This is a genomic window from Oceanobacillus sp. FSL W7-1293 (assembly GCF_037969815.1).
GTDB classification, from domain to species: domain Bacteria; phylum Bacillota; class Bacilli; order Bacillales; family Amphibacillaceae; genus Oceanobacillus; species Oceanobacillus oncorhynchi.
The window spans coordinates 4,198,728-4,314,070 of sequence record NZ_CP150212.1 but is presented as its reverse complement, the minus strand read 5'-3'; the positions used below and the strand labels follow the sequence as shown (position 1 = coordinate 4,314,070).

The 115,343-nt window shown below is 37.3% G+C and carries 92 protein-coding genes (2 of these 92 cut by a window edge); 71 read left to right on the top strand and 21 right to left on the bottom strand.

Annotation, left to right across the window (positions count from 1 at the left end; all coding sequences use genetic code 11):
- The 4 genes from MKY65_RS20785 to MKY65_RS20770 form a co-directional block, all read left to right on the top strand.
- A protein-coding gene (locus tag MKY65_RS20785) for a flagellar hook-basal body protein (RefSeq protein ID WP_339180295.1) crosses the window boundary here: on the top strand, window positions 1–459 show its 3' portion. 360 nt of this gene lie to the left of the window's left edge; the window shows 459 of its 819 coding nt (coding positions 361–819); its start codon lies off the left edge, out of view; it ends in the stop codon at window positions 457–459.
- 99 nt (window positions 460–558) lie between these two features.
- Window positions 559–888 carry a DNA-directed RNA polymerase subunit beta gene (locus MKY65_RS20780; protein WP_339180292.1) on the top strand — a complete coding sequence of 110 codons (330 nt, stop codon included), beginning with the start codon at window positions 559–561 and terminating at the stop codon, window positions 886–888.
- 62 nt (window positions 889–950) lie between these two features.
- Window positions 951–1,370, top strand: coding sequence for a 3-hydroxyacyl-ACP dehydratase FabZ (gene fabZ, locus MKY65_RS20775; RefSeq protein WP_339180289.1), 420 nt, complete (start codon window positions 951–953; stop codon window positions 1,368–1,370).
- Between the two features lie 122 nt (window positions 1,371–1,492).
- Window positions 1,493–1,717 carry a hypothetical protein gene (locus MKY65_RS20770; protein ID WP_042529564.1) on the top strand — a complete coding sequence of 75 codons (225 nt, stop codon included), beginning with the start codon at window positions 1,493–1,495 and terminating at the stop codon, window positions 1,715–1,717.
- Window positions 1,718–1,868: 151 nt separating this feature from the next.
- On the opposite strand, the gene MKY65_RS20765 is transcribed toward MKY65_RS20770, so the two are convergent.
- The 3 genes from MKY65_RS20765 to MKY65_RS20755 all read right to left on the bottom strand — a co-directional run bounded on the left by MKY65_RS20765 (window position 1,869) and on the right by MKY65_RS20755 (window position 5,073).
- Window positions 1,869–3,077, bottom strand: a complete 1,209-nt coding sequence (locus MKY65_RS20765) for a glycine betaine/L-proline ABC transporter ATP-binding protein (protein WP_042529566.1) — start codon at window positions 3,075–3,077, stop codon at window positions 1,869–1,871.
- Entirely contained in the window at window positions 3,077–3,934 is an 858-nt protein-coding gene (locus MKY65_RS20760) for a proline/glycine betaine ABC transporter permease (protein WP_212929177.1), read from the bottom strand. The genes MKY65_RS20765 and MKY65_RS20760 overlap by 1 nt, the downstream gene beginning before the upstream one ends.
- Before the next feature lie 143 nt (window positions 3,935–4,077).
- Window positions 4,078–5,073, bottom strand: a complete 996-nt coding sequence (locus MKY65_RS20755; protein ID WP_339180283.1) for an ABC transporter substrate-binding protein — start codon at window positions 5,071–5,073, stop codon at window positions 4,078–4,080.
- A gap of 858 nt (window positions 5,074–5,931) precedes the next feature.
- Here MKY65_RS20755 and MKY65_RS20750 point away from each other — a divergent pair.
- The 3 genes from MKY65_RS20750 (at window position 5,932) to MKY65_RS20740 (ending at window position 10,339) form a co-directional block, all read left to right on the top strand.
- Window positions 5,932–6,798 (top strand): efflux RND transporter periplasmic adaptor subunit, encoded by an 867-nt coding sequence (locus MKY65_RS20750; RefSeq protein WP_339180281.1) that lies wholly within the window; start codon window positions 5,932–5,934, stop codon window positions 6,796–6,798.
- Between the two features lie 3 nt (window positions 6,799–6,801).
- Window positions 6,802–9,873 (top strand): efflux RND transporter permease subunit, encoded by a 3,072-nt coding sequence (locus MKY65_RS20745; protein WP_339180279.1) that lies wholly within the window; start codon window positions 6,802–6,804, stop codon window positions 9,871–9,873.
- Between the two features lie 172 nt (window positions 9,874–10,045).
- Complete coding sequence (locus MKY65_RS20740; protein WP_339180276.1) at window positions 10,046–10,339, top strand: hypothetical protein; 294 nt, start codon at window positions 10,046–10,048, stop codon at window positions 10,337–10,339.
- Between the two features lie 57 nt (window positions 10,340–10,396).
- On the opposite strand, the gene zwf is transcribed toward MKY65_RS20740, so the two are convergent.
- Window positions 10,397–11,872 carry a glucose-6-phosphate dehydrogenase gene (gene zwf, locus MKY65_RS20735; protein WP_339180274.1) on the bottom strand — a complete coding sequence of 492 codons (1,476 nt, stop codon included), beginning with the start codon at window positions 11,870–11,872 and terminating at the stop codon, window positions 10,397–10,399.
- 488 nt (window positions 11,873–12,360) lie between these two features.
- Here zwf and MKY65_RS20730 point away from each other — a divergent pair, with 488 nt between their 5' ends.
- On the top strand, window positions 12,361–13,269 hold the full coding sequence (locus MKY65_RS20730) for an Rpn family recombination-promoting nuclease/putative transposase (protein ID WP_339180272.1): 909 nt from the start codon (window positions 12,361–12,363) through the stop codon (window positions 13,267–13,269).
- A gap of 135 nt (window positions 13,270–13,404) precedes the next feature.
- On the opposite strand, the gene MKY65_RS20725 is transcribed toward MKY65_RS20730, so the two are convergent.
- The 3 genes from MKY65_RS20725 to MKY65_RS20715 form a co-directional block, all read right to left on the bottom strand.
- On the bottom strand, window positions 13,405–13,848 hold the full coding sequence (locus tag MKY65_RS20725) for a threonine/serine exporter family protein (RefSeq protein ID WP_339180269.1): 444 nt from the start codon (window positions 13,846–13,848) through the stop codon (window positions 13,405–13,407).
- 96 nt (window positions 13,849–13,944) lie between these two features.
- Entirely contained in the window at window positions 13,945–14,697 is a 753-nt protein-coding gene (locus MKY65_RS20720; RefSeq protein ID WP_339180266.1) for a threonine/serine exporter family protein, read from the bottom strand.
- A gap of 161 nt (window positions 14,698–14,858) precedes the next feature.
- A complete protein-coding gene (locus MKY65_RS20715; RefSeq protein ID WP_339180265.1) occupies window positions 14,859–15,272 on the bottom strand; it encodes a hypothetical protein in 414 nt (137 codons plus the stop codon).
- 389 nt (window positions 15,273–15,661) lie between these two features.
- On the opposite strand from MKY65_RS20715, the gene MKY65_RS20710 reads away from it, so the two are divergent.
- A complete protein-coding gene (locus MKY65_RS20710) occupies window positions 15,662–16,771 on the top strand; it encodes an MraY family glycosyltransferase (protein ID WP_339180263.1) in 1,110 nt (369 codons plus the stop codon).
- Between the two features lie 47 nt (window positions 16,772–16,818).
- On the opposite strand, the gene MKY65_RS20705 is transcribed toward MKY65_RS20710, so the two are convergent.
- Complete coding sequence (locus tag MKY65_RS20705; RefSeq protein WP_339180261.1) at window positions 16,819–18,129, bottom strand: nucleotide sugar dehydrogenase; 1,311 nt, start codon at window positions 18,127–18,129, stop codon at window positions 16,819–16,821.
- Window positions 18,130–18,280: 151 nt separating this feature from the next.
- Between MKY65_RS20705 and galU (MKY65_RS20700) the strand changes: the two genes are divergently transcribed.
- The 12 genes from galU (MKY65_RS20700) (at window position 18,281) to MKY65_RS20645 (ending at window position 35,941) form a co-directional block, all read left to right on the top strand.
- Complete coding sequence (gene galU, locus MKY65_RS20700; RefSeq protein ID WP_339180259.1) at window positions 18,281–19,159, top strand: UTP--glucose-1-phosphate uridylyltransferase GalU; 879 nt, start codon at window positions 18,281–18,283, stop codon at window positions 19,157–19,159.
- A 571-nt stretch (window positions 19,160–19,730) separates the two neighbouring features.
- Window positions 19,731–20,855, top strand: a complete 1,125-nt coding sequence (locus tag MKY65_RS20695) for a glycosyltransferase (protein WP_339180257.1) — start codon at window positions 19,731–19,733, stop codon at window positions 20,853–20,855.
- Window positions 20,856–20,886: 31 nt separating this feature from the next.
- Entirely contained in the window at window positions 20,887–22,011 is a 1,125-nt protein-coding gene (locus MKY65_RS20690; RefSeq protein ID WP_339180255.1) for a glycosyltransferase, read from the top strand.
- Between the two features lie 24 nt (window positions 22,012–22,035).
- Window positions 22,036–22,812, top strand: coding sequence for a glycosyltransferase family 2 protein (locus MKY65_RS20685; protein ID WP_339180253.1), 777 nt, complete (start codon window positions 22,036–22,038; stop codon window positions 22,810–22,812).
- Between the two features lie 425 nt (window positions 22,813–23,237).
- Window positions 23,238–24,014, top strand: a complete 777-nt coding sequence (locus MKY65_RS20680) for an ABC transporter permease (protein ID WP_339180250.1) — start codon at window positions 23,238–23,240, stop codon at window positions 24,012–24,014.
- Window positions 24,015–24,158: 144 nt separating this feature from the next.
- Window positions 24,159–25,778 carry an ABC transporter ATP-binding protein gene (locus tag MKY65_RS20675; protein WP_339180247.1) on the top strand — a complete coding sequence of 540 codons (1,620 nt, stop codon included), beginning with the start codon at window positions 24,159–24,161 and terminating at the stop codon, window positions 25,776–25,778.
- Window positions 25,779–26,078: 300 nt separating this feature from the next.
- Window positions 26,079–28,034, top strand: coding sequence for a glycosyltransferase family 2 protein (locus tag MKY65_RS20670; protein ID WP_339180244.1), 1,956 nt, complete (start codon window positions 26,079–26,081; stop codon window positions 28,032–28,034).
- Entirely contained in the window at window positions 28,015–30,147 is a 2,133-nt protein-coding gene (locus MKY65_RS20665) for a glycosyltransferase family A protein (RefSeq protein ID WP_339180242.1), read from the top strand. The genes MKY65_RS20670 and MKY65_RS20665 overlap by 20 nt, the downstream gene beginning before the upstream one ends.
- Window positions 30,134–31,468, top strand: coding sequence for an ATP-grasp fold amidoligase family protein (locus MKY65_RS20660; RefSeq protein WP_339180240.1), 1,335 nt, complete (start codon window positions 30,134–30,136; stop codon window positions 31,466–31,468). The genes MKY65_RS20665 and MKY65_RS20660 overlap by 14 nt, the downstream gene beginning before the upstream one ends.
- A gap of 44 nt (window positions 31,469–31,512) precedes the next feature.
- The gene (locus MKY65_RS20655; RefSeq protein ID WP_339180237.1) at window positions 31,513–33,135 is read left to right on the top strand and encodes an acylphosphatase; all 1,623 of its coding nucleotides are present in this window, start codon (window positions 31,513–31,515) and stop codon (window positions 33,133–33,135) included.
- 35 nt (window positions 33,136–33,170) lie between these two features.
- Entirely contained in the window at window positions 33,171–34,820 is a 1,650-nt protein-coding gene (locus MKY65_RS20650; RefSeq protein ID WP_339180234.1) for an acylphosphatase, read from the top strand.
- A gap of 59 nt (window positions 34,821–34,879) precedes the next feature.
- Window positions 34,880–35,941 (top strand): CapA family protein, encoded by a 1,062-nt coding sequence (locus MKY65_RS20645; RefSeq protein WP_339180231.1) that lies wholly within the window; start codon window positions 34,880–34,882, stop codon window positions 35,939–35,941.
- A gap of 112 nt (window positions 35,942–36,053) precedes the next feature.
- Here the strand turns inward: MKY65_RS20645 and MKY65_RS20640 are convergent, their stop codons facing one another.
- Window positions 36,054–37,712, bottom strand: a complete 1,659-nt coding sequence (locus MKY65_RS20640; protein ID WP_339180230.1) for an ATP-grasp domain-containing protein — start codon at window positions 37,710–37,712, stop codon at window positions 36,054–36,056.
- A gap of 615 nt (window positions 37,713–38,327) precedes the next feature.
- Here MKY65_RS20640 and MKY65_RS20635 point away from each other — a divergent pair.
- From MKY65_RS20635 to MKY65_RS20610, 6 genes are all read left to right on the top strand, one after another.
- Window positions 38,328–39,767, top strand: coding sequence for an acylphosphatase (locus MKY65_RS20635; protein WP_339180228.1), 1,440 nt, complete (start codon window positions 38,328–38,330; stop codon window positions 39,765–39,767).
- Window positions 39,768–40,666: 899 nt separating this feature from the next.
- Window positions 40,667–41,770 carry a YheC/YheD family protein gene (locus MKY65_RS20630; protein WP_339180227.1) on the top strand — a complete coding sequence of 368 codons (1,104 nt, stop codon included), beginning with the start codon at window positions 40,667–40,669 and terminating at the stop codon, window positions 41,768–41,770.
- A 111-nt stretch (window positions 41,771–41,881) separates the two neighbouring features.
- Complete coding sequence (locus MKY65_RS20625) at window positions 41,882–43,336, top strand: acylphosphatase (RefSeq protein ID WP_339180224.1); 1,455 nt, start codon at window positions 41,882–41,884, stop codon at window positions 43,334–43,336.
- A 781-nt stretch (window positions 43,337–44,117) separates the two neighbouring features.
- Window positions 44,118–44,978: a peptidoglycan-binding domain-containing protein gene (locus MKY65_RS20620; RefSeq protein WP_339180222.1), complete on the top strand. Its 861-nt coding sequence runs from the start codon at window positions 44,118–44,120 to the stop codon at window positions 44,976–44,978.
- Window positions 44,950–45,129: a hypothetical protein gene (locus MKY65_RS20615; RefSeq protein WP_339180220.1), complete on the top strand. Its 180-nt coding sequence runs from the start codon at window positions 44,950–44,952 to the stop codon at window positions 45,127–45,129. The genes MKY65_RS20620 and MKY65_RS20615 overlap by 29 nt, the downstream gene beginning before the upstream one ends.
- Window positions 45,130–45,435: 306 nt before the next feature.
- Window positions 45,436–47,295 (top strand): peptidoglycan-binding protein, encoded by a 1,860-nt coding sequence (locus MKY65_RS20610; protein WP_339180218.1) that lies wholly within the window; start codon window positions 45,436–45,438, stop codon window positions 47,293–47,295.
- A 71-nt stretch (window positions 47,296–47,366) separates the two neighbouring features.
- On the opposite strand, the gene MKY65_RS20605 is transcribed toward MKY65_RS20610, so the two are convergent.
- From MKY65_RS20605 to MKY65_RS20595, 3 genes are all read right to left on the bottom strand, one after another.
- Complete coding sequence (locus MKY65_RS20605) at window positions 47,367–47,507, bottom strand: YvrJ family protein (RefSeq protein ID WP_084612819.1); 141 nt, start codon at window positions 47,505–47,507, stop codon at window positions 47,367–47,369.
- Window positions 47,508–47,644: 137 nt separating this feature from the next.
- A complete protein-coding gene (locus MKY65_RS20600; protein WP_339180213.1) occupies window positions 47,645–47,857 on the bottom strand; it encodes a DUF2922 domain-containing protein in 213 nt (70 codons plus the stop codon).
- Window positions 47,858–47,891: 34 nt separating this feature from the next.
- Window positions 47,892–48,122, bottom strand: a complete 231-nt coding sequence (locus tag MKY65_RS20595) for a DUF1659 domain-containing protein (protein ID WP_042529621.1) — start codon at window positions 48,120–48,122, stop codon at window positions 47,892–47,894.
- A 363-nt stretch (window positions 48,123–48,485) separates the two neighbouring features.
- Between MKY65_RS20595 and MKY65_RS20590 the strand changes: the two genes are divergently transcribed.
- The 3 genes from MKY65_RS20590 (at window position 48,486) to MKY65_RS20580 (ending at window position 54,571) form a co-directional block, all read left to right on the top strand.
- Window positions 48,486–49,049, top strand: coding sequence for a sigma-70 family RNA polymerase sigma factor (locus tag MKY65_RS20590; RefSeq protein ID WP_042529623.1), 564 nt, complete (start codon window positions 48,486–48,488; stop codon window positions 49,047–49,049).
- Between the two features lie 333 nt (window positions 49,050–49,382).
- Window positions 49,383–53,333, top strand: a complete 3,951-nt coding sequence (locus MKY65_RS20585; RefSeq protein ID WP_339180209.1) for a peptidoglycan-binding protein — start codon at window positions 49,383–49,385, stop codon at window positions 53,331–53,333.
- 161 nt (window positions 53,334–53,494) lie between these two features.
- Window positions 53,495–54,571 carry an MraY family glycosyltransferase gene (locus tag MKY65_RS20580; RefSeq protein ID WP_339180206.1) on the top strand — a complete coding sequence of 359 codons (1,077 nt, stop codon included), beginning with the start codon at window positions 53,495–53,497 and terminating at the stop codon, window positions 54,569–54,571.
- A gap of 91 nt (window positions 54,572–54,662) precedes the next feature.
- Here MKY65_RS20580 and MKY65_RS20575 read toward each other — a convergent pair whose 3' ends face one another.
- From MKY65_RS20575 to MKY65_RS20555, 5 genes are all read right to left on the bottom strand, one after another.
- Window positions 54,663–55,643 (bottom strand): ATP-grasp domain-containing protein, encoded by a 981-nt coding sequence (locus MKY65_RS20575; RefSeq protein ID WP_339180203.1) that lies wholly within the window; start codon window positions 55,641–55,643, stop codon window positions 54,663–54,665.
- A gap of 170 nt (window positions 55,644–55,813) precedes the next feature.
- A complete protein-coding gene (locus MKY65_RS20570; protein WP_339180200.1) occupies window positions 55,814–56,974 on the bottom strand; it encodes an LCP family protein in 1,161 nt (386 codons plus the stop codon).
- A gap of 465 nt (window positions 56,975–57,439) precedes the next feature.
- Window positions 57,440–57,832: a glycerol-3-phosphate cytidylyltransferase gene (gene tagD, locus MKY65_RS20565; protein WP_289585075.1), complete on the bottom strand. Its 393-nt coding sequence runs from the start codon at window positions 57,830–57,832 to the stop codon at window positions 57,440–57,442.
- 268 nt (window positions 57,833–58,100) lie between these two features.
- The gene (locus MKY65_RS20560) at window positions 58,101–59,138 is read right to left on the bottom strand and encodes a YheC/YheD family protein (protein ID WP_339180198.1); all 1,038 of its coding nucleotides are present in this window, start codon (window positions 59,136–59,138) and stop codon (window positions 58,101–58,103) included.
- A 197-nt stretch (window positions 59,139–59,335) separates the two neighbouring features.
- Window positions 59,336–60,460 (bottom strand): LysM peptidoglycan-binding domain-containing protein, encoded by a 1,125-nt coding sequence (locus MKY65_RS20555; RefSeq protein WP_339180195.1) that lies wholly within the window; start codon window positions 60,458–60,460, stop codon window positions 59,336–59,338.
- A gap of 749 nt (window positions 60,461–61,209) precedes the next feature.
- On the opposite strand from MKY65_RS20555, the gene nagA reads away from it, so the two are divergent.
- From nagA to MKY65_RS20465, 18 genes are all read left to right on the top strand, one after another.
- Window positions 61,210–62,397 (top strand): N-acetylglucosamine-6-phosphate deacetylase, encoded by a 1,188-nt coding sequence (gene nagA / locus MKY65_RS20550; protein ID WP_339180193.1) that lies wholly within the window; start codon window positions 61,210–61,212, stop codon window positions 62,395–62,397.
- Window positions 62,398–62,995: 598 nt separating this feature from the next.
- Window positions 62,996–63,766, top strand: coding sequence for a Wzz/FepE/Etk N-terminal domain-containing protein (locus tag MKY65_RS20545; protein WP_339180190.1), 771 nt, complete (start codon window positions 62,996–62,998; stop codon window positions 63,764–63,766).
- Window positions 63,744–64,439 carry a CpsD/CapB family tyrosine-protein kinase gene (locus tag MKY65_RS20540; RefSeq protein ID WP_339180188.1) on the top strand — a complete coding sequence of 232 codons (696 nt, stop codon included), beginning with the start codon at window positions 63,744–63,746 and terminating at the stop codon, window positions 64,437–64,439. The genes MKY65_RS20545 and MKY65_RS20540 overlap by 23 nt, the downstream gene beginning before the upstream one ends.
- A 191-nt stretch (window positions 64,440–64,630) precedes the next feature.
- Window positions 64,631–65,395 (top strand): CpsB/CapC family capsule biosynthesis tyrosine phosphatase, encoded by a 765-nt coding sequence (locus MKY65_RS20535; protein ID WP_339180185.1) that lies wholly within the window; start codon window positions 64,631–64,633, stop codon window positions 65,393–65,395.
- A gap of 62 nt (window positions 65,396–65,457) precedes the next feature.
- On the top strand, window positions 65,458–67,290 hold the full coding sequence (locus MKY65_RS20530) for a nucleoside-diphosphate sugar epimerase/dehydratase (RefSeq protein ID WP_339180184.1): 1,833 nt from the start codon (window positions 65,458–65,460) through the stop codon (window positions 67,288–67,290).
- 18 nt (window positions 67,291–67,308) lie between these two features.
- Window positions 67,309–68,187 carry a UTP--glucose-1-phosphate uridylyltransferase GalU gene (galU, locus tag MKY65_RS20525; RefSeq protein ID WP_339180182.1) on the top strand — a complete coding sequence of 293 codons (879 nt, stop codon included), beginning with the start codon at window positions 67,309–67,311 and terminating at the stop codon, window positions 68,185–68,187.
- Window positions 68,188–68,212: 25 nt separating this feature from the next.
- On the top strand, window positions 68,213–68,854 hold the full coding sequence (locus tag MKY65_RS20520) for a sugar transferase (protein WP_339180180.1): 642 nt from the start codon (window positions 68,213–68,215) through the stop codon (window positions 68,852–68,854).
- Entirely contained in the window at window positions 68,851–69,705 is an 855-nt protein-coding gene (locus MKY65_RS20515) for an NAD-dependent epimerase/dehydratase family protein (RefSeq protein WP_339180179.1), read from the top strand. The genes MKY65_RS20520 and MKY65_RS20515 overlap by 4 nt, the downstream gene beginning before the upstream one ends.
- Window positions 69,702–70,541 (top strand): glycosyltransferase, encoded by an 840-nt coding sequence (locus tag MKY65_RS20510; protein WP_339180177.1) that lies wholly within the window; start codon window positions 69,702–69,704, stop codon window positions 70,539–70,541. The genes MKY65_RS20515 and MKY65_RS20510 overlap by 4 nt, the downstream gene beginning before the upstream one ends.
- Window positions 70,542–70,555: 14 nt before the next feature.
- Window positions 70,556–71,791, top strand: a complete 1,236-nt coding sequence (locus MKY65_RS20505) for a hypothetical protein (RefSeq protein WP_339180175.1) — start codon at window positions 70,556–70,558, stop codon at window positions 71,789–71,791.
- 31 nt (window positions 71,792–71,822) lie between these two features.
- Window positions 71,823–72,719: a glycosyltransferase family 2 protein gene (locus MKY65_RS20500; protein ID WP_339180173.1), complete on the top strand. Its 897-nt coding sequence runs from the start codon at window positions 71,823–71,825 to the stop codon at window positions 72,717–72,719.
- Window positions 72,720–72,737: 18 nt separating this feature from the next.
- Window positions 72,738–73,883 carry a glycosyltransferase gene (locus tag MKY65_RS20495; RefSeq protein WP_339180172.1) on the top strand — a complete coding sequence of 382 codons (1,146 nt, stop codon included), beginning with the start codon at window positions 72,738–72,740 and terminating at the stop codon, window positions 73,881–73,883.
- A 31-nt stretch (window positions 73,884–73,914) separates the two neighbouring features.
- Window positions 73,915–75,219, top strand: a complete 1,305-nt coding sequence (locus tag MKY65_RS20490) for an O-antigen polymerase (RefSeq protein ID WP_339180169.1) — start codon at window positions 73,915–73,917, stop codon at window positions 75,217–75,219.
- Window positions 75,216–76,331: a glycosyltransferase gene (locus MKY65_RS20485; RefSeq protein ID WP_339180167.1), complete on the top strand. Its 1,116-nt coding sequence runs from the start codon at window positions 75,216–75,218 to the stop codon at window positions 76,329–76,331. The genes MKY65_RS20490 and MKY65_RS20485 overlap by 4 nt, the downstream gene beginning before the upstream one ends.
- 26 nt (window positions 76,332–76,357) lie before the next feature.
- A complete protein-coding gene (locus MKY65_RS20480; protein ID WP_339180165.1) occupies window positions 76,358–77,638 on the top strand; it encodes an oligosaccharide flippase family protein in 1,281 nt (426 codons plus the stop codon).
- Window positions 77,639–77,660: 22 nt separating this feature from the next.
- A complete protein-coding gene (locus MKY65_RS20475; RefSeq protein WP_339185333.1) occupies window positions 77,661–79,007 on the top strand; it encodes a UDP-glucose/GDP-mannose dehydrogenase family protein in 1,347 nt (448 codons plus the stop codon).
- A complete protein-coding gene (locus tag MKY65_RS20470) occupies window positions 79,007–80,029 on the top strand; it encodes a GDP-mannose 4,6-dehydratase (RefSeq protein WP_339180164.1) in 1,023 nt (340 codons plus the stop codon). The genes MKY65_RS20475 and MKY65_RS20470 overlap by 1 nt, the downstream gene beginning before the upstream one ends.
- Before the next feature lie 407 nt (window positions 80,030–80,436).
- The gene (locus MKY65_RS20465; RefSeq protein WP_339185331.1) at window positions 80,437–82,191 is read left to right on the top strand and encodes an AAA family ATPase; all 1,755 of its coding nucleotides are present in this window, start codon (window positions 80,437–80,439) and stop codon (window positions 82,189–82,191) included.
- A 1,301-nt stretch (window positions 82,192–83,492) separates the two neighbouring features.
- Here the strand turns inward: MKY65_RS20465 and MKY65_RS20460 are convergent.
- Together MKY65_RS20460 and MKY65_RS20455 are read right to left on the bottom strand one after the other, a co-directional pair.
- Complete coding sequence (locus MKY65_RS20460; protein ID WP_339180162.1) at window positions 83,493–84,524, bottom strand: hypothetical protein; 1,032 nt, start codon at window positions 84,522–84,524, stop codon at window positions 83,493–83,495.
- A gap of 59 nt (window positions 84,525–84,583) precedes the next feature.
- A complete protein-coding gene (locus MKY65_RS20455) occupies window positions 84,584–84,799 on the bottom strand; it encodes a helix-turn-helix transcriptional regulator (protein WP_339180160.1) in 216 nt (71 codons plus the stop codon).
- Between the two features lie 343 nt (window positions 84,800–85,142).
- On the opposite strand from MKY65_RS20455, the gene MKY65_RS20450 reads away from it, so the two are divergent.
- The 5 genes from MKY65_RS20450 (at window position 85,143) to MKY65_RS20430 (ending at window position 89,341) form a co-directional block, all read left to right on the top strand.
- Entirely contained in the window at window positions 85,143–86,171 is a 1,029-nt protein-coding gene (locus tag MKY65_RS20450; RefSeq protein ID WP_339180158.1) for a TRAP transporter substrate-binding protein, read from the top strand.
- 45 nt (window positions 86,172–86,216) lie between these two features.
- A complete protein-coding gene (locus MKY65_RS20445) occupies window positions 86,217–86,687 on the top strand; it encodes a TRAP transporter small permease (RefSeq protein WP_339180155.1) in 471 nt (156 codons plus the stop codon).
- Window positions 86,688–86,711: 24 nt separating this feature from the next.
- Entirely contained in the window at window positions 86,712–87,989 is a 1,278-nt protein-coding gene (locus MKY65_RS20440) for a TRAP transporter large permease (protein ID WP_339180152.1), read from the top strand.
- 78 nt (window positions 87,990–88,067) lie between these two features.
- Window positions 88,068–89,177 carry a Xaa-Pro peptidase family protein gene (locus MKY65_RS20435; RefSeq protein ID WP_339180150.1) on the top strand — a complete coding sequence of 370 codons (1,110 nt, stop codon included), beginning with the start codon at window positions 88,068–88,070 and terminating at the stop codon, window positions 89,175–89,177.
- Window positions 89,178–89,212: 35 nt separating this feature from the next.
- Window positions 89,213–89,341, top strand: a complete 129-nt coding sequence (locus tag MKY65_RS20430; protein ID WP_339180148.1) for a hypothetical protein — start codon at window positions 89,213–89,215, stop codon at window positions 89,339–89,341.
- 1,168 nt (window positions 89,342–90,509) lie between these two features.
- On the opposite strand, the gene MKY65_RS20425 is transcribed toward MKY65_RS20430, so the two are convergent.
- Window positions 90,510–91,994 carry an FGGY family carbohydrate kinase gene (locus MKY65_RS20425; protein ID WP_339180147.1) on the bottom strand — a complete coding sequence of 495 codons (1,485 nt, stop codon included), beginning with the start codon at window positions 91,992–91,994 and terminating at the stop codon, window positions 90,510–90,512.
- A gap of 616 nt (window positions 91,995–92,610) precedes the next feature.
- On the opposite strand from MKY65_RS20425, the gene MKY65_RS20420 reads away from it, so the two are divergent.
- The 16 genes from MKY65_RS20420 (at window position 92,611) to MKY65_RS20345 (ending at window position 109,953) form a co-directional block, all read left to right on the top strand.
- On the top strand, window positions 92,611–92,955 hold the full coding sequence (locus tag MKY65_RS20420; protein ID WP_339180145.1) for a metalloregulator ArsR/SmtB family transcription factor: 345 nt from the start codon (window positions 92,611–92,613) through the stop codon (window positions 92,953–92,955).
- Between the two features lie 16 nt (window positions 92,956–92,971).
- Window positions 92,972–94,270 carry an arsenic transporter gene (locus tag MKY65_RS20415; RefSeq protein ID WP_339180144.1) on the top strand — a complete coding sequence of 433 codons (1,299 nt, stop codon included), beginning with the start codon at window positions 92,972–92,974 and terminating at the stop codon, window positions 94,268–94,270.
- 14 nt (window positions 94,271–94,284) lie between these two features.
- Window positions 94,285–94,704, top strand: coding sequence for an arsenate reductase (thioredoxin) (arsC, locus tag MKY65_RS20410; protein WP_256705135.1), 420 nt, complete (start codon window positions 94,285–94,287; stop codon window positions 94,702–94,704).
- Between the two features lie 478 nt (window positions 94,705–95,182).
- Complete coding sequence (locus MKY65_RS20405; protein ID WP_339180142.1) at window positions 95,183–95,416, top strand: hypothetical protein; 234 nt, start codon at window positions 95,183–95,185, stop codon at window positions 95,414–95,416.
- A 361-nt stretch (window positions 95,417–95,777) separates the two neighbouring features.
- Window positions 95,778–96,221 (top strand): SRPBCC family protein, encoded by a 444-nt coding sequence (locus tag MKY65_RS20400; RefSeq protein WP_332094433.1) that lies wholly within the window; start codon window positions 95,778–95,780, stop codon window positions 96,219–96,221.
- A 344-nt stretch (window positions 96,222–96,565) separates the two neighbouring features.
- Window positions 96,566–97,357 (top strand): MerR family transcriptional regulator, encoded by a 792-nt coding sequence (locus MKY65_RS20395; protein ID WP_339180141.1) that lies wholly within the window; start codon window positions 96,566–96,568, stop codon window positions 97,355–97,357.
- Complete coding sequence (locus MKY65_RS20390) at window positions 97,350–98,285, top strand: ATP-binding cassette domain-containing protein (protein ID WP_339180140.1); 936 nt, start codon at window positions 97,350–97,352, stop codon at window positions 98,283–98,285. Before MKY65_RS20395 ends, MKY65_RS20390 begins: the two co-directional genes overlap by 8 nt.
- Window positions 98,282–99,052 carry an ABC transporter permease gene (locus MKY65_RS20385; RefSeq protein WP_339180139.1) on the top strand — a complete coding sequence of 257 codons (771 nt, stop codon included), beginning with the start codon at window positions 98,282–98,284 and terminating at the stop codon, window positions 99,050–99,052. Before MKY65_RS20390 ends, MKY65_RS20385 begins: the two co-directional genes overlap by 4 nt.
- Window positions 99,053–99,127: 75 nt before the next feature.
- The gene (locus MKY65_RS20380; protein ID WP_339180138.1) at window positions 99,128–100,207 is read left to right on the top strand and encodes a hypothetical protein; all 1,080 of its coding nucleotides are present in this window, start codon (window positions 99,128–99,130) and stop codon (window positions 100,205–100,207) included.
- 256 nt (window positions 100,208–100,463) lie between these two features.
- Window positions 100,464–103,079 (top strand): phosphoenolpyruvate synthase, encoded by a 2,616-nt coding sequence (gene ppsA / locus MKY65_RS20375; protein ID WP_339180137.1) that lies wholly within the window; start codon window positions 100,464–100,466, stop codon window positions 103,077–103,079.
- A 552-nt stretch (window positions 103,080–103,631) separates the two neighbouring features.
- On the top strand, window positions 103,632–103,811 hold the full coding sequence (locus tag MKY65_RS20370; RefSeq protein WP_339180136.1) for a hypothetical protein: 180 nt from the start codon (window positions 103,632–103,634) through the stop codon (window positions 103,809–103,811).
- A 347-nt stretch (window positions 103,812–104,158) separates the two neighbouring features.
- Window positions 104,159–105,133, top strand: a complete 975-nt coding sequence (locus MKY65_RS20365; RefSeq protein WP_339180134.1) for a LacI family DNA-binding transcriptional regulator — start codon at window positions 104,159–104,161, stop codon at window positions 105,131–105,133.
- Window positions 105,134–105,146: 13 nt separating this feature from the next.
- The gene (gene rbsK, locus MKY65_RS20360; protein ID WP_339180132.1) at window positions 105,147–106,034 is read left to right on the top strand and encodes a ribokinase; all 888 of its coding nucleotides are present in this window, start codon (window positions 105,147–105,149) and stop codon (window positions 106,032–106,034) included.
- Window positions 106,035–106,190: 156 nt separating this feature from the next.
- Window positions 106,191–107,111, top strand: coding sequence for a ribonucleoside hydrolase RihC (gene rihC / locus MKY65_RS20355; protein WP_339180130.1), 921 nt, complete (start codon window positions 106,191–106,193; stop codon window positions 107,109–107,111).
- A gap of 30 nt (window positions 107,112–107,141) precedes the next feature.
- The gene (gene dcuC / locus MKY65_RS20350; RefSeq protein ID WP_339180127.1) at window positions 107,142–108,563 is read left to right on the top strand and encodes a C4-dicarboxylate transporter DcuC; all 1,422 of its coding nucleotides are present in this window, start codon (window positions 107,142–107,144) and stop codon (window positions 108,561–108,563) included.
- A 925-nt stretch (window positions 108,564–109,488) separates the two neighbouring features.
- On the top strand, window positions 109,489–109,953 hold the full coding sequence (locus tag MKY65_RS20345) for a YehR family protein (RefSeq protein WP_339180124.1): 465 nt from the start codon (window positions 109,489–109,491) through the stop codon (window positions 109,951–109,953).
- Window positions 109,954–110,166: 213 nt separating this feature from the next.
- Here MKY65_RS20345 and MKY65_RS20340 read toward each other — a convergent pair whose 3' ends face one another.
- On the bottom strand, window positions 110,167–110,757 hold the full coding sequence (locus MKY65_RS20340) for a DUF4352 domain-containing protein (RefSeq protein WP_339180121.1): 591 nt from the start codon (window positions 110,755–110,757) through the stop codon (window positions 110,167–110,169).
- A 1,174-nt stretch (window positions 110,758–111,931) separates the two neighbouring features.
- Here MKY65_RS20340 and MKY65_RS20335 point away from each other — a divergent pair.
- Window positions 111,932–113,959, top strand: coding sequence for an adhesive domain-containing protein (locus MKY65_RS20335; protein WP_339180118.1), 2,028 nt, complete (start codon window positions 111,932–111,934; stop codon window positions 113,957–113,959).
- An 88-nt stretch (window positions 113,960–114,047) separates the two neighbouring features.
- Window positions 114,048–115,343: the 5' portion of a hypothetical protein gene (locus MKY65_RS20330; protein WP_339180117.1), read on the top strand. The gene runs 402 nt beyond the window's last position; only the first 1,296 of its 1,698 coding nucleotides appear in the window; it begins with the start codon at window positions 114,048–114,050; its stop codon lies off the right edge, out of view.

Sequence of the window (115,343 nt, the reverse complement as noted above, 5' to 3'; positions counted from 1 at the left end):
AGAGATGGTTCCTTTTTCCTTTCTCCAGTTGAAGGAGGTAACGTTGCCTTGACAACTTCCGACGGTCATCCTATTATCGGGACAGAGGGACCGATTGAAATCCAAGAAGGATTTGATGCCATTGAATTAAATGACCAAGGTCAATTGGTTGTCACCAGAGACGGTGAACAGGCGGCAGAAGCTGAATTGGCTGTTGTGGAAGCTATACGTCCCAGCGCTTTGGAAGCAGAAGGAGCTAATTTTTTTACTGTTTCAGGAGAAGCGGATATAGATGAAATCATACAAGCATATGCTGGCGAGGGTGCTGTAATCCATCCGCAGTCATTGGAGCAATCGAATGTGGATATGTCACAGCAGATGACAGATATGATGGCAGCCCAGCGGCTTTATCAATTTAATTCACGTTCCATCACCATGGGCGATCAAATGCTTGGGTTAGTGAATACGATTCGTTCCTGATTCAGGTTGAGATGATAGCAGCTACATACCGTTAGTGTTCAAGAAGGATGCGTTGTTTGATTGCTCTTTTTGAACATCCATTTGTAAGGAGTTACCGAAATGACGAATAATCCATCTTCACAGAATACCTCACAGGAAACTGAACAAGAGACAGCAGCTGGTGAGGAACAAGCAGTACAACAGGATATTTCAAGAAAAACAGATAAAAAAGAAAAACAGCAGCGTAAACGCGAGGAGAAACGCAGCAGACCAAGATTGCGTATTTTTCCGATTTGGCTGCGTATCATTGTTATCACGATTTTTGCTGCAGCAGCCTTCATCATTGGCCTAATGATTGGTTTTGCTGTGCTTGGTGACGGATCTCCATTAGATGTTCTGCGCCTGGAGACCTGGCAGCATATTATCGACATTGTAAATAAAACAGAGTAAAACATATTCGAGGATGGACGAATATGTTTTTGCTATATTTTTAAAAAAGGAGTCGAAAAAATATGGATATTCAACAAATCAAAGAAGTTCTTCCACACCGTTATCCGTTTTTATTAGTAGATCAGGTGAAGGATATAGAAGAAGGCAAGAAAGTGACAGCCATCAAAAATGTCACAGCAAATGAACCATTTTTCCCCGGCCATTTCCCAGATTACCCGGTAATGCCTGGAGTTCTTATTTTAGAAGCATTGGCACAAACAGGCGCAATCGCTGTTTTAGGCATCGAAGAAAACAAAGGGAAAATCGGCTTTTTAGCAGGCGTGGATAAATGCCGCTTCAAACGTCAGGTGAAGCCAGGAGATCAGCTGGAGCTGATGGTTGAGATTATTCGCATGAAGGGGCCAATCGGTAAAGGAAAAGGCGTTGCGACGGTTAACGGTGAGGTTGCATGTGAAGCAGAAATTACATTTGCAATCAAATAAAGGGTTCGTCAGCAATATGTAATAAATTTCCTAAATGATTATGAATAAGAAATGTATGATTCCTCTTTTCTGGGTTAACCTAATTTCGAGCAATAGGTTAATATAGAAGGGAGGAATTTTTTATGAAAAAAGTATTATTAAAAGTTGGTGCTTCCGCTCTTGCTCTTACGCTGGTAACTGGATGCGGTACATCGAATAATGAAGAACCGGCAGATGATAACCCGACCATTGATCATGAAGAAAGAGAAGATGAATTTAACGGTAACGACGATAATCGTAATGATGATCCCATGGATGAAGACAACTTTGACGAGAGAGAAGAAGACATGCCGCGTAATAACGAATAAGCCGCTCTAAATAATAAAGAAGAAGGCAATGACTTTTTGGTTATCCTCTTACAGTGAGAAGAGAAATAAAAATTCTCTCACGCTGATAGGAGTAAATCCCCCACGTCCATTACCTTCTTCTTATTATTTTTTAAGAAATGATGGAGCCTGCTTAATGAACATATTCTTCACTTTCCGTCACATCATCGGAAGTAAGACCAGATAATACATGAACACGTAAAATATAGCCGGCCAGCTTTTGTTCCTCATTCACTACAGCTAAAGGAAAGCTGGACTCCAATGCTTTCGGGATTAAATCGTTGATATATTCATCCTCTGCGACAACCGTAATATCTTTCTTAATCAGATCGCTTAATTGTTTATGCTCTTTGATTCCCTGTATCGCATCATCAATCGTCACAATCCCTTGAAGCCGTCTGGAGCGGTCCACGACAAACACGCTGGAAATTCCATTCTCGCGCATTTCTTTGACGGCTACATTGATTCCATCCTTGATGGAAACAAGCGCATTCGGCTTGGTCATAATATGACTTGCCTGAAATACCTTAGAGCGGTCGATATCTTTAATAAACTCAGAAATATAGTCATTGGCAGGGCTGGCGATAATCTCTTCAGGAGTTCCGACCTGCTCCACATGTCCATCCTTCATCACAGCCACGCGATCGCCGATTCGAAAGGCTTCATTCACATCATGTGTAATAAAAATAATCGTCTTTTGCAGCCGTTCTTGAATGTCTAACAGCTCCAGCTGCATTTCCCGGCGAATCAGCGGGTCAAGTGCACTGAAAGGCTCATCCATTAATAAAATATCCGGGTCATTGGTGAGTGCTCTTGCTAAGCCGACACGCTGCTGCATGCCGCCGGATAATTCATCCGGATATTTATCTTCATAGCCCTTTAACCCTACTGTTTCAATATTTTGCATTGCAATTTCCCTGCGTTTTTCTTTTGGGACATTCCGAATTTCTAATCCATACTCGACATTTGCCAAAATCGTCCGGTGGCTGAAGAGACCAAAGTGCTGGAAAACCATCGCAATTTTTTCCTGACGGACTTTTTTTAATTCGTCCCGGCTGCATTTGGTAATATCCTGCCCGTCAATCAGAATCGAACCGTCTGTCGGTTTATTTAAAAGGTTGAAGCAGCGGATTAAGGTGGATTTCCCGCTTCCCGACAGCCCCATGATAACGAAGACCTCTCCCTTTTGAATGTCAAAGGTCGCATCATAGACACCAACCGTATGATTTGTTTTCTTCAAAATTTCTTCCTTCGATAATCCTTCTTTGATCATAGGGATGACAGATTTCGGTTTGGAACCAAATATTTTAGAAACATTTTTTACTTGTATTTGTACAGACATTATTGATTACCTCCACGACGTTGTACTTTTTCTGCGATACCATTGGTAATACGATCAATAATAATCGCCAGAAATACGATACTGATACCAGCTTCAAAGCCGAGCGCAATATCGATCCGGTTAATCGATACCAGCACCTGCTCGCCCAGACCGGAAGCACCGACCATGGATGCAATAACAACCATGGCTAATGCCATCATGGTCGTCTGGTTGACACCGGCCATAATTGTCGGCAATGCTTGCGGCAGCTGAACTTTAGATAAGGTCTGCCATCTGGAAGAGCCAAACGAATGCGCTGACTCCACAACCTCTTTATCCACACCGCGGATAGCAAGGTCGGTTAAACGGATGACCGGCGGCAGGGAATAAATCAATGTAGCGAAGATAGCAGAAACATTACCCAGCCCAAAGAAGAAAATAGCCGGGATGAGATACACAAAACTTGGCATCGTCTGCATCGCATCAAGAATCGGACGCAAAATCATCGAAACCCATTTATTAAATGCCATCGCAACCCCAAGCGGAATTCCAATAATTAAGCAAATAATAACGGCGGTTAAAATGATGGAAATCGTAATCATCATTTCCTCCCACAGGCCAAAGCTTCCAATGAGAAAAATAAAGAGGCCGTATAAAACACCTGAGAAAAGCGATTTAAAATACCATCCAAGTAAAAAGATGATAACGATAAACAGCCACCACGGAATAATCATTAGAAAATCAGTGAGTCCACTGATAGACCTCGAGGTGATGAAAAATATAAAATCAAATAAAACTTCTAAGTTATTGGCAAGAAAGCTGACAAATTCGTCAACATACTTTCCAGCTTCGAATGTAATGTCTGGAAATTGAATCATAAGCATCATAACTGCTAAGAAAGCAGTATTTACCTCTCTTTCTGTAATGTATTTTTTAGTTAAGATAAAACGAAATGACGGGTTGTAAAAAAGAAAGAGCAGCTAACCTGGTGGCAAGCTACTCCACGTTATTGTTTATTTTTTTATTCCAATGAATCAACTACATCCTGTGCAATATCTTCTGGAAGCCAGGCTGTCCAGATATCTTCATGCTCCTGCATCCACCAGATAGCTGCTTCTTCTGCCGATGCACCATTATCTTCCATATACTCTAACGCTTCTTCTGTTAAAGCACTGCTTGTTTCATACTGCTCTAAGAATTCCACAACCTCAGGTGCTTGTTCAAGAAAATCCGGATGAACGGAAATAACCACATCATTTGGCGGGAATTCGGTTCCTCTTGACTCTTCCCAGGTTGCTTCATCATAAGGTGCTTCTTCCAATAGAACTAAATCATATTTAGCTGTGATTGCTGTAGGTGACCAATAGTAGCCGACCCATCCTTCTCCAGCTTCATAAGCACGGGCTAAATCGGTAATAATAGCTGAATCAGAGCCCGGGCTAAAGTTGTTGAAGGTCTCATCTAATTCATAGAAGTCGAATTTATCATTAATGGCTTCCTCTACTGCCCATCCGCTCGGCGCATTAATAATGCGTCCTTTTTCCGGATCTTCCGGGTCTTGAAATACCTCCGGATAATCCTTCAAATCTTCTACGGTTTGTAAATCAGGTGCAAGCGGGTCAATCCCTTTTTCCGGATCACCTTCGATAACATAGGCAGGAACATATAGACCTTGGTCATTATCATCAAAGTTCACAGATAAGGTTTCGATGTCGCCCGCTTCTGTTAATTCCTCATAAAGATCGCGGATATTGTCTGTCCATACCTCCATATATACATTGATATCTCCATCACTTAACCCCTGCATCGTTGCTGCGGTCGAACCAGAAGTGATATCTGTGTCATAGCCGTATCCTTCTTCCATGATTTGTGCCGCAATATAATTGTGTACATTAATACTGTCCCAGCCGGCATCAGCTAAAACAATCGTATCAATTTCTCCCTCGCTTGATGCATCGCCGCATGCAGTTAAAACAAGAACCGAGGCAGTTATCAAAGCAAATAGTAACTTTTTCATTTTTAAGTCCCCCTTATATTTTTTGGAATTTTCAGGTATGTCATTTGGTGAAAATAGAAGCAAAATAGTGCGTAAAACAAAAAATTTTGCAGCGGGTTAATCAATCAAGCTATTTATTCAAAAGCTGAAAGAAAATGATGTATGAGGATGGAAATAAGCTATGATTCGATTCTTAATTATACCTTATAGTTATAAAATTAAACAAAGCGCTTAAAAGTGGATAAAGATGCATATTTCGATGTATAACGAGGTTAAAGCAGGTTTAGGCGTGTATATCTTTGTAATTGTCGAGAATGCTCTAAAATACGTATGCGTTTTCAAAATGATTGATAAAAATCAGTCGAATCTTGTCAGATTGATAGGACAATAGAATGATGGAGGACTGTACCAATTTTGTCAGGTTAATGAATGTTATTAATTTTGATACAGATAGTAATAAAACCTATCTAGCGTAGTGTTTTTCCGCAGCGGTCGCACGAACCTGACAACATTGAGACCTGCGATTACTCGGTCTATTAAAACCGTTGCTGCGATTACTTGTCTCATCAAAAGCGTTGGGACTGCGATTACTCGTCCCATCAAAAGCGTTGCTGGAATTATTATGCGGCAATGAACAGATAAGACTTGCCCCTGACGTTTCGTGAGGGGATATGTTATAGAAAAAGTGCATTTAATACCTTCTCTCATCACCTGGCAGACAAACGTTGCTTGGGTATTTTGAAAGGGATATACTTAAATGAGGAAATTTTTGAAACGAATTGCGTGTCACTTTCGTACGAAACAAAGAGGCAGAAAAAAGGTATAAAAACGAGAGCATGCAAGTGCCAGTTAAAATAAGGAAGGGGTTTCTACATAACCATGAAAAAAAGTATTGGAGCAATTGGATTGATTTTGATGCTGCTTGTTTTAGCGGCATGTACAGAGGATGAGAATGAATCCGCTGAAGAAACACAGGAGGAGGTCATTACTTCTGTACAGACAGAGAAGGTCGAGGAAGGGGATTTAACGCGGGAAAGAACATTTAATGCCCGGCTGGAGCCCTCGCAAACGACCCCGATTATGATTGAACAGCCTTTAGAAGTAGACACCTTAGAAGTAAATGTCGGCGACACGGTAGAAGAAGATGAGACAGTCGCAGAATTGACGCTTGATGGCAATACACAATCTGTGGACGCACCGGAAGCTGGGGAAGTCATTCAGATTCAGGTCGGTGAAGGCGAGAATATCGACCCGGAAGAACCTTTTATGCTGATTGCAGATACAGATGAATGGAAGGCAGAAAGCAGCGCCTCCGAAAGCATGCTGAACCTTTTAAATATCGATGATGAAGTAGAAGTGACTGTGAGCGGAGAAGAGAAAACAGCTGTGATTACCAATATAGATCAGGTTCCGGATGATACCGGATTATATCCGGTTACGGCAGCATTTGAAGCTGGAGATTCCTCCTTTATTTCTGGAGCTGTTGCAAAAATAACCGTCGAGGAAACCGTAGAATCGGATGCCTTATTAGTGCCTACAGAAGCAGTTGCAGAGAGTGAAAGGGAGTCCTTTGTTTTTGTGGTAACGGATGATGAAACGGTAGAACAGCGCGAGGTTTCTGTTATTACAATGCAATCCCGGCAAACCGCAATCGAGGGAGATATCGAAGCTGGGGAAGAAATCGTCATAACAGGTCAGTCCGGATTAGAAGATGGCGATGCCGTCGAAGTAGTGAAAGGGGAATAGATTTTGAAACAGCTTATAAAAACTTCAGTAAAACGGCCAATTGGCGTCATTATGATTGTATTAGCTGTTCTTGCTTTAGGGGTCATGTCCCTGCGTAATCTGGCGGTCGATCTTTTCCCTGAAATAGATTTGCCGGTAGCCGTCGTTGCTACCAATTATCAAGATGCAGCACCAGAAGATGTGCAGAATTTAATCAGCAGACCGCTGGAATCAGCAGTAAGTGCAGTAGAAGGAATCGATACGGTTCAATCTCAATCACAATCTGGGTCCTCCATGGTAATGATGATGTTTCAAAATGGAACAGATTTAGACCAGGCCCTATTGGATGTGAGAGAACAGGTCGACCAAGTAAAAGGAATGTTACCTGATGGGGCAGGAGATCCAAATATTCTTCGCTTCAGTCCGGATTCACTTCCGGTTATGTACTTAGGATTAACAGGTGAAGATTTAGCCGAGCTGACCGAAATGGCAGATCAGCAAATTGTTCCTTTCTTTGAAAGACAAGAAGGGGTAGCATCTGTCACGATTGAAGGCGGCTTAGAAAGAGAGATTCAAATTGAACTAGATGAAGCGAGCTTAGAACAATATGGCATCTCGCCTCAAAGTGTCATGGATACACTGGGGAGCGAGAACAGCTCTTCCTCCATCGGTACGGTAGAACAGGGAAACCAGGATTTACAGATTCGCGTCATCGGTGAATTTGACAACATAGAGGATATTGAAAATACACAGATTCAGTCTGAAGCAGGCGGTGTGGTCCGCATTTCCGATATTGCAGCCGTCCAGGATGATTTTAAAGAGGCTTCCTCTGAAACAATGGTAAACGGCGAGCATGCGCTGGTCCTGTCCGTAATGAAGCAGACAGATGCGAATACGGTAGAGGTAGCAAACAATATTACAGCTGCAATGCCGGGAATGATGGATGATTTGCCAGAAGGAATGGGTTTAAATACCATCATTGATACCTCTGAATTTATTGAGATGTCCATTGATTCGGTTATGAATAATATTTTAATAGGCGGAGCAATTGCATTTCTTATTCTGCTCCTATTTTTAAAGAGCATCCGTGCAACCATTGTGATTGGATTATCGATTCCAATAGCGATTATCGCAACCTTTGTATTAATGTACTTTACGGGACAAACCTTGAATGTACTTTCCCTGGGCGGATTAGCTTTAGGAATTGGAATGATGCTGGATAGCTCAATTATTATTTTAGAAAATATTTATTCCTACCGGCGCAGAGGCTACAGCCTGTTTGAGGCGGCAACCAAGGGATCGATTGAATTAGCGCCGGCAGTTATTGCTTCGACAACGACGACATTAGTCGTATTTTTACCAATTGTTTTTGTAGAAGGAATGTCATCCGACTTATTCACACCATTAGCACTGACCGTTTCCTTCTCCTTAGTCGCATCTTTAGTCGTTGCGATTACCTTAGTACCAATGCTCTCCTCGAAGCTGTTGGCAAATGTTATGGAAGGGTCAGGGAAAAGATATTGGTTTGACAGGTTTTTAAATTGGCTGAAAACACGTTATGGAAAAGGATTAGAAAAAGTACTCAGATTTAGAAAAACAACCGTCCTGGTAACGGTTTTAGCGATTATCGGCAGTCTTTTCCTCATTCCTCGTATCGGGATGGAGTTTATGCCATCCGCCGACCAGGGGCAAGCACAGATTACGGTAGAGACACCACCGGGAAGCAGCTTAGACTATACAATCGGCATGACAGAACAGGTGGATGAAATTCTGGCAGATTACGAGGAATATATGGACGTCAGCTATGTAACCATTGGTTCAGCTGACTTTACAGGCAGTATGAACGAGTCAACCTATACGCTGCAATTAACACCGGCATCCGAACGTGATCGTTCAACCGATGAGATTATGGTAGAAATTGATGAACGCGTACAGCATATTGCAGGTGCTGATATTGCAGCCTCTGCGATGGATGGCGGAATGGAAATGGGTGACCCGATTTCGGTCCAATTAAATGGGCCAGAAAATGATACCCTGATTGATTTATCAGAACAGGTGCTTGCAGAGATGGAAGAGATTGAGGGAGTAACCAATGCCTCTTCCACAGCGGAAGACGGTATTCCGCAGATGGAAATTCGGGTAGATGAGGATGTGGCGTCCAGCTATGGTCTATCCGGATCGCAAATCACCAGCCAGCTGGAAATGAAATTCACTGGGCAAGTAGTCGGTCAGTATCGGGAAGAAGGACAGGAAATTGATATCAGTCTTTCTTATCCGGAAGATATACGTACAAGTATCGAAGATCTGCTGGATACAAGCATTCAATCACCTTCAGGAGCAACGGTTCCGTTAGATGAACTTGTTGAGATAGAGCAGGCAGAAGGACCGCAGACGCTCCTGAGAGAAAATCAGCAGGCACAAATGAATGTCAGCTCCGGAGTGGTCGGCCGCGATTTAGGAAGTGTCGTATCCGATATTGAAACGAAGCTAAGTCAAATGGACTTCCCTGAAGGCTACAGCTATAGTATTGGCGGCCAGGCGGAAGATATGGAAGAAGCCTTTATGGAGCTTGGCGTAGCGCTGATATTCTCGATTTTCTTAGTGTATATCGTACTCGCTGTACAATTTGAAAATCTCCTGCAGCCTTTTATCATTATGTTTGCATTGCCGACAACCATTATTGGTGTTATCGGCGGACTGTTTGTGACAAATATATCCTTAAGTGTGGCCGGCTTTATCGGCATTATCATGCTTGCCGGAATAGTGGTAAATAACTCCATCGTCCTTGTAGACTATATCAATATTCTGCGCAGGCGAGGCATGGACCAGGTAGAAGCAATTATTGAAGCCGGACGCTCCAGACTGCGCCCGATCCTGATGACATCCCTTACCACGATTCTGGCGATGATTCCATTAGGACTGGGTATCGGTGAAGGAGCCGAGCTGCAGCAGCCATTAGCTGTAACGATAATCTTCGGTTTAACGATTTCCAGCATCTTTACCTTATTCTTTGTGCCGGTTATTTATCTGATCTTTGATAACCTAACGAAGAAAGTAAGGGAGAGAAGGAAGCGGAAGAAAGCAGCGAAAAAGTAAACGTAAGTAATGAAAATGGGGCAGCTCTTGGCAGAGAGACAATCATCTCATTTGCCAATCTGCCCTTTTCATGACATAAATATTTTTCCTTGATTAACAACAGGCTAGAATTCATTTCATGTCGAAAATCGGGTATGATAAAGACAAAGAAAAGCGAAAGAAGGTAGATAAAATGGTAATATCCCAAGTGATGCAATTAATCACCGGTATTTTTGAAGGGTTATTGGGAATTCCAGTCTTTGGCGGTATCTATATCATGGGATCAGGCTATACGCCATTATTCGTCATGCTGATTCTTCATATTATTACATTAGTCCTTGCCAGCCGGGATAGAAGATGGATAGCGGGCAGTGTTTTAGGAATTGTGACAAGTATTATCGGATTTATCCCGCTTGTTGGCATGACATTGCACTGGATTACATGTATTGTATTAATTATTTCCGTATTTCAACCAAGAAGATATTAAAAAAAGCCTCTTGCTTTTCATGCAGCAAGAGGCTTTTTTTAATATGAATATATAGTTTTATTCCGGCCACCAATGAAAGCCATTTCTTTCAAGCAATTCATCTGCGGCTTTTGGACCCATCGAACCAGATTCATAATTCGGGAAATCCGGTTTTGTATTTGCCCAGCTCGCTAAAAGACGATCAACAAATTCCCATGACAATGCAACTTCATCCCAGTGTGTAAAGTTTGTTGCATCACCAAGCATACTATCGTAAATAAGCTTTTCATATGCTTCTGGAGTATTGATACCAGATTCTGAATCCTGGTGATAAGCAAGCTGAATAGGCTCTGTTAAATTACCATTCCCTGTTTTCTTCGCATTCAAATGAAGTGTAATCCCTTCGTTGGGCTGAATGTTAATAACAAGCAGGTTAGGATTTCGTAAATCATCTTTTTTATGATAGAGGTTCATTGGAATATCTTTAAATTCCACAACAATTTTGGTTGATTTTTCTTTCATTCGTTTTCCTGTACGAATATAGAAAGGAACGCCGGCCCAGCGATAGTTGTCGATAACAAGCTTTGCAGCAACAAAGGTTTCTGTTGTAGAGTCTGTTAATGCTTCAGCTTCATCCTGATACCCATTGACTTCTTTTCCGTCTATTTTCCCGGGACCATATTGACCGCGGACAAAATATTTGTGGACTTTCTCTTCTTTGATGGTGCGCAGAGCACGCAACACCTTGATTTTTTCCGAACGAATTTCTTCGGTGCTGAGATTGATTGGCGGCTCCATCGCAAGCAGGGCAACCATTTGCAGCATATGGTTTTGAATCATATCTCTTGTTGCGCCTGATGCATCGTAGTAGTGCGCACGTTCTTCAACACCAAGGGTCTCGCTGCTTGTTACTTGAATGTTATTGATAAATTGATTATTCCATAAATGCTCAAAGATCCCATTCGCAAAACGGATAACTTCAATATTTTGAACCATTTCTTTTCCTAGATAATGGTCGATTCGATAGATTTGATTTTCGTCAAAAGCAGCTTGAAGCTCTTTATTCAGTTTTTTGGCAGAAGGTAAATCATGCCCAAAAGGTTTTTCGATCACTAAACGCGTCCATCCAGACGTTTCTTTTAAGCCATGGTCTTTCAGCTGATTGGCAATGGTCCCGAAAAAGTCAGGAGCCATTGCTAAATAAAACAGGCGATTGCCTTCCGTATGATATTCCCGTTCAAGAGACTCCACCATAAATTTTAAGTCTGTATATGAATTAGTTGACGTTACATCAAATGATTTATAGTAAAAATGTGAAGTGAATTCAGACACATCTTCATCCTCGGAAGTCAACCCTTGGATAGACTGCTCTACCTTCTCACGTATAATGTCATTATCCCATCCGCGGCGGGCAAGCCCGATAACCGCAAAATTCTCATCTAGTTTACCGCTCTTATAAAGGCGATAAATGGAAGGGTATAATTTACGGTTTGCCAAATCTCCAGTTGCTCCAAAAATCACAATCGTTGCCTTTGGTTGTATAGTTTCACTCATGATTAGGTTCCTCAATTCTTTAGTTTCTGTAAAGATGTTAAAAAATGCGTATAAGTATCCTCTAAAATGCTGATTTAAAAACAGATGGAAATGTCCAACAGACTAAATCCATCAAGGTTTTGAATGCTCCAATCTGTGTGGAAAGGCACATTTTAAAGGGAAGCTTTGGAACACGCACAAACATATTAAAAATTCCCTAAAGATAGAAGGGGATTAATCATTTACTTTACAGAATGAAAGGTGGCTTTGTCAATTTATTTACCTTTAAAATGGAGTTAATAAATTAATTTTTCAGAATTTGTTTGGAGTGAACTGGATATAATGGAATTATTATAAAAAAGAAGGGCGAGTATATATAACTGCTTAGCTTGATGGAATTTATAAAAACCATCTGCAGTAAATATTTACCCAGTTTATCTGAAAAAAGACTAGCTTTATTTTTAAATGATTGGTAAAATATAGACAATTCAAAGAAAGGAAGTGTTCTATTGTTTACAGCACCAGTTATTCTCGAAGAAGAAGCAGACTACATGAAGCATGATCGGCTGACGAAAAAGCTGATACAAGAGTTTTTTGAAGAGTTTATCGAAGGATTTTTCCCCAATCTTCACCCTCACATTGATTTCTCCAACGTAACTTTCCTCGAACAGGAACTATATCTGGACTATATCAATGGCCGTAAAAAGGAAATTGACGTTCTCGCAGCAGTAAAGCTAAACCACCAAGACAAAATACTCCATATTCATACTGAAGCCCAATCAACCCGTGAAGCAAATTTTCCCGAAAGAATGTTTCTTTATTTTAGCTACCTCTACGCCAAACACCGCAAACCCATTCAACCCATCGCTGTTTTGAGTTATAATAGGGAGAAAGAAGAACCGACGCAATTCAGAATCGATACCCCCACCCAAGACGTACTACAATTTAACTTTTTACAATTACACCTAATCAAGAAAAACTGGAAAGAATATATTCAATCAGATAACTCGGCCGCAGCAGCATTGCTCAGTCAAATGGGCTATGAAGCGCATGAGCGGGTTCAGGTAAAGCTGGAGTTTCTGCGTATGATCACCCGGATGAAAATCAACCCGGCACAAATGGAATTCCTATATGGTTATTTTGAAACTTATCTAAAACTAAACAAAGAGGAGGAAGCGCAAATGATGGAGCAAATGGAGAACTTGCCGGAGGAGGAAAAAGAAGTGGTATTGAAACTGCCGAATTCTTATTTTGAGAGAGGATTGGAGGAAGGGAGACAGGAAGGAAGACAAGAAGGAAAGCAAGAAGGAAAGCAAGAAATAGCTTTAGAATTGCTGGCAATAGGAATGCCGATCAATCAAATCGCAGAGATCACAAAATTAAGCAAAGAAGAAATTAAAAAGCTGACAGGCGAGTAAATAAAACGAAGAAACAAACAGCTTTCATCAGATAAAAAAGGGAGACGCTTAAAAATAAAGCATCTCCCTTTTAGAATTGTACAAAGCAAAGCGTTTATCAACGAAGGATTGTTCTCTTCTATGAAGATGAAAAAATTACGGCTTTGCCTTTTGCAGCTTCATCATAATCTGATTAATAACCTGGGAAAACATTAAGCCAATCGCAATGCCTCCAGCCAGCAGCATCACTTGGGCTGAAAGCTGAATTGCCGTATTATAATCATTTTCAACAAAGTTTCGCATGGCATTATAGGCGACGCCTCCAGGCACGAGCGGGATAATGCCGGATACCGTGAAGATAATGATGGGCCTTTTTAGAATACGGGAACAAACTTGGCTAAGGATGGAGACAAGAATTGCCGCAAAGGTGGTTGCAGCAACGATATCGACATGAAATTCTCTGAGGGTGTAAAAGAGAATCCAGCCAAGCATTCCGACAAGACCGCATGGAATCAATGATTTTTTGGGTGCATTAAATAAAACACCAAAGCCTGCAGATGCAATAAAACTGGCAGCAAGTTGAACAATAATATCAAACATCTTAATTTCTCCTCCATTCAAGCTTTCGCAGGATGTGACGGGTTCTGCGCCTGCCACACCGATGAGAGCTGCCTTGTTATTTTCGGATGACAGCAATTAAACTGGGAAAAACCCATAAACCATCGCAATTCCGGCTCCAATCGCTACAGCGGTAAGCAGTGACTCGATTCCCTTGGAAACACCGGAAACCAGATGACCCGCCATTAAATCACGAATGGCATTCGTAATCGGGAGCCCGGGAACAAGCGGCATAACCGCACCGATAATAATCATTTCCAGACTTCCGCCAAAGCCGAGCAAAAAACAGGTCGCAGCTGTTAAACCAATGAACGATGATCCGATAAATTCTGCAAGGAAGCGGATTTCAATCATTTTATCAAATAGAATCATCGTCGAGTACCCGATACTTCCTGCAAGACAGGCTGGTAAAAAGTCAGCCCACGTACCGCCGAACATTAAGGAAAAACACCCGCTGACCAGTGTGGCAGCAAGCACTTGGAAGCTTAAAGAAAAGGTCGGTACATTTTTTTCTAACGTTTTTAATTTATGATAAGCTGTCTCCAGGGGAAGCTGATGCGCGACAATTTCCCGGGAAAGCTGATTCACATCATCAATTTTATGTAGATCTGTAGCGCGTTTGGTAATCCGTAAGAAATAACTGCTTTCAGTATAATCGAGCGAGAAGTGCAGTCCGGTTAATGTAGCATAGCTTTGAGGGTTTTCTACCCCATAAGACTGTGCGATCCGATCCATGGTATCCTCGACCCGATACGTCTCTGCTCCAGAAGCCAGCATAATCTTTCCGGCTAATAAACATATTTTTTCTACAGTAACAGATTGCTTGCTCAAAACATAACCTCCGCATCCGGTTCAAACTAAGTTCTATTATAGGTAAAGCAGCCCCCGAAAGAAAGGTATAAACCGAAACTTTTATAGAGAAGTTTTCTTATCCAGGTGGATTCCAAAATAAAAAAAGAAAACCCGATGTGCAAGAAACACATCAGGATAGATCAGCTGACGATTAACAGAATAAAAACAATTGCAATAATAGGAACCGCGTTCCCTAAAGCCATGGCCATAAATATAAATGGCTGGATTCGCTGTTTGAGCTCTTTTTCAACATTACCTGCAGGAGAACGCTGCGAGAAGATATAAAAAATATGAATAACCATTAAAAGGGCGATAATGACAATTGGAATCAGCGCATCCGCCATGTCCAGCTGCACGTTTGGGGGAAAGATAAATCCCAGCACAATCATCGCAATTGGCAAGATTTCAAGAATAGAAAATTTGGTAAAAAAACGGTTTAAATGCTGCGGGAACTTTTCCGGCTCTGACAGCATGTTATCCATTGTGGAACGAAATACAACAATCATTCCAAACACAGCGATAGCAGCTGCTAATACATAAAGATATAAAAACATATGAGGCACCTCCTTTTCACTAGCTGATGATTGTAATGAATGTACCACAGCCGCAGCCTTAAAAAAAGATGCGCTTTACCTATATTTCTATTCCGCAAAACCCCCGCTATGAAAGATTCCCAAAGAATAATCGGATAAATCATTGCGCAATATAGGAAGAGTCCTATATAATTTAAAGAAGTCCACAGGAAATGATGTCGAAATAAGGGAAAAATAAACATACAAATTTCGACATGGAACCTTTAAAGTCTGGCACTTGAAGCCAGATGAGCAAAAAGAAATGCAATGGGAACAGAATAGGAAAATCAACCTATCTTCAACCCTGCTGCTGACCAAATGAAAGCCATTCTTTTTAGGAGTATGTGACTTGTAATATTTAGGAGAATACTATGCTAAACTATGTAGATTTAACAATCGCCTTTTTAATTTCTGCCATCTCAGCTTTGCTGATTACCTATCCAGTGAAAAAGCTGGCAGTAAAAATAGGAGCAATGGATAAACCAAACCATCGAAAAATACATCAGAGTGTTACACCAAGATTAGGTGGATTAGCTATTTTTGCAGGTGCTTTATTAGGTATGCTTTATTTGCAGCCAAGGCATGTCTTCATAGACGAAATTTTGATTGGCTCGCTTATCATTTTGATTACCGGAGCGCTGGATGATAAATACACCATACGTCCTTTAATTAAACTATCGGGACAAGTCATTGCCGCGAGTCTGCTGATTTATGCCGGTCTGATTATCGAACGGATCACCATTCCGCTTTTGGGCGTTGTGGAGCTCGGCTTTTTAGGTCCGGTGCTGACATTCTTTTGGATTATCGGCATCACCAACGCCATTAATTTAATTGACGGCTTAGACGGGCTGGCCACCGGAGTGACAACGATTGCGATGATCAGTATCTTTGCCATGGCCATTGTGGACACGCAGGTGCTGGTTGCTTACTTATGCATTACCTTTATTGGCGCGAACATCGGCTTTTTATACCATAATTTTTACCCCGCCAAGATATATATGGGGGACACCGGGTCCAACCTGCTGGGGTATATTATAGCGATTATTTCTATCTTAGGTCTGTTTAAAAACATTACCTTCTTTAGTTTTATTATCCCGATTGTGATTCTGGCAGTGCCTATTTTTGACACGCTGGTAGCAATGATTCGCCGGCTTTACAATAAGGAAAGCATCATGACAGCAGACCGCCGCCATATCCATTATCAATTGATCGATGCCGGCTACAGCCACCGGAAAACAGTGGTCATTATCTATCTGTTCAGCGGCTTGTTTGGGGTAATCGGGATTCTCTTTTCCGAAGCAGATCTGGCTATTTCGCTTGTTTTCACAGCTGTGATGATATTTCTATTACATATTTTTGCGGAACTTGCCGGACTGGTCATGGGAGGGAGAAGGCCGATTGTGACCATTCTCCGGCGGGTAAAGTCATTTATATTTAAACCGTTCAAGAAAAAGAAGAAATCAAGAAAAAGCAGTGACTGATCGCATGTCACTGCTTTTTCTTGATGTTGCGCTATAATCAAGCTTCCTTATAAGCTCCAGTATTTAAAGCCTTCAGCTTCCAAAGCCTCTCTGCCGTATGCTCCCTTGATATCGATAAATACCTTCTCATCCGCCCGGTACATTGGATGGAAGTCACTTACCTGGTATTCCTGATACTCTCGATGGGGTACAGCTAAAACAACCGCATCCAAATCAGTTAATTCTTTATTCTGGACTAACTCAAATCCGAAAACCTCTTTGACTTCCTCAGGTTCTGCTTTTGGATCATGAACCAGCACATCGACACCGTATTCCGTCAATTCATTCACAATATCATTGACCTTCGTATTACGCACATCGGCAACATTTTCTTTAAATGTCAGTCCGAGAATGGCAACACGCGCACCATCCACCTGCAGCTTCGACTTAATCATTTTCTTGATGATGCTGCTGGCGATATATCTGCCCATATCATCATTGATTTTTCTTCCCGCTAAAATAATCTGCGAATGATAGCCGAGCTGTTCTGCTTTATAAGTGAAGTAATAAGGATCCACGCCAATGCAGTGTCCGCCGACAAGACCGGGAGTGAACTTCAAAAAGTTCCATTTCGTGCCGGCTGCTTCCAGCACATCCTTCGTATCGATATCCATCTTATTGAAAACCATGGAAAGCTCATTCATAAAGGCGATATTGATATCCCGCTGTGAATTCTCAATCACCTTTGCAGCTTCTGCAACCTTGATGGATTTTGCTTCAAAGACACCCGCTTGAATAATGGAACCGTATAAAGCGGAGATTTCCTTCAATGCTTCCTCATCTGAGCCGGACACAATCTTTTGGATAGTGACAAGGGTATTTACCTTATCGCCGGGATTGATTCGTTCCGGAGAGTAGCCTACTTTGAAATCCTTTCCGAAAGTCAATTGGGATTTTTCCTCTAAAATAGGAATGCAAACCTCTTCCGTTGTCCCCGGATAAACCGTTGATTCATAAACGACAATGGAACCTTCTGTAAGGTGTTGTCCAACTGTCTCACTTGCTGAAATCACAGGTTTTAAATTCGGCGTTTTATCCGAATTGATCGGTGTCGGCACAGCAACGATATGAAAGGTACAATCGCTGATATCGCTCGGCGCACTTGTGAATTCTAGGGTAGTTTCCTTTAGCGCCTCACTGCCGACCTCTTCCGTTACATCAATGCCTTTTCGGTATTGCGCAACCTTTGCTTCATTCAGGTCAAAACCGACCACATCATATTTTTTTGCTAATTCCACTGCCAGAGGCAGTCCTACATAACCCAGACCAATGACGGAAATCTTAGCTTTTCTATCTTGAATTTGTTGAAATAGATTCATTTATTTAGCCTGCCTTTTTAAATGTAAATTCATGTAACATCTACTTGTTCCATATTATACAATTATCTAAATTAGATGTATAGTAAATGGTAGTTAGACTTATTGTAACCTAAGCGATTTATTTCATTAAAATACACTGGAGGGATGCCATATGACAGTAAAAAAAGCAATTATCCCCGCAGCAGGACTTGGAACAAGATTTTTACCGGCAACGAAGGCGCAGCCAAAAGAAATGCTTCCCATTGTAGATAAACCGACGATTCAATATATTATTGAGGAAGCAGTGGCCTCCGGAATAGAGGATATCATTATTATTTCTGGAAGAGGCAAGCGCGCGATTGAAGACCATTTTGATAAATCATATGAATTAGAAGAAAAATTAGAGCAGAAGCAGGATTGGGAGACATTAGAACAGGTCAGAAGCATCTCTAAACTCGCGAACATTCACTATATCCGCCAAAAGGAACCGCTTGGCCTCGGGCATGCCATTGGCTGTGCCAGCTCATTTATCGGCAATGAAGCCTTCGCTGTCTTGCTTGGCGATGATATTGTAGTATCCGAAAAACCATGCTTAAAGCAGCTGATTGATGTCCATGAGGAACACCATGCGGCTGTAATAGGCGCACATTCCGTTCCATGGGAGGATGTATCGAAATATGGAATCATCGACCCGGAAAACAAAGAAGAGACGGCAGGCAGAACCAGCTTTGTCCATGATTTAGTTGAAAAACCGGATGCGAAGGAAGCGCCATCCAACCTGGCTATTATGGGAAGATATATCCTGACGCCGGAAATCTTTTCGATTTTACAGACGCTTGAACCAGGCAAGGATAATGAAATCCAGCTGACAGATGCGTTAAAGAAACTCAATCAGACACAGGATGTCGTTGCTTATAATTTTGAAGGTGATCGATATGACGTGGGCAATAAATTTGGTTTTATTGAAGCAACGATTGATTTTGCACTGGGAAGACCGGATTTAAAAGCAGATGTGCTGGAGTATATGAGAAAGAAATTAGAAGAAGAGTAAGTACAAAGGGAATGCAGGCTGTGTAATGGTCTGCATTTTTTATGTGAAACTCACAAGGTCTAAAGTAAAGGCCGAGAGGTGTAAAGCTGCCAAGGTCTAAAGTAAAGGCCGAGAGGTGTAAAGCTGCCAAGGTCTAAAGTAAAGGCCGAGAGGTGTAAAGCTGTCAAGGTCTAAAGTAAAGGCCAAGAGGTGTAAAGCTGCCAAGGTCTAAAGTAAAGGCCAAGAGGTGTAAAGCTGTCAAGGTCTAAAGTAAAGGCCGGGAGGTGTAAAGCTGCCAAGGTCTAAAGTAAAGGCCAAGAGGTGTAAAGCTGCCAAGGTCTAAAGTAAAGGCCAAGAGGTGTAAAGCTGTCAATCCCTAAAGTTAAGCCTGAAAATTAAAGTACACAGTAAGACCTCCTTTCTAATGAAACAAAGCCCTCCATCCCTTTGTTTCATTTTTTCTGCTTCAGCAACCGTCCTCAAGCCTTTTTTCACAAAATAGTCACTGTCGAAAATTTATTTATCCGCACCCCTATGTTATAATGCTTCTGGGTAAAATATCGACAAATTACTTTGCAGGGGAATGAAAAAAATGGGGGAAAAGAAAAAAATATTTTTCTTTATATATCAGTTGGGGTCCGGCGGTGCGGCGAGAACGATGCTCAATTTATTAAATAACTTGGATTTGGAGCAGTTTGAGCCGACATTGATTACCTTGAATTATGAAGGCGATTATGAAAAATACTTAAAAAAAGAAATCACCTTTATCAAGCTGCCGACCAGAAGACTGCGTTCGGGAATCATCCCTTTTTCCAAAATAATTAAAAAGGAAAAACCCGATATTGTCTTCAGTACCATTCCTAACTATAACCTCATTGCCATTGCAGCAAGACTGCTGTCCGGTCACAAAGCTAAAAATATTGTCCGGGAAGCAGCGTTATTAGGAACAGAAGGAAAAAGAAATACGAACCTGAAAATATATGGATTGGCCTATCGATTTTCGAAAAAAGTCGTTGCCCTTTCTGAAGGGGTAAGGCAGAATATCATTCAAAACTACAAAGTAAACCCGAAAAAGGTAAAGGTTATTTATAACCCGGTCGATGTGGAAAATATAGAATCCTTGATGAAGCAAGGAGAAATTGCCGAGGAGTATCAATCTATATTTAATGACCCGAAAGAAAAAGTGATTATTACAGCAGGACGCTTGGTAGACGATAAGGATCAGGCGACATTGATTCAAGCTTTTGCTAGAGTACGTAAAAATATTTCAGCCAGCCTTGTCATTCTTGGTGAGGGAGAGCTGGAAGAGAAGCTGAAAAGGCAGGTAAAAGCATTGCATCTAGAGGACGCTGTATTTTTTGCAGGCTTTCAGGAGAATCCATATGTTTATTTTAATCAGGCAGATATTTTTGTATTGTCTTCCAAAAGAGAAGGGTTCGGGCATGTGCTGACAGAAGCGCTCGCCGCCAGAATCCCGATTATCTCCACTGACGCCAGACCGGGCGCAGCAGAAGTCCTGGATAATGGTAAATATGGTGTGATTACACCGGTAGGAGATGCAGATGCACTAGCTGCACAAATGGAAGATGCTTTACATTGGGATGATGAAAAAAGAAACCAGGTCACGGAAAAAGGCTGGGAACGAGCAGTATCCTTCCGTGCAGAGAAGATTGTCAAAGAATATGAGAAGCTCTTTAAACAAACGATTGATCAATAACGATGAATAATCAATAGAGAGGACAGCTGCAATGAATGAAAAAAAACGTGTTGTTCATTTAACAACAGTACATCATCCTCATGATCCGAGAATTTATCATAAGGAATGTAAATCATTAAAAAAAGCTGGATTCGACGTATACTTAATTGCCAAAGAAACAGAAACAGGAATAGATAGAGAGAGCGGCATCAAGCATATCCCAATCAAAGATTACACAAGCAGATGGGAACGCATGACCAAGGGAGCCTGGACACTTTATAAGCAGGCGAAAAAATTAAAAGCGGATGTGTATCATTTCCATGACCCGGAGCTGCTGCCAGTCGCATGGCTGCTTAAAAACCGCCGGAATCATGTGATATATGATATTCATGAAGACTACATCACGAGCATGCTGCAAAAAGAATATTTACCGAAGCCGCTTCGTAAATTTGCTGCCAAAGCATATAAGAAAATGGAGCAGTTTTTTACAAAAAAGATGGAACTAATCCTTGCTGAAAAGTATTATAAGGATATTTATCCGGACGGGGAATGTGTGTTAAATTATCCGATGGTAAACACCGCTTTTATAAAGCATCAGCGCAAAGGAAAAATAGAAGATAAATTGATTTATACGGGCAATGTAACAGATGTGCGCGGTGCATTTCTGCATGCAAAATTGCCTTTAATAGATGAGAAAATTACCATGAATTATATTGGTAAATGCTCCACAGAATTCGCAGATGAAATTTACCACATTGCTGGCAGCCAGTCAGACCGGATTCAAATCAATGGAGTGAACCAATACATTCCAAAAGAAGAAATTGAACAAGCCTATTTGAAGCATAATTGGCTGGCAGGGGTTGCGATTTTTCCGGAAACAGAGCATTATATGAAGAAAGAATTAACCAAGTTCTTTGAGTATATGAATGCTGGTATTCCAATTATTTGTTCCAACTTCCCTGTCTGGAAGCATTTTATCAATCAATATCGATGCGGTATCACAGTAGACCCCCATAATGACCAAGAAATAAAGGATGCGCTGGATTATTTAAGAAATCATCCGGATGCAGCGAAACAGATGGGCGAAAATGGGAAAAAAGCTGTCCAGGAACAATTGAATTGGAGAGCGGAAGAAGAAAAATTGATTGCCATTTACCAGCGTTTAGGAAACAAATAGGACGAAGTGAAGTAGGTGAACAACTTGGGAGATAGCAAACCGATAGTCTCTGTCATTACGCCAACCTATAACTCCGAGCAGTTTATTGCAGAAACCATTGAATCGGTGCAGGCACAAACTTTTTCGGATTGGGAAATGAATATTGTGGATGACTGCTCGACAGACCGGACGGCCGAAATTGTGAAAAGCTATGCCGAAAAAGACGCACGTATCCATTTAACCGTATTAGATACGAATCAGGGCTCTGCCATTTCACGCAACACAGCTATGGACCAGTCGAAAGGACGCTATATTGCCTTTTTAGACAGCGATGATTTATGGCTGCCGGAAAAGCTGGAAAAGCAGCTCGCCTTTATGCAGGACAACGGGGTTGCCTTTTCATTCACACAGTATGTGCGTATGAATGAAGACGGCACAGATACCGGTGCAATCAGCACAGCCCCTGCAACCGTGACGTATGAGGATTTAATGAAACGCTGCGTCATCGGCTGCCTGACCGTCATGTTAGATCGTGAAAGAATAGGCGAACGGCGCATGGTCAATATCCGTACCAGACAAGACTACGCTTTCTGGCTGGAAATCACCAGAAACGGCCACTTTGCCTATGGACTTCCAGAAGTACTCGCAAGGTACCGCCTCGTAGGCAACTCCATTTCCAGCAACAAATGGAAAGCAGCCAAAAGAAACTGGTACGTATTCCGGGAAGTAGAACAGCAAACCCTTCCCAAAACCCTATACTACTTCTCCCACTACGTAACCCGCTCACTCCGGGATTTACTGAAATGGAATGCAAAGAAGTAGGGGATGTTTTATAGCTATAATAGGTTGAGTTATTAGACCGTATTCGTTCATTTTTTATAATGGAAATGAACAATCCATGACTAGAATATATAACTAGCGGAAGAAATACACGGAGACTCCTGCGGGAAAGCGCAGGGTGAAGACCCCGCAGAAAAAGCGAACTTCTTTTTCGAGGAGGCTGAGCGCAAGCCCGCGGAAAGCGTAGTGTATTTCTGGAGCGATCGCTATAAAGCAGCATCTAATTCAACTCATGCTATTTTTATAAAACAACACCATTTTAGTGTATAATAGCAACTAGGCTCAGGAATCCTTCTAATAAGGACCCCTGACAATTAAAAGATGGAAAAAATCACTTTCCTGACAGGACAACCGCAGTATGTCCATAAATAGAAAGTGTTGAAACAATTAGGCGGTGTCAAATTATAATGAAAAACTATATACAAGAGATTTTACGGAGGAAAGATTTACTCTTTTACCTCGTAAAATCCGGACTCAAAGCGGAGCACCGAAACAGCTACCTCGGTTACTTCTGGTGGCTGCTCGACCCGCTGTTAAACGTACTCGTATTTTATTTTTTAATTGTTATTATCTTAGACCGAGGCGATGAAAACTTTGGTTTATTCCTGGTCGTTGGTTTAGTTGTCTGGAGATGGGTAGCCACAAGTATGAATTCAGCATCTAAATCGATTTTAAGGTACAGCTCGATTATTAACCAGGTCTATTTGCCGAAATCATTATTTCCAATATCCTTTACGATGACGCAATTATTTAACTTTGGATTTGGTTTAATTGTTATTGCAGGATTTCTGTTAGGTTATGGCGTTTTGCCGGAATGGCATATTATTTATTTGCCGATTCTTATCTTGATACAACTGACGTTCCAGTTAATGCTGGGGCTTGTACTAGGCTATATTACTGTATTTATTCGTGATATCGACAATTTACTTGGTTATGTGACGAGACTATTCTTTTATGCGTCACCAATTATTTGGCCAGGCGGACGTTTACCACCTGAATATAGCTTTTTTGTCGATTATAATCCGATAGCGGTACTGGTAACATCCTATCGCGATATTTTAATGTATCATCAGACGCCGAATTTGCTGGGCTTGGGTATTATTTTTGTTGCCAGCTTAGCGATTAGTGTCTATATGATTTATTATTATAGCAAAAATGAACATAAGATTATTAAAGCATTATAGTCCATAATGCACTTTTAGAATGATGGAATGAATCAAGCACGTAGTATAACAAGTACCCTCTCTTAAGAGAGAGGGGTCTGAAATACTGAATCAAGTCTGGTGGTTCAGGTAAAAAAGCTACTGTGCAATAAAAGAGGTTTTATTATGTCAAATCATGATAATGAAAAAATCGATAAGCAGTCGAAGGAAGAGGTTATTGTTTCAAAAAATATCTCTGTTTCCTTTCGTGATAATCAGCATGCAGACGATTTAAAATCTACCCTGACTAACGTTTTTAAAAAGAAGGAAAAAAAGAAAAAACCAGAAAAAGTATGGCCGTTAAAGGATATTACATTTACCGGCTATCAGGGAGAAATTTTAGGAATTATCGGTTCAAACGGTGCTGGAAAAACGACGTTGAGCAAAATAATTACCGGCATTCTTACACAGGATGAAGGAATAATGAACGTCGATGGAAATGTAACAGCTCTTTTCTCTTTCGGCATGGGTTTTAACAAAGAACTGACAGGAAGAGAAAATGTCTATTTAAATGGAATGATGCTCGGTATTAATAAGCAGTTAATCAATGATTATATTGAAGATATTCATGAATTCTCGGAGATTGGCCAGTTTTTTGACCAGCCGATGAAATACTATTCCAGCGGGATGAAGGCGCGGCTTGGTTTCAGTGTCGCTTCTCACCTTCAGCCGGAAATCCTCATTTTGGATGAGGCATTGAACACAGGAGACGTGAAATTTGGCAGCAAGGCAGCCGCAAAGCTCAAGGAGCTGGTTGCGAATGCGAAGATGGTAGTAATTGTTACGCACAGCCTGCGTTATGCTCAAAAAAACTGTGATCGATTGATTTGGCTGGACAATGGCTATGTCAAAGAAATTGGTGATCCTAAAACTGTGATTGATCATTATAAAGAAACGGTCCCTCCAGTTGCACGTCAAAGAAGACAAAAACGCAGTTTAAATGTCACAAAGACAGAAGCAACTATTGGCAGAAAATCCATTGTAAAAGCAGAGAATGTTGGTATCTCTTTCAAGCTACAAAATAAAAAAGAAGACTACTGGGCATTAAGAAATGTTAATTTTAATATTAAAGAAGGAGAAGTCGTCGGCATTATTGGGCATAATGGTGCCGGGAAAAGTACGCTCTGTAAAGCCATTACAAATATATTAAAGCCCGATGAAGGAACAATGACTGTAAACGGGCAGACTTCTTCCCTGCTCGGCTACGGTACAGGTTTTAATGCACAATTAACTGGAACAGATAATATTTATTTAAATGCAATGTTATTAGGAATTCCGAGAGAACGTGTCGATGAAAAATATGAGGAAATCATTGAATTCTCCGGTATCCGGAAAGCAATCGATAAGCCGGTAAAGCATTACTCAGCAGGAATGAAATCGCGCCTCGGCTTTAGTATCGCAGCGATTTTAAAGCCCGATGTATTTATCGTCGATGAAGCCCTGTCAACAGGCGACCTTGCCTTTCAGGAAAAAGCCAGTGTCCGCATCCAAGAGATGATGGACCACGCCAAAGCAGTCATCATCGTCTCCCACAGCATGGGCTTTGTCGAAAAAGTATGTACCAGAGGCATCTGGATGGAACAAGGCCAAGTGAAATTCGACGGCACCGCAGAAGAAGCCGTAGCAAAATACCGCGAAGCCATGGGCGTCCAAAAAAAGCCAGCAAAGAAAAAACCAAAAGTCATCAACGCAAAACAACCAGTCAAAGCAAACGCAGCAAAAACAAAAAGCGCAGAACAGAAATAAAGTATCTATCTATATTAAGATAAATTTTTTTCTCTTTCACAGCTAGTAAAATAAATTACTTTTTCTATAATTAAGCACTCTAACCAGCGGAGGAAAAACACGGAGACTCCTGTGGGAAAGCGCGGAGGGAAGACCCCGCAGAAAAAAGCGAACTTCTTTTTTCGAGGAGGCTGAGCTCAAGCCCACGGAAAGCGTAGTGTTTTTCCGTAGCGACAGCTAGAAAGTAAATTAATAATTTCAACCTAAACAGGTTAATTTTTAAGCTTTAAATTCAACGGAATGAAAAATGGTGGTGTCATAATGGCAGGAGTTATTAAAAAAATAGTGGCAGAACCAGTAGATTGGTTTATCTACTCGGTTTTAGGAGAGAAACAGCGCAAATACCTCTTAAACATCTTAAGCAACCAGCAAAAAGACGCCATCAAACGCGTTTTGCTCGGCAAAAAAGAAGCAGAGAGACAGCGCCTGAAACAAATCAAGTTCCATTTATATAATTTGGGCTTTATCGAGAAAGGCTTAGCCGATTTAGAAGCCTATATACAGGAAGCGAACGATCCATCCTTAAAAAGAACAGCAGCCTGGGAAAAAGTACTCTGGCATGCCAATCAATATAATGAAAAGGATGCGGCGATTGCGTTAGAATATCTTCCGCTTGCCGAAGAAGGCGAAGTGCAGCCGGACCAGCAGCGCCGTATCGCTATTATCAAAGCAGAGCTGCTGGATGAAACGGGAGAGCGTGAACAAGCCAGAAACGTCTTACAGGACGCTTTAAAAGCAGGAGAACACGCAGATATCTACCTGGCGTTAGCAAATTTAGAAGCGGATATCAAAGATCGATTTGTCTATATCAATAAAGCATTCTCTCTCTATGACCTGGATAACATTGCCACCGATGAAACAGGTCAATATGACGGCCTCCATACCATCAAAACACATGAAAATATTTCAGATGGACCGCTGATCTCTGTCATTATTCCTGCCTATAATGCCGGGGATGGAATCAGGGTAGCAATTGAATCGATTCTGGAGCAGACATGGCAGAACATCGAATTGATTATTGTCGATGACCATAGCCCGGATAACACATTAGCAATCGTACAGGAATATGCAGCAACAGACAGCCGGATTAAAGTCATGCAGACCCCGCAAAACAGCGGTCCTTACATTGCACGCAATATTGCACTGGAAGCAGCGGCTGGCGAATTTGTGACCGTGAACGATTCGGATGACTGGTCGCATGCTTCCAAATTAGAGATTCAGGCGAAGCATCTACTAGCCAATACAGACGTGGTTGCCAATACCTCCGAGCATGCCAGAATTACCGAAGAGATGACGTTGTATCGCAGGGGAACGCCAGGAAAATACATCTTCCCGAATATGTCATCGATTATGTTCCGCAGAGCGCCTGTATTGGAAAAAATCGGTTTCTGGGATAGTGTCCGCTTTGCTGCAGATGGCGAATTTAAACGCCGTTTGTTAAAAAGCTTTGGCACACGGGCTTATGTTGACTTAGCTTCTGGTCCGTTATCCCTGCCAAGACAAGCTGTCACCTCCTTAACAGGAAGCTCCGCCTTTGGCTATAACGGCTTCTTTATGGGTGTGCGCAAGGAGTATGTGGAATCATTGGAGAATCATCATCAACGGGCAGAGGATGTTCGCTATGCTTATCCAATGACGGAACGGCCATATCCCGTGCCGGAGCCAATGTGGCCGGCCAAGGAAGAAAAAACAGAGGGCGTCCGGAAATTTGATGTCGTTATTGCCACAGATTTTCGGGCATTGAACGAAGCAGATTGGCTGGTATTCAACGACTGCTTACAAGCGTCAGGGACCCGAATCGGCCTGGTGCAAATCAACGCCTATGATTTCGCGCTTCCGAAAAAAATCGACGAAGGCATTCGTCAAAAGTTAGATGGAGATCGTCTGCAGATGCTGGTGTACGGAGAAAAGATTGATGCGGAGAAAACCGTATGCATCAAGCCGACCGTGTACCAATATCAGCAGAAGTACCTGCCAACCTTGACGACGAAGCAGTTGGCGGTTGTACTGACAGAAGCACCTGACAATCAGGCAGCTCTAAACAATGCCGCCAAGCATATCGAAGAATACTTTGGTCAGCTGGGAGCATGGTTCCCGGCGGATGAACAGATACAGCAGGAAATCAAAAATACTATTCCAGCAACGGAAATCAAACAGGCATATGCCGACCGTGTATGGGAAAAGAGTTGTCTAGAAAATGAAACAACCAATCGATAAAACCGAGCTTCACACACGTCTGCAGCACGCAGAAGAAGAGCTCGATACCAAAAGAAAAGAAGCAGCAGCATTAAAGGAGACTTATAGACGCTATAAGTCTGCCTTTTTGTTTGCAGAAACCTTAAAGCAAAAGGCTGCCGGCTGGAAGAAAAACAGTATTTCGCTGGCAAAAGCAGTCCCTTCCTATGCTCTGGGACGTAGAAATATCAAAAAGCTCTACAGTACTTCTTATAAGCAGAAGGACGCCAGCAATCAATTGAAGCCGGTCAAAAATTATTTATATGACCTCGGCTTTGAAGAACACGCTCTCAGCGATTTACAGGCTATGCTGTATCAATCCAACAATAAGTATCTTGTCAAAGCAGCTGCATGGGAGCTGGGGTTTTGGTTTGCCAATAAACTGACTCCAAACAGTGCAGAGCAAGCCGTCATCTATCTGGAAATTGCGCTCGAGGGAGAGCAGAATATAGACGTGCGCCGTCGTATTATCATCCTGCTTGCCGAAGCTTATAAAATACTGGGGCAGCATGCAAAAGGGATGCAGCTGATTAAAGAAGCACTGAACCAAGGATGGCATCCCGATTTACTGCTGGCACTGGCCAACCTGTGCCGAAAACAGGAGGACCGCCTGTATTGGATCAATGAAGTGCTGCATGCGTATCAGCTGGAGCCGCTTTATATCAATAACGCAATCTCAGGCGCTTATCTCTATGATCAATTAGACACCCACCCGATTCAGATAAAAGAAGAGCAGAATGAACAGCCTAAAATTACGGTCATCATTCCAGCATACAATTCGGAATCGGGCATTTCTGTTGCATTAAGATCATTGACAAAGCAAACGTGGACAAACCTGGAAATCATCGTTGTCGATGACTGCAGTCCGGATCATACCGCAGCTGTTGTCAAAGAATGGATGCAGCAGGATGACAGAATTAAGCTCTTGCAAACCGAAACAAATTCAGGGCCATATGTAGCCAGAAATATCGCGCTCCAGCAAGCAACAGGAGAATTCGTGACCATTAATGATGCGGACGACTGGTCTCATCCGCAAAAAATAGAAATCCAGGCACGGCATTTGCTGGAAAATCCGTCTGTTATCGCCAATACATCGGAGCATGCCAGGCTGACAGAGGATTTATATCTGTATCGCAGGGGGATGCCGGGGAAATATATTTTTTCCAATATGTCATCGATTATGTTTCAGAGAATTCCAGTTTTAGAGAAGGTCGGCTATTGGGATGCGGTGCGTTTCGCCGCAGACAGTGAATTTAAAAAGCGGCTGGCGCTCACCTTTGGAACAGAGCAGGTGAAGGATCTGCCGACCGGACCGCTTTCCTTCCCGATGCAATCCTCCGGTTCGTTAACGGGGAATTCCTCCTTTGGCTATAACGGCTTTCTTATGGGAGCACGTAAGGAATATGCCGAGGCACATAACCAGATGCATCAGCAAGCAAAGGATGTATATTTTCCCTATCAGCAAAAGGAGCGTCCATTTGCCGTGCCGAAGCCGATGCTTGTAAAAGAAGCCTGGCATCAGGTGGATGTTGCGTATATAGCAGATTTTCGCCAATATGATGCGGAGATAGGCAAGGAAATCAAATGGCTGAAGGAAAATGGCCTTACGGTTGGTTTGATCCAGCGCGGGATATATGATTTGAAGCAATCCAAGTTTATCCATCACAAGGTAAGGGGCTTCGTAGATGGGGAGCAGGTATGCATGCTCGTTTACGGAGAAAAAGCAGAAGCACAGCTCACTATTATCAAAAATCCGCTTATCTTTCAGGAAAAACAGCGCTATGTGCCGGAGCTCAAGACAACCGCAGCCAAGGTCATTATTAATAAAATACCGAAGAAAAATAATCCGGAATACAATATGCGCCAATGTGCAATGAGGCTGCACCGCTATCTGGGACAGGCAGCCGCATGGTATCCGGCGAGCATAGAAATCAGAGAACAGCTGATTGAGGAACAGAGCCATACCATCCGCTATTATCCAGTGGCGGCATCCAATTGGATAGAGGAAGAGCAGGCCTTTAGAAAGATGCTGAAAGATAATTTTGTCGTTCCAGGCAAATGGAAGGAAGGAGGGCATGAAGATGCCAGAGGATAAATCGTATGAAGAACTGATTGATCAGCTTATCGAAAAAGAAGCGCAGGTAGATGATACCAAAGCAAGTATTGCCAAGACAGATAAACAAATTAAAAAAATCATGAAAAGCAATACGTATCAAAAAACAGCTTCTATTCGCAAACTCCTTCCTTCCGGGAAAGAAAAAGACAATTATATCGCTTATCTGGAAGAACAGCTTCTTCACTATCAATCGGAAACCGTTTTGTTGAAGGAGCAGTTAGCAGAACGCGAAAAAGCGCTCAAGCAATTTGATTATAATACCCTTTGGAGATATATCAAAGAAAAGAAAGACAAAGGAAAAATCATTGCGGAATTAGATAAACGCATCGAGCAGAAAAAATTAGAAGACCGTCATTTCCGGGATTTGCTGGAGGCAGCTGCACGGCAGTTCCAGCAGGAAGAAACGGCCTTTAAACAGCGGATTTTCACCAAAGTATTAGCCGGAGCCAAAGGGCATGCTTCTGAATTCATGGCACGCGCAGGACTTACGGAAGACCCTGTCAGCCTGGCGGATGTCGCTTCCTATCGCGCCTGCATGAATATGCGTGTCAGACAATATCAGCTGTTAGGAACGCTCCCGGAATACGAATTAGACGATAAGCAGACAGCGTATCGCTTTATGGAAAAACAAGCGATACGCACGCCTGGCAGCCCGGAGGATATCTACACGATAGAAACCCTGCCGGAGGAAGAAAATATTGTTATCAAGCCGGCAAATGGAGCTGGAGGACGTGGAGTTTACATTGTATATGCATCTAGTGATATAATAAGTGTAAAGACAGGAGAGAAATTGGCGAACTGGTCTTTACTCAAGCATCGCATGGAAAAGGATCTGCAGGAAAATAAAGTGGATCAGGATGCCTGGCGCATCGAAGAATTAATTCTCGAGGATACGGCCAACAAGGTTTCTGGACGCGATGTGAAGTTTTATTGCTTTTATGGCAAGGTCGGCGTTATCCTGGAAATCATCCGCACGCCAGAGATGAAATACTGCTGGTGGGATGGACAGGGGAAACGTATCCAGACAGGAAAATATGAGGACAAAGCCTTCGAAGGCAAAGGAGTCTCCAAGGAAGAAATCGACATGGCAGAGAGAATCAGCAGTCTGATTCCCAGCCCATTTATGCGAATCGATTTTCTGCGATCCGAAAATGGATTGGTTTTTGGAGAATTTACACCAAAACCGGGCAATTATGATGAATTCAATGATAAAATAGACACATATTTAGGAAATTTATTTCTCGAAGCACAGGGGAAGTTAGATAGAGACCTGCTTCAAGGAAAAACATTTAAAATATAAATGCAGAATAACGTACTAAAATGGATTAATCAGGAGGATCAGGCATGAGTGAGAATAATGCTGAATGGCTATCGCATTTATCATCAGAAGTTATTTCTGATGTACACGGAAGTTTATTAGACGCATACGTAATTGCGCTGGAAGGCTGGCGGAGAGGTCTGAAATTAAGGTGGCATGTTGAAAATTCAGAGAAATTCAGTGAAATGGTTACATGGTTCACCGAGAGACCTGGACAATTATTTTCATTAAGTTCAGATAGCAGGACACATTATTTCTTCCGTTCCAGAGGAGATAAAGTAACCAATGAAGCTATATCTATTGGAAAAGACAAAGGAAGCTCCAAACAGCACTTAAGCGAGCACGGCGTTCCAGTGCCGCAGGGAGGAATATTCACCAGCGAGCACACGAAAGAAGAAGTTCTGGAATGCGGCAGCAAAATCGGACTTCCCGTTGTGCTGAAACCAAAGGACGGAAGCTTTGGCCGCGGCGTCTTTGTCAACATTACCAGCACAGAAGAATTAGAAGCATGCTATGACTACACCAAAGAGCTGGGAACCACCGATGACATCATTATCGAGCAATATATCGCCGGAAAAGATTACCGCCTATATGTTGTCGGAGATGAAGTTGTCGGAGCAATGCACCGCCAGCCGCCAAACGTTGTCGGAGATGGTGTACATACGATAGAACAGTTGATTCAATTAAAAAATGCAGAGCGAGAAAAAAATCCGCGTTTAGTAAGCTGTCCAATTATCGTAAATGATGAATTAACAGATTTTATCGCGAGAAAGGGTCATACGCTTTCTTCCATTCCTGAAAAAGATGATTTGATCTATTTAAACTTTAAAGGAAATATCTCACTTGGCGGCGATCCAATTGATGTATTAGACAGCCTGTCCCAGGAAGTGAAGGACACAGCAGTTAAAGCGCTGCGGTCCGTTGCAGGATTGACACATGGGGCCGTCGATATCATTATCAATGAGAAGGATGACAAAGCCTATGTATTAGAATTAAACCCTACCGCACAGCTGGGCGGGCTATTATATCCAATCGAGGGCAAGTCAAGAGATATTCCCAAAGCAATCATAGACTTTTATTTTCCAGAAACAAAGGACAAGAATGTTGCACAAATCAATACATTCTTTGATTTCCATGATGTACTGGACCCGCTCCAAAATCGGGACGCAACCGTGACCACTGTCACCCCATGTCCGCAGCAAAAGGTCTATATGAAGAAATATATCGTGGTCGGCGATGTCTTAGATATCGGTTACCACCGCGGCCTTCGCAAGCAGGCATTTGAACGGGAATTGCATGGGTATATCATGACGAAGGAAATCGGCGATATCGAAATCGTTGTAGCCGGCACAGATCCGGAAATGGTAGAAGACTTTAAACACGGTATCTGGGAAGATGAAGAAAGAGCAACCGTGATGGAAGTACTAGAAGAAGATGTTGACGAAGCAGTGAAAGTCGGCTTTGAGATAAAAACAGATTTAAAAACACAAGTAGAAGAATTAAAATGGTACAAGCGTGAACTGGAAGAAACCGAGCTGGCCTTGAAAAAAGCTGAGCTGAAACGGAGAAAGTACTACGAAAGCGTCTCTTGGAAGGCAACCTCGCCAATCCGGGCGGTTGGGTCGATCTTTAAGAAGTTTAAGGGATAATGATGAGTTGAAAGAAGCTACAGGAGGATATGAATATGAAAGACAATCAGTTAGGGATAAGTCTTCCACATCTGAATAATGACATTGTACGAAATGCGCGAAAAACACGTCTGGACGCATTTTCTGTTGCATTAGAAGGATGGAGAAGAGGTCTGAAGCTAAAATGGTACACGAAGGATTCCGAGCACTTTGAGAATATGGTTATTTTTGGAGTGAACCCGCCCGGACGTTTATTTTCATTAACCTCAGAGAAGCAGACACATTACTTCTTTAGAACAAGAGGAGACCTGGTTTCCAGCGAAGCAGTAGAGATTGGATCAGAGAAGGATGACACCAAAATCTATCTCGGCAATGCAGGCGTGCCTGTACCAAAGGGAAAAGGCTTTGAAGCAGAGGCAACCAATGAAGAGATTATCGAATTTGCGGATACAGTCGGCTTTCCATTAGTTCTCAAACCAACCAACGCGAGTCTTGGAAATGGTGTTGTAACGAATATTAAAAATAGAGAACAATTAATCAAGGCGATTCATTATGTCCGCCGGGAATTAGAGTATGAAGAAGTAGTGCTGGAGCAATATGTCAGCGGGAAAGAGTATCGTGTTTATGTTGTAGGTGACGAAGTGATTGCAGCGTACAACCGTGTACCTGCCAATATTATAGGCGATGGGGAACACACCATTGAGCAATTAATCGATATCAAGAATGCGATACGAAGAAAAAATGCACGTCTTAACAGCTGCCTGATTCATATGGATGTTGAAATTCTTGAATTTATTCAGGAAGCCGGCTACACATTGGAAAGTGTTCCGGAGAAGGACAAAGTAATTTATTTGCGGGAGAAAACGAATGTATCCTCCGGCGGAGACCCTGTCGATGTAACAGACACCCTGCCGCAAGAATATAAGGACATTGCCGTCAATGCATTAAAAGCAATTGATGATTTTCCGCAGGGCGGCGTAGATATTATTGTCAATGATCGGGAAGACCTTAAAGGGGAAGCCGTTGTTATTGAATTGAACCCTACCGCACAAATTGGCGGGGCGCTTTTCCCAATCGAAGGAAAAGCAAGAGATATTCCAAAAGCAATTATTGATTATTATTTCCCGGAAACCAAAGGGAAGGTAGACACTACAAAATCAAGAGTCTCTTTTAATTTAATCAATGTTTTAGAGCCGCTTGAAAATAGAGCAGCACTGGAAGTAGAAGTTGCTCCTGCGCCAATCGGAGAGCTTTATATCCGGAAATATATCGTGAATGGAAATGTGCAGCGATACAATTACCATAAATGGCTGAAGAGACAAGCTCTTGCTCAAAACCTGCATGGTTATGTGAAAAGCATGGTCTTTGATGAAATTGAAGTCGTTGTTGCCGGAACGGATCAAAAAGCAGTGGAAGACTTTAAAGAAGTTATCAAAGGCTACCCGCAAGGATCGGAAGTAACCCGTATTAAAGAGGAAGACTATGACAGCTTTATTACGGTAGGCTTTGAAATTTCCGAGCGGTATAATACCAATAATATAAAATCCGTGCAGCATGCTTTAAGACGAATGGATAAAGATTTGCAGGAACTTAGAAAGAAAAAAGACAGAGCGGATAAGGACGTTAAACATATTTTGAATAGTACTTCTTGGAAGGTCACAGAGTCTATACGGAAGGTCGGCTCGAAGGTGAAGAATAAAAAATAATCATTTATCTAGTCTAGTATCGATGAGATAAGATGATAAATAATTGTGGAGGAATGTTAATGTCACAAATTAAATTAGTTGCTACTGGGGATGTGCTGTTGCACTCTAGAGTATATGATATAAGTAAAAAAGGTGAAAAATATGATTTTAAAGATAAGATGGAGCCCGCAAAAACATTACTGCAATCAGGAGATATTTCTATTGTTAATTTAGAATCTATTGTAGCTGGAGAAGAGTTAGGGTTACAATCTTTTCCTAGATTTAATAATCCGATTGAACTTGCGGAAAATTTAAAGGAGTTAGGAACTGATATAGTAACAAATGCCAATAATCATAGTTTTGATTTAGGGGAAGAAGGTCTACTTAAGTCGATTGAAAATCTTGAAAAAATAGGGTTGCCTTATGTAGGATCACATAAATCAAAAGCAGATCAGCAAAAATTTCGTGTTTTTGAGAAGAATGGAATAAAAATAGGAGTATTAGCTTACACCGCTATTACTCATAAAAAAAATCCACCCAAGGACAAAGAGTATTTATTAAATCGAATAGTTGGTGGATCTACAATGCCTGTCAGAAGTATAGTTGAAGGCACTACAGTTCCTATTCGAACAGAAATTAATCGATTAAAGAAAGAGGAAAATGTTGATGTAGTAATAGTTGCTACTCATTTTGGTCCAGAGTATACTTTAATGCCAAATGCATCACAAGTAGATATTGCAAATTCGTTGTCTGATGCAGGGGCAGACATAATTCTTGGTCATCATTCACACGTTCTTCAACCAGCGCAATGGATATTAAATTCAAGAGGAGAAAAATCATTTGTTATATATTCATTGGGGAATTTTTATAGTGGTCAAAAAGGCCTTTACAGACAGATTGGCGGTGCTCTGTCATTAACAATTAAAAAAAATAAAAATGGTAAAGTATCAATGGAACCATCAATGGATTTAACATATATCGACGCTAATAGACAGAATAATTATCAAATGCATTTATTTCGAGATTATATTGGAAAAAATACCTCAGTAAAAACGGAACATGGTGAATTTGATAGCTTAGAAGTATTTAGCGAACTTAACAACAGATTGACCCAATGGGTTCCAAATTTTGAAATTAGGTAAGAAAAGGAAACCGGACTAGGGAGTAATTTATAAAAAGCCCAAACTCATTAGACTCTAAACAGAGAACTTTAACGAGTTTGGGCTTTTATCTTAGATAAGAAGTTTAAACTTCCTATTTTTTGAATTTTTGAGTTACAACGCGTATAGGCTTCGTAACCTTCCAAGAATTACTTTCTTCCATTTGTTTAATCTTTTTCTTTAATTGTTTATTCTGTCTCTTAGTTATTTCTAACATTTGCTTATCTCTTTCAAACTGAGCTAATTGTTTTATTGCATCTTCATACTCAGATTTCAATGTTGCATAATTCTGCATATATTTCTGTATTTCTTCGTCTTTATTATCAGCATCAGAAGATTCAATATGAAAACCATGCTTAATTGGAGTAGTACGAAGCTTTTCCTCTATTTTTCCAGATTTATTCCTCGCTTTTACATAATTAGAGAGCGCATCATAGAATTCATTAAGTCTTGATTTACTAGAGCCAGCAATTATGGATATATTTCCGTTATTAGATGTTTTAATATAACCGTGTATTTTTGCGTTATATGCTAACCGTCTAACTCTTAAAGCAAATTTCTCGTTGTAGTTGCAATTTTTAATAACGTAACGGGTAATCTCTAATCCTTGAGTAGGAAGAATAGGAAGTTTAATATTATCTGCTTGCCTGCTCATACAAGCATTATATATAAAATCAAAATCTAAATAAAATTGTTGAGCTCTCTCTCTGTTGTACTGCTTTGTTTCAGGAAAATAAAAATCGATTAAGTGTGAAGGAATATCCCTTGCTTGTCCTTGCATAGGGAATAAATGTTGCGTAATATGAGCACGAGAATTTATTTCTATAATTACTCCTTTATCCTCTTCTTCATTTACCATTATATCTACACCACATTGGACAAGAGAATCAAACGCGTTTGCTCCTTCAATAGCAATTTGCTTAATATTATCAGAAAGATCATCAGTGATATCAACAGAATCTCCGCCGGCAGTTACATTATTTTTAGACTTAATATATAATAATTCCCCCTCTGGAATCACTGAATTTAAATCTAAATTTTTCCTTTTTAAGATTGTTCTTACTTCATCATCAACTTTTATCTTTCTATTTGATAGTGAAGGGAGCTTAATACGTTCTTGATTTTTTTTCGCTAACAATTCTTTAATTGTACTTTTTCCATCGCCAATTACGTTTGCTTTTATCCTCTTAATAGCTCCAATTACTTTTCCATCTAAAACATATACTCTATAATCTTCTCCTTTAAAATATTCCTCTAATATAATATTAGGAAAACCTAATTTCCTTCTTACATACTCTAAGGATTCAACTAATTCCTCTTCATTTTGAATATCTGCAATTACTCCCTTACCGCCAGTTCCATCAACTGGTTTAACTACAAGAGGATATTTAATTTCATTGGCGTAAGCAATTATTTCATCATTACTTTTATCTTTATTGAATTCTTTTCCTTTAGGAGTAGGGACATTATTTGCTACTAATATTTCTTTTGTAGCTACTTTATTAATGGCGTTGCTAATAGTGTTTTTGGGAACTAAATCTCCACGAGTTACGGTAAATTGATGTACCTTATCTTTACTTTTGATAGTATAGCTTGGGGCAATGATTCCAGATTGTTGTTTCCTTATACTAATAGTAACCTCTAAACCTCTTCTCCAAGCTTCAAGTATAATACTATATGTACTTAACATATAATTATTGGCTTTTCTGGGAATAGGATGATTAAGGCTGTCTAAAAATCGTCCTTCTTGCATATGAGATTCTCCTTTGATAACGTTATTGTATTTGTAGTATACCATATTTACATAGTAGAGAATTACTAAAAAGTCATAGCAAATCTTTTGGTATTATGCTATGATATTTAATTTTATATAAGTAATAAAATGTAACAATAGGTATCTGTTTGATGTAAGCTAATTCGCCGTTTTATGCCAGTAAGAATTTCCGATTTAATAAAGTTAGTGCAGAAACTATAGGAAATAGGACACTCGTTTATCTATATGAGCCATTTCCTCTATGTCAGCTCTTTTTTTAGAAAAAGAGCTGACCAAAAATAAAATTCATATATTTTTGGTTAATGTGGTCAATCACTACAAAATCAGTTATATTGATTGTATAGTCTTTTCTGCGATTTTAATTCTCTTTTCTTTTATAAGTGTTATCTTCAGGTGCTAAGTCGTAAAGTAAGGTTACTTTAATTGATGATTTAAATATGAGTATCGACTAACCAGTAAGTACTGAATTTTTAATAATTAGTTGTTTATTTAGGTTTCTATTAGTTATTATTATAAAAGAAAAGTATTAATCAGATTAATTTATTGAGAAATAAATTGCTTAAGCAATTTAATTGAAGGAGCTAGTGAATTAAAATGAAAGATAATAATTTTCCGCAAAATTTAACACCAGATATGGTAACAGGAATTACAAGTTTTAATCTATGCACTTTTTTAGTTGGTCTTGAAGGGTGGAGAAGAGGTTTAAGATTAAAGTATCATAATAGGTTAAATGGAGAGATAGATTTTGGCCCAAAACGTTTAAGTTATTTTGGCAGACTTTATTCGTTATCAGATGAAGAATCAACTCATTATTTTTATCAATCTAGAGGAGACACAACAACAAGAAAAGCTGTCAATATTGCTAAAGATAAAGTATTAACAAAATCATATCTAAAACAATATAACATACCGATATTAGAAAGTTTTAATTTTTCAAAAGACCATTCTGATCAAGAAATTATCAATAAAGCTGAAAAAATTGGGTATCCAGTTATCGTAAAACCAACAAACTCCAGTTTAAGTAAAGGCGTTGTTGTAAATATTACCAATAAATCACATCTTGAAAACTCTTTAGTCGAGGTAAGACAAAATTTAGGGTATAAAAGTATAATTTTAGAAAAATACTTTCATGGTGATGATATAAGAACATACGTTATCGACGGTAAAATTGTTGCAGGATTAAAACGAGTACCTGCTAAAGTTACTGGAGATGGTAATAGCACGATTCGAGAGTTAATTAAATTAAAAAATGACTCACGTAAAAATAATCCGTATTTGAATGCCAGACCAATTAAAATAAATAACGAAACTATTTCAGTTCTAAAAAAACAAGGTTATAGTATTGATGATAATTTAGAGAAATCAAAAACTATTCTTGTGAAAAATAAGAGCACGCTTACTCAAGGAGTAGATTTATATGATATTACTGAAGAGTTAACAGATGAAGTTAAAGAGATTGCTCTCAGTACTATTGATGCTATTCCTGGAATGCTCCATGCTAGCATTGATATGCTTACTGATGGGAAAGACACTTATGTATTGGAAGTAAATTCATCTGCAAATATATCAATGCATATGTTTCCTACTGAAGGAAAACCAAGAAATGTACCAGCTTTCTTAGTTGATTATTATTTTCCGAAGTCAATCCCTGATAGGAACAATAATCAAAATATGAGTTTTAACTATTTGGATATGGTCAAAACTCTCAGAATGAATTATACAGATTTTATTGAAATAAGATCATTAAAAAACGAAGCTATAACCGCTAAATCAATTACAATAAAAGCGACAGGGCTAGACAACGCTTTTCAAAACTTTATAAAAAGAAAAGCTTTATATAGAGAACTGCATGGTAATATTAAAAAAATTGATGATAATACAATAAGGGTTATCGTAGCAAGCTATAAAGATTCTGATATTGAAAGGTTTATAAGTGAAATAAAAAAATATAATAAGACAGGGATTACTATAAATTCTTTTAAAACTGATGAATGGGAGAAGAGTATTAGCATTGGTTTCACTATAAAAGATTAAAAATAGAGGTAAAAAAAGATACACTGCTTGCAAAATCTCAGCATGTATTTTCATTATTAGTTGGTTAAACTGAAAAGAAGGTATTTAGTAGTGTTAGTATATCAATCTTATTTATCCGTTTATTGCTAAAGAGGTTCTGTAAAAGGACGAATTGTCAACCTTGAAAACAAGCGAAATAGCAAATGAGAAAATGATTTTTGATTGCTTTTTTATAGGTGGAATACACTTTATAATATGCCCTATCTAACTTGATTAGTAAGTATTGGTGTTTCTTTATAAATCACAGGATACCCAATGGGCGGCATTGAATAAATAGTAATTTAAGCAGCTGAAAAAATTGTGTGAATCTAATTAATCTCGTAATTGTATAAATCAGAGCACTCTCTTAAATTGAAATTAGAAACATTTGAGACTCCATGAGGAAAATATTTCTTCATGGAGTTTTTATAATTAATTTAAATGCACACAAAATATGAATCAGTTTAATTCCCTTTAATAGAACTATTTTACAAAACCTCTATTTCAGCTTTAAATTAAAATGAGTGATTTAACTCTTCGGCTTTTAAGATAGTATAAGCTGTGTTCTTCCTATTCACTGTCAATAGTATGGAATATAAAATCAATGAATGGTAAGAACAAGTGACTGAGTATTAAAAGGATAAAGAAAAGGCAATAATAATCCCACAGAGTGTTGCCAACAATCATGTTCATTTACTATGTGCATGTCACCTAAGTATAATCTTATTAAAAGATTGTTATAGCATAAATATTAGTACTGGAACTGAGATTGGAGAACGGGTTTAGCAAATAAAAAAGAGAATGTTCTTTAAGTAGTAATAGATGCTTTACAGGATTAAATACTTTATAATTGTAAATAAATATGAATAAGGAATGATAGAATGTATGTCGGATATTTAAGATTTAAGTCAGATAGTGTACAAACTAGAAAATTAAATGCAATTGCTCATAGTTATCATGGAATGAATTTAATTGTTTTTGAGATTAAAGATATAGATTTTGAGAATAAAACAGTAACTGGAAAATGTTATTCAGAAAAAGGCTGGAAAACAAAAACTGTCCCTTTACCTAAAATAATAAATAATATGCCATTTATAAAAGCAAATAGTAAGGCTTATAATTTTTTAGAACAGAATAGTAAACTAATGTTTCATTATTTTGGAGGAAAACTCCATGTCGAAAATTTATTGAAAAAGAACAACTTATTAAATGGTTTGTATATACCGTCTATTGATGAGATAACGGAAGAAAATGTTTTAGATATGTTAAGTAAACATAATAAGATTTTATTTAAACCAATTAATAGTACAATGGGGAGAGGCATATTCGCACTGGAAAAAGAAAATGATGAGTTAAAATATATTGAACAAAAGAAAGTTCGCAAAATAAATAAAGAAGAATTGCTTCAATTAATCGACAAAACTAAAAGTAATTATATAGCGCAAAAATATTTAAATTCAAAAACCGAAAAAGGATTACCTTTTGATATTAGAGTACATTTTGAGAAAAATGGTAAAGGTAAGTGGGTACGTGTGCAAACTTATGCACGAGTATCTACAAATAATAATCTTGTTTCTAATATAGCAAAAGGCGGTTCAGTTATTCGCACAGGTTTATTTTTAAAATCAATGTATGGTGAAGAAAAAGGTGATGAATTATTACAAAAATTAAAAAATCATTTGGAGGGCTTTCCAGAAGCGTTTGAAAAGTTATATGATTTTGATATTGGAACAATTGCATTAGATTTAGGATTAGATAATAATAACTTCTTTTTATTTGAAATAAATTCCTTCCCCGGTGGTACATTTGCACGGGGGGAAGTAGCTATGCTGCGAGCTGCTTATACAAAACACTTAATAAAAAAAGAAAATAATAAAATAGAATTAAAAACACGTGATCAGCTTTTAAACGAAAATGATAAATTAAGAAGTGAAATTGAGACATTGAAAAAAGAAATATCAATTATTAAAAAAGACAATTCTTAAATTGGTGATCAACTATAATATATGTTATTGTTCTTATATTTAATAAGTTAATATTTTAAAAATGGTTAAATTATCAACAAAAACAACTTAAATTATACGAGGAGCATGGCTATGAAATCCCAAGAAGTAGAACTTTTACCCACACTAAGCAAAAAAGTTGTAGAAGGTATAACTGGCTTCCAATTATGTTCTTATTTAGTAGCATTAGAAGGTTGGAGAAGAGGTTTGGAATTAAAATGGTATAAAGACGAGTCAAGTCTTTGTAAATTAGATAGAATGAATAGTAGTACACATGGGAAATTCTATTCTTTGAGTAATGGAGATAAGCTACATTACTTCTTTCGTTCAAGAGGAGATAAAGTTGCTAATAAGACAGTAAGAATTTGTCAGGATAAAGAAGAAACCAAAGCTTTTCTTGAACAAAGTAATGTGCCTATCCCTATAGGTAAAACACTGAAGACTGATAAGGATATTATCCATTATGCAAATCAGATTGGATATCCTGTCATTATAAAACCGTTAAACGGGAGTATGGGAAAAGGAGTCTATACAAATATATCGAGTGAAAATGAATTAGTTGATATTTTAAAAGAGTTGAGATCGAAATATTCTTATCGTCAGTATATTGTAGAAAAACATTACAATGGTAATGAATATCGAATATATGTGGTTGGAGATAAAGTTATTGGAGCAACGAACCGGATTCCTGCTAATATCAATGGAGATGGAATAAACACGGTCGAAAAATTAATCGAAATAAAAAATGAAGAAAGAAAACAGAATCCATATTTAGCACCAAAGCCAATAAAGATTGACTATGAAGTGTCTTATATGCTTGAAAGATCGGGGTATAAATTAGACAGTATTCCAAAACAAGGTGAGCAGATTTTTCTAAGAGAAAAAAGTAATTTATCATCAGGAGGAGATCCGATTGAAGCAACGGATGAATTGACAGACGAAGTAAAGCAAATTGCTGTGAATGCATTAAAAGCTTTGCCTGCTATTCCACATGCTGGAGTGGATATTATTGTTGATCCTCAGGACAAACGTAAGGGAGTAGTATTAGAAGTAAATGGAACAGCAGAAATTGGTTTTCACTTGTTCCCATTAGTAGGGAAAGCACGAGATGTTCCAGGTGCAATAATAGATCATTATTTCCCCGAAACAGAAAATACCAAAAAGACTTCTTTTTATTTTGACTATCTTAGTATTTTAGAACCTATCAAAAATGGTGCTATTGAGGAAATAAAAATTGATAAAACCCCGTTGAACAAAACATATGCAAAGAAATATACAGCGACTGGAAAATTAAATAAAGTAGGATATATGACAAGGATAAAAAGGTATGCACTGGAAAGAAATTTATATGGATATGCTAAAAAAAGAGATAAAAATACAGTAGATATATACCTTGTAGGTGAATCCCAAGAAGAGTTAAATTCATTTAGAGATTATGTTGAGAAAGGCTCGAAAAAATCTGCAGTAAAAGGTATTAAAGAGGAAGATTTAAAAATTTCGGGCAGACCAAGAAAAACTGGTTTTAAAATTATAACTTCGTCTGAATAAAAAGTTAAAGAGAGGAGTAATTTATTATTGTTTTTAAATATAATGAATTGCTCCATTTTTAATTTTTTAAGAAAGTATTAAGGACCTAAGTAGTAAAGTATAAATTGATGAATACCAGGTTTTAATGTCTTTAAAATGACATTTGATTTTAAAAGTATTGCTGGCAGTTAGTTCAAAAACATGGTTTTATAAGTCACTAGTTTTAGGAGTTTAATTCAGCAACTTCTTAAATAAGTGCCATTAATAATCTATTTTTACAAATAGCGTAAATAGAAGTACTCGTAACAGCTGATTTTAAGCATTCGTTAATATTTTAGTCAATATTTCTTCCACTAAATTTGAACTAATAATTGAACTAGATTGTGGAGATTTTTTTCTTGTATCAAATATTTAGAAAGACTATAGATTATTGCTTTATTATAATATCTGGCTCTTTTACTAATAAAGTCATATAAATAAAATTTCGCTCTCTAAAAATCGTTGTTCAAAAAATAATTTTCTGTTAATATTATTTACGATTCACATTTTAAGGGAGCCTATATTTAAATATATATTGATATAAAAAGAAAAAATATTACAATTCCATTCTACTAACGATTTTTCAAGACATACATATAAACAAAGTGTAGGTATATAGACTTAATTAAAGAGTGGTTAACCTATTGTGAATCCTTTCTTTTGGCAGTGGAAAATATTTTTTTGTTACTTTTTCACTAAATAAACCCTGTTTGCTGCCGATAGATAAAGAGAGAGTAAATTATAAAAATGGAGGTGTAGAAGTTTGAGGAAAAAATGGATTCCTCTCTTAGTCATTGCATTGTTAGTTATTTCACCATTTTCTACTGTAAACGAAGTATACGCGATGAGTAATAATCAGTCTAAACTAAGTCAACATGGCGATGATAACAAAGAGGAAGACTACAACAGAATAATCACTGAACATGATGTCCAGGCAAATGAAGTAAAGTCGGAAGAGATGTTTTTTCAATTAGGTGATGAAGATGAAACAATTCAAGAACTGAAAGAAGCTTTAACAGAGCTTGGATTTGCAGCATTGGAAGATCCAACAGAATATTTTGGCTTACATACAGAAGAATCTGTAAAGTCATTTCAAAAATTTCATGACATAGAAGAGACAGGAATTGTAGATGAAGACACATTACTAACAATAGAAGACATCTTATCAGAAGATGCATTTAATCGTGAAGAGCATTTAGAGTTCAGTATGCCTGAAGAATTTGTCACAGAAGAGGAAGAAATTGAGCAAGACTCAGAAACTGAGGAAGAACATGGAACTGAAACAGAAGAAGGCTCAGAAACTGAGGAAGGGCAGGGAACTGAAACAGAAGAAGGCTCAGAAACTGAGGAAGAGCAGGGAACTGAAACAGAAGAAGGCTCAGAAACTGAGGAAGAGCAGGGAACTGAAACAGAAGAAGGCTCAGAAACTGAGGAAGAACATGGAACTGAAACAGAAGAAGGCTCAGAAACTGAGGAAGAACATGGAACTGAAACAGAAGAAGGCTCAGAAACTGAGGAAGAGCAGGGAACTGGAACAGTAAGACAACAAGGCTTGACTAGCAATGCTCAGAGTTCGTATCAAAGAGGAGACAGGCATGCAAACAGAAGAAGGCTCAGAAACTGAGGAAGAGCAGGGAACTGAAACAGAAGAAGGCTCAGAAACTGAGGAAGAACATGGAACTGAAACAGAAGAAGGCTCAGAAACTGAGGAAGAACATGGAACTGAAACAGAAGAAGGCTCAGAAACTGAGGAAGAGCAGGAACTGGAACAGTAAGAACTGACTAGCAAAACATCAAATATTGCAGAATTTAAGAAGGCTGCAAAATAGAGACAACGCTTTTGCATGGAAACAAAGGCTCATAATAGAGAAACTGAGGAAGAGCATGGACTCAATGTAACGGTGAAATGAATACAGTGACCAAAGACAAATTAGACAGTATATAACAAACAAAAGGGAAACGCCATGATGATATTCCGGAAATTAAACGTCAGTTAAATAATCTGGGTTACGGAAATATAAGTGTAACAACGTTATTTGGAAGCTTTATGGAACAAAGAGTGAAGGATCAAAGACCACGGCTTGGAGACAGGAATCATAGATGAAGCTAAATTGGATGAGCAGGCTCCGAAGGACACCTATCAAAGAGGAGACAGGCACGCAGATATCGTAGAATTTAAGAAACAATTGAATGCGATAGGCTTTGGAAACATAATAGAGACAACGCTTTATGGAAGTTTCATGGAAACACAGGTAAAGAGATTCCAAGAATATTATGGACTCAATGTAACCGGTGAAATGAATACAGTGACCAAAGACAAATTAGACAGTGTATATAACAATCCGTTACAAAGAGGGAAACGCCATGATGATATTCCGGAAATTAAACGTCAGTTAAATAATCTGGGTTACGGAAATATAAGTGTAACAACGTTATTTGGAAGCTTTATGGAACAAAGAGTGAAGGACTTCCAAAGAGACCACGGCTTGCGAGTAAGTGGAATCATAGATGAAGTAACATTATCTAAATTGGATGAGCAGGCTCCGAAGGACACCTATCAAAGAGGAGACAGGCACGCAGATATCGTAGAATTTAAGAAACAATTGAATGCGATAGGCTTTGGAAACATAATAGAGACAACGCTTTATGGAAGTTTCATGGAAACACAAGTAAAGAGATTCCAAGAATATTATGGACTCAATGTAACCGGTGAAATGAATACAGTGACCAAAGACAAATTAGACAGTGTATATAATAGTCCGTTACAAAGAGGGAAACGCCATGATGATATTCCGGAAATTAAACGTCAGTTAAATAATCTGGGTTACGGAAATATAAGTGTAACAACGTTATTTGGAAGCTTTATGGAACAAAGAGTGAGGGACTTCCAAAGAGACCACGGCTTGCGAGTAAGTGGAATCATAGATGAAGTAACATTATCTAAATTGAATGAGCAGGCTCCGAAGGATACGTATCAAAGAGGAGACAGGCACGCAGATATTGCAGAATTTAAGAAACAATTGAATGCGATAGGCTTTGGAAACATAATAGAGACAACGCTTTATGGAAGTTTCATGGAAACACAAGTAAAGAGATTCCAAGAATACTATGGACTTAACGTCAATGGAACAATCGATAATGCTACAAAAATAAAGCTGAACAGTGTCTATAACAGTCCATTTCAGCAAGGGAAACGTCACAATGACATCCCGGATATTAAACAAAAATTAAACAGTCTGGGCTATGGTTATATCAGTATTACCACGTTGTTTGGCAGCTATATGGAGCAAAAAGTAGAACAGTTCCAAAGAGACAATGGCTTACGAGTAAATGGAATTATTGATGAAGTTACTTTAAGCCGAATCAATCAAGCGTTTGATCAGCAATCGAATGTAAAAATCTTTCTTGATCCCGGTCATGGAGCGCATGACCCAGGCGGTCAAGGTTACGGTTTAAACGAGAAAGACGTTGTATTGGACATTGCACTGGAAACAGAGCGGATACTTACGAGTAAGTATCAGGGTGTTGAAGTAGAAATGTCGAGAAGATCAGATGTTTTTGTTGAATTAACCGAACGGGCAAACCATGCGAATAGATGGGGTGCTGATTATTTTGTGAGTTTCCATAACAACGCCTTTAATGGGTCAACAGGCGGATTTGAATCGTATATCTACAATGGGGGCGTTTCTCAGGAAACAAGAAATAGACAAAATGACATTCATTCGTATATTTCTTCCCGTTTAAATGTTTCCGACAGAGGACAAAAGTCAGCGAACTTTAATGTTCTACGGAACACAGATATGCCGGCGATTCTTATTGAATACCTGTTTATCGATAATTTCACAGAAAACGCATTGCTGAAAAGTGACAGCTATAAAAAGCAGCTGGCACAATATACAGCAGATGCCATTGCACAATCTTATAATCTGAAAAGAAGATAAGAAACAGCATTTTTCCAAGAATAATAGAAAAGAGGATTTTCCCACAGGCGTAACATGGGAAAATCCTCTTTTTAATGTAATCGTTTTGGAATAGAAATCGAGTAGATGGACTCAATCAACTGATTCAGCTTTCCTTCGACCCGGTGTAATAAATAGAAGGTTACCGCAGCAGGAAACCCAATATCGGTTAATAGAGAAATCCATGCCTCCATCGCATTCACCACCTTTGATTTTTAAACAAATTTTAAGAACAAGCTTTCAGACGAATAACGGAAGAATTTTCTAGAATAAAAGACAATGCCGTGAGGAGAGCATCCTCACGGGCCAGAGTCTTGTTACGATAAAAGGATTATAATTCAATATCTTCCACAATACGTTCCACAATACGGGCACTGTGGATTTCAGTTAATCCGCCGCTTGCGGAATACAGGGCATCCTGCTGAAGAATGGTATCCATTGCTTGCTGAACAGCTGCTGGATCAGCTGGTTCCACAGGATGATCGAGCGTGTAGGTTACCACACGGCCTTCTTCATTTATAAATTTCAATTCAAGCTTGCGCATAGGTTCTCACCACCTTTCTTTACTGAATCCCCCATTAAGCTTCTCTTTCATGAATTTCGGAAACATCCCGACGGCTGATTGCGTACAGGGTATGCTGCTGAACAGATGCGAATGCATTTGCTGTTAATAAGAGCTGTTCAGCAGTAGCGTCTGGTTTCACATAATTGAATCGTTTTTGCTTTAGGACAAACTCGCCGGTAATCGGGTCCACGCCTTCATTCAGCGTAAGCTGCAAAACCGATTCGGTTAATTCTGCGACTGCCATGGTCATCACCTCCTTTCACACTTATATTCAATTCTCAGAGACAAAAAGGGGCATGTTTATAAAAAGATTTTATGTTTTGATAAAAAAATTACTTGTTTAAAAAGGGAAGAATGATCCTATAAAACGCTCTATATCACACTTTATAGCAGGGGCCCTCCAGAGAATGTCGAAAAATGTCGTTAAAAAGGTCAAATAAGTTATAAATTACCGTTTGTAGCGTTAAACGGTAGCATATTTATTAAAAAACGACAGTTTACCCGGACAAACTAGGATTTTACTCCGAGAAAATCCTAGTTTGGCAATATGACATAATTTTTAACTTCTGCTAGATTAAAAGCAATCTATTGAAAGGGGAGTTCAAAAATGACAAAGAAGAAATGGGAACTGGAGGATTTTATTGAACAGAATCAGCGTAGGGTATACTACCAAATGGCAAGGCTGCAAATTAATGATAAGGATGGGGAATATTTTCAAGAAGGACTTGTAGCCATGTGGAGAGCGTATGAAAACTATAATCCGGATAAAGGACCATTAGCGACATACATGAATTTTGAAATTCGAAATCGTTTGGTGAATGTATTTCATAAATCCATTTTGGAAAGGAAATACATAGAGCAGCTAGGGCATCAGCAAGAAGTAGAGACGCAGGCAGGAAATTATATGGATGGGAAAAAGAAAAAAATACTCTCTAAAAATGAAGGGGGAACGAATCCGCAGGAAAAACTGGATCAGGAAAGTGAAACCGATTTCTCTGAATTCACATCGATACTGACGGAAAAGCAAAAAGTCTGGTTTAACTGTGCAATTATAGAAGGACTATCCAATCAGGAAATTGCAGAGAAAGAACAGGTAAGCTTGGAAGCAGTAAAAAGCTGGGCAAAGAGCGCCAAACGTAAACTTCGGAAAATGGATTGGGATAGAGGCTAAAAGGAAATCAGCACACACATTATAAATGGAAGGGCTATAATTATTATTTTGGACGATTATAGTCCTTTCTATCTAAGGAAAGAAATTTAGAAGAGTTATATTCATATAGCAGGAAGGAAATTCCTAAGTGAAGTTTTCAATTTATCTTACTTAAAAAAACTGCAAAATCAGGACTTTTGGCGCTAATAAAACAATCTAGTAAAATAGTGAATCTTTCGTGAACGTTTGACCGCGGTAAAACGGTTTCAATTTAAAAAAAATGACTTAAGAAAAGATTAGGTATTGCCGATATATAGATAGAAAGCTAGAATTAAATATAGGAGGTGGAAAGATTTGAGAAGAAAGTGGTTTCCTTTCTTTTTGGTGATTTTATTAGTAACTTCTCCATTTGCTTCCGTCAGTGAAGTATATGCGATGAGTCATTCATCTAAAGAAGATGAGCAAAATAATGAGCCAGAAGAAAGGGATAAAGAATCAGATGTTGATGAACAGGATTCTTCCACGGACGAAGCGGTGTCAGAAGAAATAAAGCTTAAATTAGGGGATGACGATGAAAAAATTCTAGATCTGAAAGAAGATTTAACAGAGCTTGGATTTGCAGCATTAGAAAAACCTACAACTTATTACGGCCTACATACAGAGGAAGCTGTAAAAGCATTTCAAGAGTTTTATGACATAGAAGACACGGGAGTTGCAGATGAAGACACACTACTACAAATAGAATACATTTTAGCAGACGATTCATTCGACCGTGAAGAGCACCTGGAGTTCAGTAAACCTGAAGAATTTGTGACGGAAGAGGAAGAAGTCGAAGAACTGCCGGCAGCAGATGCGGAAGAAGACGCTGAAGCCGAAGCAGAGGAAAGTCCTGAAGAAGCAACAGAGGAAGAAACTGAAGCGGACGCAGAAGAAAACGCTGAAGAAGCAACAGAGGAAGAAACTGAAGCGGACGCAGAAGAAAACGCTGGAGAAGCGACAGAGGAAGAGTCTGAAGCAGATACAGAAGAAAACGCTGGAGAAGCGACAGAGGAAGAGTCTGAAGCAGATACAGAAGAAAACGCTGGAGAAGCGACAGAGAAAGAGTCTGAAGCAGATACAGAAGAAAACGCTGAGGAAGCAACAGAGGAAGAAACTGAAGCAGATACAGAAGAAAACACTGAGGAAGCAACAGAGGAAGAGTCTGGAGCAGACGCAGAAGAAAATGCTGAATTAGAAGAAGAACAAGAAATCAGCATACAAAGCTTTGTCAGAGCAACAGTATTTTCTGCAAACGGGACTTTCAAACAGGGAGACAGACATCAAGAGATTGTTAAACTGAAGAAGCGGTTAAATGCTATTGGTTTTGGAAATATCACAGAGACAACTCTTTACGGAAGTTTCATGGAAACACAGGTGAGAAGATTCCAATCATATTATGGACTAACTGTTAATGGTCAGATGAACCAAGCAACAAAAAATAAACTAAATAGTGTGTATAATAGTCCATTGCAAAGAGGGAAACGCCACAGTAGCATTCCAGAGATTAAACGGCAATTAAACAGCCTTGGGTACGGAAATATATCAGTAACGACTCTTTATGGAAGCTTTATGGAGAAAAAAATAAAGGAATTTCAAAAAGATCATGGTCTGCGTGTCAGTGGAATAGCAGATGAAGTAACAGTTGCTAAGTTAAAAGAACTTGCACCAAAAGACACGTATCAGCGTGGAGACCGGCATGCAGAAATTGTTCAATATAAAAAACAATTGAATGCCATTGGATTTGGAAATATCACAGAAACAAGCCTTTATGGAAGCTTCATGGAAACACAAGTAAAGAGGTTCCAATCATATTATGGGTTAAGTGCAACAGGAAAAATGAATAAAGCAACAAAAGAGAAGTTGAACAGTGTATATAACCATCCACTTCAAAGAGGGAAACGCCACAGTAGCATTCCAGAGATTAAACGGCAATTAAACAGCCTTGGGTACGGAAATATATCAGTAACGACTCTTTATGGAAGCTTTATGGAGAAAAAAATAAAGGAATTTCAAAAAGATCATGGTCTGCGTGTCAGTGGAATAGCAGATGAAGTAACAGTTGCTAAGTTAAAAGAACTTGCACCAAAAGACACGTATCAGCGTGGAGACCGGCATGCAGAAATTGTTCAATATAAAAAACAATTGAATGCCATTGGATTTGGAAATATCACAGAAACAAGCCTTTATGGAAGCTTCATGGAAACACAAGTAAAGAGGTTCCAATCATATTATGGGTTAAGTGCAACAGGAAAAATGAATAAAGCAACAAAAGAGAAGTTGAACAGTGTATATAACCATCCACTTCAAAGAGGGAAACGCCACAGTAGCATTCCAGAGATTAAACGGCAATTAAACAGCCTTGGGTACGGAAATATATCAGTAACGACTCTTTATGGAAGCTTTATGGAGAAAAAAATAAAGGAATTTCAAAAAGATCATGGTCTGCGTGTCAGTGGAATAGCAGATGAAGTAACAGTTGCTAAGTTAAAAGAACTTGCACCAAAAGACACGTATCAGCGTGGAGACCGGCATGCAGAAATTGTTCAATATAAAAAACAATTGAATGCCATTGGATTTGGAAATATCACAGAAACAAGCCTTTATGGAAGCTTCATGGAAACACAAGTAAAGAGGTTCCAATCATATTATGGGTTAAGTGCAACAGGAAAAATGAATAAAGCAACAAAAGAGAAGTTGAACAGTGTATATAACCATCCACTTCAAAGAGGGAAACGCCACAGTAGCATTCCAGAGATTAAACGGCAATTAAACAGCCTTGGGTACGGAAATATATCAGTAACGACTCTTTATGGAAGCTTTATGGAGAAAAAAATAAAGGAATTTCAAAAAGATCATGGTCTGCGTGTCAGTGGAATAGCAGATGAAGTAACAGTTGCTAAGTTAAAAGAACTTGCACCAAAAGACACGTATCAGCGTGGAGACCGGCATGCAGAAATTGTTCAATATAAAAAACAATTGAATGCCATTGGATTTGGAAATATCACAGAAACAAGCCTTTATGGAAGCTTCATGGAAACACAAGTAAAGAGGTTCCAATCATATTATGGGTTAAGTGCAACAGGAAAAATGAATAAAGCAACAAAAGAGAAGTTGAACAGTGTATATAACCATCCACTTCAAAGAGGGAAACGCCACAGTAGCATTCCAGAGATTAAACGGCAATTAAACAGCCTTGGATACGGAAATATATCCGTAACCACGCTTTTTGGAAGTTATATGGAAAGCCAAATAAAGCAATTCCAAAGAGATAATAACTTACGCGTAAATGGAATAGCAGATGAAAGAACACTCGCTGCTCTAGATGAAGCAATCAGCAATCGCTGGGTAATTAACCACGAAACGTATGACGTAACATTCAATCAGGCGTTGGACACGCAAATGAACCAATTACAGCAGACAGATATGTATCGAAATGAACCTGCTTATGTGCATAAGAATTATGTGAATGGTTCAAACAGAACTACTGCAAATGTAAATGTCCGCTCCTCTGCAAGCAGTTCGAGCCACATTTATGGTCAGATAAAAAAGGGAACACAGGTCACAATTCTTGGTTCTACAGGTAATTGGTACAGAATCAGCTATATTGCTTGGAGAAATCCGACAAGAAGTGATGTAAGCAGTTATCTGAATCCAGATAATAATGATATCTTCCAGCATTTAGATTTGACCAGCAGTGTTGGTGTCACAGCCTCTTCCTTAAATAACGATATTCTAAAAGGGAAAGGCATTCTTGCCGGCAGAGGACAAGCCTTTATAACAGCTGGCAAACAGCATAGTGTCAACGAAATCTATTTGATTTCACATGCGTTATTGGAAACTGGTAATGGAAGCTCTGCTTTAGCAAAAGGAATTGAAGTAGGGATAAATAGCAGCGGAAATCCTGTTGTGGTTACTTCATCCAATCGAAGCAGTCTTCGAAATATCAGAACCACATACAATATGTATGGTATCGGTGCGGTAGATGGCAATGCGCATAACGGTGGAGCCATCAGAGCTTATAATGAAGGCTGGTTCTCACCGGAACAGGCTATCATTGGCGGCGCCGAATTTATTGGAAATAGCTACATTCATAATCAATATAACCAAAATACGTTATATAAAATGAGATGGAATCCTGCGAACCCTGGATACCCGCAATATGCAACAGATATTGGCTGGGCAGTGAAACAAGTTCCAAGCATCAAGAGATTATATGATATGCTGAATAACCCGGTATTCAAATTTAACATTACGCAATATCGTTAATATGTTTTAACACCCGAATTACTTTCTCCAAAAAGCGATTCGGGTGTTTTTTTGCTTTTTTATATAACAGTTCGTATCAAATTATGGTATGATAAATGAAAGAATGGGTAATAGAATACAAAGGTAAGTTTACTAGAATATAATTAAGTAGGTGAACAACTATGTGGAGTGCTGCTGAGTTGCTGATCGCGTTTGTTATCGCTTTGCTGACAGCAATTATCACGACACCAATCATTATATGGATCTCTAAAAAATGCAATCTAGTAGATCAGCCTGATAATAGAAAACAACATCAACGGGCAGTCCCAAGCATTGGCGGATTAGCTATTTTCATTGGCATTGCCGCAGGATTCCTCTATCTGCAACCGGAACATCCGCAGATGACTGCAATTATCATTGGCGGGATCATCATGCTATTGACAGGGTTTCTGGATGATATTGTGGATCTTCGGCCCGGGACTAAGCTGTTAGGGCAAATAGGAGCAGCTTCGGTTGTAGCTTATTCCGGATTAGTCATTGAGAAAGTGACATTACCTTTTATGGGAACGGTTTTCTTGGGAGAGTATGTTGGGATAGCTCTTACGATTTTCTGGATTGTGGCGGCTGCAAATGCGATTAATCTGATTGATGGATTAGACGGTCTGGCTGGAGGCGTATCAACCATTGCCTTCATCAGCATTTTGATTATGGCCATCATGGATTATCGTGTGGTTGTCATTGGATTATGTGTCCTGTTGATTGGTGCAACACTAGGGTTCTTAGCATTCAATTTTCATCCGGCAAAAATCTTTATGGGAGACACCGGAGCATTATTCTTAGGATATTCGATTGCGATTATATCGATGCTTGGCTTATTCAAAAATGTAGCCTTCTTCAGCTTCGTTATCCCGATTATTGTAATTGCACTCCCGGTATTCGATACGCTGCTTGCAATCATCCGGAGAATTAGTAATAAACAAGGCATTTCGGTAGCAGATCGAAATCATATTCATTATCTATTACTGAAAAATGGTTATTCCCATAGACAATCTGTATGGATTATCTACGCATTCAGTATGTTCTTCGGTGCGATGGGAATTGTGGTTAATAACGCACAGCTGATGACGTCTTTAGCTGTCTTCTGCTTTGTTCTATTAGGAATACATCTATTTTCAGTGGTATGTGGAATCAGGGCGAGAGGAAGCTTTATTTCTTTAGTTAACAAGAAAGAAGAATTGCATAAGAGAAGGTTAAAATAAAGAATCTCACTATTCTTGGATAAGTACAAGAGTAGCGAGACTTTTTCTATGATAATGTTTAGGAGAAACTCTTAAGTATAAAAGTAAAAGTTTACTCATTTTTTAGTGATTCTGGAAACATGCCGTCTATTACTTTTGAAATTACTTCACGTGCCTCGCCTTCCCATGGGAAATGATGCATTGTCAGCATTGCATGAGAGTTAATTTCTAGAATATGATAGTCGTCTCCATTAATTAGTACATCTACTCCGCAGACTCTCAATCCAGGTATAGCGAGGATTGCTTTTCGTATGGTTTCTTTCAGTTCTGGTGAGATATCATCGGTGACATCGACTGCATCACCGCCGGTGGAAACATTTGAATTATTTCTTAGATAGACAATCTCGCCTTTTTTCGGAATATCCTTAAAGGAGAAACCTTGTTTTTTTAAAACGCGTTCACTCTCTTCACTGGTATCCAGTTTTTTATGCAGCGGGTTCTTCCTTTGAGTACGTTGTTCATTTTTCGATGTGATTAATTGTTCAATATTTTGCAAACCGTCCCCGATAACATTGGCAGGAACTCTTTTGGCAACTGCTACAATTTCATTTTTTACAAAGGTAAATCGATATTCTATCCCTTCTACAAACTTTTCAATCAAAATTTCATCGCGGGATTCGGCAATCTTCTCAAAACAGGCTTTAAATTCATCATACGTATCTATTTCTACAAATACTAATTTGCCCATGAGACCATCGTTGGGTTTTAGCACAACGGGAAGGATATCTTCTGCCCATTTCCAGGCTCTATCTACTTGATTTTTTGAAAAAACTGCATTTTCTGGAGCGGGATAACCCATTGCGCATAACAGGTTGCCTGTCGCATTTTTATATTTTGTAAGTTTTGTTGCCAACGTTGTATTATAAGCAGCTGATATTCTGCCTCTCCTGATGATATAACTTTTCTTACCATAAATCATTTTGAATCGCTTCTTAGGTAAAATTTCAAATGTAATACCACGATGATAGGCTTCCTCAGCCAGCATTTTATTAGATGTGCTTAAGGATCGCCCGGTAATTTCTTTTATATCCATGCATTTACACCTCATTAAACAGACTTTATTTCATTATATCATTTAGAGAAGGAATAAAAGAATACTAATTTATGAATAGCGTAATTCTCTCATTTTTAGGTCTTTTTTTAATGGACTTCCAAATAAGCAAAAAAAACTCTTTCCCAATAAATCTGGGAAAGAGTTTCGTTTTATAAAGGATTTCCATATTCGTCCGTTTCTTCTTGAGGCACTTCTTCCTGATAAGGCTCTTCCTCCTGATAAGGTTCACCTTGTTCTTCATAAGAGCCTTCCTCTTCATACGTTCCTTCTTCTGTCGGTTCCTCCGAATTAGGATCTTCATAAGTTTCTCCTGATTTCTCCGCAGAGGAACCGGAGATTTCTAAGTGATTTTGAAGCATCCTTTTCGTCTCTTCTAACGCCGGCTCGTCAAGCAGCCAATAATAAGTAGAACCAGGCTGATAATCACTGCCCTCTAAGGTCAGGTCTTCAATATCAAGACCTCCGGTAGCGTACTTAATAAAAGTCATCATTTCATTGAATGTCATGTTTGTATTCATGTTGTTGCCGACCGCGGCAATCAAGTCATCAAATTGAAACACAGAGCTAAGAGATGCTGCTTTATCTGCTACGGCATTGACAACTTCCATTTGCCGTTTTCCGCGCTCAATATCATTATCCAGTTTACGGGTCCGGGCGAATGCTAATGCTTCTTCACCATCAACGGTTTGTTCTCCAGGAAGCAGATGGATTGCTTCCCCTTTATCCATGGAATCAGACTCTTTAAGTTCATATGGAACATCAACGTCAATGCCGCCGATAGCATCTACCACATCAACAAAGGCGTGGAAATTAACACGGACATAATAGTCGACTGGAATATCCATTAAATTTTCAACCGTTTCAATCGTTGCTTTTGGTCCGCCATAGGCATGAGCATGAGTAATTTTTTCCTCACGGCCTACTTCTGGGACATATACATACGAATCACGCGGGATACTAACTAATTTAACGCTGCCTTCATCTCTGTTAAACGTTGCTAACATCAACGTATCAGAGCGAGAGGTTTCTGCATTATTTCGATGTTCGTTTTCATCGACTCCAATAATAAGGATAGACACGTTGTCGATATTCGGGTCAACCTCAAAATCCCTCAAATCGGATTTTTCTCGACCGTCATCCTCATAAGAATCAGAGACTGCATTATTTGCTTTAACATATAAATAACTTCCATAACCAACAACACTGACTAAAGCTAAGCCTATAATAATTAAGGTAATTAAGACACCTTTACGGAGTTTACGCTTTTTTCGCGTCACTCTGCGGCCTCGCATATTTTTTTGTTTTACCATTACAAATCTCCTTTTTTTACAAGAAATATCGACGGATTTCTTGATAAAGCCCATTTAATTTTACTATGGAATGAACTATTAGTAAATTTACAATTGCATTACATATTTATCACGGAGAAACGCCCGTAAAACTCCCGCCTCAAAATAATAAGAGAGAGAATAAATTTATTTAGGCGGGAGATAACGGGCGCTAACTGCCTGAATCACTCAACTAATCATTCAGTGGGAGAATTAAGGAAACAGACTAAATTCGCGACGTCCTGGGGTTGCGATTACTCACCCCACCGAAAAGCGTTGTCGCAACGTCTACACTAGCACATCCTGTGCGTCGAAAAACTCCCACTGAATGAAGTTTCGTTTTATGATGATGTAACAGGGGGAATCAAATAATTTATCCATCACATAAGTACAGCTGAGACACGCTGAAACGGCGCCAGCTTTATTTATATGACAGAGTGTCTATTTTCAGCTGTCGTCTCTTAAATTATCCTTAATCAACGTAGAAGAGATACCATCTGTCCGAGGGAGGTAGACCACTTCACAAAAAGAGCGCAGGGCATCGAATTTTCCTTTCCAATCATTCCCCATAACAAATGTATCGACGTGATAGGTTAAAATATCATCTTTTTTTTGCTCCCAGGAGATTTCAGGGATAACCTTATCGACATAACGTACAGATTCAAGAATGATTTTCCGGTCTTCATAGGAATAAAAAGACTGCTTATGCTTGAGTATATTAAAATCATCGGTGGATAATCCTACAATAAGATAATCACCCATTTCTTTTGCACGCTTTAATAAATTCACATGGCCTACATGCAGTAAATCAAACGTTCCATAAGTGAGAATAGTACGTATCATTTCCACCTCCTAAAACCGTATTAACGTAATAGTAACATAAGAAAAGAACCAGGAATAAATCTGAGGACAAAAAATATGTTTTTTCGCTATAGAAAAAGGGAATTTAGAAAATGAAGTTCTGTGCAAAAAGCATTATGCATGGCATAAGGTAAGCTGAACGTACAGATAGCTGTAATGGATATAGAGCTGCCAGAAATGTCGCAGCGTGCTGTGGCATTTCTGGCAGAATACATCGTTTAAAGAAACATATAGAGAACCGAGCTTCTTAAGCTAATTCCTTGGGGGAATGATTCGCATTTTGTTCAGCTAAGTAAACATAATAGTCTGTTCGTAATTGTGCTACTTCTTGATGAAGCAGTGAAGAATCAGGGGCACTGATGGACTCAAAGAGCACAAGGTTCTGGTCCTTATCGATTCCAATATCCAGACCAAGTGTAGCTAATTCTTTTTTTCGTGTTTTTTCTATTTTTTTTGCAACATTTAAGGCAAACGAATTCAGATGCTCATCCACTGCAGGGGCATCCTCAGTAAATTTTAATGTTAAAAACATACCTGCATCAAAGGTGACGCCGCTTTCTTGATTGTTGGGAGAAACTTGTTTTTCCGTACCAACGCGAATATATTTTTTCACAATGACCCACTCGCCCACTTTATTTTTCTCTAAATGAACACGGCAATTAAAGGGCTCACCCTGTTCCGTTCTGGAAGGTATGTATGGCTGGACAATACATTTACGTTTGGAAATAATAGATTGAAAGAATGCGAAGACTTCTTTCAATGTCATGTTCGCATTCGCAGTGGAATCCTGATGACTGACCAGGAAGGAATCTTTATCTGCCTGTACGATTTTATAAATGTTTTCTCCGGATTGACTGTAGACAGGCTTCACAACGACTTCTCCATATTTTATTAAAAAGCCTTTAATAATAGAGAAGCTTTTACAACGTAAGGTTGGAATGGCATACTTCTGAAGCTGCGGATCCTTTGTTAACATTTCCTGGACACTTTCCTTGGAGATTTTATTTCTCCCATCCTCGGTTAAGTAGGCGCGATCTTGTAAATAGGCTATTTTTTGTTTGGATTTTAAGCAGAATGCAGAAACATCAATAATCTTTGGAATAGACATCTCGACATTTTCCCACGTATCTTCCTTTAAAACCATCCCGGAGGTCATATGGTCATCTTCGTTGATATCGCTTGGGTTCATATACAGAATCTCGATTCCTTTGGATTGTGCTTCGATGGATATCTCTTTTGCCAGATCGGTTGGTTCTTTGAAAGGTTGCATTAGTCCTACTAACATGGAATCAATTCTCCTCCTAATTATTCGTATTTCTAATTATCTATTTTTAATTTTACCATAATCTATTGTGTTATGAAGTACCATTTTTTGAAAAGACACGAACATGACCGGTTTGTCAAGCGGGAAGCAAAATAAAAATCTGTACCTGCTGTTCGTCTGGAACAGGCGGGTACAGATTTTTCAATAATACTCGTATTTTAATAAAAACGTTTAAAGCTGTCGAAATGAGAGCTCCAGTAAGGGTTATCCAAGGATGTGATGGTAACACCAGTAGATGAACCTGCATGAAGGAACTGATTATTTCCAACATAGATACCCATATGAGATGGACCAGATTTATACGTTCCAGAGAAGAATACTAAATCTCCTACCTGCGGATTGCTAATCGTCTGTGCTCTGTCATAATAGCCTGCAACACTGGTACGAGGAATATTTTTACCTGCCTGATTATAAGCGTAATAGATGAACCCACTGCAATCAAACCCGCCAGGAGAACTTCCTCCCCATACATAAGGGTCGCCCTGTTGGCTTTTCCCGACAGAGATAAGGGTGTCTACATTATAACCTGCACTAGATGATGAGCTGCTGGAAGAGCTGTTGGATGATCCAGAGCTGCTATTTGAACTGCTGCTGTTAGAAGAGCTGGAACTAGAGCTGCTGGAACCATTTACTTTTAATGTCTGGCCGGCAATAATCAAATCAGATGACAGGTTATTGAGCGATTTTAATTTAGATACAGTCGTTCCATGCTGACTTGCGATTTTAGAAAGGCTGTCCCCAGATTTCACCTTATAGGTGCTGGAAGAACTGGAGCTTGATCCAGAACTTGAATTGGAACTAGAGCTGCTAGAATTACTAGAGCTTGAACTGCTGGAACCGCCGCTGCTGACAGTTAATTTATTTCCAGGGTAAATTAATGTCGTAGATAGATTATTCCACTTCATTAGGTTATTTAAAGAAATACCGTGTCGAGAGGCAATACCGCTTAATGTATCACCGGATTTCACTGTATATGTACTTCCGCTGGAACTGCTTGAGCTTGAATTCGAGCTGGAGCTGGAACTAGAAGAAGAACCAGAGCTGGAATTCGAACTTGAAGACCCAGTTGTTTGTAAAACCTGATTCGGGAAAATAAGATCCGAAGAAAGGTTATTGATAGATTTTAATTTGGACACGGTTGTTCCTTGACTTTGGGCGATTTTCCATAGATTGTCGCCACTTTTTACTTTGTAAGATGCTGCGTCAGCACTGTCTGTTGCTACAAAGGCAGATGCAATTGCTGCAGATGCAGTAACAGAGAAGATGATTTTTTTGTTAGCCATGTGTGCGTTTCCTCCTTAGATTTTAATGATTGGGGTTTTAGAGATGTGTTTGAATATGATTTGTAGGAGACCAAAGAGGAGTGCATCAAGAAAATAACTGTGTGTGACAGGTATACTTTCTATTAGCTTTGTCCGTACATTATATTAATGAAGAAATAAATCCATAAACGATGTACGACAATCCCGGTATAAGTACAAATCCCATATTCCATAAACGAACAAGATGTATTTTACTTCCAGATGTTTGTTTATTGTGATTGATAGAATGTAGATTGTTAGTTTTAATGAAGTATTACTAGTTTATTTCATTACGGCATAGTACAAATATGTAATCTAGCACATCTGTCTATGAAAAATAATCCAATAAATACATCTTTATAGAATTATATCGTTTTATAGATAATATTGGTAGGTTATATAGAGAAATGTAACATGTTTGTAATGTTTTAAAAAATAAGGTCGATAGAACTGTTTTGATAACTCTTTCATTTAATTAATAGGTATATAATCGGGTTAAAAGTATCATCAACTTTAATATATTTAGTTCATAATGATTATAAAAAGTAATTATTTACATGATGTTTATTGGTAATTAATGTGAATGAATAATGAACAGACCTTTATGTGCAACTTTTCAATAAATGAATTTCGCTAAATCATTTCATTTCCCGGGAAATAACAACAAAATATACATTTATTAAAGAGATAGCGTTATAATAGAAGAAATAGATAAATTGGAGGAATAGAGGGTGGAACAATCAACATTGCTTATAAAAAACATTCAAGAAGCGTATCTGCCGGAAGGAGTTATAAAAAATGCATCCGTTATATCAGAGAACGGAAGAATAACACAGATTCTGACACAAGAAGAAGCAGCTGATCTATCCTTTTCTGGAAAAGTGATCGATGCAGAGAGCAAATTGAAATTGCTGCCGGGATTTATTGATGGACATATTCATGGTGGCTATGGTGTGGATGTGATGGATGCGACACCAGAAGCCTTACAGACACTTGCAGAAAAGCTGCCATCAGAAGGAACGACCAGCTATCTCGCTACAACTATTACCCAATCAGACGAAGAAATCTCTAATGCTTTAAAAAATGTTGCTGCATGGACTGCTGATGAACAAAAAACAGGAGCGGATTTAGTCGGTGTTCATTTAGAAGGTCCTTTTGTAGAAGTTTCCAAAGCAGGAGCACAGCCGAAACAATATATTACAGAACCGGATCTGGCTAAATTTCTCACATGGCAGGATGATGTAAACGGACAAATTCGGACAATTACTATGGCTCCTGAGCATGATAAAACAGGAGAGTTTATACAAACACTAAATCAATCTGGCGTGAATGTATCTGCAGGGCATACAGATGCTTCCTTTCAACAGATAAAGAATGCCACGAAATTAGGGGTTAGACAGTTGACGCATTTATGTAATGCAATGAATGGTATACATCATCGGGATATCGGAGCGGTAGGGGCTTCCTTTCAGTTAGAGGATTTACGCGCTGAGTTGATTTCAGATGGTATTCATGTTGTGCCAGAGATGCTGCAGCTTATTTTTGATAATGTTGGGTCTGATCGAATTATTATGATTACCGATGCGATGCGGGCAAAAGGCTTGAAAGAGGGAGAGTACGAGCTTGGAGGACAGCCTGTTTTTGTGAAAAATGGAGAAGCTACCCTGGATAATGGCTCATTGGCTGGCAGTATTTTGAAAATGATTGATGCGGTGAAGATGATGCTGGAACTAGATGGAGTTACTTTACAGGATATTGTTAAAATGACAGCAGTTAATCCGGCGAAACAAGTTGGTATTTTTGATCGAAAGGGCAGTGTTGAAGTTGGGAAGGATGCGGATTTTGTTTTGTTAGATGAGGAGATGGATGTTGCTTATACGGTTTGTAGAGGGGAAGTTGCTTATTGTCAAGAGGAGTAATTAGGAAGTTCTTTTAAGTGAAGCAAAGCATTCGATAAAGGATAGTAGAGAAGAATGCTTTGCTTTTGATTCATTATTGGAATTGGCATTTATTAATATAGAAGATAGTTTTTATATAAAAGCAATTTCTTGATTCAACATTCTTTTTAACTGGTTTAAAGATATTAATTAGCTGAAAAAATTAATAACTGGAAACTAATATATAGCAAAGCTTTCTAATATTAAACTATCTAATCTATTTATCTATTATTTTTAATATGATATTAACTAAAGCAAAGTGTAATTAAATTGTAATAAATCGTTTAGTCTTGACATAATGATGAACGAAAACGTTTTCTTTGTTGATGGACAAAAATTTCACAAAATATATATGGTAAAATACATTCAGTATGATATAATTCGACTTATGGCAAAAAACACCTAAAAAATAAGTGTGTTTTTCGTGTGGCATGAATAAATGACTAGTGAAAAATACATGTTATTCATACCAAATATGTTATATAATGGATATTCATTCTTTTGTAAGCAATTATCCAAATAATTATAAGATAGTAAGATTTCAAGAAAATGATTTTAATAAAGTAATGGAGGTAAAGAAATGGAAGAAACGATATCTTTAAAGGAGATAGCTGAAGTTATCAAAAAGCGCCTGTTGCTTATATTGACATTTATGCTGGGTGCGGCTTTTATCGCAGCTATCGTTAGTTACCTGGTGCTGACCCCGCAATATGAAAACAGTTCACAGTTTATTGTTAATCAGACGCAACAAGAAGAGAATGCGGGACAGTTTACGCAATCCGATTTAAGAACAAATGTTGAAATTATAAATACATATAATGTAATAATTAGCAGTCCGGCTATTCTAGATCCAGTGATTGATGAACTGGGGTTAAATCTAACAACCAATCAATTAGCAGATAAAATTAATGTCAGCAGTGAAGAGGACTCACAGGTCGTTACAGTAACGGCAACAGATGAGGACCCTGTACAGGCTGTCAACATTGCCAATACAACGGTAGAAATATTCCAAGAAGAAATCCCATCGATTATGAATGTCGATAATGTTGCTATTTTGACACAGGCTGAATTAGCAGAGAATCCATCACCAGTTGCCCCCAACCCCGTATTAAATATCGCAATTGGTGTCGTACTTGGAGCGATGTTGGGTGTAGGAATGGCATTTTTATTAGAATACCTTGATAACACCATCAAAACCGAACAAGATATCGCAAAACAGCTAGACGTACCGGTACTTGGTGTCATCTCGCATGTCGATGAAAGTGATATTCGAGGACAGCAGCAAGCTAATCTGGGATCAGCAGAAACAACAGGGAGGAGAGGTTTAAATGGCGCGAAAAAAACAGTTTAATGCGGGCAGTAAAATGCGGCATCTAATTACAAATAGCAATCCTCGTTCCCCTATTTCGGAACAGTATCGTACGGTGAGAACCAATTTACAATTTGCATCCGTAGATAATGAAATTAAAAGCATGCTGCTCACTTCTGCTGGACCAGCCGAAGGAAAATCAATGACAACAGCAAATTTGGCTGTCGTGTATGCGCAGCAGGGAAAGAAAGTATTGCTAGTCGACGCTGATTTGCGTAAGCCGACCATTCATTATACTTTCCGTTTAGATAACTTACGCGGCTTAAGTAATATATTAGTAGGCGAAACAACCATCGAAGAAACCGTAGAAGCTTCCGATATTACTAATTTAGATGTGATTTCTTGTGGTCCGATACCGCCCAATCCGTCTGAATTATTAGGCTCAAGGAGAATGCAGGCTTTTATTGAAGCAGCAGAAAAAAAATATGATATGGTTATTTTCGATATGCCGCCAGTCCTTGCAGTTACCGATGCGAAAATATTAGCTAATTATGTAGATGGTGTGATTTTAGTTGTACGCAGTAAAAAAACAGAGAATGAGGCCGCAAAACAAGCATTGGAAGCACTCCAATCTGTTCATGCGAACGTTCTTGGAGTCGTTTTAAATGACAGAGATAAAAAAGAAGCCAATTATTACTATTATTATGGCAGCTAAAAGTAAAAAGAGCTCTTTAGATAAGTGCTCTTTTTATTAGAATTTCAATTTAGTTCATAATGAGGAGATAGAGAAGGAAGATAATGAATACTTCGTTGTGAATCGTTTTGGAATGAGCTATAATTTAACCAATGGAAAGTAACGTAAAGCGAAACAGCGCAATGTTTTTTTAACGTTGGGAGGGTCAACGGATGATAGATATACACACGCATATTTTACCAGGTATTGATGATGGTGCGAAATCAGAGGAAGATAGTATTGCCATGGCGAAACAGGCTGTTGAACAAGGGATTCATACGGTGATTGCGACACCGCATCATTATAACGGCTCTTATTTTAATGATAAGGCATCCATCCTTACTAATGTCTCCATCTTAAATGAATTATTCAAGAATGAGGGTATTCCTTTGGACGTATTGCCTGGTCAAGAGACAAGAATCTATGGTGAAATTCTGCAAGGGATAGACAATGATGAGATTTTGTCTTTAAATGAAACCAAATTTCTCTTTATTGAATTTCCTAGTGCCAGTGTTCCGCAGTATGCCAAGCAGATGCTTTTTGACATTCAAATGAAGGGACTTACACCTATTATTGTGCATCCCGAAAGAAATATTGAGTTATTAGAAAATCCTAATCTATTATATGATTTCGTTAAAAATGGTGCGTTAAGTCAAGTTACTGCAGGCAGTCTAGTCGGTAAATTTGGCAAGGATATCAAAAAGTACGCAGAACAATTGATTGAATGTAATCAAACCCATTTTATTGCATCGGATGCACATAACATCAAGTCAAGAAAATTTGTCATGAACGAAGCATTTGATAGCATCGAAAAAAAATATGGGGCTGATTTTGTTTATTTATTTCAAGAAAATAGTCAGTTGCTGATAAACAATAAAAATGTGAATCGTATGGAACCTCGTTTACCAAAGAAAAAGAAATTTTTGGGGTTGTTTTAAAAGAAGCAAATCTAGTCATTTTCTATACAGATTAGGAAGTTGAAAGGAAGGGAGACTCTCCCATGACATATAAAAAAAGATTGGCACTCTTAATATTATTAGACTCACTGATTGTAACGTCATCGGTCTTTATTGCATTCTGGATGGTTTACCCATCGTATCCAGATGTTTTTCTAGCGGATGAACTTTGGATAAGTGCGATTGCCTTTTTAATTTTTCATCATATTTTTGCCTTTGTTTTTAAGTTATACAATAAAGTCTGGTCTTATGCAAGTATTAGAGAATTAATTGCCATTGTAAAAGCTGTAACATTAACTATTATCTCTGTTGGCGTAGTGCAGTTTTTTATCAACGATCAGATATTTCGAAGAGCGTTAGTTATCACATGGCTTTTACATATTGTGCTTATTGGAGGCTCCCGTTTTGTATGGCGGTTAACAAGAGATCGTTATATCAATAAAAAAGGGGAAAATCAAAAGCGGACGTTAATTATTGGTGCGGGTGCTGCGGGAGTTATGATTGCCCGCCAGCTGCAAAATGAAAGTGAAAAAGCCGAGCTTTATCCGATTGGGTTTATTGATGATGATTTAACCAAACAAAAGATGGAAATACTTAGCTTACCAGTTGTCGGTATGTCTAAAGATATCTCCGAAATTGTAGAAAGTATTCAAGTTGAACATATTGTTATAGCTATTCCTTCATTAAATAATGGAGCTTTAAAGAAATTAATCAATCAGTGTAATGAAACAGGAGTTTCTGTACAATTGCTTCCGAGAATTGAAGATTTAATGACAGGTAAAATTTCTGTCAGTAATCTAAAAAATGTCGAAGTTGAGGATTTACTAGGAAGAGCGCCTGTTAAATTAGATATTGGAGCTATTTCTGAATATGTAACGGGGACTACAGTGATGGTAACAGGAGCAGGGGGATCAATTGGTTCTGAAATTTGTCGACAGTTGATGCGCTTTTCACCAAGAAAGCTATTACTGGTCGGACATGGTGAGTTTAGCATTTATAATATTGATATGGAATTAAAAACTACTTTAGAACAAATTGATACAGAAATCATTCCTATTATTGGTGATATTCAAGATAGAGAACGTATTTTTGATATTGTTCAAGAGCACCAACCCGCTATTATTTACCATGCAGCAGCACATAAACATGTTCCTTTAATGGAATATAACCCACATGAAGCTGTGAAAAACAATGTTATTGGCACGAAAAATGTCGCAGAAGCTGCGGATACATTTGGCGTGTCTAAATTTGTGATGGTTTCTACTGATAAGGCAGTAAATCCAACCAATGTGATGGGTGCAAGTAAGAGAATTGCGGAGATGATTGTTCAAGGATTAGCTCAACAAAGTACTACGAAATTTGTTGCTGTACGCTTCGGAAATGTGCTTGGAAGCAGAGGCAGTGTTATTCCGTTGTTTAAGAAGCAAATCGAACAAGGCGGACCGATTACGGTAACCCATGAAGATATGACAAGATTTTTTATGACGATTCCAGAAGCATCCCGATTAGTAATTCAAGCAGGTACACTTGCCAAAGGTGGGGAAATTTTTGTGCTTGATATGGGAGAACCTGTCAAAATATCTGACTTAGCTAAGAATTTAATTAAATTATCTGGCTATATGGAAGCGGAAATTCCGATTAAGTATTCCGGTTTACGCCCTGGAGAGAAAATGTATGAAGAACTACTAAATGAGGACGAGGTATTTCCTGGTCAAGTCTATGAGAAAATTTATGTTGGACGTACAGTAGAAGTAGATAGACAATTGATTATAGATTTACTGGAAAAGTATGAGGATTATAATAATGTTGAGTTGAAAGAAGAAATGATGAAGATTGTTTTTGCGGAACGTCGAGTGCTTGAAGCGATGAAAGCGTAGAAAAGGAGATAAGTAATAATGAAAACTATAAAAAAAGCGATTATTCCTGCAGCTGGATTAGGAACTAGATTTTTACCGGCAACGAAAGCTATGCCGAAAGAAATGTTACCGATTGTTGATAAGCCAACGATTCAATATATTATCGAAGAAGCAATTGAATCGGGTATTGAGGATATTATTATTGTTACTGGAAAAGGTAAGCGTGCGATTGAGGACCATTTTGATCATAACTTTGAATTAGAAGATACTTTAGTGAAAAAAGAGAAATTCGATATTTTGGAGAAAGTAAATTATGCATCTAATGTTGATTTACACTATATTCGCCAGAAAGAGCCTAAGGGTTTAGGACATGCTGTTTGGAGTGCACGTAAATTTATCGGTAATGAACCATTTGCTGTTTTGCTAGGTGATGATATTGTAAAGGCTGATACGCCTGGATTGCGTCAACTCATTGATCAATATGAGGAAACGCAGAGTTCGATTGTTGGTGTGCAGCAGGTTCCCGAGGAAGATACATCCCGCTATGGGATTGTTGATCCAAGTACAGTAGAAGGTCGTCGCTATAAAGTACATAACTTTGTTGAAAAGCCGGAAGCAGGTACAGCGCCTTCCAATTTGGCTATTATGGGACGGTATATTTTCAATCCGGAAATCTTCCAATTCCTTGATAAGCAGCAGATTGGAGCAGGCGGAGAGATTCAATTGACAGATGCGATTCAGATGTTGAATGAGACTCAGCCAGTCTATGCGTACGATTTTGAAGGACGACGGTATGATGTTGGAGAGAAATTAGGTTTTGTGAAGACGACGGTTGAGTTGGCATTGGAGAATGAAGAGATTCGCGATGAGCTTTATCAGTTTTTGGTAGAGACGGTGAATGATGTGAGAGTGAAATAATAAAAGCCCCACGGAGGAATCCAGCATGTTATTTAAGACTGCGAAACGTATTGTTGATATTGTTTTATCTGCTTTAGGAATTATTATATTGTCGCCTTTTTATCTTCTATTAATTATAGCTATAAAAATTGATTCAAGAGGTCCGATTCTTTTTAAACAGAAAAGAGTCGGACAAGGCAAGCAATATTTTAATATACTGAAGTTCCGCACCATGCGTATTGATACACCAAAAGATACGCCTACCCATCTATTGAAGGATCCAGATCAGTATATTACGAAGGTTGGCAAGTTCATGCGGAAAACATCCTTAGATGAACTTCCGCAGATATGGAATATATTGATTGGCAATATGAGTATCGTTGGACCGAGACCAGCACTTTGGAATCAATATGACCTTATTGAAGAGCGAGATAAATATCGTGCTAATGATGTTAAACCTGGATTAACCGGGCTCGCGCAAATTAGCGGCAGAGATGAATTGCCTATTGACGTGAAAGCAAAGATAGATGGGGAGTACGTCAAAAAAATGGGCGTTTTCATGGATATTAAATGCTTCTTAGGAACATTTATCAGTGTAGTAAAGAGTGATGGTGTAGTAGAAGGCTATGTGGAGAAAGAAAAAAAAGAAGAGCAGCAAGAAGCGGATAAGGAGTATATGTCAAAATGAAACATGTCTTAATTACTGGCGAAAACAGTTATGTTGGCAATTCATTTGCTGCGTGGGTCAATGAAGATCCTAAGATAAGTATAGAAAAAATGAGTTTACGTGATGGAACTTGGAGAGAGAGAGATTTTTCGGAGTTTGATGCGGTGTTGCATGTTGCTGGGATTGCGCATCAAAAAGAAACCAAAGAAAACGAATATTTATATTATCAGGTTAATAGAGATTTGGCTATAGAGGTTGCTGAGAAAGCAAAAAATGACGGTGTTAATCATTTCGTATTTTTAAGTTCCATGAGTGTGTATGGTCTAGAAACAGGAGTAATTAATGAAAGCACACCACTAAAACCGAAGACGAATTATGGAATATCAAAACTAGAAGCTGAAAAAGGTTTGGCTGATTTAACTTGTTCAACGTTTAATATAGCAATACTTCGCCCGCCAATGATATATGGAGCAGACTGTAAAGGAAATTATCCAAAGTTAGCTAAATTAGCAATTAAATCACCTTTTTTTCCTGATATCGAAAATAAACGTAGTATGATTTTTATAGATACCTTATCTGAGTTTATAAAGAGATTAATCAATTATAGTGAAGTTGGTTTGTATTTTCCGCAAAATGCAGACTATGTAAAAACAAGTGAAATGGTGAAAATTATAGCCGAAGTGCACGGGAAAAAATTGTCTTTGATTAAACTTTTTAATCCTTTTATAAAGCTTTTTCAAATACAAACAGTAAATAAGGTTTTTGGAGATCTGGTTTATGATAAAAATCTATCTGGGCACGTTAGAGATTACAATATTGTGGACTTTAGAACCTCGATAGAGTTAACAGAGAATGTGGAGAATAACTTATGAGTAAAGAAAAAAAATATAGTGTATTAATGTCAATATATGAAAATGAGAATCCCGATTATTTTAAGCTGAGTATAGAAAGCATGATAAATCAAAGTTTGCCACCAAGTGAAATTGTAATTGTGAAGGATGGGAAACTTCCAGAAGAACTTGATAGTGTAATAGAAGAATATCAAAGTTTCTATACTAACCTATTTTCCATTGTTCCCTTAGAGCACAATGTAGGATTGGGAAAAGCTTTGAATGAAGGACTTAAAGTATGCAAATATGAATTAGTAGCAAGAATGGATACAGATGATATTTCCACAAACGAAAGATGCGAACTTCAAGTAAAAGAATTTATGAAGGACAAGAGTCTTACTATTATAGGTTCTAATATAGATGAATTTTATGATGAACCAGAGCAAATCGCCACATCAAGAGTTGTGCCTTCTGATCATAAGGAAATCTTGAAGTTTGCAAAAAGAAGAAACCCCTTTAATCATCCAAGTGTGATGTATAAGAAGACAGAAGTGTTACAGTGTGGAGGGTATGGTGACTTTAGAAGAAATCAAGATTTAGATTTGTTTGTTCGTATGCTGCATAATGGTTGTAGAGGAAAAAATATTAATAAGTCATTACTATTATTCAGAGCAAATGAAGATAATCTGAAGAGAAGAAAAAGCTGGACAAAATGTAAAAGTTACACTGCAATGATATACAATTTTTGGAGGAAAGGCTATTCAAGTTTATGGGACTTAATAGTTGTCGCAACGAGCCAGGTAATAGTTCTGGTTGCTCCTACTAGCTTTTTAGAATGGTTATCAAATAATTATCTAAGAAAAACAGATACTAAATAAAAGGGTTGGTTAGGTTGGGTATTGAGAATAAAGTTAATACTTTTTTAAATAAAGCACCAGCAGTAAAAAAATTAGTGAAAAGATCATATCAGTTAGCTATGTATGCTGTATCTCCTAAAATAAAATATGAAGGGAATATTAAACGTGTTACACCCAAAGATGGCAAAGAGTACTTTTTTGGATACTATGATAAATCACCTTGGGATATAACTGATAGATACATGTTATGTTTAAGGGTGGGGGATACAACAAAATCAACTGCCCCAAAAGAAAAAGCTGAAATAATATTAATTGATACAAAAAATGATAACAGTTATAAAAAAATTGCTGAAACTAATACTTGGAATGTTCAGCAAGGAAGTATGTTACAATGGCTTGGTCCTAATTATGATAGGAAAATTATATATAATGATTTTCGTAACAATAGGTATTGTTCAGTAATACTTGATATTTATTCAAATGAAGAGAAAGTAATCGATATGCCAGTTTACAGTGTTGCAAATGATGGTAGTTTTGCTCTTTCGTTAGATTTTTCAAGGCTACATAGATTAAGAAAGGGTTACGGCTATTCTAATAAGGAAGAAAAATCAAAAGGTGAGAAAGTACCTGATAAAACTTGTATTTGGAAGGTTGATTTAGAAACTGGTAAAACTGAATCACTTTTAAATTATACAGACTTCTATAACTTTGAGACTAGAGAAGATATGGTTGGCGCAGAGCATAAAGTTAATCATATAATGTTAAATCCAAGTGCAAATAGATTTATGGTATTACATAGATGGGTACTTGGTTCAAAGAAATTTACGAGACTCATAACGATTAATACAGATGGAAATGAGATGTACAATCTTAGTGATGATGATATGACTTCACATTGTTATTGGAAAAATGATAATGAAATTATTGCTTATGCTAGAAAGAAAGAATATGGAAACGGGTATTTTTTAATGCAAGATAGAAGTGATGATTTTGAACATAAGTGGCCTGAATTAGCTGCAGATGGACACCCGAGTTATTCTCCAGATGGAAATAAAGTGGTAACAGACACATACCCTAATCGTAGTAGGTTGTCAAAAGTGTATATTATCGAAAATAATAATATTAAGACTATAGCAAAAGTTTTTGCGCCATTTAAATATGATAATGATTTTAGATGTGATTTACATCCTAGATGGAATAGGGATGGAGATAAAATTTGTATTGATGCTGTATTTGAAGGGAAAAGAAAACTATATATTATTGGTAAATAATATAAAATATATATTTTAATGGGGTGGTCATTTGGTCAAGGTAAGTGTGATTATACCTACAAAAGATAGAGAAATTAGTATCGAAAGAGCTATTAAGAGTGTCTTGGGTCAGACAATTCAAGATATAGAGATTATAGTCGTGGATGACAATTCAAGTGATAATACGTTTGAATCAATTAATCGATTCAAAAAAACATCTCATATAGATATAACTTATTTAAAAAATGAAAAAAATTTAGGAGGTGCAGTCTCTAGAAATAAAGGAGCTTTAAAATCTAAAGGAAAGTATATAGCATTTTTAGATAGCGATGATGAATGGCTACCTAATCATCTAGAAGCAGGAATTAATGTGATTGAAAAGAGTGAAGTTAAAGGGGTATATGGATCTTTTTATACTAAAGATCAGAGTGGTGAAACCCATTCAAAAAACATAATAAAAAAACCAGTAAATATGTCTATGGCTAATTACATTTTTTCAAGGTTGGGAGATAGTAGAACATCTACCTTTATATTTGTAGCTAATAATTTTTTGGAGATACTATTTGATGAAAAACAAGAAAAACACCAAGATTGGGATTTGGCCATTAGATTTGATAAAAAATATAATTTAGGTTTTAATGACGAACAAAGTGTTATTATACATTATGATACCAATAATAGAATGAGCGGTTCAATGAATCATAAAGCAACTCATTTTTTAATACAAAAACATTATAGTCTGGTAGAACCTGAAAATAAAATTAATTTTTATTTGTTTTTATTAAAAAACACATTAAAATTAGAGGGAAGAACTACAGATTTTTATAATTATGATGAGCTTTTAAAAGAATGTATTAATAGATATAAAATTACTATTACTTTAAAACAAAAGATAAAAAGGCTTATATATAAATATCTTCCAATAAGTATTGTGAAGTATATTTTCTAAATTTGAAATGAGGTTATTATGAAAAAAACATTACACATTATGTCGTTATCTAGAAACGCTGGCTTAGAAATAATGTTTTTAAATTATCTAAAGTATATGAAACAAAAAAATCCCGAATATATTTCTTTTCAATATGTTTTAGGGTTAAATATATCAGATTATTTTAAGAAAGAATTAAACAAGTTAGGAGTAAATGTATATAATTGCAAAAAAACCAGTAAATTTGATATCTCACCAATTAAATTGGCCAATCAAATAATAAAGAAAGAAAATATAGAGATTATTTATGGTCAAAATTTCATAGGAAATGTAATAGCTAGTTTTATAAAAATAAGACATAAAGAATTAAAGTTGATATGTCACGAACATGGCACCTCTTGGAACGTGAAAAATGTAACTTCCTTATTAACAAAATTATGGATATCTAAAGCAGATATTATTATAGGGAATTCTAAGGCTGCAGGTATATTGTTGAAAAATAGGTTTAAAGCACCCGAAAATAAAATTAAAATTATTTATAATGGTGTACCAAAACAAGACTTAATAAAAGAGAAAAAAAATAAAAAAAGATTACTATTTGCAGGTAGATTAGATATTGTAAAGTCACCCCATACATTGATTTATATGATGTCATATTTGATTAAAAAAGATCCTTATATTGATTTAATTATTTTAGGAGAAGGACCTTGTGAGCAAAGTTTACAAGATCTATCAATTAAACTTAATTTAGATTCTAATATTCATTTTAAAGGAAATGTTAATAATGTTAATGAATATATGGCTTCTTCAATGTTATTGATTTTACCATCAATGAGAGAGGCTTTAGGTAATGTTACCATAGAAGCAGCTTTTCAAGAAACACCAACAATAGGAACTAATATAGATGGGATTCCTGAAACAATAAAAGATGGTATTACTGGGGCTTTGGTTGAAGCAGAGTACAAGCTATATAAAAAAACTCCAACAAAAAAAGTTGTGAATTTAACTGAAAGTTCTCTTCAAAAACCTTTAAGCCCGTCTGCAAAAAAAATTGCCGATAAAGTATTAGAGCTTTTATCAGACTATGAGGATGTTGTAACTATGGGTAGAAACGCACGTGAATTTGTTAGCGGGAAATTTTCTATGAATAATTACTATGAAAATATAACAAAATTATTGAAATAAGGTTTCTATATTAATAAATAAAGGGGGGATTATGATTACTTTTTTACTTTTAATTATACCTATAATATTTATTTTAATATCTAAATTAAAGGTAGGAACGTTTAAAAATCCTACGTCTATTGTTGCTACATGGTGGGGAGGATGGGCTTTTTTATCTTTATTTGGTTTGCTAGGTTTATATATACCAAGTAATGATACTTATTTGTTAATACTTTTATTTATAATCTTTTTCTCAATAGGGAATTTAGTATCTATTAAAAAATATAAGACTGAACAAATAACAATAAATAATGAATTAACAAATATCGCTAAAAAAAAACTTAGTATCTTATATTATTTGCAGTTTATTGTTTTTTTAATACTTATTCCTTATCTTATTAAAGCAATTCCTAACATAATGAGCATGGATTCAAGCACTTATAGACTAGCATTATTTGATAGCGATATTTTATACCAATCCAGTAATGTTCGACTTCTCCTTTTTGACATTATATTGGAGCCATTAATAAATTTAGGAATCTTGTTAGGTATAGTTGGATTTTATCTTAATTATAAAACAAAAAAAATATTATTAATGAGTATTTTAAATGCTATTATTTTTTCAGTGATGACTTTAGGAAGATGGTATTTTTTAAAAATAATTCTCTTCTTAATAATAGGATTTATAATAATAAGTCAATTTAAAAGAATAATACCTAGAAATGTTTTTAAAAAAAATAAAAGGATTTTATTTTTTATCATTCCTATTACGAGTATAGCAATGGTTATTATGAGTTTTATTAGAGCAGGAAAAGAAGAATCTATACTATTTATAGCATATGAGTATTTGATTCGTTATTTTACTGCACCATTTATAGCTTTAGACACTTTTATTCACAATCTGCATATGGGGGAGTTTTATTTTGGTAGGGTAACATTCACTCCGTTGGATACTATATTTGTATATTTTACGCGCCGTTTCGATGATAGTGTAGTGAATATAAGTGAAAGTATCTCCCATTACACCAGGGATTTTATTGATATAGGAAACGGTTATACACATAATGCATTTTATACTTCTATATATAATTTCTACCTTGATGGAGGAATTATAGCATTAATAATAATTTCTTTAGTATTAGGTATTATTGTGGGAGTAACATATAATAAATTTTCTCAAAGACCCAATTTATTCACAGCATCACTTTTGATACTTTTAATATATATTACTGTCATAGCAACTTTAAGATGGGAATTTATTAATTTGTGGCCTATGGTGGTTATTATTTATCTGTTTTTATTAATAACAAAAGTGGGATCAAAAAAAATAAAAAGAGAGGAACATGAAGTAAAGTGACAAAAATATTATATATTGTTTCAACATTAAAAAGTACAGGACCAACCAACCAACTTTATAATATTGTCCGTTATGGTGATAATCAAAATTATAGTTATACTATTTTAACTCTATCACCAGAACCAAATGATAGTAAAATAGATGATTTTAAAAAACTTGGAGTAAGAGTAGATACATTAAACTTATCGAGAGTAAAAGGGGTCATTAAAGGAAAAAAGTTAGTCATTAAGTATGTTAATCAAAATAAACCAGATATAATTCATACACAAGGGATAAGACCAGATACAATGGTCGTTGATATTTTAGATAATTATTCTAAAATATCAACATTACGTAATTATCCATGGGACGATTACCCACTGAAGTTCGGAAAATTTAAAGGATCTATTCTAGCAAGAAGACATTTAAAAACTATAAGTAAATCTAAAAAAATTATAACTTGCTCAAGATCTTTAAAAGAAGAATTTTATAATAAAAACAATTTTGATTTTGAGTATATTCAAAATGGTGTAGATACAGAAAAATACTATTCACCAACAACCGAGGAAACGGAAAATTTAAAAATAAAGTTAGGTGTACCAAAAGATAAAGTCATTTTTATATCTGTAGGTTCCATAATACCTAGGAAGGACCCAATTAACTTAGTTAAAGGGTTTTTAAATAGTGAAGAAAGTAATAAATCTTTATTATATATAATAGGAGAAGGTCCGTTAATCTCTGAATTAAATGGTTTAATAAAGAACCATGACAATGTGATTTTATGTGGAAAGAAAAATAATGTAGCCGATTATTTAAAAGTAGCCGATTATTTTATTTCTACTTCATTGTCAGAAGGTCTTCCTAATACAGTCTTAGAAGCAATGGCTTCAGGATTACCAGTATGTTTATCTGATATATCATCACATACTGAAATATTAGATTATAATAGTGAAGCAGGAATTATTACGCCACTTCAAGATTCTAAAGTACTTTCTTCTAGTATTAATAATATGTTAAAAGCTGACTATAAAAAAATGTCAGCATCTGCACTAGATATTATCAATCAGCATTTGAGTGCTGAAAAAATGTCAAATAAATATCATAATGCTTATTATAAACTCAAAAATAGCTAGTAAATGATTGGAAAAGAGAATGGAAAATGAGAAATAAGTTTTTATTATTAAAAGAAAATTCCTTTGTACGTAATGTATTAATATTGTCAACGGGTACTGCAATGGCTCAAATAATTAGTATGGGATTATCTCCCTTTATAACTAGATTATATGGTCCTGAGCTATATGGTTTAATGGGAACTTTTATAGCTATTGTCAATATGATTTCACCAATAGCTGCTTTAACGTTACCTATTGCAATAGTTCTTCCTAAAAGCGATAAAGTAGCTATAGGAATTATTAAACTATCACTAGTGACGACTATAGCTATATCAGTGGTTATCAGTATAGTACTTCTCTTATTTACTGACTTAATCATAGATACTTTTAATTTACAAGAAATTTCTTCTTTTTTGTATTATATTCCTCTTGTTTTATTTTTAGCAGGATGTCTACAAATAATAGAACAATGGATGATTAGGAAAAAGCAATTTAAAATAAATGCTAAAGCTACTTTACTTCAATCTTTAATCATAAATGGTGGTAAAGTGGGAGTAGGTTATTTTTATCCCTTTGCTTCAGTCCTTATTTTATTTTCAGCAATAACACAAGGATTAAAAGCATTTTTAATGTTTTTATTATCTCGAAGCACTAGGAATTTAAAGAATAAATTAACTTATAAAGGTTCATTAAAGTGGCTATTTAAGTCTTATAAAGATTTTCCGCTTTATCGTGCACCACAAACCCTTATTAATTCCATCTCTGAAGGGTTGCCCATCCTAATGCTAGCTTCATTTTTTGGACCTGCCACAGTAGGTTTTTATAATATTGGCAGGACTGTTTTAAATATGCCAACTCAATTGATAGGTAAGTCAATTGGCGATGTTTTTTATCCAAATATTACAGAAGTAGCTAATAATAAAGGAAATGTTTCAAGGATTTTAATAAAAGCAACGTTTATTTTATTTTCAATTGGTGTTGTACCCTTTGGAATTATTTTGTTATTTGGACCATTTTTGTTTGGTTTTGTATTCGGTGGAGATTGGGTTACCGCTGGAGAATATGCTAGATGGATTGGATTATGGAGTTTTACATCTTTAATTTTACAACCATCTGTTAGATCTTTGCCCGTTTTAAAAGCGCAAAGGTTTCACCTATTATTTACAATAATATCATTATTTATTAGGCTAACTTTATTAACAGTAGCTTATTATTTCTTTCATAAAGATACAATAACGGTTGCAGTTTTTGGAATATCAAGTTCATTATTAAATATTATATTGATTTTTATTACGATTTTATTAAGTAAAAAGATAAATAATAAATAGGAAGTGATTTATAGTGGGTACTATGAAAAGCCTAGCAGTAGCAGGTACAGGCTACGTCGGTCTAGTAACCGGCGTGTGCATGGCAGAAAACGGACATAACGTAACATGTGTTGACATAGACGAACAAAAAGTGAAAACAATGCGAGAAGGAATTTCTCCAATCTATGAAGCTGGATTGGAAGAACTAATGCAAAAAAATATTGAAGCGGGCAGATTACACTTCACTACAGATTATCAAGCTGCTTATAAAGAAGCAGAAGCTGTATTTATTGGGGTAGGTACTCCAGAAAATGAAGATGGTTCAGCTGATTTATCCTTTATTGCTACAGTAGCTAGACAAGTGGCGGAGTCTGTTGAACAGGATTGCCTTGTTGTTGTAAAATCTACCGTACCAGTTGGAACAAACGATAAGGTTGAACAATTTATCAAAGATTTCCTAATTAAAGATGTAAGAGTAGAAGTCGCATCAAACCCTGAATTCCTTGCGCAAGGTTCAGCGGTAAAAGATACATTAGAAGCAGCTCGTATTGTTATTGGAACAGAAAGTGAATGGGCGGAAAAAGTATTAACCGAAATTTACACGCCATTCAGCCTTCCAATTGTGTCTGTAAACCGTCGTTCTGCAGAAATGATTAAATATGCATCGAATGATTTTCTTGCTTTGAAAATCTCTTATATGAACGATATTGCCAACCTTTGTGAGTTAGTTGGTGCAGATATTGAGGATGTTGCTAAAGGGATGAGTTATGATGAGCGTATCGGCAGCAAGTTCTTAAATGCAGGTATTGGCTATGGCGGCTCTTGTTTCCCTAAAGATACCAAAGCATTGGAATATATCGCAAGACAAAATGGCTATGAGTTGAAAACAGTCAAAGCTGCGATTGATATTAATACAGAGCAAAAAATTGCCCTTTATAAAAAAGCAAGCAAACGTTTGATTACTTTTAGCGGCTTAAAAATTGCTGTTTTGGGGCTAACATTCAAACCAGGCACAGACGACTTGCGTGAAGCTCCATCTTTAGAAAACGTACCTCTATTGCTTAAATCAGGTGCAGATATTTATGCGTATGATCCGGTTGGAGATAAGAACTTTGCTAAAGTATATCCTGAAGGTAAACATGAGAGTGGAAGTATCACATATGTAAACAGCCCGGAAGAAGCATTACAAGATGCTAATGTATGCTTTATTTTCACAGAATGGGGAGAAGTGAAAGCAGTAACTCCTGCTCAATATAAAGAACTAATGCGTACACCGCTTGTATTTGACGGCCGTAACCTACATGGTGTAGCAGAAATGAAAAATAGCGGTGTAGAGTATCATTCTGTCGGACGTTCATTAAAAGCAGCTGGACAAGGAGATGAAAGGTAGTGTCAAAGGAGAAAGTATATTTTATTACAGGTGCAGCCGGGTTTATTGGCTATTACCTTTCCAAAAAACTCCTTGATCAAGGTCTGACAGTTGTTGGAATTGATAATGTCAATGATTATTATGATGTGAAGCTAAAAGAGACTCGTCTGAGCTTATTAGAACCATATGAGAACTTTACATTTATTAAAGCAGATATTGCAGATAAAGAAAAAGTCATGAGCTTATTTAAAGAATATAAGCCATCTATCGTCGTTAATCTTGCTGCACAAGCAGGTGTAAGATATTCAATTGAGAACCCAGATGTATATATGCAAAGCAACGTCATTGGTTTCTTCAACATTCTAGAAGCATGCCGTCATTATCCAGTCGATCATTTGATTTATGCATCTTCTAGCTCTGTATATGGAGCAAATAAAAAAGTGCCATTTGAGGAAACAGACTTTGTAGATAATCCAGTATCCCTGTATGCATCTACAAAGAAATCAAATGAATTAATGGCGCATACTTATAGCCATTTATATGGAATTCCAGCTACTGGATTACGTTTCTTCACCGTCTACGGACCAATGGGAAGACCAGATATGGCATATTTCGGATTTACAAACAAATTCTTTAATAATGAGCCGATTCAAATCTTCAACAACGGAGACTTTGAGAATGATTTATATCGTGACTTTACTTATATCGATGATATTGTGGAAGGTATTGAACGATTGGTTAGTCACGCTCCATCCGGAGATAATGGTGAAGTGAAGCATAAAGTATTTAATATAGGAAATAACAGCCCTGAAAGACTAATGACTTTTATTGAAACGCTAGAAAAGTGTATAGGGAAGTCATTAGGGGAAGAGGTCGCGTTCAACAAACAATTTGAACCGATTAAACCAGGTGATGTTCCTGCTACTTATGCATCTACAGATCAACTTCAAGCAGCTGTTGGGTTTAAACCAGAGACTACGATAGAGGAAGGCTTGCAGCAGTTTACGGATTGGTATGTGGAGTATTATGGGTTGAAGGGTTGATTAAAATAGAACCTTAAAGTTCTTATACGCTATTAACATCATTAAAAAGCTACTTTTTTAACATGTTATTTACCACCAAGTAATTAGGCTATTTTAAGATAATTGGTAATCAGGCTTGTTATAGTGGGAAATAACGTGCTGTTTGTAGTATAAGCTGGTTTTGCAGATTTTAATGAAATAATTACGGATTGCTAGGTGATTTAAATGATTACGGGCTTGTTTTTAAGGCACTATAAAACATACCAAGGGTTATATTTTATCCCAATATGTAATGATTATAACAATCAATATTCAGTTTTTGTTGGAAACAACGGGATAGGTAAGAGTTCAATAATGGAAGGATTAAACACTTTTTTCAACAATGGGGAGTGGAATAAAAATAAAAGCGGGAAAAAAATGAAGCCTTCCTGGCTCCTGTTTTTCTTATAGAAAAAAATGACTTCCAAAAGAATTTTTCAGATGAAAAAGTTCAGTTATTTCTCTCTTTTCTAAGTGATTATTTTTGGGACGCTAGTTCTGATATAAATCCCAATTTACAGTCTGATGAATTTAGAAATTTCTTCCAATATAGAGATGAACTAAAGATGAAATATAATCCTGATGACTATTATTTCTTTTTAGTAGGTAAAGAGTATGAAAATAAAAATAAAGTATTCTTTAGTACCTTTACCGCAGATATTCAAAGAAATATTCCCGAAGAAATAGAGGATTTTCAGTATGATGATCTTTTGGATATAATTAAAGATTACTACTCTTACATATATATACCTGTTGAAACGACAACAAGTAGTATACTAAGAATTGAAAATCAAGAGATGCAGGAGCTTATGAGTACAGATATTTTAAACAGTATAGATTCAATATTAAATAGAAAAGAATTTAAGAATGGAAAAAAATCAGTAAGTGTGATTGATTTTTTAAATAATTCTTTAAATGATTATATCGAATCCATAAATAATATAATAGGAGAAATAGAGGATACGTATGCATTTAAGGTTGAAGGAGCATATAAGAAAAACCTTACTTCTTCAGATGTCAGAAAAAAGATATTAGAAGCATATTTTTCAATTAGAACTCTTAAAAAAGATAAAAAAGAAATTTTTGAATTAAGTTCTGGAGAACAAAGGATTGCTTTAATTGACGTAGCAACTGCATTTTTATTAGAAAGCCAAAGTAGAGAGAAAAATATAATTTTGGCAATAGACGAGCCTGAAAATTCTTTGCATATTTCTAATGCTTTTAACCAATTTGATAGACTTCAAAAGTTATCCAATCAAAATCAATTGCTTTTAACTACACATTGGTATGGATCACTTCCAATAACGGATACCGGAACTCTTCAATTTCTTGAAAGAAAAAGAGGAGAAAGAAGGGTAACAATTAGCTCTTTTAATTTAAATAATTACTTTGAAAAAAGAGGAGCTTTACCTGAAGATATAATTATAAAAAGTTATTTTGAACTAACCTCCTCTATTTTAAGCTCGATGAGAGCAGATGAAACAAATTGGATTATATGTGAAGGAAGCGATGATAAATTATATTTAGAGCATTATTTGCAAGAAGTAAATAATCTAAAAATATTTGCAGTTGGCGGCTGTAGAAATGTTGTGAAACTCTATAATTACTTAAGAGTTCCCTTTGCAGAAAAAACTGAACACAAATCACTAAATGGTAAAATATTATGTCTCGTTGATACAGATGATGAGCTTAATATTCTTGATAGTGAAAGTGAGATAAAGCATAAGTTAAAGATTGCTAGAATCCAACTTGATAGAGAAGGTACCACAATCCAACTGAATAAATTAATGAAAAATGGGTATCATAGACCAACAGAAATTGAGGATTGTTTAGAACCCAAAATACTTTATAAAGCAATAGAAAATGCTATTCAAAAATATGGAAGTGCTGAACAAATAGGTGTATTGGAGCATTTTACGTTAAATGAAAATATGAGTGTCTCAGTAGTCAAAGGAGAAAAATCAATCTTTCAACCATTGACAATGGATGGAATAGAGAAAAAGGATTTAATTTATGATTTTATAGATGATCATAGAAATAAATATTTAATTGCAGAAAAATACCTTGAAGAATTAAAAGAAAGTGAATTTGATAATAAACCTCAACTGTTTACTCTTATAGGAAAGTATTTTAGCCAGGTCTAAGTATATTAAGTGGCTGTAGTTACGATTGTTGGGTTTCATACCCTTGCTAAACCAATTATACTTACTATGTAATGAAAAAATAAATATTGCACATCCTATCAAGTAAGTAACAAAAGGTAAAAAAACTATGCAAAAGTCTGATAACTGATATTCTCACGGTAACAGACTTTTTAATCCCTAAATAAATTATTACAGGAGTATCGTGGGTAGCACGGTAAGCAGGAAATAATAAACCGCATTCTACAGCATACTATTGTAAAGTTTTTTCATGAAGGAAACTCTAATCGTCTTTGTAATTGATTATTGCTGAGTACGACGGATGATTTTTTATCACCTGTGCGGTCTTGATTATTGCGGATAAATAGAGCCATCGATTTGTCCGTGTTATCATATTTGAGCAGGTGTGCCATTTAGGCATTATTTATGGCACGCCTGCGATAGTTCTACTACACGGATAAAAGTTATAGTCAATGGTGGTGGACTACTAAATTTGTACTAACTTAGGCACGTATGACTGTCTTTTGATAGTGACTCTCTTACCCGCATTCAGTGGCTCTATTGTCCGCAAACAGTGGCTCAAACCTCCGCACTGCTGGCTCACTCTGTCCGCAATACTCAGATTGAGGAAGATTTGCAACAGTTTACGAATTAGTATGTGGAGTATTATGGGTTGAAAAATGGTTGAGTAGTAGGAACGCCTTTGAGATTCAGTATGAGAAATCTCAAGGGCATCTTTATGTTTGTAATATGAATACATGCTCATGTATTGGAAGGGGTTAGTAAAAGCATAAGTGACAAAAATTGCTTCTATTTTATTTTTACTTCTCTCATGATTATGGTCATTGTATACTTTTTTCCTTATTAAAGAATTTACCACACAGTGTTAACACGTTTACAATATAAAAAATAATCTAAGGTCCTTTATTTGTAACAGTGGAATAAACTAACATCTTCCTCTTACAACTCTTCATTATGATATGATGGACGATGGTTATGATTACTAGTTGATTTATATAATGCTTCCGAATTAGCTACAGATCGTATCAATGCGGAGTTTATTCAACAACAACCAGCTGCATAATTATTAATTTTTAAAAAGAGCAATTATGAAATTCATTGACCTGAAAATGAAAACATATCCATCACCTTGAATTATTGTTAAGTAATATATCGTTTCTCTCTATTTTCAGTTTAACAACAACTTGGAGAATATGTGAAATAATTGAATTGAAAAGAATTTCTGTTATATTTCACTAATAGTTGGTCTTAATTTATCAGGCAATACTACAAATTACCCTTTGTTATTTTATCTTACTTTCCATTATTTCTAAAACTGTTGAAAAAGTTTCGTCTAAGCTTTCGAACATATTTTTACATATGCTAAAAGTCAAATCTTCTTCATCTTGGTATCCAGCTTTTTTTAATTCTTTTTTGCTTATTTCTCCATTATGCATTAATGCATTTCGAAATTGGTATAAGGTATTCATACCCTTATAAAGATTCGGATTAACATCTTCTAAACTCTTTCCAAATATATATTTTAGAATAACATTATAATATGAATCTACAATTTTATTGTTACCAGTTCTGACTAATTTTTTTAGTATGATATCGTTTTCTAGCCCATAAATTTTAGGCATTGTGAGTTGTTTTATGAATGATTCAGAAGCGATTGAACAATAAATAATAAACTCATTAAACTGACTTTCAAATAGGGCTACCTTCGCCTTGTTTAAATGAGTCCTCCATGGATGACCTAAAACACGTAGCTGGTCACACTTGTTTACAATAGATTCATCTATAGAATAAATAGAGCGCCCGATAGCCTCCAACTCTATTTGATAATCATCTAGCGTTTTCCACCAAAATCGAGAGCTTGTTTTTACTTCTTGATTAGCGTTTAAAAACATAAATTGATTTGTTTTCCCTATAGTACTACTTAGTGGATTCATAGGTAGATCCTCTATCCAAAACATTTTTGTGTGTTCATTGAGAGCTTGTAAATATGAGTTTAATTTTTTTCTTAACATTTCAAATATTAACTTTCTATTTTCTTCAGGTACTTCAAGTGTATGATAATAATCATTATTATCATACACTTTATAGTTTCCAGCATCATATAATTCTGTTACAGCTTCTATTTCAATAAACAAACAACTGTTATTCGGGTAATGGGGGTTATAATATTCCTCATAATCTTGTGAATTTGGATAAAAGGTAATATTAAATTGTGAAAATTCATTTGTAGGTTTTAATTTAGCAATAATTTCTTTGCTTTCTTTCATTCTAAGTGTGTACGGTAATTTTATTAATGTAAGAACTTTTAATCCCATATCTTAACTCTGACCTACCTTTTTCTAGTATGAATTATTTTATCTAATGCCATATTCGTTTATTCATCCACCAAATCAATAATCTCTCTAATATCCTCAATATCTAAAGCATCCGCAATCTTTACGATATGTTGAAAATTAATATTTTCTCTTTTATGATTGGATAATTCGCTCAATGTTGCATGTCGAATGTCTGTTAAACGAGATAGTTCTCTTAAGGAAATGTTATTTTTCATAAGCAAATCTTTAATTTTGATAACAATTCTTTTCTCCATTTGGGTGGCCACCTGATAAAAAAGTATTTGACTATATAAAAAAATTAGCATATACTACTTAGAAATGTGGTACTAATAAACGTACCAACGGAGGGGAGGTACATTGTTAGCTATTGATATTTTTATTACAACAAACAGGGGAGGGAGGCTTTAAAAATTAAAATAGATTTTCAACACGAAAATGTAAGCGGTTAATTTGTTGGGTTACCTGAAACTGAATAAGTATGTATTATGAAAAACTTGAAGCTTCTAGTTTTGCAAGCTTTTAAAGCAAGTATCTTCAGAAAGAGAATTCTTATGAGAATGATAGGCATAAAATTCAGAAAAAAGAAGGATGAAACTAATGAAAAATATAAAACATATAGCAATTTTATTATTTTTAGCATTAGTGCTTCTGGTTGGGTGTAATCAATCGAATACTACGGAAAAAGCGGCCGGAGAAAGCGGGGCTGTGAGTATCCAATTAGGTCACCATCACCCGGCAAATAGCCAAGTGGATGAATTAGCGCATAAGGTTGCCGAGTTAGCTGAGGAAAAGAGTGACGGGGATATAGAAATTAGTGTTTACCCAGGCGGACAGCTTGGGGAAGAACTGGAGGCTATTGAAAGCATTAATATGGGTTCCATGGATATGTCTGTTATCTCCCCGGGGTTGATGGATGACTATTCTGATCTTTTTGGTATTGAAACCATGCCGTTTTTATTCGATGACTGGGACCATGCAGACCGTTCGTTAAATGGTGAAGCAGGGGAACTATTGCGTGACAGTTTATTAGAAAGCAGCAATATTCGGGTGATGGGCTATATGCATTTAGGGTTTCGTCATATGATAACGACTGAAAACTACAAGATTGACGGTTTAGACGATATGAAAGGTCTCTCTTTAAGGTCGCCGGAATCATGGGTATGGACACGAATGTTTGAACTGCTGGAATCCAACCCGACACCGGTAACATGGGGAGAGGCGTATACTGCGCTTCAAACTGGTGTAGTGGATGGAATGGAGTCACCAGCTTCGGGCATCATTGATATGAATTTTCATGAAGTAACGGATCATTTATTTCTTTCTCAGCATATGTTCGGAACCATTAGTTTAGTCATTAATGAATCGGTATACGAGAATTTGTCAGACGAACACAGAGATATATTGAACGAGGCAGCGGAAGAAGGAATTAATTATACAAATGAAGAAGTCACACGCCCTGATGATAAAAATGCCATTGTGGAATTGGAAGAGGACTATGGGATGACGGTAACGGAAATAGATGAAATGGACAAGTGGAGAGAGAGAGTAGAGCCGATGTACGATGAATTTAATGAGCGTGTGCCTGCAGCGGAGGAAGTATTTGAAATAATTGAGAAGGAAAGGTAAGTGCAACATATTCTATTCTGTTGAAAAAGGGGTAGGTGACGACGTTTGAGAAAAGGATTCTCCATAATAGATTGGTGGTTTGAAAGTATAACGGTCGCTGCTTTTGTATTAGCTATAGGCATCATGTTTGTGCAAATCATATCCAGATACTTTTTTCAATCTCCTTTTATGTGGGCAGAAGAGATTGCCAGATTATTATTTGTATGGATTGTATACCTTGGTGTTCCGGTTGCGATTAAAAGACATGCAAACATAGCGGTAGATTATTTTATTCAGTATCTGCCGGAAGTTATGAATAAAAGGCTTAAAGTGGTTCTTTACATTGTTGCAGCAGCTTTTTCACTTATCATTTCCTATTTCGGGATGTTAATGATTCTTGAAAATATGCATATGACGATTCGCACATTGCCCATTTCACAAGCGGTATGGTATCTTCCTATCGTTTTAGGCTTTTTGATGATGGCGATTAATTTTATCCGTGTCATTCCAGATATACTAACAGGTCAAGATGAATGATAACCAGTAAAGGCGGTTGAAGTGATGACATTACTTGTCTTATTTAGCATTTTTGTCTTATTCATGTTTTTAGGAATGCCCGTAGCTTTTGCGATGGGGATCGCAAGCTTGGCTGCATTAATTGGCACGATGGATGTTCCTTTATTAATTGTCCCGCAGCGCCTGTTTGCATCTGTTAATTCCTTTACATTAATGGCTGTTCCCTTTTTTATTCTTGCTGGATATCTAATGAATTCAAGTGGGATAACGAAGCGGCTTGTTAATTTTGCCCGTACGCTCGTTGGGCATCTGACAGGCGGATTAGCCCAAACAAACGTATTAACAAGTATGTTCTTTGCAGGTATTTCAGGTTCTGCCTCTGCGGATGCGGCAGCGCTTGGTTCCACCTTGATTCCAGCAATGAAACGGGACGGTTACAGTGCTTCATTCAGTGCGGCTGTAACAGCAGCATCCGCTACCATTGGGCCGATTATTCCACCAAGTATCGTTTTAGTGATATACGGTTCCATGACGGAGCTGTCTATTGGTGAGCTATTCGTGGCAGGTATTATACCGGGCGTGTTAATTGGTATTGCTCAAATGGTGATTGTTTACATCTATGCAAAAAAGCGAAATTACAAAAGTGAAAATAAAGTTCCTTTTTCCGAGGTCATTCAGAAGCTGAAAGAAGCTTTTTGGGCTTTAATTGCTCCGATTGTCATCTTAGGCGGGATTCTTAGCGGTATCTTTACTGCTACAGAAGCTGGGGTGATTGCATGTGTCTATTGTTTTATTATTGGAGCATTTGTGTATAAGGAAATCCGAATAAAAGATATACGAAAAATTTTCCTGGATGCTACCGTGATGACTTCCGTGCCAATCATTATTTTAGGAGTAGCCTCCATTTTCGGATGGATTTTAGCAAACCAGCAATTTTCAAGTACGATTGTCAATTGGATTTCCAATGTAACAAGCAATCCCAATATTATCTTATTAATTGTGATTTTGCTGTTGTTACTCGTCGGATTGTTTATTGAAGCAATGGCAGCAATGATTATCTTTATCCCGGTATTAACACCGCTTGTTACTACATTCGGGTGGGACCCCATTCATTTTGGGCTGATTTTTGTAGTCACCATGCTGATTGGAACAGTCACACCGCCGGTAGGGATTCAGCTCTACATCGCAGCCTCTATTGCAAAAGTTCGCGTTTCAAAAATCAATGAAATTTGGGCGTTTGTTCTAGCGATGATTATTATTTTACTGCTTATCGCGTATATCCCGCCGCTCACGATATTTTTGCCGAATTTACTGCTTTCTTAGAAGGCTGTTGTTACAAATTGTGTACGAAATAGTAAATCAACATATGGCATAACGCCAATAACCTTTAGGAGGAAGAAAATGAATACGAAAAAACTTAATGAATTGATGGATCATTCCAACGTTGAAGCAGTCATTGGTTTATCGCCGGAAAACGTATTATATTCTTCAGGTGCAAATATTATTACACAGCAGATGCTTAGAGAACGGTTAGCTTTAACGGTATTTCCCCGTTCTGGGAAACCTGCTTTGATTGTCTGTGGAATTGAAGAGAGCTTAGCGTCCAAAGAATCTTGGATAGAGGATATTCGTGTTTATGTGGAGTTTCAGGAATCACCCATTGATACTTTGGTGGAAGTTCTAAAAGAGAATCAGCTTAAAAAAGCTCGAATTGCGATTGAAGTGGATTACTTAACCCACAGATATGCAGAAGAACTGAAGCAAAAGCTTCCTAATGTGGAGATAGTTGCAGCAGAGCCTATTTTTAATCAGCTGCGTGCGATAAAAAGCGAGGAAGAAGTGGAGATTTTAAGACATGCATCTACCGTTACAACCAATGTGATGATGGAAGCTTTTCATGAAGCTTCTCCAGGTATAACAGAGAAGGAGCTTGCTGCGAATATGATTACCAAGCTGATTGCACAAGGAGCAGACAAGCATGAATTTTTAGTCATAGGGACAGGAGAAAGAAGCCAGATCATTCATCCTTTAGCAGAGGATACCCCGATTGAATCAGGCCATGTGCTTAAAGTTGATTTTGGAGGAAAGTTTAAGGGATATTATTCAGACGTTGCCAGAACGGTATTGGTAGGCGAATCAACACCGCGACAGGAGTATGTATTAAGCCATTTAGCAGAAATTCATCAAGAAATTATTCATTTGGTTAAGCCGGGAGTATATTTCCGGGATCTATATATTACATGTAAAGATTTATTTCAAAAGAAAAACCTTCCTTTTTTCATGCCGCATATCGGGCATAACATGGGGATTGTATTACATGAGGAACCGGTAATTAGCCCGGTAAATACGGAGGCGCTGGAGGAAAATATGGTCATTAATATTGAACCGATTTGTATCGATGATGAATCCAAATCGGGGTATCATTTGGAAGACTTGGTGCGAGTTGGGAAGGAAGGGCCGGATATTCTTACGGGTTCGGCGTTGACGGAGCATCCGTTGCGGATTAGTTGAGGGGATAGGTGAAGTGAGTTATTGTGGGGAGAGCTGTGAGTGTAGATGCTGCAGTTGCCTGGCTATTAAGAATCTTAATACTATCATTTGTGCTGGAGAACAGGGAGTTTAAAGACATGAAGTATGAAGAGGAAGTAATAGGGGAAATTGTGATGTTAGTCTAATAATTGGACATACCAAATGGGGATTTTTATACTAAATATAATAATCTTTAGGAGTGTCCAGGTTGGTAAAACGATATGATAAAGAATTAAAGTATATGCAGTAAAATTGGTAGTGGAAGATGGAAGAAAAGCAACCGAAGTGGCAAGAGAATTAGACTTAGTACCCCAGACGCTGCACAAATGGGTAGCCAGGTACAAGGAAGAATAAGAGGATAGTTTTGTAGGAAGCGGAAACCACAGTCCCAAAGATCAAGTGGAATATGAAAAAGATAAGCGAATCCGTGATTTGGAAGAGGAGGTAGCTATCTTAAAAAAGGCAATGGGCATCTTCGCCAAAAAGTAGAGGTAATCTATGCATTTATCCATAAACACCGCCACGAATTTCGTGTCGAGAAGATGTGCCAAGTATGAGGTGTTTCCAAGAGCGGCTATTATGAGTGGAGAAATCGTCCTGTCAGCGATCGAGCTAACCGTAAACAAAAACTGACCGCCTGAATAAAACGTGTATTTATTGAGTCAAAAAAAAGATATGGAAGTCCTAAAATCACGCAGGTTTTACGTAGTGAAGGGACACCTGTTTCCCAAAAAACAGTGTCTCGTATTATGAAGGAAAATGGCTTGCATTCGAAAACGGTGAAGAAATATAAAGCGACAACGAATTCCAAGCATTCGCACCCTGTCTATCCGAATTTACTAAACGATTGGATTTATATCACCAATAGCGTATGAGAAAATGTATCTGCGTAAGATAGCTTCATAGAAAACGTCATTAGTCTCCGTGTTAAAGGAAGGGGCGTACTTTCCCCTTCCTTTAACACAGAGGGGAGCAAGCGGAGCGCGGTAGGAAATTTAAAAATTCACCATTTCTATTGTCCAATTATTGACATAGATCCAATCTTTATAGATAAACATATATTTGAAAGCGGGAAATAATAAACCGCATTCTATTATAATGGAACTACCTCTATACTTGATTTAACCAGTAACAGGAGGTAGTTTTTTCATGAAATAAAACTAGATTGTTCCCACTTAGCAAATCAAATAATTCATTTAAGTTCAAAGCGATTACAATCCAAGATGACAGCATGTAATATAAAATTTATCCAAGTACTAATTTCTGATGGAAAAGATTGACCTAAACAACCACAAAATAATCTCAAAAGCACACCTACATATATACAGTCTGCAGCGCAGGATGTAACTTCTTAAAAGTTTCATATTGCGCTGCATAAACTTCCACTCTTTCTCGATTCGGCGTATAATCTTTACTCGGGATGTTTCTAACAAACGTATTAACAAATTGCTGATAAGATTCACACCATTCCAGCTCGATAAAAGCTGTAGAAGCCACCCCAATAGATGGCAGATACGCACTGTTTAACGGAACTCGAATCGGGTGATTCATAATATCTGTCATCATTTGACACCAGTTATTGCTCTTTGAGACGCCGCCAATTAATGTAATCGTGCGTTGGTCCTTTAACTCATACATTTCTAATGTTTGTTTTAAGGAGAAAGTGACACCCTCCAGGGCTGCTCGTGCTAGATCTTTCCTCTCTGTATGCGGGGTAATTCCCCAATAGGCTCCTTTAGCGTTTGGATCAATCATTGGGTTCCGTTCCCCGTTCAAATAAGGCAAAAATAATACACCGCCGCTGCCTGGTTCCGTTTGTTCGATTAGCGTTTCAAATGTTTCATATTTATGTGCAACATGATGGTCAATATACAATTGAGATGCCCACTGGTGAACATTCCCCACATTAAGTAATGGTGCAACCGATATACGATGTGATTTTTCTACAAAAGCCAGATTAAAATGACTTTCTGATAGGGAGTCTAACTGTCCTTTATTTTTTTCTACAATGGCTAGCCAGCCGGTTGTCCCCATATAAAAATAACAATCATTTTCATGAACTGCCCCGGCTCCGAGGGTGGTTGCTCCCGCATCTCCTGTTCCATTGATGACAATAGTAGATGTCGAAAATCCGGTGAGTTTACTAGCTTCTTCGGTGATTGTTCCTGCGACACGATCTGCTTCTAGTAATGCAGGCAATTTATCTTCATCCACCCTGCAAGTTTGATAGATTGTCTCGTTCCAGGTGCGATTTTTAAGATCCATCATTCCCGTAGTTGCTGCAGTGATTGGATCGGTGACTGCTTCTCGAGTCAATTTATAAATAACATAGTCCTTTGAACTAAATACAAATTTCGTTGTATTCTCATACTGGTCAGGGGAATGTTTTTCCAGCCATTTTATTTTTGCCAGTGGTGTGGAGGCACTGACATTATTACCCGTATAACTGCGAATTTCCGGACACTGCTTCGTTATCCATTCCGCTTCTTTTCCAGCTCTCATGTCAGAGTATAAAATAGCGCGATACGCATCCGCTTCACTAATGGAAATGACATCTTCCATTTGACCGGAAAACGTTATTGCCCGAACAGATTCAGGAGAAATGCCGTTTTTCCACCAACGCGATGCAATCTGGATGACCGCTTCCCACCAATCTGATGGTTGTTGTTCGATCATTCCTTCTTCGGAGACCAATGTTGTTAACTCAACCGAATGTTCTTCCATAAGCTGTACGTCTTTATCCACCAAAATTCCTTTTACTGCGGTTGTTCCGATATCAAAAACAGCTACGTATGTCATATTACCCCTACTTTTTCTATGATTGTTTTTATTCTTCAATAAATTGATATTATGCCGCTTCCTCTGCTAAAGCTACAAGCCGGACGAATTCACTGCCCGCAACTGTCCCATCATGACCTTGCTGTAGAATACTTCTTAGATTATAAAGCTGCATGCAAATATGTATGAGACTATTATACATGATTTTTTTAATGATTAATTGTCAGAAGACTCTGGAGTTATATTCGTAGAGAGCGGTCAAAGAATAATTGATTCTTGAATATTGTGTTATGTAGGCAAGTGAAAGGGTGGAGCGTCTTAAATTATGCAATTGCAGAACTAGTAATAGGTTGAGCGGTACTTGAATGTAGGAGTTACTTATACACTCAAATTTTTGATTGGGGGAGTCTATTCATTTATACTTCAGCAGCAATAAGCTACTACATATCTTTACTTTATTCTGAAGGCGTGGTTAAAAGATTAGAGGATAGATATTCCTAAAATAAATTGAAGAGAGCAGGTCATAGGGAATTCCTGTACGGACATTCAGCAACTGTGGAAAAAAATGTTCTTATTGCATATATAAGTGAATAGTTATATAATTATATAACATTAGGGAAGCGAAAGGGGAATCGAGATGCTGCAAACAACAATCAGCATGGAGAAGGCTGCCGGGATCTTAAAATTACTTGGTGATAAAACAAGGCTGACTATGTTGAAATTAATGAATGAACAGACTTGTTGTGTTTGTGAGTTCGTTGAAATATTTCAATCGAGCCAACCGTCCATTAGCCAACATTTACGCAAACTGAAAGATTTGGGGTTAGTGAATGAAGAAAGAAAAGGACAATGGATATTTTATTCGGTTAATAGTAAGAGTGAGTATTATTCATTCCTCGAACCAATTTTGGAACAATTACCGGATCAAGATGATAAATTAAAACAATTGGAAGAAAAAGGAATACGTATTTCTTGCTGTTAGGTTTGGAGGTCTTATTTTGTCAGCAACACTTCTACTCGCCATTTTAATATTTGTATTAACCCTCGTCCTGGTCATTTGGCAGCCGAAGAATTTAAATATCGGCTGGTCTGCCATGGGAGGAGCTGTTATTGCTTTACTCGCAGGAGTAGTGGGATTTAGTGATGTACTTGAAGTTATTGGCATCACATGGAATGCAACATTATCATTTGTCGCCATTATTCTTATTTCATTAGTATTAGATGAGATTGGATTGTTTGAATGGGCAGCATTACATATGGCACGCATTGCAAAAGGACATGGAATCAGGATGTTTGTCTATATTAGCATTTTGGGTGCGATTGTCGCAGCTTTATTTGCGAATGATGGTGCAGCACTTATTCTAACACCGATTGTGCTTGCAATGGTACGTCATTTGAATTTTAAAGAAAAAATGATTTTTCCATTTATCATGGCAAGTGGTTTTATCGCTGATACAACATCCCTGCCGTTTATTGTCAGTAACTTAGTTAATATCGTTTCAGCCGATTTTTTTGATATTGGATTTGTCGAATATGCTTCAAGAATGGTTATTCCAAACCTATTTTCTTTAATCGCAACGATTTCGGTATTATTAATTTATTTCAGAAAAAACATCCCTAAAAATTATGATGTATCGAAATTGAGAACACCAAGTGAGGCGATTAAGGACTTAAAAATGTTTCGTCTATCCTGGTTTGTACTTGGTTTATTAGTAATTGGGTACTTTACGAGTGAATTTATCCATGTACCTGTTTCCGTTATTGCTGGGATTATTGCGATTTCCTTTATCATCATGGCAAGACGCAGTGCTGCAGTTAATACAAAAGAAGTGATGAAAGGTGCACCATGGAATATTGTATTCTTCTCCATTGGAATGTACGTAGTGGTCTATGGACTCGGTAATGCTGGGCTTACTTCTGCACTTGCAAGTATTATTCAAACAGTGGCTAATCAAGGATTGTTTGTTGCAACGGTTGGTATGGGATTTATTGCAGCCTTTCTGTCATCCATCATGAATAATATGCCTACCGTAATGATTGACGCTTTAGCCATTGCGGAAACCAATACATCCGGTGTGTTACGAGAAGCACTTATTTATGCGAATGTAGTCGGTTCTGATTTAGGACCCAAAATTACACCGATTGGTTCTTTAGCAACATTAGTATGGTTATATGTCTTATCACAAAAAGGGGTTAAAATCTCATGGGGAACTTATTTTAAAACAGGTATTATTTTAACACTTCCTATCTTATTGATTACATTAGCAGGTTTATATTTAACATTGATTCTATTTTAAAAAGGAGAATGATTATGTCTAAAAAAACAATTTATTTCTTATGTACTGGAAACTCTTGCAGAAGTCAGATGGCTGAAGGCTGGGCGAAAAAACATCTTGGAGATGCTTGGGAAGTGAAAAGTGCGGGCATTGAGGCACATGGCTTAAATCCAAATGCAGTAAAAGCAATGCAAGAGGTCAATATTGATATTTCTAACCAAACATCCGATATGATTGATTCGGAAATCTTAAATAATGCGGACTTTGTCGTCACTTTATGCGGTGATGCTGCGGATAAATGTCCAATGACACCGCCACAAGTGAAACGTGATCATTGGGGTTTTGATGATCCAGCCAAAGCTCAAGGAAATGAAGAGGAAAAATGGGCTGTATTCCAAAACGTCCGTGATCAAATAGGAGAAAGAATTAAACGTTTTTCGGAAACAGGAGAATAAAATTATAATATCTACGAAAATAAAAGATATTTCTATTGTTGGGTTTGATGATCAAGAAATTATTTCTGCTCATTAACATCCTCGATTGACTTCGGTTGAGCTACCGCACATGAATTAGGTGTGCGGGGAGTTAAAGAATTATTAAAAATAACTAGTAACCACGATTTAGAAATATATAAACACCAACTATGGCGAGGCATTCCATAAAACAATTATGACCAATATATTTTTTTCTAATATAATTGAAATACTTAATCAATCAACGAAGATATAGTATATAAGACAGACACATCATTTAAAGATAAATTTCTCGCTTTTTACGACTAAAAATAATAATGGTAATTACTTGTCTTGGAAGAAAAATGTGTTATCTACTATTAGCTTTGTCCAATCTCCTTTCCTGAAATTACGTATATTGAATACGAAAGGAGTGATAAAGCTATGTGTTATAATTATAATCCATGTAAAAAGAAACACGATGACCATTGTAAGTGCCGCTGTCACAAGAAGAAAGAGTGTCATCATGATTGGTATTGGGGAAATGATTACTATGGTAATCAAGACCATGATAGATGCCGAAAAGATAAACGTTATGATAACCGAGACTATGATAGATATCAAGGAAATTACTATCATAGTAAACGATGTAAGAAAAAATTCTGTTATTGCTGTAACAGGTATTATTAAAAATAAACAGTTGTGGCCCCTCTAAAAGTTATCATTTTAATTAGGCTGGTAATTGGCTGTATTATGTCCGGATTGGACTCCCCTTAATACAGCCAATTTTCTACCTATAACTTTTCAGTTACAATAAAGTTGCGAAATTCTATCCCTTTGGATTCTTTATTGTCCAAAGGGATTTATTATGGTGAAAATAAGGTAACTGACCAATAATTTGACTATATTATTGAAAAAGAAAATCATCCTTAGGAAATGAAATATGTTGGAGAAATAAATAGAGATAGTGACAAGGTATACTTAAACTAACTGGTAATTTAGTAAAATAAGAAAGAGCATCGTAGGGTATAATGATAAAGAAATATTAAATTATTTGAAGGAGAGTTGATTTTGTTATGGACACGCAAGTAACTACAAAATTTAAAATACATAAGCCAGCTAATGAGGTGTTCGAAGCAATCGTAGATCCTTTGAAAATCGGAAACTTCTGGTTCTCCTCGAGTTCCGAAAGATGGGAACAGGGCAAATCCATTACGTTGAGATATGATGAATATGGAGCAGAAGGTATAATACATGTATTAACAATCGAGGAAAACAAGAAAATCAAATTTTCATGGGGGGAAGAAACCAATGAAGAAACAGTTGTTAGCCTTACCCTAAAAGAGTTTGAAAATACGAGTACCATTATTGAAGTGAACGAATCAGGTATTAATGAACATGATCCGGAAGCAGTAAACAAAATGCTGGGACAAAAAGAAGGCTGGGTATATATGTTAACTTGTTTAAAGGGCTATTTGGAACATGGAATTCGTGATTTGAGAGCATCCTTAGTTCATTAGATAGAAGTAGCTTCCGTAATTATCTTGCCTTATTGAACGAATGGATGAGTTTACTTAAATTCTGTAAATTGTCATGATGTAAAGTTAAGAATTATACGCCTATGCTGCGTGTGGATGGTTATGTTAGGTATCGTAAAAACCTAGCTAAAAAACACGGAGGCAAGGTCAGCAGCATAATAATCCCTTCCTGTTCTGAAATGCACAGAAAGGGTTATTTTTTGTTGAATTTTTATCGTAACACCTCGCTTAAGCCGGTACATAATGAAAAAATAAAATAGTCCCATTTTACGTGCTTGCAAATGACGTTGCGTAATGTGATTTAATATTAATTAGGAGGTGTATTCATGGATAAGAAAAGGAAGTTTTCGATTGGAGAAATTTCCAAACTGACTGGTGTCACCGTCCGGACGTTACAATATTACGATAATATTCAATTAGTGCCATTACAAAAAAGCGAAACAAGCAGACGGAGATATTACACAGAATCAGACTTAACCAGGCTGCAGCAGGTTCTGTTCTATAAATCATTAGGATTAAAAATCAAAGATATCACGAAGCTGTTAGAAGAAACCACAACTGCTGAGCAGCTTCGTCACGTATTAGAAAAACAGCGGGAAATTTTTTATTATAAGCTGCATGATATCAAAAGCAATATTGCGATGATTGAAGCGAGCTTGGCTGGAATTGAAAAAAATGATTCTCTTACTTTAGGGAATTTGGTGCAATTAATTATCTCTTTAAACAAGGACACCGTTTATCAATATAAAGATGTTTCCTTTGATAAAAAATCAGAAGATACCTTTATAGAGCACTATCAGAACGAGGAAGCGATTTTAGAAGTATATTGGGACTGGAAAGCGCTGATATTAGAAGCGGTCGCGCATATATTGAATGATATTCAGCCAGAGAGTGAGCAAGGACAAGACTTTGCCAAAAGATGGATCGAGATGGTTGTAAGTATTTCAGGAGGGAGTCAGGAGCTGCTCGATGTTTATAAAGATTCCTATAAAAATCGGGAGCAATGGCCAAAGGAGGACCGGCAGCTGATTGACTTTACCAATGCGTTTATCGATAAGGCGGTAGATCACTACCTATCCGCAGGCAATTCTGACGATTGGAGGAACACAAATGATTGAAATGAAGCATTTAACGAAAACATTTAAGGATAAAATCTCTGTCAATCAATTATCTCTGGTCATTCAACCAGGTGTGGTGACAGGCTTTTTAGGTCCAAACGGTGCAGGGAAATCCACAACAATGAAAATGATTTTGGGACTGATGAACCCGAGCAGGGGCAGTGTAACGATTGATGGAAAGGCCTATAAAGATTTGAAGCTTCCTATCTCTAAAGTAGGAGCCTTAATTCATGGAGACGCAGTAAATCCAAAACTAACTGCCAGGCAGCATTTAGAAATCCTCGCTTCAGCTAGCGGTATTTCCAAAAAGCGAATAGATAGCATGCTGATGAAAACCGGGTTGGAAAATGTAAAAGACAAACCAATCGGCACATTCTCCTTAGGAATGAAACAGCGCTTAGGGATTGCGGCTGCTCTTCTGGGAAATCCGGAAACAGTCATCTTAGATGAACCCTTTAACGGATTGGACGTAGACGGGATTCACTGGTTGCGTAAATTAGCAAAGAAGCTGGCACGGGAAGGGAAAGCAGTACTCGTGTCCAGTCACCTCATGAGTGAAATGCAAATGATCGCGGACCGAATGATTATCCTTGCCCAAGGAAAATTAATTGCGGATATGACCATCGATGAATTAGCAGAAAACAGCCTCGGTTCCTTTGTGAAAGTAAGCTGTGAAGATAATCATAAATTACAGCGTTTATTAGCTGCAAAAGGGGCAGTGGTGAAACAGGTAAAAAACGACGTGCTGCAGGTTCAGCAATTAGATATAAAACAAATTGGATTAACAGCGAAGGAAGGACAGCTTGCTTTATACGAATTAACGAAGGTACAGCCTTCCTTGGAACAATTATTTGTAGAATTAACAAAAGGAAAAGCAGATTACGTTTCAACGGATAACCTGATAGCGAAAGGAAGGGAAAGCGAATGAGGAATATCATTCAAGCAGAATATAAAAAGATTTTCTTTCTTACCTTTTCCAAAGTCTTTTTGACTTTTACCATTGGAATCAGTTTATTGATAGGGGTTATCTTTGCTGTAACAACCAACGTCACACAGGGTACGGCAATTACAGATTTATCCGTTATGGAGGTTGTTTCCGCAAATATGTTAGGCGTGGATTTAGCCAGTATTTTGCTGATTATTTTCACTGCGTTAACGATATCAAGGGAATTTACCGCAGAAACGATTTACACTTCTTTAGCAGCCGTTCCGAATCGGAAAAAATTGTTTCTGGGAAAATATATTATCTTTTTTCTACTGTCCATAGCAGTGAGCGTCCTGATTGTAGTACTCACTTACCTGTCCAGCCAACTCATTCTGATGGCAAATAACATGTCATTTGCCAGCTTAGCCGATTCGGATATCCGGCAATTTGTTTTTGGAGTCTTGCTGATGCCGATATTTTATTGCCTGCTTACCGTTGCAGCAACGATTCTTTTCAAGAACAGCGGTGGAGGAATTGCATTTTCTATCATCATTTTGGCAATCCCGGCACTGATTCAAATGTTTCCCGATTCGCTCCAAAAAATCTTTCTTCCGCTTTTGCCTCAATCGGCAATACACAGTTTATCTGGTACAGCTGGAGCAGAATCGTTTGAAGCAACCGGTGCGATTACCAGTATGACCATATTGATTCTTTGGCTGGCCATTACATCTGTTATAGCTATCTTGTCATTTCAGAAAAGGGATTTTTAATCTATTATGGGACGTAGAAGAAAAGTTTTTTCTATAGATTATTATTCATAAAACTTATTTAACCTGGAGAGAACAATGAATATAAAGAAGATATATCTAATTCTATTAAATTTGCTGCTTGTATTCTTTTTGATATTTTTGCTTTCTGTAGAGCAATTAAACTTATATGCAGTCATCTATGCTGTGGTGGCAGTGCTTCTGATTGGCCATCTTTGGTTATCGCAGAATAAAAAAACAATAAAGATCATTTTGACGATTATTTATTTACTCATTATGTCTGCGCAACAGGTGTTTAATACCTTATTTGTATTTTCTGGTATAGATACAGGCATGGTATTTCTAATAAAGAAAATGATTGCGGTTATTTTTATGCTGGTTCCTTTTTTTGTTTTGTATTTTAATTATCTGTATACGATACAAAACGTCTTTTCCCAATCTGTAAAGGACGCCACTGCAATCAGTTTTAACACGATGAAAGAAATGCAAAAAAGTACAGTCAGCTTGGGGGATAAATTAAAGAAAGGCAGAAATTCCTTATCCCGGGAAAACCTAAATGAAATCATGGAGGATATTCCGAGGCACAGCTATACGAAATATTTAAATAAATATACCTTAACCGATGCCTTCTTTGCGGAATGTCAGCGGAGTTTAGCTGATGAACATTTGTATATTGTCATTTCAAGTACCGGAAGTCCTGCAAGTGAACTGATCTCTGTCTTTACACAAAAAGTTTATAATCATGTTTCACTTAGCTTTGACAGAGACTTAAAAACGATTGTGAGCTATAACGGCGGAGAAAAAGTTTCCCCACCCGGCCTGAACCAAGAACAGTTAGCACAATTTCACAAAAAGGACGATGCGGAAATATTAGTCTACAGCCTGGAGGCTTCAAAGGCACAAAAAGAAATAATTATGGATAAAATAAAGGAAATTAATGGAACAGGCAGTGCGTATAATTTTGTCGGGCTGGTTACCAAATTCTCTATTCGTCCCAATATTATGTTTTGTTCCCAGTTTGTATATAATATGTTGAAAATAGCCGGCTTGGAATATTTCCAGAGCCCTGCCACTAAAATAAAGCCGACCGACTTAGTGGAAAAAGATTATTATAGAAAATTGGCATTTTGTTATCAAATCAAATTTAATGAGTTGTAGAATGTTTGGTTGATTATTGAATCACAGGTTAGAAGAAAAAATGTATAACTATATGTATTGCAGATTAAAAGGGATATGAGCTGCTGTACGTGGAGAAAAACAGGTGATTAGATTAAGGTCTGGCTACCTTTAAAAAATGGAACGCTAACTCTTTCTAGTTTAATTATAGCATATACAAAAAAGTAAATATAGACTGTTTATTCCCAGTTACTGCTGTTAAAATCAATAGAACCATAGCGAATAGGAGAGATGTCGAATGCGTTCTTTGGTTATCGGTTTTCAGGAAATGGACAAAACACAGCTTATGAACGTTGGTGGCAAGGGGCTAAATTTAGGAGAGTTATCAAAAATTCCGGGGATAGAGGTGCCGGAAGGATTTTGTATCACGACAGCTGGATATCAAAAAGCCATCCAAAAAAATGGTCGATTTAAAGAATTACTGCACCAGTTAGCAAGATTAAATGCAGCGGATCGAGAGCAAATTAGTGAACTCTGCAAAAAGATACGGCAAACCATTATAGAAGCAGAAATCCCTTCTGATATGGTGCAAGAGGTTACCAGCAAACTCTCTAAATTTGGCGATAGACATGCCTATGCTGTTCGTTCCAGTGCCACTGCTGAGGATTTGCCTTATGCTTCCTTTGCCGGTCAGCAAGACACGTATTTAAATATCATCGGAAAAGAAGCTATCTTACAGCATATCCGAAAATGCTGGGCTTCCTTATTTACGGATCGTGCAGTGATCTACCGGATACAAAATGCATTTGCTCACAATCAAGTTTATTTATCTGTTATCATTCAAAGAATGGTGTTCCCGCAGGCTTCAGGTATTTTATTTACGGCAGATCCCATCTCCTCCAACCGAAAACTGCTATCGATTGATGCTGGTTTTGGGCTAGGAGAAGCGCTGGTTTCCGGCTTGACATCAGCTGATTGCTATAAAGTAGAAGAAGGGAAAATTATAGATAAGATGATAGCCGATAAAAAATTAGCTATCTATGGACGAAAAGATGGAGGGACAAATACACATCAGCTGAATCCGGAACAACAAAAGGCTCAAACACTTACAGATCAACAAATTTTACAGCTGGCCAGTATCGGACGTGAAATTGAAGCTTCCTTTGGAATGCCGCAAGATATTGAATGGTGTTTGGTTGATGATACATTTTATATTGTCCAGAGTCGTCCTATTACGACGTTATATCCCGTCCCTGAAGTGCATGATGCAGAAAAACATGTTTATGTATCTGTCGGCCATCAACAAATGATGACGGATCCTATGAAGCCATTAGGAATTTCCTTCTGGCTGTCAACAACTCCAGCACCAATGCATCAAGCTGGGGGGAGATTATTTGTTGATATTGCACCGCGGCTGGCTACACCTGACAGCAGACAAACGCTGATAGAAACCCTTGGAGAGTCTGACCCGCTGATAAAAGATGCCTTAATGACTATTATTGGTCGGGGAGATTTTAGCAAACCTTTGCCAAATGGCGATCATGAACCAGCAGTCACCAATCGTGATAAAGCGATGGATTCGATCGGTTTTCACTCACAAATTGAAAATGACTCCACGATTGTCTCTGACTTAATCAAAAGCAATCAAGCACCTGTAGATGAATTAAAACAGACTATCCAAGCCTATTCAGGAGCGGATTTATTTGATTTTATTCTGGAAGACCTTCAGCGATTAAAGAAAATCTTATTTGATCCGCAAAGCTCGAAAGTAATCATGACTGCTTTAGAGGCTCCTGTATGGATTAATAAAAAAATGGAGAAATGGCTGGGAGAAAAGAACGTGGCAGATATACTGTCGCAATCTGTACCAAACAATATTACTTCAGAGATGGGACTGGAATTATTAGATGTGGCAGATGTCATTCGCCCTTACCCGGAAGTAATTGCGTATTTACAAGGCGTTAAAGAGGATGATTTTCTAGATAAATTGACCGAATTTGAAGGTGGCCAAGAGGCTCAACATGCCATTTATGCTTATCTAAACAAATATGGTATGCGCTGTGCCGGGGAAATCGATATTACAAAAACGCGTTGGAGTGAAAAACCGGTTATACTCGTCCCGATGATTCTCAATAATATTAAAAACTTTGAAGCTGGTGCCAGCAAAACAAAATTTGAGCAAGGACGGCAAAATGCTTTCAAAAAAGAACAAGAGCTTCTTGGACGCTTGGAACAATTACCCGATGGGAGACAAAAAGCGAAAGAAGTGAAGCGGGTAATTCGTTTAATGCGGAATGTTATTGGTTATCGGGAATATCCGAAATATGGCTTTATTAGTCGTTATTTCATTTATAAACAAGCTTTGCTAAAAGAAGCTGAACGGCTCGTACAAGCGGATATTATTTATGAAAAAGAAGATATATACTACCTTACTTTGGAAGAACTTCATGAAGCTGTACGAACAAACAACTTGGATTATCAGATTATCAGTGAACGGAAAAAAGCATATAAATCATACGAAAAACTGACTCCGCCACGTGTGATGACATCAGATGGTGAGATCATTACAGGTGATTATAAAAGAAAAAATCTCCCTGCTGAGGCAATAGTAGGTTTGCCTGTTTCTTCAGGAGTTGTAGAAGGAAGAGCACGTGTTATTTTAAATATGGAAGAAGCCAACTTGGAAGAAGGAGATATTTTAGTTACTGCCTTTACAGATCCCAGCTGGACACCATTGTTTGTTTCTATTAAGGGACTCGTTACAGAAGTTGGCGGGCTGATGACGCATGGAGCCGTTATTGCAAGAGAATATGGTCTTCCAGGAGTGGTTAGTGTAGAAAATGCAACGAAGCTGATTAAGGATGGACAACGAATTCGCGTGCATGGAACAGAAGGATATATCGAAATATTATAATTGTTGAGGATGTTATAGTAAGAGAGATGTTTTAAGGCTTTTTGTTCAATTTAATATTTTACGGAGATTGGCTACTGTTTGACAAAACTGAAAATGCTTTATGCAACACTACTGAGGCAAAAGCATCAAAGCATGAAATGGCAGGTAGTTATGTGAAAATACGATTTATAAGTACCTTTTCTGTACAATACGAAGGGTGTAATTCTTTAATAAGGTATAGCCTATGTTTATTATGCTAATCAGCAGTTTATTGAAAATCACTATTACTCCTATATATTAATAAAGTCTAGATTGAGTCCCTTTAGATATGATTATCTAAAGGGGGTTTTTATGTCTGCACTTTTTTGAACTTGGCAAGATTTTGAAGAATAAAATAAATCAAAAGAACAAAAAGCTAAAGCGAAAAAAGAAGTGTAAATTAAAGTCCCCTTGCTGCTCTTTTTTGTCAATTATAAATTGTTGGTATGTTACATCCCACTATCACATGATATGTTTCCTTCAAAGTAAAGAAATTATTTATTCTTTCTCTGTCTACTACAAAGGGAGCATATCATGATTATTAATACTTTTAGCAGCTTTATATTTCTTGCGATGAACGGATCTGGTTATTATTTGCACGAACGCTTGCCGGACTTGCAACTGCAAGTTGAGTTACCTTTACTGCCTTATATCGGATTTATTTTTCAGAAGATGAAGTCCATGTTGCAATGGGAAGCATTTCTTTTACTTTAATATTTGCTCAATTTCTTGGGATGCTCTTTAGTGGTTTGATTATAGAAGGTTGGGGATGAAGAGCTCCTTTTTTGAGGGGGGGAACCTGTCCATCTTTTTTCGATATTTATTATCATTTAATGAACCATCAGCAAGAGGAAACAGAATCGCTGGATAGTTTTGTTCTTTGTGCGAAACGGTAAGAAATTAGCTGTAATGGAGAAATATACCCTGTAAAATATTAAAAATAAAAATCATTGACATTAAAATGAAATCGTTTTACAATGTTATGTAACGGGTTACATAAACTCGTTTTAAATTTACATCTATATGTAACGGGTTACATATTTAATAGAAGGAGGAATGTTATGGCGACTATCCGAGAGGTTGCGAAGCTTGCCGGTGTATCTGTTGCTACTGTCTCCCGTGTTATGAATAAAAATGGATATATCAATGAAAAAACAAAAGAAAAAGTAGAAGCTGCAATTAAAGAATTAGATTATCGTCCAAATGATGTAGCCAGGACTCTTTTTAAAGGGACATCTAAAATGATTGCATTATTTGTACCGGATATTATGAACCCATTCTTTCCTGAGCTGGCACGTGCGGTGGAGGATACTGCAAATAAGTCAGGCAATACTTTTATTCTTTGTAATACGGACAACAATCGGGAGAAGGAAATGAAATACCTGCATGCTCTGCTGCAAAAAACAATTGGCGGTGTGGTAATGGTTTCAAGCTCTATACCTTTAGAAACGCTGAATAAAGTAAACGTTCCAATTGTTGCGCTAGACAGAGAAATTATGGATATGATTTCTGTTACGGTTAATAACCGGACCGGTGCGGTAGAAGCAGTGCGGCATCTGCAGGAGTCAGGCTGTAAAAGGATTGCACATATAAGTGGACCGGAAGATACAACAAGTGCAATAGAGCGTAAAAAAGGTTATTTGGAAGCAGTGGAACAAGAGAATTGGTTTTCAGAAGATTTTATTGCCCCGGGAGAATATACCTTTGAGGATGCCTATCAGGCAGCAAAGAAATTAATAAAAAAACACCCTGAAATTGATGGTATTTTTGCTGCGAATGATTTAATGGGGGTAGGTGTTTTAAAGGCTGCTGAAGCTTTGAACCTGCGTGTTCCAGAAGATTTATCTGTTATTGGATTTGATGGGATTGAATTAGGAAAAATTACAACACCGGCACTGACAACAATGGGGCAGCCCATCTATGAAATTGGGCAGCGGGCTGCTGAAATAATTATTGACCGGATGGAAAATAAGCAGAAGGAAATTACTTCTAAACAATACACTGTTCAATTAATCAAAAGACAATCAACAAAGTAAGGGAATGAATTGTATGAAAAAAAATCCAAGAGTCTGTGTTGTCGGGAGTATCAATATGGATATGGTAACAACAACGGATAAAATGCCTGAACAGGGAGAAACGGTACTTGGCGAATCGTTTACAACCTATCCCGGCGGTAAAGGAGCAAATCAGGCAATTGCAGCAGCCAGGCTGGGGGCAGAGATTGTTATGGTTGGAGCTGTTGGTGACGACTCATTCGGAAAAAATTTAAAAGAACGATTTGGTGATGAAGGCGCTAAGGCGGAAGCAGTTATAACAGTTCCTCATGAATCAACTGGTACAGCAACCATTGTTCTTTCTGATGGGGATAATCGAATTATTGTTGCTCCAGGAGCAAATAAATATGTAACACCGGAACTGGTGAAAGATAAACAGGAAATTATTCTTTCCTGCGATATCATATTAATGCAATTTGAGATACCAATGGAAACAATTGAGTATACGGTAGAACTTGCGTATAAACATGGAATTCCTGTTGTTATTAATCCGGCCCCATATAACAAGAGTTTGGAGAACGTTGTAGAAAAAGCAACGTTTATTACACCGAACGAATCAGAGCATTCGGCAATGAAGCAATCCATAGATACTTTATCTATAAAAAAGAAGATTATAGAGACAAAAGGAGAACACGGTGTTGCCTTCACCTTACCGGATGGGAAAGAGAAGACAATTTCTTCTTTTCAGGCAAAGGTAAAGGATACTACTGGAGCAGGAGATACCTTTAACGGAGCCTTTGTAACGGAATATGCAAAAGAAAAAGATATAGAGAAAGCAATTGAATTTGCAAATGCCGCAGCCTCTTTAGCTGTAGAGAAAATTGGAGCTCAGGAAGGAATGCCGACAAGAGCAGAGGTTATCAAAAGAATGAAGAATCAATAAAGCAGCAAGGTTTTCTCTCAGGTAAGAACAGTATTTATACAGAAGAAAGATACAGGCAGCTGTTAAGCTGAGAGAGAAGACGTCCTGCTTATTATAAAAATTTATTTATAAAATATTGAACAAAATTCAACTTAGAAAAATATTGGAGGAATTGTCATGAATAAGAAGCCAGTTATTATTGATACAGATCCAGGAATTGATGATGCAGTTGCGCTAGGAATTGCTTTATACAGTGAAGAACTCGATGTCCGCTTAATTACAACGGTAAATGGAAACGTCAGCTTGGAAAAAGTTACGTATAACATGCTCCGGTTAATGAAATTCTTTGATAAGCAGATTCCTATTGCCAAAGGTGCTGCAATACCATTAATCGTTGATCCAGTTGATGCCAGTGATATTCACGGAGAGACAGGCATGGATGGTTATGATTTTGAAGAAGCAGATGAAAGCCTTCTTTTAGATGAACATGCTGTAACTGCAATGAAAAGAGAGATTCTAACAAGTGATGAACCAGTGACAATTGTACCTATTGGTCCATTAACAAATATTGCATTGTTATTTAGAACTTATCCGGAAGTGAAGCAGAACATTAAGGAAATTGTCATGATGGGAGGTTCAACAGGCAGAGGGAATTCTTCGGTAATGGCTGAATTTAATATTTATGCAGATCCAGAAGCTGCTAAAATCGTTTTTGCAAGCGGTGTCCCTATTGCTATGGCTGGATTGGATGTTGGTCTAAAAGCACTTGTTTATCCGGAAGACAGCGAAGTTTTAAAAGATATGAATAAGACAGGAAATATGATTTATCATTTGTTTAAAAAATACCGGGGCGGGAGCTTCAATCATGGTTTGAAAATGTATGACAGCTGTGCAGTTGCTTATTTGCTAAAACCCGAGCTGTTTGAAGTAGCACATTCCTATGTCGATGTTGAATTAGATGGTGCTTTAACAAAAGGAACAACCGTTGTCGATTTAAAAGGAAAAATGAATAAAACGCCAAATGTAAACGTTTGTGTTGATATTGATGCGAAAGAATTTAAAAAATGGTTTATGAAAAGCATTCAAAAATGTAATTAAGCATTAACCATTCTTCGGAGGGAAGACATCATGTTAGATAATCTTATTATGTACGGTTCCGCTATTTTAGCCGTTGTCGTTATTGTCTATATGCTGATCAAAAAAATGGATATTAAAATTGCCTTATTTTTAATGGGGATTGTTCTGCTTTTGATTAGTTTAGTAATGGGAAAAGATATTGTATTTCAGGACTTTCAGTCAACCGGCTCAGCCCTGCTCGATCCATTACAGGTAATTGTTGAACAGTTCAAAGCAACACTGAGTTCAGCTGGATTAATTATTCTTATTCTTGGTGGATATACCGCTTATATGTCTTCCATTGGTGCGAATGATTTAACCGTTCAAGTATTGACAAAACCTATTAATAAAGTAAAATCAGTTTATTTTCTAGTTCCACTTACATTTTTGCTTGGAAACGTATTATCTTTGGTTATTCCAAGTGCGTCGACTTTAGCAATTCTGCTTCTTGCAACCTTGTATCCTGTTTTAAAACAAGCGGGGATGTCTACATTAAGTATTGGTGCTGTTATTGCCACCTCAGCAACGATCGTACCGACACCGCTGGGCAGTGATAACGTTGCTATCGCAGAGGAACTTGCTAAATATCCTATGTTTAATGATATGACGGTAACACAATATGTATTTAGCTATCACGCGCTTGTATCGATTCCTACCATTTTATTTATCGCGTTGGTTCACTATTTCTGGCAAAAACGAATGGATAAAAAAATGACGGCAGCGGAGTCGGAGGAACAGGTGGAATTAAAAGATATTGAAAAGGTAGAGGGTAGTAAACTTTATAAAACAGTTTATTCGATTCTTCCAGTATTTCCGATTATTATTTTACTCGTTTCTTTTATTGTTGAAATGACAACCTCAGCTACGATAGCTGTTAATGTAGAAATTGCTGTGTTAATTTCATTTATCCTGGCAATTGTCTGTGAATTGATTCGTCATCGTAAGGCGAAAGAGGTCTTTGCAAGCACAGAGAAATTCTTTACAGGAATGGGTAATATGCTCCCAGTAGTAGCATTACTGGTTGCTGCTTCTGTCTTTGTTGCAGGTTTACAATCGATTGGTTTGATTGACACATTGCAGGAAACAATGCAAAGCACACATGGCGAAGGAAACGGATTTATTCTGCCGCTTATTTTAGTAGCTGTCACAGCGTTAATAGTCCTGTTGAGCGGGAGCGGCATTGCCTTATTCTTTGCAATGGTTCCGCTGGTTGTACCACTTGCTGAGGCAGCAGGTATTAGCCCAATTGCTATCAGTGTTCCAATGGGGATGGCAGGAAACTTATTCCGGGCCGTATCGCCTGTAGCTGCTGTTATCTTAATTGTAGCTGGAACGTTAAAATTAAATCCAATTCATATTATTAAGCGTACTTCTGTACCGATGATATCAGGTGTTATATTTATGTTTGTGCTATCTATGATTCTTTTCTTGTAAATGTATAAAATGAAGCTTGCTTCTACTAGAGTTTTTACGGACGCTTATCTATGAAGAAATTTTAAAAGGAGCTGTTAGCAAATGCATAATATGCATTTTGCGACAGCTCCGGTTTTTATGTCTGCACTCTTTTGAACTTGGTAGGCTTTTGAAGAATAAAATGTAGGTCTGTTCAGAAATTCATAACTAAAAAGAGGGAAGAGTAAATTTTTAAATGAAGAGATTTAAAAATGAGTTAATTGAACAAGTTAAAGTTCCAGTATTGTTAAGTACCTGGGGAGAACAAAATCGTATTATTAAATTAAGATTCTATAAGAGGTCTCTCTACATAAAATCTTTTTATAATGTTTTCAAACCTTCCGTTATAAATAATCACCATACTAGGATCGATAATCACTAAACCAAAACAGAAATAAATATTACAATTCCTTTACTTTCTTTTATGAAATAGGTAAAAAGAGGTGGGAAGAGCACTTTGCAATGATAGCTATGAAATGAATAAGATAAGGAAGTTTCTTAATTATTTTAAATATAAAGGAACTAAAAATTAGGGAAAAGGACATAACACAATCGGGGGACAAGTCAGTTCGAATTAGGACTAGTGAAATTCGGCCTATTGAAAAATAATTTATAAATACATAATATTATGAAATAATATGAAAACCTTTATTTGAAAACTTCATAAGAAAGGAAGCGCACATATGAAAAAACGGTTATTCATCTATTTGGTTTTACTGAATTAGTATGACAAGAATTGCTTGTAATTCAGATGAAAAAAGCTCCGAACCAACTTGCCTTGTCTCTGCAGAGGAAGCTTCTCCTGAGATGCAAGTAATGCGGATCCGGGAAAAATATTGGACCGGATTTAAGTAAGGTAATGGAACCATGTAAAAAATATAAATTTGTGATGGATGGGAGAAAAAACATGATTAAACAAAAAACTTTTAGAATCATTGGAATGCTGGCTTTGCTTGTGGCATTAGCTGGACTCATGGCTTGTAACTCGGAAGAAACGGTCACACTCCAAAGTGAACAAAACGGAGTTATTATGAAAATTACATATGTAGCCGAGGGTGACGAAGTAATAGAACAATCTACCGAAAGTGAAATACCCTATTCTTCTTTAATGGTAACAACAAAAGAAGAGGCTCAAGCTATTCTCGAACCAATTGTTTCTGAAATTCAAGGAACAGAAGGGCTTGAACATAATATTGATTATCAAGATGATAAAGCTATCGAAACAATGACAATCGATTACACGACAGCTGATCTATCTGAAATATCAGCACTGCCCGGGTCTACCTTTGAAGGCGAAGAGGGCGCTGATACGGTCAGTTTGGAACAATCTGTAGAAATGATGGAGAGTCAAGGATTTGAAGTCGTAGAATAAAATAACCTAATAGAGGAGACCGTACCTGCGTTATATGATGGTACGGTCGTTTTGTCTATATCATTAAAATTTGAAACGCAGCAGCAATGCCCATATGGACTTATTTCTGAATAGCGATCTTTCTCTATTTTTAAAAAGATGTCATTCACAAAAAAATCCCTGGTACGATATGCCACGTCAGGGATAAGAGTGATGATTTAATTGATAATCTATTTATTGATTAGGGTTAGGCAATTCGAAATGTGTTTCTTCATCTGACATCATTTCAAATTTTAATAAAAAGGTATCGGCATAATTCACGTTTTCTACGTACACTAATGGTCCTGTTATTTCTTCTCCCGGAGCTAATTCTTCATCTGCTTCCGGAAAAAATTCATTATAAGAAATTTCCCCGCCGTCTTCATCTATTGCTGATAAGTTGGCAGAATACATATCATGAGGCACATAAGCTTCATCGCTGATATTTTTGAATGTAACGTCTGCCACGGCCAGCTTAAAATCATCGTCAGAAGTAGACATGACATCTTCCATTGGCTTCCCATTTGCTTCTTCAGCAAAGTAAAAATCATTTACAGTTACCTCGTAATCAAATTCGTATAAATCGCTGGTGATTACTGCTGTATCGCCGATACTGTATACCTCTTTTTGTTCTTCTCCTGAAGCGTCAAAAGTACCTTGTTCACTCTCTGCTGTTTCGCTGTTTTCTTCTTCAGCAGTATCAGCATTTTCTCCGCTACCACTGTCACTGCTGCATGCTGTCAATAATAAACTTAAAAATAATGCTGCCAGTAATAATTTTTTCAACTGGTTGTTCCTCCCAAATTTATTTTTTATAAAATTAATACTAGCAAAATATTGTTCTATATTCCATTGTTATTTTTAAATTTAGTTACTTCTCCTATAAAAGTGCCTATGCCGCTTCCTTTTTAATAAATGAAATAGAGAAATGAGGCAGGGAGCGCCTCTAGAAAGTTTCTATTTTCTCTTTGTTTGATTTTGCTTTTTAATTTGATACTGTCTGAGTTCTTTTCTCCATCGCAATAACTGCAAATTTTTCTAAATTTACTACCTTCTATTATTTTTAGTTATTTTTTGAAAATTTAAGAAAGAAATTGTATGGATAAGTTAGGTAAATTTATTGTCGAAAAGACAATAAAAGGGTCAAATTGACTGTTTTTTTTAGTTTATAAAATCGAATCTTTTAGAGATTTTATCTATGGTAAAAAGAAGTTACCTAAATATAGTAACAAGTCTAGTTGCGTTATCCCCATGAATTCAAGGTTTAATTAGACAAAAAAATTTAGGATTCTGTTGTTCATTCCTAGAGAAAGTTTTATTTTTTTAAGAAAAATTAAAAAGTTTGATTTAAGTAATTTGAATTGGTTTGAATAATTATATGAATCTGTTAAGTCTAATAACCTATTTATAAAGCAAATTTATAATAGTCATTAAGGAATAATTAACTATTTAAGTATATTTATAAATATCGAATAAACCTATAAAACTCTTAATTAGAGGGTAAAAAGATAAAATGAGAATGAATTTTCTTCAATAAGTAAAAAAGAATTATAAATTCGGGTGAAAAGACTGGGGTTCACAAGATTAAGAGGTTTAGATAGAATTGCCTTAATTAGCAGAAAGTTTAGATATACTTTTCTGCTACATAGATTTTCGTTGATAGATTGGAATCTCTGAAATTATCTATTCATAGTTTTTATTTAGAAGACTAGAAAAGAAGTTACTTTTTTAGGGTAATGAAAATTTAGGTCTTTTGTTGAATTATTATCTATCAACGAAAATGTTCTGAAATTTTTAATTTTAGCTAATATACATAATTAATCGTTTGATTGAATCAGTCATCTTTAGAAATTAGCTAAACGACAAGGGGGAGTTTGATTAGATAAAATACATATTAATCTTTTGTTGTTTTCGTCAAGTTAATGTTTATTTAGATAAAACAGAATGGAAGGATGAGACTTTGAGTAAAAAGAATTTTGACTATAAGCGTAAGATGCAAGCAAAAAAAGTAAGTAGATCGAGTAAAATGAGAAAGGTTTTTGCTTCTTCAGCAGCAGCTTCTTTATTAGCTTTTAATACATTACCTGCTGTAGCAAGTGCGTCGACAGCCGGGGAGACTTTGACAAATCCTAAAATCGCTAGTTCTTCTGCTATTTTTAATGTTGCTCCATTTGCTAGTTTGGCGGAAGTGCGGTTATTAGAGAATGTAAATGTTGATGCAACTTTAAACCAACCAGCAGCTGGGGAAGACTATGATTTAGCATTAAATCTAAGTGGTACAGGTGTTGCTAATGTTGAAGCACTTAATCCAGACCGAGTAGTTGCTTTCAGCATTCCTGAATTAGCTGGTCAAATGTATCAAAAAGGTTCAGCTGATGTAAGTGTCGATCTTACAGCAATTACAATGGATGATATTCCTGCAGTAGGCGGGCTTGTAACTACCTTAACGGGGGAATTAACTAGCACTGTGTCAGAAGTTTTAGACGTTGTAGATGACTTGCAAAGCAGTATTATTCCAGAACGTTTTCTTACTATCAATGGAGTAGATGAGTTAAGTGGCGCACTTGATGCACTAAATAACTTGGATAGTGCGTTAGCGGATTTACTACAGTACAATGATCAAGTTGATTATACAATAAATCCAGATGGTACAATTGTTGTAGAATTTACAGATGGTGTTGGCCAACATCTTGAAACAGCTGTTCAAGATGTTATTGTTGAAACACTGCAAAATGTTGTAGATGCTGCCAATGCTTTAGAAATTCAAATTTTACCTGGAGCTGAAAATATTCCTGGTGTTGGTCAAATTATCGGAGGATTGAATGAGACTGTTAACGGAGTCCTAGGGGCGGTGACTGATGTAGCAGGTGAAGCAAATGGACTTATTGATCAAATCACTAATGGAACGATTGATTTATCCAATGATCTTGCCAGTGTACAAGCAATTGGTTCAATGTCCGTTAACTTAAACGTAGGTGTAGAAAACCCTGCTGGTGTATCAGGTGAAGTTCCTGTACGTGGTGCTGGTCTAACTACTACTGCTATTGACGTAGACTTATTGAATGACTCAGAAGGTCAAGATACGATTGTCTTTGATGAAGAAGACGATTCCGATAGTGATTCCGATAGCGATTCCGACTCGGACAGCGACTCTGATTCCGATAGCGATTCCGACTCGGACAGCGACTCTGATTCCGATAGCGATTCCGACTCGGACAGCGACTCTGATTCCGATAGTGACTCTGACTCGGACAGCGACTCTGATTCCGATAGTGACTCTGACTCGGACAGCGACTCTGATTCCGATAGTGACTCTGACTCAGACAGCGACTCTGATTCAGACAGTGACTCTGATTCCGATAGTGACTCTGATTCCGATAGTGACTCTGACTCAGACAGCGACTCTGATTCGGACAGCGATTCGGATGCTGATGGAGATGCTGACACGGATGCACCAGAACTTAGCGATGTAGTAATTAGTGGAAATAGTGAAGATGGCTATGAAATTTCGTTCGTATCCGATGAAGAATTAGCTGATATAAAACTAATTGATGAAAATGGAAATGAAGTTGAAATTGAAGAAGTTATCTATGATGAAGAAACTGGCGAATACACCCTTGTTATTGCGGGAGACGAGGTTAATCAAGGAGATGTTCTGACATTAGTTGTTGCAGATGAAGCAGGCAATGTTAATGATGAGCATAAAGTAACTGTCCCTGCAGACGGTGGCTCTGGTTCAGGCGGAAATGATGGAGAAGGTGCAACTGCCACTCCTGGAAATGGATCAGGTTCTGGTTCTGGCTCTAACGGGACGCAAGGGCAATCTGGCCAAGGCTATAAAATTGAAAGTAGTCAAAACCAGCACGAAAGTCAGAAACTCCCAAGTACTGCAACATCCATGTGGACAATTGGGCTAGTTGGATTAGTTGCTGTAGCTGCTGGAGTAGGAGTAACATTATTCTCCAGAAGAAATAAAACGAATGAATAAATAAGTAGTACCAAAACAAAAGCAAACGTCAAAAGATGTTTGCTTTTGTCTACATAAAATAATGCTGCTTTTTAAAGTGTAGGAGGACATGATGATTACAGAGGAGAAAGTACCTTATCAACATTTTAAAGAACATCTTGAACCATTGAAAAATAATATAATAGAGGATGGAGAGACCTTTCAGCAAAGCAACGGCCAGGCCTCGCTGACTATCTTTTTATCAATTGGATTTGCGGAAAAACGTGCTGCCGTCTTCACTGCAAATGGGAAAAGTTTTTATCAGGCATGGGAGAATATAGAGAATCAGGGTAATTCCTATTTGAAAAAAACAAAAGAATTATTTACCTCTATAAAGATTGATATTGTTACCAACGTTATTCCTGTAACTATTCCTGAATTTATCAACCGAATTACAAAAACCAAGAAAAATTATTTTCGTCAAGGTGTCAGCTTCAGTAAGGATTTCAAACATGCATTTTTAGAACAAGAACTAAATGGAAATGCTGTGATTCAAATTGATAGAGAAACAAAACGCGGCTTTATCCATGAACAAAATTTACAAAAATATATTCAAAAACATAGACCAAATGTAAAGCAAGTTGATTTTAAGAAAGTAGAAAAAGTATATATTTTTGAAACACGAGGTTATTTTTATGAAAAAGGGAATTGCTATAAATTACACCAGGGTGAACGTGATAATGGGCGACGGGATACGCCATTAAATGCAGAAGAAGTCGACATGTTAATCAATAGCGGACAAAAATATTTAACTAGTTTAAGCAAACCCAATGGTAGGTTTGTATATGGTTTTTTCTCTTACTATGATAAAGAAATAAAGCACTATAATAGTCTTCGGCATAGCAGTACCATCTATTCTATGATTGAAGCCTATGAATTTTATCCCACAGAAGAAGCTGCAGATGCAATTGAAAGAGGGATTGATTATCTTATTCGTGAAAAACTATACGTCGATGAAGAGAAAGACATAGCTTATATCATTGATGGGGAACAAGCAGATAGGATGGAAGTGAAACTAGGAGCAATTGCTGCAGCAATATTAGCTATCACGAAGTACACAGAGGTCTTTGAGAATCTAGAACATATTCTAATCGCTCAGAAATTAGCACGAGGTATTCTTCAATTGCAGCAGGAAAATGGTAAATTTGTTCATATACTAGATTATCCATCTCTTGGGTTAAAAGAGGAGTTCCGTATTGTTTATTATGATGGGGAAGCTTGTTTTGCGTTGATGCGTCTTTATAAAATCGATCGTGATGAACAGTGGTTACAAGCAGTTGAAAAAGCATTTGACTATTTTATTGAAAGCGATCATTGGAAGCATCACGATCACTGGCTAAGCTATTGTACCAATGAGGTCACTCTC

Coding starts and splice junctions, on each gene's coding strand:
- MKY65_RS20780 (WP_339180292.1), top strand. CDS start 559: ATGACGAATAATCCATCTTCACAGAATACCTCACAGGAAACTGAACAA.
- fabZ (WP_339180289.1), top strand. CDS start 951: ATGGATATTCAACAAATCAAAGAAGTTCTTCCACACCGTTATCCGTTT.
- MKY65_RS20770 (WP_042529564.1), top strand. CDS start 1,493: ATGAAAAAAGTATTATTAAAAGTTGGTGCTTCCGCTCTTGCTCTTACG.
- MKY65_RS20765 (WP_042529566.1), bottom strand. CDS start 3,077: ATGTCTGTACAAATACAAGTAAAAAATGTTTCTAAAATATTTGGTTCC.
- MKY65_RS20760 (WP_212929177.1), bottom strand. CDS start 3,934: ATGATTCAATTTCCAGACATTACATTCGAAGCTGGAAAGTATGTTGAC.
- MKY65_RS20755 (WP_339180283.1), bottom strand. CDS start 5,073: ATGAAAAAGTTACTATTTGCTTTGATAACTGCCTCGGTTCTTGTTTTA.
- MKY65_RS20750 (WP_339180281.1), top strand. CDS start 5,932: ATGAAAAAAAGTATTGGAGCAATTGGATTGATTTTGATGCTGCTTGTT.
- MKY65_RS20740 (WP_339180276.1), top strand. CDS start 10,046: ATGGTAATATCCCAAGTGATGCAATTAATCACCGGTATTTTTGAAGGG.
- zwf (WP_339180274.1), bottom strand. CDS start 11,872: ATGAGTGAAACTATACAACCAAAGGCAACGATTGTGATTTTTGGAGCA.
- MKY65_RS20725 (WP_339180269.1), bottom strand. CDS start 13,848: ATGTTTGATATTATTGTTCAACTTGCTGCCAGTTTTATTGCATCTGCA.
- MKY65_RS20715 (WP_339180265.1), bottom strand. CDS start 15,272: ATGTTTTTATATCTTTATGTATTAGCAGCTGCTATCGCTGTGTTTGGA.
- MKY65_RS20710 (WP_339180263.1), top strand. CDS start 15,662: ATGCTAAACTATGTAGATTTAACAATCGCCTTTTTAATTTCTGCCATC.
- MKY65_RS20705 (WP_339180261.1), bottom strand. CDS start 18,129: ATGAATCTATTTCAACAAATTCAAGATAGAAAAGCTAAGATTTCCGTC.
- galU (WP_339180259.1), top strand. CDS start 18,281: ATGACAGTAAAAAAAGCAATTATCCCCGCAGCAGGACTTGGAACAAGA.
- MKY65_RS20695 (WP_339180257.1), top strand. CDS start 19,731: ATGGGGGAAAAGAAAAAAATATTTTTCTTTATATATCAGTTGGGGTCC.
- MKY65_RS20690 (WP_339180255.1), top strand. CDS start 20,887: ATGAATGAAAAAAAACGTGTTGTTCATTTAACAACAGTACATCATCCT.
- MKY65_RS20680 (WP_339180250.1), top strand. CDS start 23,238: ATGAAAAACTATATACAAGAGATTTTACGGAGGAAAGATTTACTCTTT.
- MKY65_RS20675 (WP_339180247.1), top strand. CDS start 24,159: ATGTCAAATCATGATAATGAAAAAATCGATAAGCAGTCGAAGGAAGAG.
- MKY65_RS20670 (WP_339180244.1), top strand. CDS start 26,079: ATGGCAGGAGTTATTAAAAAAATAGTGGCAGAACCAGTAGATTGGTTT.
- MKY65_RS20665 (WP_339180242.1), top strand. CDS start 28,015: ATGAAACAACCAATCGATAAAACCGAGCTTCACACACGTCTGCAGCAC.
- MKY65_RS20660 (WP_339180240.1), top strand. CDS start 30,134: ATGCCAGAGGATAAATCGTATGAAGAACTGATTGATCAGCTTATCGAA.
- MKY65_RS20655 (WP_339180237.1), top strand. CDS start 31,513: ATGAGTGAGAATAATGCTGAATGGCTATCGCATTTATCATCAGAAGTT.
- MKY65_RS20650 (WP_339180234.1), top strand. CDS start 33,171: ATGAAAGACAATCAGTTAGGGATAAGTCTTCCACATCTGAATAATGAC.
- MKY65_RS20645 (WP_339180231.1), top strand. CDS start 34,880: ATGTCACAAATTAAATTAGTTGCTACTGGGGATGTGCTGTTGCACTCT.
- MKY65_RS20640 (WP_339180230.1), bottom strand. CDS start 37,712: ATGCAAGAAGGACGATTTTTAGACAGCCTTAATCATCCTATTCCCAGA.
- MKY65_RS20635 (WP_339180228.1), top strand. CDS start 38,328: ATGAAAGATAATAATTTTCCGCAAAATTTAACACCAGATATGGTAACA.
- MKY65_RS20630 (WP_339180227.1), top strand. CDS start 40,667: ATGTATGTCGGATATTTAAGATTTAAGTCAGATAGTGTACAAACTAGA.
- MKY65_RS20625 (WP_339180224.1), top strand. CDS start 41,882: ATGAAATCCCAAGAAGTAGAACTTTTACCCACACTAAGCAAAAAAGTT.
- MKY65_RS20615 (WP_339180220.1), top strand. CDS start 44,950: ATGCAAACAGAAGAAGGCTCAGAAACTGAGGAAGAGCAGGGAACTGAA.
- MKY65_RS20605 (WP_084612819.1), bottom strand. CDS start 47,507: ATGGAGGCATGGATTTCTCTATTAACCGATATTGGGTTTCCTGCTGCG.
- MKY65_RS20600 (WP_339180213.1), bottom strand. CDS start 47,857: ATGCGCAAGCTTGAATTGAAATTTATAAATGAAGAAGGCCGTGTGGTA.
- MKY65_RS20595 (WP_042529621.1), bottom strand. CDS start 48,122: ATGGCAGTCGCAGAATTAACCGAATCGGTTTTGCAGCTTACGCTGAAT.
- MKY65_RS20590 (WP_042529623.1), top strand. CDS start 48,486: ATGACAAAGAAGAAATGGGAACTGGAGGATTTTATTGAACAGAATCAG.
- MKY65_RS20580 (WP_339180206.1), top strand. CDS start 53,495: ATGTGGAGTGCTGCTGAGTTGCTGATCGCGTTTGTTATCGCTTTGCTG.
- MKY65_RS20575 (WP_339180203.1), bottom strand. CDS start 55,643: ATGGATATAAAAGAAATTACCGGGCGATCCTTAAGCACATCTAATAAA.
- MKY65_RS20570 (WP_339180200.1), bottom strand. CDS start 56,974: ATGGTAAAACAAAAAAATATGCGAGGCCGCAGAGTGACGCGAAAAAAG.
- MKY65_RS20560 (WP_339180198.1), bottom strand. CDS start 59,138: ATGTTAGTAGGACTAATGCAACCTTTCAAAGAACCAACCGATCTGGCA.
- MKY65_RS20555 (WP_339180195.1), bottom strand. CDS start 60,460: ATGGCTAACAAAAAAATCATCTTCTCTGTTACTGCATCTGCAGCAATT.
- MKY65_RS20545 (WP_339180190.1), top strand. CDS start 62,996: ATGGAAGAAACGATATCTTTAAAGGAGATAGCTGAAGTTATCAAAAAG.
- MKY65_RS20540 (WP_339180188.1), top strand. CDS start 63,744: ATGGCGCGAAAAAAACAGTTTAATGCGGGCAGTAAAATGCGGCATCTA.
- MKY65_RS20535 (WP_339180185.1), top strand. CDS start 64,631: ATGATAGATATACACACGCATATTTTACCAGGTATTGATGATGGTGCG.
- MKY65_RS20530 (WP_339180184.1), top strand. CDS start 65,458: ATGACATATAAAAAAAGATTGGCACTCTTAATATTATTAGACTCACTG.
- galU (WP_339180182.1), top strand. CDS start 67,309: ATGAAAACTATAAAAAAAGCGATTATTCCTGCAGCTGGATTAGGAACT.
- MKY65_RS20520 (WP_339180180.1), top strand. CDS start 68,213: ATGTTATTTAAGACTGCGAAACGTATTGTTGATATTGTTTTATCTGCT.
- MKY65_RS20515 (WP_339180179.1), top strand. CDS start 68,851: ATGAAACATGTCTTAATTACTGGCGAAAACAGTTATGTTGGCAATTCA.
- MKY65_RS20510 (WP_339180177.1), top strand. CDS start 69,702: ATGAGTAAAGAAAAAAAATATAGTGTATTAATGTCAATATATGAAAAT.
- MKY65_RS20495 (WP_339180172.1), top strand. CDS start 72,738: ATGAAAAAAACATTACACATTATGTCGTTATCTAGAAACGCTGGCTTA.
- MKY65_RS20490 (WP_339180169.1), top strand. CDS start 73,915: ATGATTACTTTTTTACTTTTAATTATACCTATAATATTTATTTTAATA.
- MKY65_RS20480 (WP_339180165.1), top strand. CDS start 76,358: ATGAGAAATAAGTTTTTATTATTAAAAGAAAATTCCTTTGTACGTAAT.
- MKY65_RS20475 (WP_339185333.1), top strand. CDS start 77,661: ATGAAAAGCCTAGCAGTAGCAGGTACAGGCTACGTCGGTCTAGTAACC.
- MKY65_RS20460 (WP_339180162.1), bottom strand. CDS start 84,524: ATGGGATTAAAAGTTCTTACATTAATAAAATTACCGTACACACTTAGA.
- MKY65_RS20455 (WP_339180160.1), bottom strand. CDS start 84,799: ATGGAGAAAAGAATTGTTATCAAAATTAAAGATTTGCTTATGAAAAAT.
- MKY65_RS20450 (WP_339180158.1), top strand. CDS start 85,143: ATGAAAAATATAAAACATATAGCAATTTTATTATTTTTAGCATTAGTG.
- MKY65_RS20440 (WP_339180152.1), top strand. CDS start 86,712: ATGACATTACTTGTCTTATTTAGCATTTTTGTCTTATTCATGTTTTTA.
- MKY65_RS20435 (WP_339180150.1), top strand. CDS start 88,068: ATGAATACGAAAAAACTTAATGAATTGATGGATCATTCCAACGTTGAA.
- MKY65_RS20425 (WP_339180147.1), bottom strand. CDS start 91,994: ATGACATACGTAGCTGTTTTTGATATCGGAACAACCGCAGTAAAAGGA.
- MKY65_RS20420 (WP_339180145.1), top strand. CDS start 92,611: ATGCTGCAAACAACAATCAGCATGGAGAAGGCTGCCGGGATCTTAAAA.
- arsC (WP_256705135.1), top strand. CDS start 94,285: ATGTCTAAAAAAACAATTTATTTCTTATGTACTGGAAACTCTTGCAGA.
- MKY65_RS20405 (WP_339180142.1), top strand. CDS start 95,183: ATGACCATTGTAAGTGCCGCTGTCACAAGAAGAAAGAGTGTCATCATG.
- MKY65_RS20400 (WP_332094433.1), top strand. CDS start 95,778: ATGGACACGCAAGTAACTACAAAATTTAAAATACATAAGCCAGCTAAT.
- MKY65_RS20395 (WP_339180141.1), top strand. CDS start 96,566: ATGGATAAGAAAAGGAAGTTTTCGATTGGAGAAATTTCCAAACTGACT.
- MKY65_RS20390 (WP_339180140.1), top strand. CDS start 97,350: ATGATTGAAATGAAGCATTTAACGAAAACATTTAAGGATAAAATCTCT.
- MKY65_RS20385 (WP_339180139.1), top strand. CDS start 98,282: ATGAGGAATATCATTCAAGCAGAATATAAAAAGATTTTCTTTCTTACC.
- MKY65_RS20380 (WP_339180138.1), top strand. CDS start 99,128: ATGAATATAAAGAAGATATATCTAATTCTATTAAATTTGCTGCTTGTA.
- ppsA (WP_339180137.1), top strand. CDS start 100,464: ATGCGTTCTTTGGTTATCGGTTTTCAGGAAATGGACAAAACACAGCTT.
- MKY65_RS20370 (WP_339180136.1), top strand. CDS start 103,632: ATGATTATTAATACTTTTAGCAGCTTTATATTTCTTGCGATGAACGGA.
- MKY65_RS20365 (WP_339180134.1), top strand. CDS start 104,159: ATGGCGACTATCCGAGAGGTTGCGAAGCTTGCCGGTGTATCTGTTGCT.
- rbsK (WP_339180132.1), top strand. CDS start 105,147: ATGAAAAAAAATCCAAGAGTCTGTGTTGTCGGGAGTATCAATATGGAT.
- rihC (WP_339180130.1), top strand. CDS start 106,191: ATGAATAAGAAGCCAGTTATTATTGATACAGATCCAGGAATTGATGAT.
- dcuC (WP_339180127.1), top strand. CDS start 107,142: ATGTTAGATAATCTTATTATGTACGGTTCCGCTATTTTAGCCGTTGTC.
- MKY65_RS20345 (WP_339180124.1), top strand. CDS start 109,489: ATGATTAAACAAAAAACTTTTAGAATCATTGGAATGCTGGCTTTGCTT.